We start from the raw sequence: 115343 nt of genomic DNA on the forward strand, positions 1-115343 counted from the left end.
GGATTCTAATGGATTAAGACTAGAATCGGAAATTTCGTCCCCTAATTCAATTTGTAGGTTATCGGCTGTCCCAATATTCCAATGAAGACTCAAAAGTCCATACGCTCGGTCTTTACGTTCTGCGTTTGCGAGCGGCTGGTCAAGCAGGTGGAGCACCTCATCCCAATCGTCACGTTTTGCGCCTTTCTCAATTAATTCATCACGTTTGTCTTCTACCTTGCTCATAATTGTTTCCTTTCGTCTTAGAACGGAAAGAAACAAGCTCAAGGTTTGACAAAAAAGCACATCAAAACAACGGAGAATCAGAATAGTGAGCAAACGACTAATGTCAGTTCACTATTTGTTTCAGTCCGTCCGTTTGATGCGCATCATATTTGTATTTGGACTATTTTTTATTTACAAGTTACCTTGCATAATCTTATTCTACTAAAGATAAAAAGGCTTTCCCATTACTTATCAAGTCAATTGTTTAATATTTTTATTTATTTTTTGTTTCTTTCTTGGGAGGGTTTTCGTGGTACAATGAAAGTAACAAATATTTGACAAGGAGCTTTATTATGGCTAACGAAAATGTGCTACAGAACGAAGCTATAAAAGACTTTGACTTTGAGGCAATGGAGGATTTGATTTCTCAACAATTAGAAGATCAAATTGCTGATTTGGAAGTGATAAAGGAACAACGTGATAAAATCGGCACGCCAGAAAGTTTGGTGAATGCGGTTATTGATGCTGCTGTGGAAGGATTTAATAATAATATTGCACAACAGTTTGGCGAAGATTTCATTCGTGACAATGGTGGTTTGAACCTTGATTTAAGCAGGGATGCACACTTCCAAACCGTGGACAATTTTGCTGATGGAAAATTTGCAGAGCACAATCCACATGCTGGGGAATATCAGCAAAAGCATGAAGCCATGCAAAGCAACTTTGAAAAAGATGCTCAAGGGAATATCAGATATCATACAGACCGCTCTGGGAAAACTAAAGAAAATCTTGTTAAAGGGGCTCGTACACCCTATGATAAAAATAGACCAAGTGGGTCAAAAGAGCGTGGGACAGATATGGATCATACTTTGTCAGCAGGAGAGCTGATGAGGGATCCAGCTGCTAATTTGTATATGTCGGAAGATGCAAGAATTGCTTTTGCAAACAGTCCGCAAAACCTCAATGAAATAAACAGTGCTTGGAATCGATCTAAAGGGGATTTGTCAATGGAAGATTGGCTGAACCATCCCAATGCTAACGGGCAAACACCAAAAGAGATTTGGGGAATTACTGATGATCAAGAAAAGGCACTAAGAAAGAAAGATAACGAAACTAGACAAGCCAAACAAAATGCGGAACAACCAGGAAAAGACGAGATAGAAGAACAGGGCAAAGCTTCCCGTCGTGATGAAGGCGTGAGGATACTAAAAGGTGCAGGAAAAGCAGTTCTGATGTCCTTGTTGGCAGGCTTTGTCAAGGAAGTTCTAAAAGAAATGATTATTTGGATCAAAGAAAAAGGGCGGAAACTGAATACTCTGATGGATCATTTCAAATCTGCTTTGTCAAACTTTATTAGAAACCTAAAAGAGAATCTTTTCCAATCTACGAGAACGGCTGTGACGACCGTTGTAACCGCAATCTTTGGGGAGGTCGTAACAGTTATTAATAAAGCTATTACCTTCCTCAAACAAAGCTGGAAAACCGTGAAAGATGTCATGACTTATATGAAAAGTCCTAATCACAAGCGAGAGTCCCCAGTTGAGATGATGTCAGGAATTTCAAAAATTGTAGTTACGGGGCTTGCGACAGTTGGTACCATCGCTTTGAGTGAAGTGGTTGGTAAAGGATTAGTTGCTGTTTTTCCGGCGTTAGCTGCTGGTGGGATTGCAGATATGATTGGGCTATTGATCAGTGGGATAATGATGGCGATTATTAGCACGCTTATCATGAGGCAGATCGATAAGTTCATTGATAATAAACTGAAAGAAGAGTCATCTAAAGCAATAATCGCTAAGCAAAATGAGATCTTAAATCTACAAAAACAACAGATTGCTGTTGTGACGCAAGTAGAGGAAATTCGAAAAAAACAAATTATAAACAATATTGATATCCGTCATAAAGAAGCTAATAGGATAACACAAGACGTATTGGACAAGATTTTTGCCCCAGTCCCCGAAAGTAAAGACAGCTTTGAAGCGTTACAAGCAGATTTAGAGTCATTGCTGTGAGTGAGAAAGGATTTATTATGAATAAAGTTGAAATGATTATTGCGGGTGCTGCACTTGCAGCAGTTTCAAGTTATATTGTTGTAAAAATCAGGAAGAATTCAAAGATAGAAAAGAAAATTGAGTCAGAAGTTGCTGAAGCGTCCAAGACTGAAGAGAATAAACAGGAAAAACTTCGTGAACAAGAAAATATCCTAAAACAAGTACAGGAACAAGCAAAATCATCAGATCAAACAAAAAGTGAAGAAATGCAATCTCGTCATCTTGAAGCTGATGAGCTGATGAAAACATCTTTGGATAAAATTTTTAATGGAGACGATTCGGTATCTGTTCAACCTGAAAATGAACAAAGTTTTGACGAGATGTCAGATGATTTAGCAGACTTATTGAAATAAGGGGATATTATGAATAATGATAAATTAAATAAGCTTAGAAATTATCTTATAGTAGAATATCCAAAAGATTCTTGGTTTAGGGCATCGGAGCTAAATTTAGCAGAGATAAATGCTTATTCCGGAACCCAAGGTTGGAGGGAAGTTGTTTACCTTATTGATGTTCTTGTGGGGGAAAATTTTTTGATTAAGGATTATCGGTTTGGAAAGTTTTTATATCAAATTAATCCTTCTAAGATAACAGAAAAAGAGAATAAAATTGTAGAGAAATCAAAGAATAATAACAAAACAGATGCGCCTGATATTAAGAAAAAGAAGAATGCAACTCAAGTTTTTCGAAATCAAAAATCTGCCAGTAATGAGATAGTCGCTCATGATTTTGAGAAAAAGAAACAGCAACTTCAGAAGTTTGCAAAAACTTTGCCAAAAACTTCAAGCTTGTCAAGTATTAGAGGCGGGAACCATTGGTATGGTGCATCTGTGAAAGCGACAGGTGACGATTTAAATAATCTTAGTGAAAGAATTGCTGATTCTTTGATTGAGCAAAATAAAAACATAGTTGGTATTAGAAAAGAATTTATTAGCATTTACGATACCTTTGAAGCGCTAGATAAAGATTATATTCAACGTATCTTGGTGAATCTTAAAGCAGCAGAAGAAGCGAATACAAAAGCAGTTAAAGGTCTTGAACAGAATAAAAAGCTCTTTAATTCTCAAAAAACAATTATTGAAGTTCTGAAAAAACACAAAGATGAACTTGATAAACTAAAACATCTCAAAGAAATTGATGAATTTTACAATGCTTATACTAATTTTGAAGCTTACCAAGAAAAAAATATTGAAGAACTTCGCGCTAGTCAAGAGAATATAGATGCAAAATTTTTAGCACATCAAAAAATATATAATCAATTTTCTGATAAACAAAGTGTGGAAGTAGCGCAGTTACAAAATAGTCAAAAAAATTTTTCTAATGAATTAGATGGCTTATCTGATACAATCAGAAATTTTGATGAATCCATGTCAAAAGAGATGAGTGCTCAAAAAACGCGAATTGATGAAGTTTTTTCGCGAGTGGCTCAAGACTTAAAAGATATTCAGAGTGAAACAGAATCTAAAGTTGAAACGCTCAGCTCTGATATTAATAAGATAGTTCTAAATCAGAAAAAAGGTTTTGATGACAAATTGGAGAACCTAGATGATACAGTTAAAAAACTGGAAGAATCCAACTTAGAAATGATAGACGAGCTGAAAAGCACAAGAGATGAAACTTTTGCAAAAATTGCTAAAAAGATTGAAGAAAATCAAAATGAAAGTCTAGCTCAAGTCAAAAGTACCCACTCAGAAATGGAAGAACAATTGAATGATCAGAAAAAAGGTTTTGATGACAAATTGGAGAACCTAGATGATACAGTTAAAAAACTGGAAGAATCCAACTTAGAAAAGATAGATGAGCTGAAAAATACAAGTGATGAAGCTTTTGCAAAAATTGCTAAAAAGATTGAAGGAAATCAAAATGAAAGTCTAGCTCAAGTCAAAAGTATCCACTCAGAAATGGAAAATCAATTGAATGAAACGAAGAAATATTTCCAAAAACAACTGAAAACAACAAGAGTTCTCGCAATAATCTCATTTATTGCATTTATCGTTTTACTCATATTAATACTTAGTGGGGTGATTTAATGATTTCAGAGAGCTACAAAATTAAGCTAGAAAAGGAAGCAAAAAAACTCGACAGTATCTATGGTACGGGAAATGAGTTTGAAAAGCTTGTAGCAGAAATTACCACAGAGATAGTGGAAGAAGCGAGTCTTTTATTTCTCAAAAAAATAGGTGAAGAACAAAAGAAAATAAATTCTCCAAAAACTGAAAAACTTCCAAATGAAGCGAGAGAACTTTTATTTATCTTTTTAGGGTCAAGACAAATTGAGAACATGATTGATGTTTTAAAGGAAGAAGCGAATTTTCCTTTGCCGGAACTCTTACATAATTTAGATGCCTTAGTTGGTTTGGAAAACGTTAAACATCAAGTGACGGATTTAATTTCATACAATCAAATTCAACAATTACGAACAAAAAAAGGTTTAGCAAAATCCAATAGAACCTTGCACATGGCATTTCTAGGAAATCCGGGTACTGGTAAAACTACAGTGGCTCGAATCGTTGGGCATATGTATAAAGCAATTGGTTTATTGAGTAAGGGACATTTCATAGAAGCGAGTCGTACGGACTTGATTGCAGAGTATCAGGGACAGACAGCAATCAAAGTTAAGCGACTTATCAATCGTGCAAAAGGTGGAGTTTTGTTTATAGACGAAGCTTATAGTATCACAGAAAATAATCATGCAGACAGCTATGGTAAAGAAAGCTTGACAGAACTTACGAAAGCACTTGAGGATTATAGAGATGACTTGGTCGTGATTGTGGCAGGCTATACAGATCTCATGGAGCAATTTTTTGAGTCAAATCCTGGCTTGAAATCAAGGTTTAATAGCTTTGTTTTTTTTGAAGATTATTCAATTGATGAATTAGTGGAGATTTTTAAGAATATTTGTGAGGAAAGTGATTATTCTGTTGATGAAGCGATAATTGAAAAAGTTAGACTGTGGCTTCAAAACAAGCTAGATGCAAAAAATGGAAACTTTGCTAACGGTCGAGTGGTGCGTAATTTGTTTGATGATATTACGATGAACCAAGCTAAAAGACTTGTACGAGACGCTCATGAAGAATTAGATAAGAATTTATTGGAAAAATTATTGCCAGAGGATGTACCAGAGTTAAAGGGATAATCTAGAACAAAAGGGTTCTGTTGCAAAGTTTTAAATAAAGAATAAAATCCCTTACGGTATCTATAATTTAAGCTGGGATACCCAATAATACCTTGATTTCAGTACAGACCGAAAACCCGAAGAGAGTGCCTTCTTTTCAGGTGGACTAATGTCAAATATTTAGACACAAAGATAAAAAAAAATGGAAAGGTTATAATAAACTAGACACAAAGTTAAGAGAAATCGTGGAAAGGTTTATTATGGCAAGAAGAAAATTCGATAAACAATTTAAAAATTCTGCAGTAAAACTCATTCTTGAAGAGGGTTACTCTGTTAAAGAAGTCAGCCAAGAGCTTGAGGTTCATGCCAATAGTCTTTATCGCTGGGTTCAAGAAGTTGAAGAATATGGAGAAAGTGCTTTTCCAGGCAATGGGACAGCCCTGGCTGATGCCCAACATAAGATTAAATTGTTAGAGAAAGAAAATCGTTATCTTCAGGAGGAACTTGAACTTCTAAAAAAGTTCCGGGTCTTCTTGAAGCGAAGCAAGTAAAACGTTTTGAATTTCTCTTGAAACATCATGGGAAGATAAAAATTAAGCATGCAGTAAAAGTTCTTAAGGTTTCTCGCTCAGGTTTCTATGAATACATGCATCGTCGTCCTTCAAAACAACAAGTGGAGAGAGAAATTCTCTCAGAGAAGATAAAAGCTGTCTTTCATGAGCATAAGGGACGCTATGGTGCGGTTAGAATTACCAAGGTACTTCATAATACTGGTATTATGACCAACACGAAACGTGTTGGGAAACTGATGCACTTGATGGGACTTTATGCCAAGGGAAGCCGTTATAAATATAAACATTACAACAGAAAAGGAGCTTCGCTTTCAAGACCCAATTTAATTAATCAGATCTTTAAAGCAACAGCTCCTAATAAAGTATGGCTGGGAGACATGACCTATATCCCTACCAAAGAAGGCACCTTATACTTAGCCGTGAATATCGACGTTTTTTCACGTAAGATTGTAGGCTGGTCAATGTCTTCACGGATGCAAGATAAACTGGTGAGGGATTGCTTATTACAAGCTTGTGGGAAAGAACATCCTCAGCCTGGCTTGATTGTCCATACTGATCAAGGGAGTCAATATACAAGCTCTCGTTATCAATCTACTCTTCGTCAAGTCGGTGCTCAATCTAGCATGAGTCGTAAAGGAAATCCCTATGACAATGCAATGATGGAGTCTTTTTATAAGACGCTAAAGAGGGAGCTTATTAATGATGCTCATTTTGAGACAAGAGCTGAGGCTACTCAAGAAATATTTAAATACATTGAGACCTATTACAATACAAAAAGGATGCATTCAGGTCTTGATTACAAGTCTCCAAAAGACTTTGAAAAATATAATTCTTAAATTCTCTTAACTCCGTGTCTAGTTTTTCGTTGACTTTCCAAAAAACGGAAATGGCTGTTTTTCTTTTTTATCTCGTGTCCATAAAATGGTCATTTTCTGGACACTCTTCTTTTGTTATAAAAACTCTCAAAATCATTTACATTTATTGTTCATTAACCCGTAATTTATTCTATGTTCATTTATATATATATTTTTAAGTTATGATACAATAAATTAGAACAAAGGAGAATAAAATGAATATCGGATATGCACGAGTTTCAACTGGACTTCAAAATTTGGATTTACAAAAAGATAGTCTTAAAAAATATGATTGTGAGAAAATATTTACTGACCATATGTCAGGAAGTAAAAAAGAGCGACCTGGTTTAAAATCTGCCATCGAATTTTCTCGTTCTGGAGATACAATTGTTGTTTGGCGGTTAGATCGATTAGGAAGAAATATGGAGGACTTAATTAGCATAGTTAATTCACTTAATGATAAAGGAGTAAGCTTCCATAGCTTGCAAGAAAATATCACAATGGATAAATCAAGTTCGACTGGACAATTGATGTTTCATTTGTTTGCGGCTTTTGCGGAATTTGAGCGAAATCTTATTTTGGAGCGTTCTGCCGCTGGTAGAGAAGCTGCACGTGCAAGAGGACGACTTGGAGGAAGACCTGAGAAATTTTCGGAGCAAGACGTAAAGCTTCTTAAAACCTTGGTAGAAAGTGGTACGCCGATTAAGTCGATTGCGGATTCTTGGGGAGTGTCAAGAACAACGATTTATAGATATATTAATAAGTTTTAGAATAAACTAAAAAATCAGGTCACAACTATTAAGTTGTGACCTGATTTGCTCTGTTAATTATGGTTCTATGATATTTGGTGTTTAAGTATAAGAATAGTGTTGATGAATTTTATCTATCAACACCAAATATCATAGGCCCCAAAATTGTCCGAACAGCGTCGGATTAATTTTACAATCTACCTAAAAATAAAACATTCACATTACATAGTCCCTAATAAAAAAATAACCGATGAATCGACAAATGACGATAACGGTTATTTTTTAACAAACTTTTTATTTTAGTATTCGCCCCAATATTTAGACATTGTTTGTTTACCAACGCCAGGGTTGAAACTATTAGTTGGATCATTTTTCTTATAGTGCTTGATTAAGGCCGGTGCTGCCAAATATAGATGCCCAACATTGTGTTCGGCTGGATAAACAGCGTGACGCTCATCCAAAATTTTAAGCATTTCTTTTTTAAGTTCATGCGCATCGACGCCAGGTTTTAGAATATAATCCTGGTGCATAACGTGATCAAGTAAGTGACCATAATAAATTTTGTGTTCTATTTTGTCTTCAATCTCTTTAGGCAAATGCTCGAACCACTTATAATCATTACTTGCCAACGCGATATCTAGTGGCAAAATGTCAATACTATCCTGTTTTAATTCTTGATATCGAATCGCAACCCCAGCTGTTACATAGCGGTGAGTTTCCGCTTTACTGGTCTCATTGGCATCGGCTTCAAAGTAGTCGCCACTGGCTTTGTCAAAATAAGATTTGAGATACTCTCGCGCTTCTTCAATACCATTACCAGCCATTTTCAATTGTAGGTAATGGTCGTACTTTTCGTAATAATCATCTAACCGCTTTGGCATTTGATTAGGAAATAAATTACTTAATGTTTGAAGCAAACGATCTGGGAAATAAGGTTTGAAAAACGGAATGTGCTTCAAAAAGCGTTCGCCCCATGCTTTTAGCGCAAACATTTGGGGCAAATGACCCGTACCAATTTTTTCAATCACAATTAGTGAGTCTTTACCATATTTCTTGGCCAATTTATAAGCATTTTTATGCATATATTCACCAGAAACAGGCAATTCTTTGAATGTCGTCATAATATGGCGACGAATATCTTCCAACTCATCGGGATTATTCGTTCCAATGTAAAACATTTGTGTTTTTTTATCCATTGGGAATGTATCTAAGCGGACAGCCAATGCCGCAACGTGACCGGACGATCCAGATACTTCATACAATTCTTTAGGATTTGCATTGTATCGAATAGGCTTATCAGATTCAACGTCACGCACAACCTGTTCATGATGGAACATTGAACCATGATGTTCAGTAGCTGGTACTTGATTCAAATCAAAATTGCGGTTCTGCAAATTAGTAATAATCTCTTCGGGCGTTTTGCCCAAATCAATGCCTAAATGGTTAACTAAGTGCATTTCGTCATGTTCATCAATCCAAACATACAATGATAGCTCTGTATAAGCTGGACCTCTTCTGATCAAAGCACCACCAGAATTGTTGTTAATCCCACCAATGACCGATGCACCCAAATTAGATGAGCCAATGACTGAATGTGGTTCACGTTTAAGTGGTCGCAATTCATTTTCTAAGTGAAACAGTGTCGTACCGGGGAATGCTAGTACTTGTTCCCCATTATTGATTAACTGTAAATCTTTAATTTTCATGCCGTTCACAACAACTGCAGAACGGTCATAACCTGGGGCTGGTACGGATCCCTCAGTCAAACTAGTGTTGGCTGCTTGCATAATAATGATAATATTGTTATCATGCAAAACATTAAGCACACGCCACATTGCCATTAAAGTGGTTGGAAATACGACTGCAACTGCATCGCCCTTACCTGAGCGGTACCCTTTCCTAAAACGTAAAGATTTTGCTTTGTTAGTAATAACATTTTTTTTACCAACAACATTGACTAGTTCTTCGACTAAGTCCATATTAACTTCTCCCCTCTATAACGTTTGTAAAAAACGTTTTAATCATTACGCTTTCAATGATACGCTTTTTTTGGTTCTGTTGCAAAGTTTTAAATAAAGAATAAAATCCCTTACGGTATCTATGATTTAAGCTGGGATTCCCAATAATACCTTGATTTCAGTACAGACCGAAAACCCGAAGAGAGTGCCTTCTTTTCGGGTTTTCTTATATAATCCTCGGATGGCTTCCATGCCTTTAATCGTGGTAGAGGCAGTGCGTAAACTTCGATAGAATTTATTGCGTCTCTTTACTGGACGATGGTCTTGTTCAATCAAATTATTCAGGTATTTAATGGTACGATGTTCTGTCCCTTGATAAAAGCCGTATTCTTTTAGTTTCTTAAAGGCACTTGTAATAGAGGGGGCTTTATCTGTGACTACAACCTTCGGTTCATCAAACTGCTTCACTAACCGCTTAAGAAAAGCATAGGCTGCTTGTGTGTCCCGTTTTTTACGTAACCAAATATCCAAGGTTAAACCATCTGCATCGATGGCTCGATACAAATAATGCCATTTTCCTTTAATTTTGATGTACGTTTCATCCATTTTCCATGAATAAAAGGATTTTTTATTTTTCTTTTTCCAAATTTGATAGAGTAGTTTGCCATATTCTTGCACCCAACGATAAATCGTCGTATGAGAAACATTAATGCCACGATCATATAAGATTTCTTGAACTTCACGATAGCTAAGGTTATAACGAAGATAGTAGCCCACGGCTACAATAATCACATCCTGCTGAAATTGCTTTCCTTTAAAATGATTCATCGTCATTCCTCCTGCTATCTTTTTCTATTATTCTACCTTATTTGATAGTAGATTTAAAACTCTGCAACAGAACCGTTGAGTTGAGGTTAGCCTATTTTTAGTCATTTCCTATATTTGACAAAAAAATGGACTTTTGATAAAATTTTGAGTGATAAGTAGGAGGATAATATGCAAAGTTATGATGTTATTGTAATTGGATTTGGCAAGGCAGGTAAAACGCTTGCTGGAAAGATGGCAAAGCAAGGGAAAACTGTTGCCTTAATAGAACAAGACCAAAGTATGTATGGGGGGACTTGTATTAATATAGGATGTATTCCAACCAAAACATTAATTAATGCAAGTGAAAACAACCTCTCTTTCTCTGAGGCCATGGCTTTAAAAGAAACAGTTGTTTCCAAATTAAATCAAAAAAATACAAAGGTTTTACAAGGTTCTGGAGTGGACTTAATCAATGCTAACGCCCATTTTATTTCTGATAAAGTAGTTCAAGTACGTAGTGGAAATGAAACAAGTGAGCTTACTGCTGAAACAATCATCATTAATACTGGCGCTGTTTCGAATCAGTTCCCAATACCTGGATTAGCTGACTCTAAGCATGTCTATGATAGTACTGGTATTCAAAAACTTGACAATTTACCAGAACGATTAGGGATTATCGGTGGTGGCAATATCGGCTTAGAATTTGCTAATCTTTATGCAAAGCTTGGAAGTAAAGTAACGGTTTTTGAAACTGCTCCAATGATTCTTGGACGTTCTGAAGAAAGCATTGCTAAAATGGCAAAATCTTATATGGAGGAAGATGGAATCAGCTTCCAATTGAATGCAAAAGTGGAAAACATTAGTAATAAAGGTGATGAAGTAGTTGTTCATTCTAAAGGTGAAGCATTCACATTCGATACCGTTATGTATGCAATGGGGAGAAAGCCTGCAACTGAAGGTCTAGGTTTAGAAAATACAGCTATACAGCTAACCGATAAGGGTGCCATTCAAGTCAATGACGTATTAGAAACAAGTGTTGAAAACGTATACGCAGTCGGGGATGTTAATGGCGGATTACAATTTACTTATACTTCTTTAGATGATTCTCGAATTGTCTACGGACAAATAACTGGAGAATCAGATTATAAATTATCCGACCGACATAATGTTCCAAATTCGATCTTTATTAATCCACCTCTATCTCAAGTTGGAATGACTGAGAAAGAAGCCAAAGAAAAAGGTATTGCCTATAAGGCTAATGAGCTTCTCGTGGCCAACATGCCAAGAGGACATGTTAATAACGATTTAAGAGGGATTTATAAAGTTCTTGTTAGTACCGAAGATAATCGTATTTTAGGTGCAAGTCTTTTTGCAAAAGAGTCTCATGAAGTGATTAATTTGATTAAGATGGCGATGGATAATCAGATTCCATATTCTTACTTAAAAAATCAAGTGTATACACATCCTACAATGTCTGAAAACTTAAACGATGTCTTTAACTTCTAAATATTTTTGATAATGTAGAACATATAGAAAAAGAGGGTCTCATATTTATGAGACCCTCCTTAATTAGTATGGATGCTTCGTATAAAATGAATTTGTAATTGGGTGTAAACTTTATCTCAGTTTTTAACAGTAATAGTTCCACAGGCTTTAAACGTAAATGTTGTAATGAGGTAAGTAATACTAATGGATAAAAGACAAGTAATGAAAATAGCCAATAACTGGATAAAGAAATGATTGAAATAAAATAAAACAACCCCTAAACTTCCTAAAAAACCGCCAATACCATTAATCCCAAATGATGTTACAACATCATCAATTGGGATTATGTCAGATACCCATTGAGACAAAACAAAAGTACAAATTGATGCGATAAAAGTGAGTACTGCCACTTGTATTGATGTGAGATATCCTATACCAGCTGTACTCGTAACCAATCCTACTATAACGCCATTTAGAAGTCTTTCGGTTCTATCACTATTCGGAACAAATTGAGCCCCTAATACCCAAGATAATCCACCACTAATAATAGCTAAAAATGTGTTAAGAAAAATATATGCGGATTGTTGATTCCAACGTCCAACAGGTCCCATATTGAAACCAAAGCATCCAAAAGTAATAAATATCATACCAATTAACAACATAATCTTGTTTGACTCATCGTGATTATAGTCGCTTTCGCCAAGGACCTGTGCTAATGGACTAATGTCAAATATTTAGACACAAAATGAGCTATATTTTTGGAAAGTCAACGAAAAACTAGACACGGAGTTAAGAGAATTTAAGAATTATATTTTTCAAAGTCTTTTGGAGACTTGTAATCAAGACCTGAATGCATCCTTTTTGTATTGTAATAGGTCTCAATGTATTTAAATATTTCTTGAGTAGCCTCAGCTCTTGTCTCAAAATGAGCATCATTAATAAGCTCCCTCTTTAGCGTCTTATAAAAAGACTCCATCATTGCATTGTCATAGGGATTTCCTTTACGACTCATGCTAGATTGAGCACCGACTTGACGAAGAGTAGATTGATAACGAGAGCTTGTATATTGACTCCCTTGATCAGTATGGACAATCAAGCCAGGCTGAGGATGTTCTTTCCCACAAGCTTGTAATAAGCAATCCCTCACCAGTTTATCTTGCATCCGTGAAGACATTGACCAGCCTACAATCTTACGTGAAAAAACGTCGATATTCACGGCTAAGTATAAGGTGCCTTCTTTGGTAGGGATATAGGTCATGTCTCCCAGCCATACTTTATTAGGAGCTGTTGCTTTAAAGATCTGATTAATTAAATTGGGTCTTGAAAGCGAAGCTCCTTTTCTGTTGTAATGTTTATATTTATAACGGCTTCCCTTGGCATAAAGTCCCATCAAGTGCATCAGTTTCCCAACACGTTTCGTGTTGGTCATAATACCAGTATTATGAAGTACCTTGGTAATTCTAACCGCACCATAGCGTCCCTTATGCTCATGAAAGACAGCTTTTATCTTCTCTGAGAGAATTTCTCTCTCCACTTGTTGTTTTGAAGGACGACGATGCATGTATTCATAGAAACCTGAGCGAGAAACCTTAAGAACTTTTACTGCATGCTTAATTTTTATCTTCCCATGATGTTTCAAGAGAAATTCAAAACGTTTTACTTGCTTCGCTTCAAGAAGACCCGGAACTTTTTTAGAAGTTCAAGTTCCTCCTGAAGATAACGATTTTCTTTCTCTAACAATTTAATCTTATGTTGGGCATCAGCTAGGGCTGTCCCATTGCCTGGAAAAGCACTTTCTCCATATTCTTCAACTTCTTGAACCCAGCGATAAAGACTATTGGCATGAACCTCAAGCTCTTGGCTGACTTCTTTAACAGAGTAACCCTCTTCAAGAATGAGTTTTACTGCAGAATTTTTAAATTGTTTATCGAATTTTCTTCTTGCCATAATAAACCTTTCCACGATTTCTCTTAACTTTGTGTCTAGTTTATTATAACCTTTCCATTTCTTAAAATAATTTTCTTCTTTCTGATTTGGAGTTAAACCATTGTTGGCGGAATGAGGATTATAATTGTTATAAAATTGTTCGATGTATTCAAAGCAAGAGAGTTGAACTTCTTGAATGGAGTGATAAGTTCTGCGATTAATTTCTCGTTGTTTAAGATACTTGAAAAAGACCTCAGTGACGGCATTATCATAAGGATATCCAGGCTTGGAGTAAGAAGCAAGCAATTGATGCTCATCTAATAACTTTCTAAAGGAAGCTGATTTAAATTGGCTTCCTCGATCCGAATGAAAAATAATTGGTTCCTTAGGTTTCCTCTTATTTATAGCTATTACTAAGGTGTCACAGGCGAGTTTGGCATCAATCCTATCACTTACTTTCCACGCAATACATTTCCTTGAGTAGAGGTCAAGAATAGCACAGAGATAAACATGTCGCTTAGGTCCTATAGAGATATAAGTGAAATCTGTTGTCCAAACTTGATTTGGGGAGTTCGGGTTAAATTCTTGTTTAAGCAGATTATCAGAAGAAAATACAGGAGATTTATTTGATTTAAAACGAGGTTTGATGGTTGACATTTTAGGGAGTGTCATAGACTTGAGAAGTCTTAAGATACGGCCTTCAGAAATATTAACGCCATAATCACGCAGAAGAATGATTTTAACAGCTCTCGTTCCAATTCTTTTCTTGGCTTTCATATAAATCTCAAGGAGTAATTTTCTCAAGCGTTGATTTTCTACTTTACGCTTCGAAGGCCTCTTGTTTATGAAGTTATAGTAGGTGGAACGATTGACATGTAAAACACGACAGAGCATAACTGTCGTGTGTTCAAATCGGAGTCTATAGATGGCTTTCAATCTTACTTGGAGTTTTGCATGAATATGGCACTCGCTTTTTTTAAGATCAGATTTTCTTACTCTAGTTGGGCATTCCTTTTTTGTAATTCTTGAATCTGTTTAGCAGTCAACACCGTATTATCTTCAAGATGCACTTGAGAGTACTGCTTAATCCATTTTGCAAGTGCAGAGGAAGATACCCCATAATCTTTACAGAGTTCAGTTTGTGTTTTACCAGTTTGATAGAGATTAACGAGCGATTGTTTGAAATCCTCGTCGTAACGTTTAAAACCTGACATAAAAGTCCTTTCATTTTTGTGTCTTAATAGACAGATTATAACACACAATTTTCTGTCCACTTTTATAGTATAGCTCCAAAAGGAAATACACTTGAGCTAGAAAATCGGGATGATATTTCTTTGGTATGATTCATTTTTTAATGAATAAATTCATACCATAGGTTGTTATCCTAGTTAAAAAGATATAACCAATAACTATATCAAATCATTATAAATATATAATTTACTCTTATAGTATTTTTTTGTAAACTATTTAAAAATTTATATGAGGTGATGTCTATGGTTAAGAAGTATTTTGAACATGTTGGTTCCTTTTTACGTCCTGAGGAATTAAAGGTAGCGAGACAACAATTTGATAATGGTGATATTTCCAAAGAATTATTAAAAGAAGTTGAAGATAAAGCTATTATAGAGTTGGTGAATAAACAGGTTGCGGCAGGTCTTGATAAAATCACTGATGGTGAGTTTCGTCGATCTTACTGGCATTTAGATAATTTTTGGGGATTCGATGGTATATCACATGAGCATTTTGGTCTTGGTTACCTATTTCACGATGAAGAAACTCGAGATGATACCGCTGTTTTGCGTGGGAAATTAGGGTTTACAAAAGAAAAGCATCCTTTTATCTCTCATTTTGAGTTTTATAAGAAAATAGCCGATGATAAAGGAGTTGAAGCCAAAATTACCATTCCAGCTCCAGCACAATTTTTGGCGGAATTGGAACGAGGTAAGAATGCTAATTCTATCGGTGATTTTTATCAAGATAGAGGCTCATTTTTAACGGATATAGCGAGAGTGTACAGGGAAGAAATTTTAGCACTTTACGAAGCTGGTGCTAGAACAATTCAACTGGATGATTGTACATGGGGCATGTTAATTGATGAAGATTACTGGCAAACAAGACAAAGAGAAGGATTGAGTAAGCAAGATGTTATTGAAGATTACCTTTTTGTTAATAATAATGCCATCAAAGATCTACCAAACGATTTGACGATTAATACACATGTATGTAGAGGAAATTACCATTCCACTTATGCTTCTAAAGGGGCATATGATGATGTTGCGGAAGCCTTCTTTGCTCGAGAAAATGCAGAGACTTATTTCTTGGAATTTGATGATGACCGTTCTGGAGGTTTTGAACCATTAAGCCATTTACCAAAGGAAAAAGTTGCAGTTTTAGGACTTATTACTTCAAAAAATGGAAAATTGGAGGATAAAGAAGCTATTATCAAACGAATCCAAGAAGCTAAAAAGTATCTGCCGCTAGAAAACTTATGGTTATCAACGCAATGTGGATTCGCATCAACTGAAGAAGGTAATATCCTAACTGAGGATGATCAATGGAAGAAACTAGCTTTAGTTAAAGAAATTATTGATGACGTTTGGAAAGAAGATTAAGTTAACTTGAATAGAAATTTTAAAACACCTGTGCTCAAGCATAGGTGTTTTAAAATGGTTAGCATTACGCTTTCATATTTACTGCTAGAGTATCTAAAAGTAGCCTCATAATAATATAAAGTGGCAGTCTTGAATGGACCTCGAAATCAGGGAAATAGGTTAATTCTGTCTTAAACCCATATAATTGATAATCCGTTAGTTTACCGAGATTTCCAGCTTGATTGGAACTAATTAAAACATTGGGTATCAGTCGTGCTTGACAGTTGCTAGCAGCATTTTGTAAAGAATGCGTTTCACCATTCAGTGAAATAAAAATGACACAAGTTCTTGTATCTAAACGTTTACTAATGGTACGAATGATATTGGGATCGGTGTAGAGTTCAGTATAGATGCCTAATAGCAATAATTTAGTTTGCATTTCTGTTCCCAATAATTCTGAAAAACCACGTGCAAAAATGATGACTTTTTCAGTTTCTAATAAGAGATCCACCACTTCATTGAGAGTTTTTAAATCGAGCATATTCAATGTTCGAGTGACTTCCTGGTAACTCTTTAAAATTGAAATCTTAGTTTCGTCATTCAATAGAGGTTCTGCTAGTATATTTAATTCATCCTGAGCATTATTCTCCATACTATGTTTAAAATCTACAAAGCCACGATACCCCTTTTTTTGAAGCGTTCTGGTAATAGTAGCGGTAGAGACACTGATAATCTCTCCGACTTCGGATATATTTAGGGTTATAATTTCTTGAAAATGCTCATTTAAATAGTTCCAAGTGTAGGCCTCAGTTTGTGTTAGCTGTTTTTTTGATGTCGTCATATATTCTCCAAAGTCAGTGTAAAGCATTTCAATATTCCTTGAATATCAGAAAACCCTTACAAGTTATTTGTGTTATTTTAATGATAATAAAAAAATAAAAGAGTGGTGATCTTATGTCAGTCTATACTTGCACAATGAATTTAGCGATAGATATGTTCATTCAGACAGAAGATATGGAGGATAAAAAAGTTAATCGAACCATTTATGATGAGTTACAAGCAAATGGTAAAGGGGTTAACGTTTCAATCATTTTAAAAAAACTCGGTATTGATAGCACACCTTTAGGATTTAAAGCTGGTTTTACAGGTAATTTTATCGAAGATGAGTTAAAAAAACAAGCTATTTTGTCAAATTTTGTCAAAGTAGATGGAACGACTAGGATAAATGTATTCACTCAGGTCATGTCAAAAAATCAGGAATTCAAATTGGTTAACCAGGGTCCAATTATATTAGAGGAATCCCAAGGAGAGCTATTAAAGCAATTTGAAGCCTTAAATCAAGATGACTTCTTGATTGTATCAGGAAGCTTGCCAAGAGGTGTCTCCTCAGAAATCTTTTTAAAGATTGGCCAAATTTGTCAAAAAAGAGGGATAAATCTCATTTATGATATCAGTGATTCAAAACTCATTGAATGTTTAGCCATTAAACCATATTTAATTAAGCCAAATGATGAAGAAATATCTGAATGGTTTCAACTAGAAAATCCTTCATTAAATGATTTAGTCGAAAAAGGAAAATTACTTCAAGAAAAAGGAGCGAAAAATGTTCTCATTTCATTGGGGGAAGAAGGATGTTTATTAATAAGTGACTCTGTCTATTTTGCTAATGCACCAAGTGGAACAGTTGTGAATACAGCTTGTGCGGGAGATACACTTTTGGGAACATTTCTTGCCAATAAATTGAAAGGACACTCTGAAATGGAATGCCTTGCTCAAGCAGTAGCAGCAGGCTCATCAACCGCCTTTCAACCAGGATTGACAGATTTTACTGATGTTGAATTATTAAGAAAACAAATTAAAATTAAGGAGATTACAGATGGCTTATAAAATTATTGCAGCAACTGGCTGTCCAACAGGAATTGCTCATACGTACATGGCTTAAGAGGCCCTAGAACAGGCTGCCAAAGATAATAATGTCTCTATAAAAGTTGAGACGCATGGACAAATAGGTGTGGAAAATCAACTGACACAAGAAGAAATTGCAAATGCAGATGCCGTTATTATAGCAGCAGATAAGGATGTTCAAGCAGAACGCTTTGCTGGTAAAAGAGTTATCAATGTATCAGTAGGAGAAGGTATCAAAAATGCTGATAAACTAGTGAAAGATGCTTTAGATGGCAAAGGTTTTATTCAAAAAGGCGATGTTACAGAAGACGTTGTTGACGAAAAGCAAGAACATCGTGAACATTTTGGTCGTCAAATTTATAAACATTTAATGAATGGCGTTTCTCACATGTTGCCATTTGTAGTAGCTGGTGGTGTGCTAGTTGCTGTATCTTTCTTGTTTGGTATTTTTTTCTTTTGATCCTGAAAGTGACCAATATAACTGGTTTGCTGCTATGCTGAAAAATGATATCGGTGGTGTTGCAATGGGAATGATGACACCTGTTTTGGCGGCTTTTATTGCTGAATCCATTGCTAAACGACCAGGTTTTGTTGCCGGTCTAGTAGCTGGTTTCATGGCAGCGAATGGAGGCTCCGGTTTCTTAGGAGGTATTTTAGGCGGTTTTGCAGCGGGTTATATCGTTCTTGGTTTAATTAAACTTCTTAAGGGTCTCCCTAAATCATTAGACGGTTTGAAAGCAATCTTTTTATATCCTGTTATAAGCGTTTTTCTAACAGGATGTTTTATGGCACTGATAAATGCACCAATGGCTTGGGTTAATGAATCCATGATGTCATGGTTAGCCGGTTTTGAAAATGCTAATCCTCTTCTTCTTGGAATTATTATTGGTTGCATGAGTGCTTTTGATATGGGTGGACCTATCAATAAGGCTGCCTACGTAACAGGTACTGTTCTTCTTGGTCAAGGCAACACAACATTTATGGCAGGTGTATCAGCTGCTTGTATCGTACCACCATTGACAACATTCTTTGCAACTTTGTTCTTCCGTAAATATTACAGCGAAGAAGATAAAAACGCTGGACTTGCTAACTTGATTCTTGGGTCAACGCATATCACCGAAGGTGCTATTCCATTTGCTGCTAAAGATCCATTACGTAATCTCCCTATCTTAATGATTGGCTCTTCAATTGGTGCTGTATTGACATACCTTTGGAAAGTTCAAGTCCCTGCACCACATGGTGGCTTCTTGGTATTGCCTGTTGTGACACATGCAGCTCTTTGGGTTTTGGCAATCTTTATTGGAGCGGTTATATCTGGTCTACTTATGGGGTTTGTACAAAAGATAAAAAGCGATAAAGAGGTTTAAAAATGATTGATAAAAATTTAATTTGTGTAGATGTAGACATGCCACTAAAAAAAGATGTGTTTGCTTATCTTGCTGGTCTTGTTGTTGAAAATGGTTATGCAGATGATACTGATCAAGTTTATAAAAGTTTGTTATCTCGTGAAGAAGAAGGAACAACAGGCATGATGGATGGATTTGCAATTCCACATGCTAAAAGTCAAGCGGTCATAAAACCAGGTATTGCTGTTTTAAAACTAAAAAATGGAGTTGAGTGGGAGTCTATGGACGGTAAACTCATTGATTCTGTCATAGCCTTATTTATTCCAGAGACAGAAGTTGGTTCAACTCACCCGACTTATCTCTCGAAAATTGCTAGAATTCTTATGAAAAATGATTTTAAATATGACTTTCAAAAAGCCCATGAGATCGATGAGATTGAGATAGTCTTTAATAAATTCTTGGAAGTTTAGACATATTAAATCCCCCTGTATGACAGAGGGATTTAGTTTTACTATTTTGACTTATAAATGAAAAACACCTCTTAAAATAACTTAAGAAGTGCCTAGTTTATACTTTGAAATTTGTTATTACTTATCCGCAATAACGATTTTAGAGAATTTCTCGTATTTTTCTATAATATCTGTTGTCACATTTTTATCTGTCACAATTAAATCCATTCGTTCGAGCTGGTAGAAGTTGTAGAAGTCATAACTTTCAAACTTGGTACTATCAACTAGAAGGATTTTCTCAACAGCATTATTCAAGGCGACCCTTTGAACTTCTCCTTCGAGATCACTGTATGTAGCAATAGAATTATTATAAACAGCATTTGCACTGACAAAAGCTTTTGAAAATGTTAGTGATTCTAGGTTATTAATAGCAATAGACCCAACAAAAGCACCAGTAATTTCACGACACTCACCACCAATTAAAATCAAGTCAATAGTAGTGCTCGGATGTAAAATCAGAAAAACAGGAAGGCTATTTGTAATAACTCTTATATTCCTATTTTTCAATTCGACAGCTAGATGCTCTAAAGTTGTTCCTGGTCCAATAAAGACAGTTTCACCATCTTTAATAATGTCGTTAGCTCTTTGTGCGATTTGTTTTTTTTCGTTAGTTTGTAAAACTTTTTTTTCGATGTGTGTTTTCTCGTGACCTTCCTCTTTGGTAGAAGTGCTATCTAAAAATTGAGCACCTCCATGGGTTCTAATAAGTAATCCTTCATCTGCTAATGTATCAAGATCTCTTCTAGCAGTCATGTCAGACACGTTCATTTCATCGATAATATCTTTTACTTTAATAAAACCGTCAACTTTTAAGATATCGAGAATTTTTTCATGACGTTCTTTCTTTTTCATTCTTACCTCCTATCAGTTTCTTATGATATAATTATTAAAGGTATCATAACATAATAAAAACAGAAAAGGCAAACAAAACAAACAAAAAACATTGAAAAAAGCAAATACAAATAAAACTTAAAATGTTTTATATGAAACACTTACTATAAATAAGAAAGATAGAGTTAGTAGTGTTTTTTGATAATTCATAGCTTTAAATGTGAATTCCGATATGTGAATAAACACACAAAATATCAATTCTGAACCATGAAAACAAACAAAATCAACATCGATTGTTTATTTTTTAAAAACTAAACAGAAAAGTGTTGACTTTTGTGTTGGATAGGTGTATTATAAGGTCATAGAAATAATGTAAGCGTTATTTCAAAAGATTTTGCAAATCGTTAATTAACTATCTACGTAGGTTTTCCACATTTACTTATTCTAAATCATAGGAGAAATAAAATGGCAATTATTATCGGTGCTGACAAAGCAGGTACAGAACTTAAAGAAGTTATCAAAGATTACCTTAAAGAAGGTAAATACGAAGTCGTTGATGTCAGTGAAAATGAAGTTCGTGACTTTGTTGATACAACTCTCGCTGTTGCAAAAGAAGTTAATGCATCCGAAGATAACTTGGGTATTGTAATTGATGCATATGGTGTTGGTTCTTTCATGGTGGCTACTAAAATTAAAGGAATGGTGGCAGCTGAAGTATCAGATGAGCGTTCAGCATACATGACAAGAGGACATAACAATTCTCGAATCATCACTCTTGGTTCTGAAATTAGTGCTCCAGGAATTGCAAAGAACATTGTCAAAGGCTTTGTTGAAGGTGAATATGATGGTGGGCGGCATCAAGTTCGTGTCGACATGCTTAATAAAATGTGCTAATTGATTGAAATAGGTTAAAACAAGGAGAACAAAAATGAAAATTGCTGTAGGTTGTGACCATATTGTTACTTATGAAAAAATCGCTGTTGTTGATTATTTGAAATCACAAGGTCATGAAATCATTGATTGCGGTACATACGATAATGTCCGCACACACTATCCAATCTTTGGTAAAAAAGTTGGTGAAGCAGTAGCAAGTGGTGAAGCAGAATTAGGTGTTGTTATCTGTGGTACTGGTGTTGGTATTACGAATTCTGTAAACAAAGTTCCTGGTATTCGTTCAGCACTCGTTAGAGATATGACATCTGCTATCTACTCAAAAGAAGAACTTAACGCAAACGTTATTGGTTTTGGTGGAAAAATCATTGGTGGTTTGTTGATGAATGATATTATCGATGCTTTCTTAGCGGCTGAATACAAACCAACTGAAGAAAATAAAAAATTGATTGAAAAAATTGATAGCTTGCAACATGCTAGCCAAGATCAAAATAACCCACACTTCTTTGATGAATTCCTAGAAAAATGGGACCGTGGTGAATATCACGACTAATATTTGAAAAAATTACTATAGGGATATATAGAGAAAAAGGAGCTATTGTGATTTTAACAGTTACTTTAAATCCAGCTATTGACGTCTCCTACCCTTTGAATGAACTAAAATTCGATACTGTCAATCGAGTTGTAGACGTTACAAAGACACCCGGTGGTAAAGGCTTGAATGTTTCCCGAGTTCTTAATGAATTCGGTGAAACAGTCAAAGCTACTGGTTGTATTGGTGGAGAAAGCGGGGATTTTATCATTAAACATCTTCCTGATTCGATTTTAAGTCGCTTCTATAAAATTTCAGGTGATACCAGAACATGTATAGCCATATTACACGAAGGTAATCAAACTGAGATTTTAGAAAAAGGACCGCTGTTAAGTGTAGATGAAATTGATGGCTTTACTAATCATTTCAAATATTTACTGAATGATGTTGACGTAGTGACAATGTCAGGCAGTCTTCCTGCTGGTATGCCAGATGATTACTATCAGAAGTTAATCGGTATTGCCAATCTTAATGGTAAGAAGACTGTTCTAGATTGTTCTGGAAATGCTTTAGAAGCAGTACTAAAAGGTGATAGTAAACCAACAGTTATCAAGCCTAATCTTGAAGAACTTTCTCAACTTCTTGGAAAAGAAATAACAAAAGATTTTGATGCCTTAAAAGAAGTCTTACAGGATAAGTTATTTGATGGAATTGAATGGATAATCGTTTCTCTTGGTGCTGATGGCGTATTTGCAAAGCACAAGGATACATTTTATAAAGTTGATATTCCTAAAATCCAAATTGTAAGCGCTGTAGGTTCAGGGGATTCTACGGTAGCAGGCATCGCTTCAGGTTTAGCGAATGATGAAGATGATCGAGCTTTATTAACAAAAGCAAATGTCTTAGGTATGTTAAATGCGCAGGAAAAAACAACTGGGCATGTTAACTTAGAAAATTACGATAAGTTATATCAATCTATTAAAGTCAAAGAGGTATAAAAAATGACAATTACTTTAACTGAAAACAAACGCAAAAGCATGGAAAAACTAAGTGTAGATGGTGTTATTTCTGCCTTAGCTTTTGACCAACGTGGAGCTCTCAAACGTATGATGGCTCAACATCAAACTGAAGAGCCAACAGTAGAACAAATCGAAGAACTTAAAAGTTTAGTTTCTGAAGAGCTTACACCATTTGCGTCATCAATTCTACTTGATCCTGAATATGGCTTGCCAGCAAGTCGTGTACGTTCAGAAGAAGCAGGCTTGTTGTTGGCATATGAGAAAACAGGATACGATGCAACAACAACTAGTCGCTTACCTGATTGCTTAGATGTTTGGTCTGCAAAACGTATTAAAGAGGCTGGAGCAGAAGCGGTTAAGTTTCTTCTATATTATGATGTTGATGGAGATAAAGACGTCAATGAGCAGAAAAAAGCTTACATTGAACGTATTGGTTCTGAATGCCGAGCAGAAGATATTCCATTCTACCTAGAAATTCTAACTTATGATGAGAAAATCTCTGACAATGCTAGCCCTGAGTTTGCAAAAGTTAAAGCTCATAAAATTAATGAAGCAATGAAAGTCTTCTCAGAAGAACGCTTTGGTGTTGACGTCTTGAAAGTCGAAGTTCCAGTTAATATGAAATTTGTAGAAGGCTTTGCAGATGGTGAGGTTCTCTTTACAAAAGAAGAAGCAGCTCAAGCCTTCCGTGACCAAGAAGCTTCTACTGATTTACCATACATTTATTTGAGTGCTGGTGTTTCTGCTAAATTGTTCCAAGATACTTTGGAATTTGCAGCAGAATCAGGTGCTAAATTCAACGGTGTCTTGTGTGGACGTGCTACTTGGGCAGGTTCTGTAAAAGTCTATATCGAAGAAGGTCCAGAAGCAGCTCGTGAGTGGTTGCGTACAGAAGGTTTCAAAAATATTGACGAGTTAAACAAAGTACTAGATAAAACTGCAAGTCCTTGGACTGAAAAAATTTAACATTATTTTCGGAGGAAACTAAAATGAATAGAGAAGAAATTACTCTTTTAGGTTTTGAAATCGTAGCATATGCTGGAGATGCCCGTTCAAAATTCTTAGAAGCGCTTAAAGCAGCACAAGATGGGGATTATGCCAAAGCAGAAGAATTGATTGCTGCAGGTAGCGAATGCTTAAACGATGCCCACAATGCTCAAACAAGTCTTCTACAAAAAGAAGCTGCGGGAGAAGATTTGGCATATAGTGTTACTCTTATACATGGTCAAGATCATTTAATGACTACCATTTTATTACAAGATTTAATGAAACACATGATTGAACTTTATAAGAGAGGAGCAAAATAATGAATGGATTAATTGCTCAGATTGAGAAAGGGAAACCTTTCTTCGAGAAAATATCTCGTAACATCTATCTTCGTGCTATTCGTGATGGTTTCATCGCTGGAATGCCAGTCATCTTGTTTTCAAGTATCTTTATCTTGATTGCTTATGTTCCAAATGCATGGGGTTTCCACTGGAGCAAAGACATTGAGAATCTCTTGATGACGCCATACAATTACTCAATGGGTATTTTAGGCTTGTTTGTGACTGGTACAACTGCGAAAGCATTAACCGATTCAATGAACCGTTCATTGCCTAGCACTAACCAGATTAACTTTATTTCAACCATGCTCGCTGCTATTGTAGGATTTCTACTTATGGCAGCTAATCCAGCAAAAGACGGTGGTTTCTTAACTGGATTTATGGGAACGAAAGGTTTGTTAACAGCCTTCATTGCAGCCTTTATCACCGTAAATGTCTATAAAGTCTGTGTGAAAAACAATGTTACAATCCGCATGCCTGAAGAGGTACCACCAAATATCTCTCAAGTATTTAAGGATTTGATTCCATTTACGTTATCAGTTGTACTACTTTATATCATTGAATTGATTGTTCATGCTACATTAGGCGTTAATGTTGCGGAGTCAATTGGTAAACTTCTTGCACCATTGTTCCAATCAGCAGATGGTTATGTTGGAATTACCATTATCTTCGGTGCATTTGCTTTCTTCTGGTTTGTTGGTATCCATGGACCTTCTATTGTTGAACCAGCCATTGCAGCGATTACTTACGCAAATGCTGAAACCAACCTTCAATTACTTCAAGCTGGTGAACATGCGGACAAGATCTTGACTTCAGGGACTCAAATGTTCATCGTTACCATGGGTGGTACAGGTGCAACACTTGTCGTTCCATTCATGTTCATGTGGTTAACAAAATCAAAACGTAACAAAGCAATTGGACGTGCATCAGTTGTTCCAACATTCTTCGGTGTTAACGAACCTATCTTGTTCGGTGCTCCACTTGTTTTGAACCCAATCTTCTTTATCCCATTTATCTTAGCACCAATTGTCAATGTATGGATTTTCAAATTCTTCATTGACACGCTTGGAATGAACAGTTTCACTGCAAACTTGCCTTGGACAACACCAGCTCCATTGGGTCTTATCCTTGGTACAAACTTCCAAGTACTAGCATTCATTTTGGCAGCTTTGTTAATTGTCGTTGATGTGATCATCTACTACCCATTCTTGAAAGTATATGATGAACAAATTCTTGCTGAAGAAGCAGCAGGTACGAATTCATCAGATGCGCTCAATAAAAAAGTAGCAGCAAACTTTGATACTAAAAAAGCTGATGCTATTCTGGAAAAATCAGCAGCTAAAGAAACTAAAGAAATCACTGATCAAACTAATGTTCTCGTTCTTTGTGCCGGTGGTGGTACAAGTGGTTTATTAGCAAATGCTTTGAATAAAGCAGCTAAAGAATATGGTGCACCTGTCACTGCAGCAGCAGGAAGTTATGGTGCTCACCGTGAGATTTTACCACAATATCAACTTGTTATCCTTGCACCTCAAGTAGCTTCTAACTATGAAGATATGAAAGTGGAAACTGATAAACTTGATATTAAATTAGCTAAAACAGAAGGGGCTCAATACATCAAATTGACTCGCGATGGTCAAGGTGCATTAGACTTCGTTAAAGAACAAATGGAAAAATAATATTTCGCTAGGGAAGGTTGGGGGAACTCAATCTTCCTTTATAGTGAAATGAAAATTTAGAAGAGGTATATCATGACTAAAACATTACCTAAAGATTTTATTTTTGGTGGTGCTACAGCTGCTTATCAAGCTGAAGGTGCTACCCACACAGATGGCAAAGGGCCAGTAGCTTGGGATAAATACTTAGAAGACAACTATTGGTACACTGCTGAACCAGCAAGTGACTTTTACAATCGTTATCCAGTCGATTTGAAACTTAGTGAAGAATTTGGTGTCAACGGCATCCGTATTTCTATTGCCTGGTCTCGTATTTTTCCAACAGGAAAAGGAGAAGTCAACCCTAAAGGAGTAGAATACTACCACAATCTCTTTGAAGAGTGTCATAAGCGTCATGTTGAGCCTTTTGTTACACTTCACCATTTTGATACACCAGAAGCTCTCCACTCGGATGGTGATTTCCTCAATCGTGAGAACATTGAACATTTTGTAAATTATGCAGAATTCTGTTTTAAAGAATTCTCAGAAGTTAACTATTGGACAACATTTAACGAAATTGGGCCTATTGGAGATGGCCAATACTTGGTTGGTAAATTCCCTCCAGGTATTCAATACGATCTTGCTAAAGTTTTCCAATCACACCATAACATGATGGTCTCTCATGCTCGTGCAGTAAAACTCTTTAAAGACGGCGGTTATTCAGGCGAAATTGGTGTTGTCCATGCTCTTCCAACTAAGTATCCATTTGACGCTAACAATCCTGACGATGTTAGAGCAGCTGAACTTGAAGATATTATCCATAATAAATTTATTCTTGATGCAACTTATCTTGGTAAGTATTCAGATAAAACAATGGAAGGTGTTAACCATATCCTTGAGGTGAATGGTGGTGAACTTGATCTTCGTGAAGAAGATTTTGTAGCACTGGATGCCGCAAAAGATTTAAATGATTTCCTTGGTATTAACTACTATATGAGTGATTGGATGCAAGCTTTTGATGGTGAGACTGAAATCATTCACAATGGTAAGGGTGAAAAAGGCAGCTCTAAATATCAAATTAAAGGTGTTGGACGTCGTGAAGCTCCAGTAGATGTGCCTAAAACTGACTGGGACTGGATTATTTTCCCTCAAGGTCTTTATGACCAAATCATGCGTGTCAAAGCAGATTATCCAAACTATAAGAAGATTTATATAACAGAGAATGGTCTTGGCTATAAAGATGAGTTTGTAGATAATACAGTCTATGATGATGGTCGTATCGATTATGTGAAAAAACACCTAGAAGTTATTTCTGATGCGATTGCAGATAGTGCAAATGTTAAAGGATACTTTATGTGGTCATTAATGGATGTCTTCTCATGGTCAAATGGCTATGAAAAACGCTACGGTCTCTTCTATGTCGACTTTGAAACTCAAGAACGTTATCCTAAGAAGAGTGCCTACTGGTATAAAAAAGTGGCAGAAACTCAAGTGATTGAATGATTTTGTAGATACTTCTTTAATACATTTTTACACAAAATAAGAGTGTTGGTGAGCGCACTAACGCTCTTGTTTTGTTTATAGGGAGAATAAAATGGTAATTGAATTAACAAATAAAGATTTAACAGTACAGTTTAAAGAATTTGGCGGTGCACTTTCTTCTATTAAAGATAGTGAAGGGATAGAATATTTATGGCAAGGAGATCCAGAATATTGGAGCGGTCAAGCACCTGTTCTCTTTCCAATTTGTGGTAGTTTAAGAAATGATATTGGCTTTTTCAAAAATGAAGACGGATCTTTTCATAAAGGACAGATTCCTCGTCATGGTTTAGTCCGAAAAGAAGTCTTTACTTTTGAACAAATCTCAGAAAATAGTTTTTCATTTACAATTACGCCGAATCAAAGCACGGTAGCCAATTATCCTTATGATTTTGAATTAAAAATTGTCTACACTTTGAATGGCAAAACAATTCGAACAGAGTATCAAGTAACAAATCATGAAGTTGTTAAAAAAATGCCATTCTTTATTGGTGGTCATCCTGGGTTTAATTGCCCAATAGTTAATGATGATCAGTATGAAGATTATTATTTAGAATTTGAAAAAGAGGAGACGTGTTCAATTCCTAAAGCTTTTCCTGAAACAGGCTTGTTAGATGTGCAGAACCGTACTGCTTTCCTAAATCAACAAAAAACTATTGATTTAGATTATTCACTTTTTGCTTATGACGCTCTAACTTTAGATGATATTCAGTCAAGAAGCGTCTCACTTCGTTCAAAAAAACACGATAAAGGATTGACATTAGATTTCTCTGATTTTCCGAATTTAATTCTTTGGTCAACAATAAATAAAAGTCCGTTTATTGCCTTAGAACCTTGGAGCGGCCTCTCTACATCTTTGGAGGAAAACGACACGGTGGAGGATAAGCGATTAATAAGTTTTGTTAATCCTGGTGAAACAGTAGTCAAATCATTTGATATTACAATACTATAGAAGCTAATAAAGAAGAGTTTTTAATTCAAAAGGCAGAAATGTCTTTTGAATTATTTTATAGAGAGGGTGTATGATTCATGTTAATGTCCGTATTATGTTTGGATAATAGTCTAATGAAAAATAAATTTAGTCACGTTTGTAAATTCACAACGAAGAAGATCTATTGAGTGTTATTTTTTTATTTTAAAAAATCTGAAAATTTATGTTAATTCATATTTTCGCAACAATATACTAATCAATTTTTCATTTGAATTACTAGAAAATAGTTATGATTTGAATTTAAAAGTCTACAAATTAAGTACCGCTGTCCAAATAGGACAATTTTAAAGAATACGTCTAAAAATATCCTATACTTTTTTATAGGAGAAAGCTAGATGTACCAACGTATAAGAGATTTGAGAGAGGATAATGACCTAACTCAAAAAGAAGTTGCTAGCATTCTTTCCTTTACTCATTCTGCTTATGCGAAAATAGAAAGGGGGGAAAGAATACTGTCTGCGGAAGTCTTAATAAAAATTTCAAATCTTTATGATGTTAATGTTGATTATCTATTAGGTCTTACGGATTTGCCTTATAGGTATCCATCAAAAAAATAGTCTCTCCTTGATTTGTTCATTGACAATTGAATAAACCGAGGTGGGACTTTCTTATTTGTCGAGCATTTTAGTCTGATACGCTGTGACAGGAGCGATAACTATTAGCTATAAAATAGAATGGTCCTCTATCTGCCATGACTACAAATAAGGATAATGATACTTCTGACCGTTCAGGCTGCCAGCGAAAAAGGACAGCGGGTGAAATGCCCATGAGTGATTTAACCAGTCATACCCACGGAGGAAATAATTTTTTTGACAGGAGTGGAGGTATGAAAACAGTAACATATAAAAACTTAATGAATATTGGTTTTCCGGAACAAACGGCAAGAAATATTATTAGAGAAGCAAAAAGAATAGCAGTAAAAAAGTTTGAAGAAGCTCGCAAAGTTGACCATAATGCGGTACAATTGAGTAAATCGCCCTTTGACAATAGAAGACTTGGTATTGCTCCTAAAGATATAGTAGAAGAGTTAATCGGAATTTCACTCTCTGAAGAAAGTTTAGAAAGTGAGAATTAAAGATGGCTACGAAAAATCAGAAAAAGTACAAAGGTGTTTATTGTGATAAGAATGGCAAGATATTTTATCAGGCTGATCTTGGTATTGATCCAGTAACAGGTAAACGAGTTCAAAAGAAAGCTAGAAAGAATCAGTATGGTAAACCATTTAGTACAATGAAAGAAGCGTATGATGAACTAGTCCGAATTAGATATGAGTTTAATAATAATCTTCGTATTGAAAATTACAATATAACATTTGAAAGTTACATGAATAGCATTTATCTAAGAGCCTATAAGCAAAAGGTTCAGGCTGTAACTTATAAAACTGCATTGCCACATCACAAGTTATTTATTCAGTATTTTGGCTCCAAACTTTTAAAAGGCATAACAGTTAGAGATTGTGAGTCTTTTAGATTGCACATCATTGAACATTATTCTAAAAATTATGCAAAGAATTTATGGTCACGATTTAAGGCTTGTATGGGATATGCTGAGAGATTAGGATATATTTCATCAATGCCATGCAAGGCATTAGATAACCCTAGAGGCAAGCACCCTGATACTCCATTTTGGACTTATGTTGAGTTTCAGAACTTTATTAAATCATTTGATTTACAAGATTACGAAGAGTTACAGAGATTTACAACTATTTGGTTATATTATATGACAGGTGTTCGTGTGAGTGAAGGTTTATCATTATGGTGGGAAGACGTAGATTTTGAACACAAATTCCTGAAAGTACATACAACCTTGGAAAAGGATGAAAATGGGAAGTGGTATCGTAAAGACCAAACCAAAACATCAGCAGGAGAACGTCTCATTGAATTAGATGATGTGACACTATCAGTATTGGAAAATTGGCGAAAAAATCAAGTTGCCAATCAAGATACAGATTTCATTATTTCACGTTTTGGTGAACCGTTTTGTAAATCAACAATCTGTCGAATTATCAAGAGAAAAGCTCAAGAAGTTGGAGTACCGGTGATAACAGGAAAAGGTTTGAGACACAGTCATGCTTCTTATCTCATAAATGTTTTACAAAAAGATATTTTATATGTAGCAAGACGAATGGGACATGCTGATAAATCTACAACCTTGAATACATATAGTCACTGGTTTAATGCATTAGATAAAACAGTGTCTGAAGAAATTACTCAAAATGTAATTAGTGCAGGACTAGATTCAATTTTATGCCAAAATTCCTGCCAAAGGCAGAGTTAGGGCTAAAAAGCCTATTGTATCGTCCATAGAGTAACGTATATTATTGTTACACTTAAATAATAGTGTGACTATGCAAATAGCCTAACAAATAAAAAACCACTGGGAGGGCACTGCACCCCAATAGTGGGACACAAGAAAAACACTCTTATTGGAAAGGTTATAATAAACTAGACACAAAGTTAAGAGAAATCGTGGAAAGGTTTATTATGGCAAGAAGAAAATTCGATAAACAATTTAAAAATTCTGCAGTAAAACTCATTCTTGAAGAGGGTTACTCTGTTAAAGAAGTCAGCCAAGAGCTTGAGGTTCATGCCAATAGTCTTTATCGCTGGGTTCAAGAAGTTGAAGAATATGGAGAAAGTGCTTTTCCAGGCAATGGGACAGCCCTAGCTGATGCCCAACATAAGATTAAATTGTTAGAGAAAGAAAATCGTTATCTTCAGGAGGAACTTGAACTTCTAAAAAAGTTCCGGGTCTTCTTGAAGCGAAGCAAGTAAAACGTTTTGAATTTCTCTTGAAACATCATGGGAAGATAAAAATTAAGCATGCAGTAAAAGTTCTTAAGGTTTCTCGCTCAGGTTTCTATGAATACATGCATCGTCGTCCTTCAAAACAACAAGTGGAGAGAGAAATTCTCTCAGAGAAGATAAAAGCTGTCTTTCATGAGCATAAGGGACGCTATGGTGCGGTTAGAATTACCAAGGTACTTCATAATACTGGTATTATGACCAACACGAAACGTGTTGGGAAACTGATGCACTTGATGGGACTTTATGCCAAGGGAAGCCGTTATAAATATAAACATTACAACAGAAAAGGAGCTTCGCTTTCAAGACCCAATTTAATTAATCAGATCTTTAAAGCAACAGCTCCTAATAAAGTATGGCTGGGAGACATGACCTATATCCCTACCAAAGAAGGCACCTTATACTTAGCCGTGAATATCGACGTTTTTTCACGTAAGATTGTAGGCTGGTCAATGTCTTCACGGATGCAAGATAAACTGGTGAGGGATTGCTTATTACAAGCTTGTGGGAAAGAACATCCTCAGCCTGGCTTGATTGTCCATACTGATCAAGGGAGTCAATATACAAGCTCTCGTTATCAATCTACTCTTCGTCAAGTCGGTGCTCAATCTAGCATGAGTCGTAAAGGAAATCCCTATGACAATGCAATGATGGAGTCTTTTTATAAGACGCTAAAGAGGGAGCTTATTAATGATGCTCATTTTGAGACAAGAGCTGAGGCTACTCAAGAAATATTTAAATACATTGAGACCTATTACAATACAAAAAGGATGCATTCAGGTCTTGATTACAAGTCTCCAAAAGACTTTGAAAAATATAATTCTTAAATTCTCTTAACTCCGTGTCTAGTTTTTCGTTGACTTTCCATATGATACCAATTTTCTGAATTGAACAGGAGATTGGTTTTTTAAATGACGTTGAATTCTAGTTTCATTATAAAATGTTATGTAATTTTTAACAATATTTGTTATACTAACTTTGTTGTGTTTTCTCCTATCTTGGAGATAAAAGGTTTCAGTCTTTAAAGCGGAGTGAAACCATTCAATACCGGCGTTATCTGCAGGTGTCCCTTTTCGAGACATTGAAAAGGCAACACTTTTCTGAACAATTTTTATAAAGTGCTTTTTAAGCGATAATTCGTTTGGTCATGGGAGTTTGGTAGTTAAGACTACCATGAATGCGATGATAGTTCCACCAGTGGACATAATCTTTCGTTTTGAGGGCTAATTCTTCTAGTGATTGAAAGGTTTCTTGGTTGATAAACTCCAGTTTGAAGGAACGATAGGTACTCTCAGCGACGGCATTGTCATAGGGACAACCAGCCTGACTGAGAGAACGGGTGATTCCAAAAGCTTCAAGCATCTCATCAATCAGCTGATTGTCAAACTCCTTGCCACGATCAGAATGGAACAACTTGACCTTGGTTAGTGCATAAGGGATGCTTTGAATGGCTTGTTTAACGAGCTCCGCAGTCTTGTGCCAGCCAACGGACAATCCTATGATTTCACGATTAAAGAGGTCAATGATGAGACAAACGTAAGCCCAGCGCCTATCCACACGGACGTAAGTCAAGTCGGTCACCAGGGCTTCCAGTGGTCTTTCTTGGTCGAATTGCCTGTCTAGGCGGTTTGGAATAGGAGCTTCGTTCTTCCCTCTAGAATGCGGTTTGAAGGCTGCTTTCTGATAAACGGATACCAAGTGGAGTCTCTCCATGATGCGACGAATCCGACGGCGAGAGAGTATGATGCCGTCCTTTTCTAAGCATTTCTTGATTTTTCTAGCCCCATATCTGGACTTGCTCTCAAAGAAAATATAGGTAATTTTATCCTCGAGATCAGCCTCTGACACAGGATCTACAACTTGGTAGTAGTAACTTGAGCGCGGGATGTTCAGCCAACGACACATAGCTGAAATGCTGTATTTATCCTTGTTTGCAGTGATTACTTGTCTTTTCGTGCCATAATCACTGCCGCTTGCTTTAGGATGTCTAATTGCATTTCGAGTTCTTTATTGCGTTTTCTGAGTTGAATCAGTTCCCGTTGTTCATCTGTCATATTATCAACAGACTTGAAGGAACCCGTTAGTTTGTCTTGTCTGACCCACTTATCGAAGGTTGAGGGCGTTAACTCATATTCTTTGATAAGCTCACTTCGTTTCATTCCAGCATTGTGCAAGTCAACGATTTGTTGCTTAAAATCATCGGTGAAGTGGCGACGTATTTTTCTAGACATATCTGTTCTCCTGTTTTCTTTAGTGTAGAACACTTTATAAATTCTGTCTAGTTTAGTGTAACCGATTCACATTGAGCGGGTAATGCCTTTTTCAATACAAGCGAGATAGTAAGCATGTGATGTATAGACAGATCCTTGATCACTGTGTAATAGGACTCCTGATTCTAAATCAAGTTGATTAAGGGTATCAAGTACAAGATCATTGTCCTGTGTATCTGAAATAGTATAGGCCACAATTTCACGATTATAAAGGTCCATAATAGATGACAAGTATAAGGTAGTTTTTCCAAAGTTGAGATAAGTAATATCTGTAACTAGTTTTTGTAATGGTCTGGTTGCCTTAAAGTCACGGTCTAGCTTATTGTCTGTGACGTAGTATGGCCTACCTAATTTAGGGGACTTCTTTATTCTAGTGCGACATAGCCACCCTCTGCTCTTCATGATACGATAGACTTTCTTTACATTGGCATTAATCCCAAACTCTTTCTTTAGAAGACTTGTAATGGTTCTATAACCATATATAAACTTATATTTTAAGCAGAGCTCTTCAACTTTTTCGATAAGACTATCATGAATAGGAGGCTTGATATTAGATTTCCACCGATAATAGGTTGAGCGTGAGACCTTAAAACAGTCCAGAATAAAACCTAATGGATACTGATATCTGTAGTAATCAACAAGCTTGATGAGTGTTACTTTATCGATTTTCTCATCAAGCTTTGATACTTTTTTAAAAGTTCAACTTGTAGTTTTAATTGCTCAACTTCTGATAACTGTTCCATTCCTTGACCGTAAGTATATTGCTTACCTACAGGTTGATGAAAACGATACGTTTCTCCTTTTTGATACCAGCGCCACCATGTATATATCTGGCTTTTATTTTTAATACCAAGTCTATCCATAATAACTTTTTCGGGCTTACCTGATTTCTTCATTTCAATACAGGCTAATTTGGTTTCTAACGAGTAAGCTTTTTTGACCATAATAAAACACTCCTGATTCTATTTTACTAGAATTCTACAGGAGTGTTTTTCTTGTGTCTCATTTATTGGGTGCAGTGCCGAGACTCAGTGGTTTTTTCTATTAAATTATACTCAAGATAGCTAAATCTTGTTTATCCATTATCGTGGTTGTATAATTAAGAAAACGAAGATGAAGGTTTGAATATGGCTTTTAATTGGATAAATGGCTTTAATTCTATTGTTATCATATTGTTGATGATTCCCAATATACATTATGCTAAGAATTATCAAATGAGTAATAAACTAACCAAAGTTCCACCTAAGTGGATTACGATTTTGGAACAAATTGGCAGATATGGTTGTATGATATTGATGGTTTTACCAATTTTTGTATGGGAGTTTAGATTATATGACAGGGGTACTATTATACTTTATGTAACTTATGAATTATGCTTATTGCTCGTCTATTATTACTTTTGGTCATCATATCTGAAACAAAAGCAACTTAAGAGTGCAATTACTCTAGCTATTATTCCAACTTTAATCTTTCTCTTATCTGGGATGGTCCTTGGTCATACCTTATTAATTATTGCTGCATCGATTTCTGGATTTGCCCATATACTTATTACTTTGAATACTCATTTAAATGATTAATGAACATCTCGCTGATTATATCTTCAGTGAGAGTTTTTTATTTTGAAAAGTGGGATCTAACTCCAAAGTTTATCATAATTTATTAATTATGGTAAAATACAATAAGGTTTAGATAATTAACAAGACTAATTATATAGGGAATATAGATGATAATAAAAAAACATTTGCTATCAATCGTTGTACCATGTTATAACGAGGAAGATACAATAAAACTTTTTTTAGCTGAAGCACATCGAGTTGAATTACAATTAGGAAATCAACTTGATTTTGAATACATTTTTATCAATGATGGCTCCAAGGATAACACGCTTAATGTTTTAAAAGAAATAAGCAACTACAATTCAAATGTTCATTATTTATCATTTTCACGTAATTTTGGTAAAGAAAGTGCCATGTTGGCAGGGTTAGAGCATGCTCGTGGTGATTTTATCACTGTTATGGACGCAGACTTACAAGACCCTCCTGAATTATTAATTGCAATGTATGACAAAATTCAAGAAGGGTATGATGTTGTAGGCACTCGTCGCAAAAATCGTGAGGGTGAGCCACCAATAAGAACATTTTTTTCTAAACTATTTTATAAGGTTATTAATATCATTTCGGATACAAAGATTGTCGACGGGGCAAGAGATTACCGTTTAATGACGAAACAGGTGGTCGACAGTATTCTAGAAATGGGAGAGGTTAACCGTTTTTCAAAAGGTATTTTTGCTTGGGTCGGCTATGACACCTATCATATTCCATATGAAAATAGAGAGCGGGTTGCTGGAGAATCATCCTGGAATTTTTGGCAGTTAGTTCGTTACTCATTAGAAGGCTATATTAATTTTTCAGAGGCTTTACTTAGTATTGCGACATACAGTGGTATACTTTCATTTATAGCTTCAATCTTTGGAATTCTATTTGTCGTTATCCGTAAGTTAACAGTCGGTGGTAGTGTAAATGGATGGGCTAGTATGATTGTGGTGATTTTATTTATTGGTGGCCTACAATTACTTTGTTTGGGGATATTGGGCAAATACGTTGCGAAAATATTTTTGGAAACCAAGAAGCGACCAGTCTATATTGTAAAAGAGACTGATTTATATACGGATCTATAATATGTAAAGGAAAAAATACATACTAAATTACAAAAATTACTTCATAATGAAGTTATCTCCTACCTAATTTTTGGTATTCTGACTACGATCGTTTATATCATTAGCCGTCTTATTATTTTTCATTTTTAACAGGATGCGACTGTTTCGGCTGGTTTGGTTAATATTATTGCTTTAATCTTTGCTTTTGTGACAAATGATACAATTGATACAATTGTTTTTAAGCAGGTTAGTAGAGGGTGGGCTCCACGTTTTGTTAAATTTATGCTTGCTAGATTAGTTACACTTGTATTGGATGTTCTTTTAGCCTTTATCTTTGTTGATCCATTTCTACATATCATTGGTCAATTTGTAAATGATAGTCCCAAACTAATTAATTCAATTGAAACATTAGTTGGTCAGGTACTGATTATTGTTTTGAACTATATTCTCAGTCAATTATTTGTTTTTCGAGATAGAAAATAAATTAAAAAACACACTGCTGTTTAGTAGTGTGTTTTTTATTACAATTCAGGCTCTATTTTTACCGTTTAGGATAGATGGGATGAGTTCTCAAAATTTCTGATAAAATCATTTCTAAGAAATTATTTGTCAGGAGTTTTTTTGTATGCAAATAGTGATGATATTTTTAATCAAGGAATCTTATGGTAAAACTAGGTCATCCTATAATTTTGCCTTGCTTTCTTGTTTGCAGTATATTTTTTCTATTTTGGTGATGGTGGTTCATAGTGGTCGTTTGTTTGAGAGCGATAGCCTGCATTTCATTTTTAAAAGCTTTTTGGTCGGATGGCAGTCCCCTATTTTCTTGTTTGCACCGCTTTTTTTCTAAGGGAAAAGGAACGAAGTGGTGGGTCTTGTCAACTCTATTTTAAGGGGCTAATAAAGAAATATGTTGGGTGGTCTTTGCTTTATTTGCCTTTAGCATTTCTATTCTTTGAGCACTTGAACTTATCTTACTGGTTTATGTTGCCCGCTTTGCTTGTTGGTTTTCTTTATCTCGGTTTTTCTCATACCCTCTGGTATATTCCTGCATTATTTTTGGGCTGGCATTTTTTACACTTACTATGTCGGCGACTCGGTCAAGGAAAAACTTTAGTAACTATCATCGCTTTATATGTTTTGGGCACTTATGAGACCTATTCCGCCTTATTTACGGGTCAGCTTATTGAGACATATATGGCCAAGTATTTTGCCATTTTTCAAACGACTAGAAATAGCCTCTTTTTTGTACCCATTTTCCTATTTTTGGGAATCTTGCTCTATGACAGATTTGACCACAAATCTTTCTCGAAAGCCACGATATTAAAGACTGTAATATTCTTGTCGCTCTTAGGTCTAGAGTTCCTCTTTATCTTCTATCATCAGGGACGGGACAAAAACTTCTTTCTAAGTGCACCAGTCTTTATTTCCTTTTTATTCAATCTCAGCATTCGTTCTCGCTTTTGGAAAAATCGTGACCTGTCATATCTAAAAGTGCTGAGTAGCTATTATTTTTTCATCCACCCCATGTACATCCAACTGACGAGCTATATGATGAGTAAAAGTGACTATAGCATTTATGATCAGGGAAAATTCATTTTCCTAGTCACCCTGATACTGACGCATTTGTCTTCAATTGTATTGATCAAGCTAGTCAATCGGCATAAAAAATACTCCACTAGATGCTAGTGGAGTAAAAGTATTATATGTCACACATTTTTTTGACTTTGTCATCTTTGATAGTAATACCTTCTTTTTCAAGACGTTCAATGGTATCAGCAAACAGAGGTAAATACTCTTTATGGGCAATGAAAAGTTCATCCATAGCTTGTTTGGCACGAGCTCCTGAGGGAATTAGTGGATTGATCGTGATAGCTTGTAATGCTGTTCCATAGTCTCCAGTAACAGCCGCTTCAATGGTTAATAGTTCCATAGCTTTCATGACTTGTAACCAACCACGTTCGGCAGTTGGCAGAGGACCGAAAGCAACTGCACGAGCTCCTTGAGCACCAAGATAAGCAGTAACTTCAACAGCACAATCAGCTGGTAGATCAGGTACTGCACCATTATTTTGTGTAGAGACAACAATTTCAGTGTTTTTATTAGCATAAATAGAAGCAATTGTTTCACATGCTGCATCAGAGTAGTGAGCACCGCCACGTTCTTCTAATTCTTTGGGTTTGTAGTTGAGTTCTGGGTTACGATATAATTCAAAAAGACTTTCTTCAAGGGCACGGACTTGCTCAGCACGGGTACCGTTTTCTTTAAATTCTTCGATGCCGTGTGCCAACATTTCATCAAAACGATAATAGTAGTTATGATAGCCACAAGGTATCATTTTCATTTGTTGTAATTGTTCTTTAAAGAATGGTATATCGAAAATGTTTTTTGGCAAACCATTACTTTCTTCATAAAGCATATCAATGATTTGCATGGTTACATCGTTACCGTTATTATCTGCGACACGGTGCCAGTGGAAGTGGTTGACCCCTGCAAATTTATGAATCAGGTCTTCTTCGCTCAAGCCTAACATTTGTGATTCACCCATTTTAGCCATTACGGGAACATTACAAAGTCCAACAACTTTATCCCAATTCCCATAGCGGAGAACTGCTTCAGTAACCATTCCGGCTGGATTGGCAAAGTTGATTAACCAGGCGTTTGGACAGAGACGTTTCATATCTTCAACAATTTCCAAAACAATTGGAATAGTTCGGAAAGCTTTAAAAATCCCACCATGGCCATTGGTTTCTTGTCCTAGCATGCCGTATGAAAAGGGAATGCGTTCGTCTTTTATTCGAGCATTTAACTGTCCAACACGGAATTGTGTGGTTACAAAATCAGCATCTTTGAGGGCTTCTTCACGATTGAGAGTTAAGTATACTTTAACATCGTAAGGACTTGCATCCCACATCCGTTGTGCCATAGCACCAACAATTTCTTGTTTTTCTTTGCCTTCTTCTACATCAACTAACCAGATTTCACTGATTGGCAGTTGGTCGTATCGTTTGATAAAACCTTCCATTAATTCAGGGGTATAAGAGCTTCCGCCACCAATAGTTGCTATTTTAACCATTTGTTTTTTCCTTCTTTCTTAATCTTTAATTTGAGTATACGATTTTGAAAATTTTAAACAAGAGATATAGAATCATTTAAAAACTTGTTTACAAATTTTTTCGTTTTTTAGGTGATTTTTGAAAATATTTTTGCTAAAGTTAAGATAAAGTTTCCACAGGGAGGACATTATGCTCATCAAAGAAGAATTGGAATCTTATACTTTTTCGCAGGCAGAAGCTGTTGCCGTCAGATATATTATCGATCATGTAGAACAACTAGAAAAAATTAGCATACAAGCCTTGGCTAAAGAAACCTTTACGCAACCTTCAACAATAGTCAGAATAGCCAAAAAGCTCGGTTTCAAGGGCTGGGTTGATTTTAAACATGCTTACCTTGAGGAACATCGCTATCTGACTAGTCAGTTCACGAAAGTGGATTCTAACATTCCTTTTAAGGCTAAGGATAATGTGATGACACTTGCTGCAAAGATTGCTTCGCTGGAAAAGTCAACTATTGATGATCTCATATCTTTACTTCATCACGATGATTTGTCCCAAGCAAAGCAAATACTTAATACAAATAAAACCATATATCTTTTTGGTCAAAATGCTAATATTTTACTGGCCCAAGATTTTGCCCTAAAAATGCGTAGACTAGGTAAATTAATTCATATAGTTACAACTGCAGGTGAGGAGAAGTATGAAGCTTATAATATTCCGCAAGATTCGGTGGCAATCTTAATTTCTACATCAGGTGAAACGCCAATGATTCTTGAAATTAATGAAATACTGGCTAAGCGAAAGATTAAACGGATTGGGATAACTAGTATAGGAAATAATACTTTATCTCAGTCAGTTGATCTTTTTCTTCCCATCACAACACGCGAAAAACTCTTTTCTAAAATCGGAAATTTCACGACAAATATTTCAATCCATGTCTTGCTTGATATTCTTTATGGACTTGCTTTTTCAAGTGCTTATGATGAAAATTTGAATCATTTAAAGACATCTGGACAATTAATTGATCGAAGATTTTCTGCTACAGAGTTGATGGAGGAAGAAAAAGAGGACTAAGCATTGTAATTAGTGGGTGAAATTTTTTATTTTACAATATACCCATAAGGGTATATAATTAATCCTATAATATTATAGGAGAATTTTATGGCTAAAAAAATTGTTATTATTGGAGGAGTAGCTGGTGGAGCGACTGCGGCAACTCGACTTCGTCGTCTTAACGAGGAAGATCAGATTATACTAATTGAGAAGGGTGAATACATTTCATTTGCCAATTGTGGTTTACCATATCATATAGGTGGAACCATAGAGGACAGAGAAAATCTAATTTTACAAACAGTTGATGGAATGAGCAGTCAATATGGTATTGATATTCGCAACTTTTCGGAGGTTCTTTCAATTGATACGAATGCTAAGACCGTTTCAATTTTTAATCATATAACACATGAAGAATACGACGAAACCTATGATGATTTAATAATCTCTACAGGAGCAAAAGCAATTAAGCCATCTATTCCTGGTTTAGAAGATGCAAAAAATGTCTTTACACTGAGAAATATTCCTGATATGGACTTAATAAAAGCCTATATTGCTGATAATGATGTTAAGAGTGCAACAGTTATTGGTGGTGGTTTTATTGGCTTGGAAATGATGGAAAATCTTGTTGAACTAGGACTTTCTGTCAATCTAGTCGAAATGGCACCACAAGTCATGCCTAATATTGACTTTGAGATGGCACAGCAATTGCATGCGCAAATTAATATGCATGGCATAAATTTAATTTTAAACGACGGATTAAATAAAATTGTAGATCATGGAAACCTCTTACTTTTAAATAGTGGTAAAACACTGCCTACAGATTTGACAATCTTATCTATCGGCGTGGTCCCAGAAAATACTTTAGCTAAAGCAGCTGGCTTGGAACTTGGTGTTAAAGGTGCCATAAAAGTTACACCTCAAATGCAGACATCAGCTGAACATGTTTATGCCATTGGTGATGTTATTGAAGTGACAGATACTGTTTCTGGTCTAGAGACTAATATTCCTTTAGCATGGCCAGCTAATCGTCAAGGACGATTGGTTGCAGATGTTATCAATGGAATAAACGCCCAATATCCAGGCACACAAGGAACCTCTGTGGCTAAAATATTTGAACTAACAGCAGCGTCAACTGGGAACAGTGAACGACAACTGATAAATTCTGACATTGCTCATGAAGTGATTCATATTCATCCAAACTCACATGCGGGGTATTACCCAGGAGCTTCACCAATTGCCATGAAGTTACTTTTTGGCCAAGATGGAAGAGTCTTGGGCGCGCAAGCGGTTGGGACAGAAGGCGTTGAAAAACGAATTGATGTTATTGCGACTGCTATGAAGTTTGGTGCAAAAGCCAACCAATTGGCAGAAATCGAGCTGGCTTATGCCCCACCATACTCTTCAGCCAAAGATCCCGTCAATATGTTGGGTTATGTAGCAGATAATATGATGGCCGGCAAGGTGTCAACATTCCAATGGTCAGAAATCAAAGCTTTAAAAGAAGCAGGAGCCTTTTTCTTAGATGTACGTGAAGATTTTGAATTAGCTACTGGCTTAATTGAAGGCAGTCTTCAAATTCCTTTGAATCAGCTACGTCATCGTCTTGCGGGATTACCTAAGGATCAAATGATTTATGTCTACTGTCAAGTTGGACAACGTGGGTATAATGCAGTAAGAATCTTAGCTGCCGCTGGCTTCCAAGTCAAGAACCTAGATGGAGGATATAAGACCTACAAGAATTCAAACTACCAGTTAAAAGAAATCGTATTAAGTCCTGAAGCCATGGAAGAAGCTTTTGTTGTACCAAAGACTAAATCAGAAGATGAGATGATTCATTTAGATGCATGTGGTTTGCAATGTCCTGGTCCGATCTTGAAAGTTAAGAAAACCATGGATAGTATGCAAGATGGTCAACAATTACGTGTTGTAGCTAGTGATTTTGGCTTCTCTGCTGATATTGAGAATTGGGCTAACAATACTGGTAACAAAGTTATAAATAATAAGATAGAAAACAATAATGTAGTTGCTACTTTGCAAAAGGGAAGTGGTCAAGTAGCACCAAATGAAGTCTTGCTCCAAAAAGAAGGAGTTTTGCAAGAAACTAAAAACGGGGCAACAATGGTTGTCTTTAGTGGTGACTTTGATAAAGCAATTGCTTCAATGATTATTGCTTCAGGAGCTGCTTCTTTCGGCAAGTCTGTTACTATTTTCTTCACCTTTTGGGGTTTATCAATTCTTAAAAAGAACAACATCCAGAAAAAAGGAATGGCAAAATTATTTGACATGATGTTGCCGTCAAGTGCTGATAAATTACCTCTCTCTAAAATGAATATGGGTGGCGCTGGTCAAAAAATGATTAAGACCATCATGAAAGATAAAAATGTTGATGCCTTACCAGATATGATTCAACAAGCACATGAACTTGGTGTCAAATTTGTGGCTTGTACCATGTCAATGGATTTGATGGGAATTGAAAAAGAGGAATTATTTGATTTTGTTGAATATGGTGGGGTCGCAACTTTTATTGGTGACTCTGAAAATGCTAATATGCAACTTTTTATTTAATAGAAATAATAATTATTAGTCTTCCTAAAATACATCAAAAAGCTTTTGTAATGAACAAAGGCTTTTTTTATCTATGGAAAACACATTATGTTACAGAAATGTTACAAATATTACTAAATTATGTTGACATTGTTTCTTTTATTTCATATAATGACCTTGTAAGATAAAAAGAAAGTAGGTCAAAACCATGAAAAATCCATTTTTAAATCAAGTTAGTCGTTTTTCAATCAGAAAATATAGTTATGGGGTAGCTTCGGTTATGATTGGAGCAAGTATCATGTTGACTAATCCAGTTTTTGCGGATCAAATCAATACCAGTCAGTCTACAACCGAAGGTTTGATTCAAACAACAAACCAAGAAAAAGAAATTGCTGAAAATACAGCAATTACTAATACAGCAATTACTAATACAGTAAGTACAACTAGCAATAATAGTCAGATTCAAGTAGACCAATTAGAAACTAAAGCTCAAGAGAATATTAATGAACAAGTATCTGATTCAATTATTAATGTAAATTCGACTGATGTTAAACCGCCGCAATCAGTAGAACTAATTCAACCAACACAAGTAACAAATCCTCAAACTATTGTAGCAGATGTTCCAACACAAAAATCGGTTACAAGTGGTGAAATTATTACTAACCAAGGAATTTATATTTACCCTGAAAATATGGCTGTCAGAAATGAAGCCAAACTTGTTGCACCAATTGTATTTTATGGGCAAAAAGGTGAAAAAATTAATTATCACCAATTGATTAATGCTGATAATACGCAATGGTTAGTTTATAAATCATTTAGTGGTATCCTTCGTTATGTTGCATTACCAAATAAGAATGTGACACCAAAACCAGATGCTACCAAACCTGCAGACGCTAAAGATAAGAAAATTGAAAACGAAAATATAGACAAAACAAATACCCTACCTGCAAGTGGGACCTATACGTTCACTAATGAAGTTGCAGTCAAAAACCAACCTAAGTTATCAGCAACTACCGAATTTGTTTTTTCAGCAGGCGAAAGTGTAAGCTATGATAAAGTTTTAGTAGCAGATAACATAAATTGGCTTTCTTATCTTTCTTTCAGTGGAACAAGACGTTATGTTCAGTTAGATAAAGTTGATGTTACAACTACACCTGATAAGAAACCAGAGCCTACAAAACCAACTCCAGAAGTGACTAAAGTTACCCTACCTGCAAGTGGGACATATACATTCACAAAAGAAGTTGTAGTCAAAAATCAACCAAAACTTGCTGCTCCAATAGAATTTGAATTTAAGCAAGGCGAAACTATTAATTATGATAAAGTTTTAGTATCAGATAACACGAGTTGGCTTTCTTATCTATCTTATAGTGGAACAAGACGTTACATTCAACTAGATCAAGTAGTAGTCGCGCCAACTCCTGATAAACCAACAAAGCCTAGTCCTAAACCAACTGATACGAATATTTATCCTAAAGGTAGATTAGAATATCATCTCCAAAATAATGGTGATTTCACTATCAAAGTTTCGGAAGTTAATAATAATCTAGCCATAAAGGAAGTGAAAATACCAGTTTGGTCTGAAGAAAAAGGACAAGATGATTTAGTTTGGTATACAGCTAAAAAACAAAATGATGGCACTTACTCATTGACTGTGAAATTGAGTAACCATAAAAATATGACAGGTCTTTACCATGTTGACTTGTATTATAAAACTGATGCTGGTAACCTTCTTTCAGTTTTAAAAACAAAGTTAGAAGTGCCAAAAAATGTGGTTGTGACACCTTCAACACCTGCCAAACCAACTAAACCAGATCTACCAGTAGCAAATACTTCTGGAACAATTGTATTGACAAAAGATTTAGAAGTTAGAAGTCAGCCAAGTTTGTCTTCAAAACCAGTTGCTTCTTACAAAGTAGGAATGTCTGTAAATTATGATCGCACATTAGAAGCAGAAGGATACCGTTGGATTAGTTATGTTTCATTCTCAGGAGTTAGACGTTATTTAGCCATTTCAAAACTATAAAAGAAAAAAGCTTCTGAGATTTCAGAAGCTTTTATTAATATTTGATTATTGGACTAGCATTTGTTGTAACAGTTGATTAGCACTTGTTGATGGGAGAATGCGAATTCGATTCAAAGAAAGAAGCCCGTCTGAGGCGCTAGCTAATCCCTCGTTAGTTGTGACTCCTAATTTGTAATTCAGAGACTTGGCAATTTTCAGAGTGGAATCACTATATCTTCCAGAAGGATAGGCAACTGCTATTGTTTCTTGATTAAGGTTTGTGTCTAAATAGGTTTTTGAATCTTTTAGCTCGGCCGTTTGTGATTCTGAACTTTCTTGTGATAAATCAGGGTGATTAATGGTATGATTTTGGAAGGACATGCCATTCTTTTTCATTTCTGTCATTTGCTCCAAGCTTAAATTGCTTACGCGTTTCTCATCAGTATAGCTAGTAATCACGTTATTAGTCGCTTTGACTTTATACTTTTTCATAATCGGATAAGCGATTTGGTAGAAGTCAATCATGCTATCATCAAATGTCAGCCAGACCACTTTATTAGCTGGCTTCTCATTTTTGTCCAATACTCGATAGGCTTCTTCTGGTGTCAAAAAATAATAACCATCGTCTGCCATCGCTTTAACTTGTTCCTCGAACACTTTAGGATCAACAATTAAATTTGCATTAGGCGCCTCTGAAGGGTCCATGGTATGAATAGCGTGGTACATCAAGATAGGTAATTTTATCGGAGATGATTCTTTTTTCCACTCAACCTTTTCCTTATTTGATAGTTTGTTTCTTTTAATCTGTTGACTTGTTTTAATCTTATCAACCGGCTTAGCAGTAGTTTTTTGAAGATAAACAAAACTTGCAATAGCAAAAGCAAATAAGGTAATAATTGAGATAAAGATAATTATTAAGCCAATGTTTTTCTTTCTCTTTGTACGTCTAGTCATAAATGCTCCAATGATTGTTTTTATTATTATATCATTTTTTTAGTTTTAACTCATCCAATTTAAAGTAATTTAATGATTTTTTGATTATGAGATTACTATAAAAAAATAGTATTTTTTGGTATAATATGAGGAATGTAGTAGAGTTTATTCGCAGATTGATAGTTTAGGAGAAGAAAATGTCAGTAAAACTAGCGTTATTAGGATTCGGAACTGTGGCTAGTGGACTCCCTTTTTTATTGAAGGAGAATGGCCATAAAATTAATGAAGCTGCTGGATCAGAAATAAGCATTGTAAAGATATTAGTGAGAAATGAGGCTGAAAAACAGCGCTTAGAAGATAGGGGATATAACTATCAATTTGTCACCTCCATCGAAGAGATACTTAATGATAAAGATATAGATATTGTAATTGAGTTAATGGGTCGAATTGAACCCGCAAAGACATATATCATGGATTCTTTACGAGCTGGAAAACATGTGGTAACAGCAAATAAAGACTTGATTGCCCTTCATGGGAAAGAAATTCGTTTATTAGCTGAGGAATTAAAATTAGCATTTTATTATGAGGCAGCAGTGGCTGGTGGTATACCAATTTTAAGAAGCTTAGCTAATTCCTATACATCTGATAAAATTACGCGTGTTATGGGTGTATTAAATGGAACTTCCAACTTTATGATGACCAAAATGGTTGAAGAAGGGTGGTCTTATGAACAAGCGTTGGAGACAGCTCAGAAACTTGGTTATGCTGAAAGTGATCCAACCAATGATGTTGAAGGAATTGATGCAGCCTACAAAGTTGCTATTTTAAGTCAGTTTGCTTTTGGTATGACCCTTGACTTTAGTGATGTTAAGCATCAAGGTATCTCTAGTATTACACCTGAGGATGTTGCTTTTGCTCAAAAGTTAGGATATGTCATAAAATTAGTTGGAACTGTAGAGGAAACAATATCAGGCGTCTCAGCCAGTGTAACTCCAACTTTTATACCTAAAGATCATCCCCTTGCCAGTGTCAATGGTGTTATGAATGCTGTCTTTGTAGAGTCTATCGGCATCGGTCAATCAATGTTTTATGGACCTGGAGCTGGACAAAAACCAACTGCAACATCTGTTATGGCAGATATTATTCGGATTGCCCGTCGCTTAAAAGAAAACACAATTGGTAAAGCCTTTAATGAGTTTAAAGTGGAAACAAAACTAACAGATAAAAATGATAATATTAGTCATTATTATTTTGCAATTGAAACACCTGATAAAAAAGGTCAACTGTTGCGTTTAGCTACCATTTTTAATAACCAAAATATATCCTTACAAGAAGTACTCCAAGACAAAGCTAAAAACAGTAGAGCAAGAGTGGTTATTATTACACATGAAATGAGTGAGAAGCAATTAGATACTTTAATAGACGAGTTAAGAAAAGAGAATGACTTCCAGTTGCTAAATTGCTTCAAAGTTTTAGGAGAATAGTATGATTATAAAAGTTCCAGCTACTTCCGCAAACATTGGACCAGGTTTTGATTCTATTGGACTAGCAGTTTCAAAATATTTAGAGATTGAAGTTCTTGAAGAACAAAATGAATGGTATGTTGAACATGAACTGGGAGATGTACCTCATAATCAGGATAATTTATTACTACAAACTGCCCTGCGTTTAGCACCGGATATTCAGCCTCATCATTTAAAAATGACTTCAGATATTCCCTTAGCCAGAGGTTTAGGCTCTTCGTCATCTGTAATTGTGGCAGGAATTGAATTAGCTAACCAATTAGCCAATTTGGAATTGTCAGATAATCGAAAGCTGACAATAGCAAATCAGATTGAAGGACATCCAGATAATGTAGCGCCAGCCATTTTTGGCCAGTTAGTAATTGCCTCACAATTAGATACTGGTTTGGATTATATTCTGGCCCCCTTTCCTGATTCAGCATTAGTCGCTTTCATTCCGGACTATGAATTGAAAACATCAGATTCTAGACAAGTTCTTCCGCAACACTTGTCTTATAAGCAAGCAGTTAAAGCTTCCTCTGTCGCTAATTTAGCAATCTCTGCATTACTAACTGGTGATTTAGTCAAGGCTGGTCGTGCTATTGAAAATGATATGTTTCATGAAGTCTACCGTCAAAAGTTAGTCAAAGAATTTCAAGAAATCAAACAAGTTGCTAAAAGCTTAGATGCATATGCCACATATCTTTCTGGTGCTGGGCCAACTGTAATGATTATTTGTCCCAAAGAAACTGAGGCTAATATCGTTACTGATCTACAAAAATTAGAATTAGATGGTCAGGTAATCTCCTTAACTGTTGATCAAAATGGCTTACAAGTTATTAAGTAAACTTCAGATTAAAATAAAGTAATATAATAGGGAAAAAGTTGTTGCCAACGCTTTTCCTTTTTTTATTTCGTGCTATACTATAGATATTGTGACAAAGAGGAAGAATATGGATTATAATGACGTTCTAAATTGGATTCATGGTCAATTAACTTTTGGAATTAAGCCAGGAATTGATCGAATGAAATGGGTACTTGAAAAATTAGATAACCCAGAAAAAAATATATTTGGCATACATGTTGTAGGAACAAATGGAAAGGGCTCGACAGTTAATAATTTACAGCATATATTAACAAAATCAGGTTATCATGTTGGAACTTTCACCTCCCCGTATATCATTGACTTTAAGGAACGTATTTCCTTAGATGGGAAAATGATATCAGAAGAAGATTTACTTGCCTGTGCGAAGCAAATTAAACCATTAACAGATCGAATTAATCAGGAGACAGATTTCGGACAAGTCACTGAATTTGAACTGATAACGCTAATTATGTTTCTCTATTTTGGTCGAATTCATCTTGTTGATATAGCAATCATCGAAGCAGGGCTGGGTGGAACCTATGATTCAACCAATGTATTTGATGCCTTTGCTGTGATATGTCCTTCGATCGGTTTGGATCATATCAATATTTTAGGAGACACCTACGGGGAGATTGCTGCGCATAAAGCAGGCGTAATCAAAGGTGGAGAACGAGTTATTTTTGCCATTGCTAATCAAGAAGCACGACAAGTCTTTTTAAATCAGATTGCTAATAATCATGCGACTGCATACGAGTATGGCCATCAATTTAATTTAAGCCCCATGGCTGACGCTTTAGAGTTTGAATCACAGCTTGGCAAGATTCCTCAGTTAGAATTGGCCATGCCTGGCCAGCACCAAATCTCAAATGCTGCTCTTTGCATAATGGCAGCGCAGCTATTGCAAGAAAAAATGCCAAGAATTACAGATGAAACCATCCGGCAAGGGCTGAAAGAGGCTTTTTGGTTGGGAAGGACAGAACTTTTAGCTGATAATTTGATGATAGATGGTGCCCATAATCTTGAAAGTGTTCTAGCTTTGGTCGATGTTTTGAAGGAAAAATATAGCGACAAAAAGATTCACCTCCTATTTGGGGCTATTGATACCAAACCAATTGATAAAATGTTAGCTATTTTGAATCAGGTTGGTGACTTGACGGTGACGACTTTTCATTACCCTAATGCTTATCCACTTGAAAAGTACCCAGATAACTATCAGAAGGTTTCTGATTTTAAAGAATGGTTAGAGAAAATTGATTTGAGGAGTAAAGAGGATTTTTACCTTATTACTGGTTCACTTTACTTTATCTCAGAAGTTAGACGTTATTGGAAATTAAAAAATTAAAGGATTTTAAGCACGATGAATATAGAAAAAGCAGAACAAGCCATTTATGATTTATTAGAAGCTATTGGAGAAAACCCCAATCGTGAAGGACTTTTAGATACACCTAAACGGGTAGCCAAGATGTATCAGGAAATGTTTTCCGAATTACAGGCTGACCCAAAAGATCAATTCACAGCCGTTTTTACAGAGAATCATGAAGATGCTGTAATTGTTAAAGATATCTATTTCCACTCCATGTGTGAGCACCATTTAGTCCCTTTTTATGGCAAAGCTCACATTGCTTATTTGCCAAGTGATGGTCGTGTGACTGGTTTAAGTAAATTGGCCAGAGCCGTAGAAGTAGCTAGTAAACGTCCACAGCTACAAGAAAGACTAACAGCGCAAGTAGCTGATGCGTTGGAGGAAGCCTTACATCCAAAAGGTGTCTTTGTTATGTTAGAAGCAGAACATATGTGCATGACCATGCGTGGTATTAGAAAACCTGGAAGTAAAACAATTACCACCACGGCGCGAGGTATTTATCAAACTGATCGTGAAGAAAGAAAAGAAATTTTAAGCTTAATTAATGAGAAGTAGGTAATAGGATGAAAATTGGAAAACATATCATTGAGAGTAACGCTACCATTATGGGGATATTAAATGTAACTCCAGATTCGTTTTCAGATGGTGGCTCTTATACAAATATTGAAAAAGCTTTGGCACAAACAAAACAAATGATTGCTGATGGTGCGACAATTATTGATATTGGCGGAGAGTCTACTCGTCCAGGTTACAAATTTATATCAGCTTCTGAAGAAATTGAACGAGTTGTTCCAGTAATTAAAGCCATTAAAGAAAACTTTGATGTTTTGGTTAGTATCGATACTTATAAAACAGAAACCGCACGTGCTGCCTTAGAGGCCGGTGCTAATATCCTAAATGATGTATGGGCTGGTCTCTATGATGGTAAGATGATTGACTTAGCTGTCGAGTACCAAGTGCCAATAATTTTAATGCATAATCAAGAAGATGAAGTCTATAATGATGTGACCAAAGATGTTTGCCAGTTTTTAGCTGAACGGGCCAACTTAGCCCTTGAAAAAGGGCTAGCAAAAGAGAACATTTGGATTGATCCTGGTTTTGGTTTTGCAAAAAATGTTCAACAAAATATGGAATTGCTAAAAGGTTTGGATGATGTTTGCCATCTTGGTTTCCCTGTATTATTTGGTATTTCACGAAAACGTGTTGTTGATTACCTTATGGGAGGCAATACGAGAGCAATAGAACGTGATGAAACTACAGCTGCATTATCGGGTTATGCCATTAGTAAAGGCTGTCAAATTGTTCGTGTCCATAATGTGGCTGCTAATAAAGAAATTGTTGACGTTTTTAGTCAGCTTATGTGAGGAAAAAATGGATAAAATATATTTAAATGATTGCCGTTTTTATGCTTATCACGGCGCAATGAAGGAAGAACAAGTACTGGGACAAATTTTTGTTGTTGATCTTTGCATGTCAGTTGATTTAAAAAAGGCCGGACAAACTGATAATGTGGAAGATACGGTTCATTATGGCTATGTCTATGAATCAGTAAAAGCAGAAGTTGAAGGGACTAAGCATGCATTGATTGAACATTTAGGACAAGCTATTTGTGATAAACTATTTAATGAATTTTCCAAAATAAATGCTATAACAATCAAAATAAGCAAAGAAAATCCACCAATTGCTGGGCATTATACTTCAGTATCAGTTGAGTTGGAGCGTAGTCGATGAACAATATCTATCTTAGTTTAGGTAGTAATCAAGGTGATAGCAAAGCGACCTTGAATGAGGCTATTAGACTAATTGACCAAATCACCAGGAGTCATGTCAAAGCTGTTTCCTCTTTTTATCAAACCCCTGCTTGGGGCAAAGAGGATCAAAATGATTTTCTAAATTGTGTAGCCTTAGTAGAGTCGGAGCTAAGTGCTCAATCTTTTTTACAGAAAACACAGGCTATTGAAATTGACTTGGGGCGAGTAAGGCATGAAATATGGGGTCCTCGAACAATTGATATTGATATTCTTTTGTTTAATCAGGATAAGATTGCTACAAAAAACTTAACCGTTCCTCATCCTTACATGACTGAACGGGCATTTGTGCTGGTACCTCTTTTAGAGCTTGAGCCAATTTTAAGACTTGATAACCAGTCACCACTCTTGCAAGAGAGTCTTGATCTGTTAGATAGCTCAGCAATTCTTAAAATATAAGACTAGCAGTTCTAATTTTTAAGAAATATCGTTTTTTTTACTGAAATTTGATATAATAAAATCGGCACTTTGCCGATTTTTTTATGAAAAAAATTGTTACTATGAAAGAAGATATATCATGATTAATGAACTTGAAGGAATTGATATCCGACTTGATGAACCCTTAAAAAATTATACCTATACTAAAGTGGGAGGACCAGCAGATTATCTTGCTTTTCCACGAAATCGTTATGAATTAACCCGCATTGTCAAATATGCTAATCACAAAAATATCCCATGGATGGTTCTTGGGAATGCTAGTAATTTGATTGTTCGTGAAGGTGGTATTAGAGGTTTTGTCATTATGTTTAATAAACTTAATACTGTTACCTTAGATGGCTATACTATTGAAGCTGAGGCTGGTGCAAATCTGATTGAAACTACAAAAATTGCTAGACGTCACAGTTTGACTGGTTTTGAATTTGCTTGTGGGATTCCAGGTAGCGTAGGTGGAGCAATCTTTATGAATGCTGGTGCTTACGGTGGAGAAATTGCTCATATTTTTCAATCTGCTAAAGTATTGACTAAAGATGGTGAAATTAAAACATTGACCGCGCGTGATATGGCCTTTGGCTATCGTCATTCAGCCATTCAAGAAAGTGGCGATATTGTTATCTCCGCTAAATTTGCTTTAAATCCTGGTAATTATGATCAAATTGCTCAAGAAATGGATCGCCTAAATTATTTAAGACAGTTGAAACAACCGCTTGAATACCCATCTTGTGGTTCGGTCTTCAAACGTCCTATTGGTTATTTTGCAGGTCAATTGATAATGGACGCCAATCTTAAAGGTCATCGAATTGGTGGTGTGGAAGTTTCTGATAAACATGCTGGTTTCATGATAAATGTTGATAATGGCACAGCTGAAGACTATGAAGCATTAATAGCTCATGTTATTAAGACAGTCAAGGACAATTCCGGCGTTACGCTTGAGCGGGAAGTTCGCATTATCGGCGAAGAAAAATAAAACAAGAAAGAGTAAAATTGAGGTTATATGACAATTGACTAAGCCAATTATCTTATTTAACAATGTCTCAAAGGTTTTTGATGACAATAACACTAAAGTATTGAATAATATTAATTTCGAACTTGAAGAGGGCAAGTTTTATACACTTCTAGGTGCTTCAGGTTCTGGTAAATCAACTATATTAAATATTATTGCTGGACTTTTAGACGCTACCAGTGGTGATGTCTATCTTGATGGTCAACGTATTAATGACTTACCTATTAGTAAACGTGATATCCATACTGTTTTCCAAAACTACGCACTATTCCCTCATATGAATGTTTTTGATAATGTAGCTTTTGCTTTAAAACTGAAAAATGTTCCTAAAAAAGAAATTGAAGAGCGTGTTACAGAGACCTTAAAAATGGTTCAATTAGAAGGTTATGAAAATCGTCCGATTCAAAAACTATCAGGTGGACAAAAACAACGTGTTGCAATTGCCCGAGCCATCATTAACCAACCTCGTGTTGTCCTTTTAGATGAACCATTATCTGCGCTTGATTTGAAATTGAGAACAGAAATGCAGTATGAATTAAGAGAATTGCAACAAAGACTTGGTATTACTTTTGTTTTTGTTACGCACGATCAAGAAGAAGCTCTAGCAATGAGTGACTGGATTTTTGTCATGAACAATGGCGAAATTGTTCAGTCTGGAACACCTGTTGATATTTATGATGAACCGATTAATCATTTTGTTGCTAATTTTATTGGGGAATCAAATATCTTGAACGGGACAATGATTGAGGACTATTTAGTTTCCTTTAATGGTAAAACTTTTGAATCCGTCGATGGTGGGATGCGTCCTAACGAACCCGTTGAAATTGTTATTCGTCCTGAAGACTTACAAATTACCCTTCCAGAAGAAGGAAAATTACAAGTTAAAGTTGACACTCAGTTATTCCGTGGTGTTCATTATGAAATCATTGCCTATGATGAATTAGGTAATGAGTGGATGATTCATTCTACCCGCAAAGCCATTGAAGGTGAAATTATCGGTCTAGACTTCACTCCAGAAGATATCCATGTCATGAGGCTCAATGAAACAGAAGAAGAATTTGACGCCCGTATTGATGAATATGTTGAGGTAGATGAACAAGAAGATGGGTTAATCAATGCGATTGAGGGGGAAAGACATGATGAAAACCTCTAAGCTCTATTCAATTCCATATTTCTTATGGATAGTGCTTTTTGTGCTTGCCCCTGTTGCTCTTCTTATCTATAAATCTTTCTTTGATATTGAAGGTCATGTGACATTAGCCAATTATCAGACTTTCTTTTCATCTTGGACATACATTAGAATGAGCTTTAACTCAATTTTGTATGCGGGGATTATTACTTTAGTTACTTTATTAATTGCCTATCCAGCAGCCTATTGTTTAACCAAATTAAAGCATAAACAGTTGTGGCTAATGTTGATTATCTTGCCAACATGGGTCAATTTACTGTTAAAGGCTTACGCTTTTATGGGGATTTTTGGGCAACAAGGGTCATTAAATGACTTTCTTACCTTTATTGGTATTGGCCCACAACAAATTTTATTTACTGATTTTTCATTTATTTTTGTTGCCTCATACATTGAGATCCCTTTTATGATCCTGCCAATCTTCAATGCCCTTGATGATATTGATGATAATGTGATTAACGCCAGTCGAGATTTAGGTGCTAGTGAAGTCCAAACTTTTTCTAAAGTTACTTTCCCTCTATCAATGAGTGGTGTCAGAGCAGGAGTCCAGTCTGTTTTTATTCCTAGTCTAAGTCTCTTCATGTTGACTCGCCTAATTGGTGGTAACCGTGTTATTACTTTAGGGACAGCCATTGAGCAACATTTCTTAACAACTCAAAACTGGGGTATGGGTTCAACTATTGGGGTTATCTTAATTCTGACCATGTTGGCCATCATGTACCTAACAAAGGAGAGAAGTAAATGAAAAAAATCGCACCATTTTATTTAGCATTCACTTTTGCCCTCTTGTATGTCCCAATCTTTTATTTAATTGGTTATTCATTTAATAAGGGTGGTGACATGAACGGCTTTAAAGGCTTTACTTTAGAGCATTACCAAACATTGTTTGCCGATAGTCGATTGATGTCGATCCTACTTCAAACCTTTGTTTTGGCCTTTACAAGTGCCCTTTTAGCTACAATTATTGGAACATTTGGTGCTATTTATATCCATCATGCCCGCAAGAAATATCATAATGCACTCTTATCAACAAATAATGTCTTAATGGTTTCACCAGACGTTATGATTGGTGCCTCATTCTTAATTCTTTTTACCACACTCAAATTTCAATTGGGAAGTATGTCTGTCTTACTTAGTCACATTGCTTTTTCTATTCCAATTGTGGTCTTGATGGTCTTGCCAAGACTAAATGAGATGAATCAAGATATGATTAATGCTGCCTATGACCTGGGTGCCAACCAGTATCAAATGATGAAAGAAGTTATGCTGCCTTATTTAACACCTGGTATTATTGCTGGTTACTTTATGGCATTCACCTATTCGCTGGACGATTTTGCGGTGACCTTTTTCTTAACGGGGAACGGCTTTACAACCTTGTCTGTCGAAATCTATTCAAGGGCACGTCAGGGCATCTCCCTTGATATTAATGCTCTTTCAACAATTGTTTTCCTTTTCTCAATCCTATTGGTAATGGGATATTATTATATTTCCCAAGATAAGGAGGACAAGCATGCGTAAACTTTATTCATTTATTGGAGGCATCCTGGGTATTGTCCTCATCTTAATTTGCTTAAATGTCATTTTGCAAAAGCAATCAGGCACAGCCAAACAATCCGACAAACTAGTCATTTACAACTGGGGAGATTATATTGACCCAGCTTTGCTAAAAAAATTCACTAAGGAGACTGGCATTCAGGTTCAATATGAAACCTTTGATTCTAACGAAGCCATGTATACTAAAATAAAACAAGGTGGGACAACCTATGATATAGCAGTTCCTAGTGATTACATGATTGATAAGATGGTTAAAGAAGATTTACTGGTAAAACTAGATAAATCCAAATTAACAAGCATGAAAAATATTGGAAATGATTTCTTGGGGAAAAATTTTGATCCCCAAAATGATTATTCCATTCCTTATTTCTGGGGGACTGTTGGGATTGTTTATAATGATCAAATCATAAAAAATCCACCTAAACATTGGATTGATTTATGGCGTCCAGAATATAAAAACCAAATCATGTTGGTTGATGGAGCTCGTGAAACAATGGGCTTTGGTCTCAATACTTTTGGCTATAGTTTAAATGAGAAAAATCTGTCTAAACTAACACAAGTTGAAAATCGTCTTCAAAAATTAACGCCTAATATCAAAGCAATTGTTGCTGACGAGATGAAGGGCTATATGATTCAAGGTGATGCGGGTATTGGGGTTACCTTCTCTGGTGAGGCTAGTGAAATGCTTTATAGCAATGAACATTTGCATTATGTTGTTCCTTCAGAAGGCTCAAATCTCTGGTTTGATAATTTGGTCTTACCAAAAACAATGAAGCATAAAAAAGAAGCCTATGCCTTTTTAAACTTTATTAATCAGCCGAAAAATGCAGCACAAAATGCTGAATATATTGGCTATGCGACACCAATTGATAAAGCAAAAGCCATGCTTCCAAAAGAAATCAAAAATGATACAGCATTTTATCCAACCCAAAAAACAATCAAAAAGTTGGAAGTCTACGACAACTTAGGTGATAATTGGCTTGGCATCTATAACGACTTATACCTCCAATTTAAGATGTATCGGAAATAATTAAAAACCTCACCATAATGTTGGTGAGGTTTTTAAAATAAAATTCTTAATATACAAATACTTTTCTTATGTGGTTAGGGACAGCAGCAAATTTTAAAAAATTCCATGCCTAATATTTTAGCATAGATCTAAAATATTCCCTGAATTCGAAAAGTATTTTTAGTCAACAATAAAAATATAGTATCATTGAGATTATTCAATTATATTCTTTGAAAAATTTTATATGGACGACCAACCTTTGTATAAATTTGTTTAGCCTCAATTATTTCATTTTCTTCCATGAAAGCAACATATTTTCGAACAGAAACATGTGATAGATTAGTTGCATCAGTAAGTTCTTGTATTGTGAATTCTCTATTTAGTGTTGAAATAGTTGACAGTACTAAGTTATAAGTACTTTCTGATAAACCTTTTTCTAAAAAAATGTTATCTTGCTTTTGTTTATTATTTTGACCATTCTTAAGTTTATCTATTTGATTCTGGTTAATGATATGTTGATTAAGTTGTTTTTTTCTGTCTAAAAAACTTGTAATGCTTGATTCAAACCTTTCGAAGGTAAAAGGTTTAATGAGATAATCTACTATCCCGAAATGAAAACCCGACTTTACAATCTTTCCATCATTAACAGCTGAGATGATGATAACCTCACAATTGTGATGTTTAAGCCTTAAATTTTCTAGAAATTGTATGCCATTTCCTTCTTTAATATGGATATCAAGCAGGATAAGGTTAATATTATAATGATCTAATTTATTTAAGGCATCACTTATTGAGTCACTTGATAATATTATTTGAAATTTATTGACTTTTTCTAAATAATTTCTATGAATAAAGTCTACCATTGGGTCATCTTCAATAATTAGTACATTCATATTATCCTCTTCTATAGGGGGTGGTCATCGAAAACGTTAGTTCATCTTGATCTATTTGTTTAGAGTAGATTGAATTTGTATCACTAAGTAAGTGTCTAAAGAATTGATTATTTAATATTTCAAGAATAGTATCATTAGTAATAGATTTATCTAAAAGTTGGTAAGTAGAAATGAGATAACCATTATTGTAGTCAATAGTTAATAATACTTTCTCGGGATTCAAAGCACTGATTATATGAGTGTGGATAAATTGATAAAGCATAAGTGCCTTATTTATCTGATTGTTGGATAAGGCATTTGGTATTTCACTTATTGCTTCAATAACAAAATCTGTATTTAATTCTTTGTATTTCCCTTGTTCTCCAATAAAGAAACTAGCTAGTAATGGTTCTTTGACTAAAACAGATAAAGTGTTAACAATGCCGTCTTCAGATTCTAAAATGCTATTTAAATATATTTTCAACTGGTCATAATATTGAATATCCACTAAACCATAGATAACATGTAATTGATTCATAAAGGTATGTGTTTGAGCTTGTAGTGCAGATGCATAAGTAGTAGTATACATCAGCTGATCCAATGTATAAATAGCTTCAGAAGCTTCGCGAATAAATATTAAATAACCCCGTAATTCGTGATTTACTTGAATTTGTGATACTTTCAATAACAAGTCTGTATCATTGACATGTAATAACTGTTCATGTGTAATATCGTACTTGATATTTGTAAATTCTGGGAAAATTTCTTCAATTCTTTTTCGGCTTACATTTTTTATATCATAATCTTTTATTAATTCTTTTCCTGATTGATTGGTTAATTGAATCATCCTGTTTTTATTTATCACAAGAACAGCATCCTCAATTTGGTCAAGCATAGCATTTCTTTCTTCAAGTAACTGGTATATCTCACTTGGCTCAAGGTTATGTAATTGTTTTTTTAACTTAATTGAAGTAGCACTTGCTACAGCTAAACTTATCAATATACAAAATATTAATGCAGTAGTGTAATTCTTTTTGGATTGAAAAACAACTTGATTTAACGTTGTCAGTTTTATACCCACGGCCAGTGCACCGATTTGTTTTTTGCCATTATATACAGGGATAAGATACCTTAAAGATTTTCCCAGACTACCTCTAGCTGTCGAAATGACTTCCTTTCCTTTCAAAACTTGATTTTCATCTCCACCTTGGAATGGTTTTCCTATTTTTTCCAGATTTGGGTGTGTTAATCGGATGCCATTCATATTCATAGCTACGACATAGTCTAATTTATATGTTTTAGAAATATCGACTGTAAATTGATTAATATCTTCATTAGGAACATTATCAGTCAATACCTGTTTGATGCCTTTATTTTTTGCTAACATTTTGCCTGTTGCAGTTAACAGATGAGTTTCCTGATGTTTAATCGATTGATACGTTTCGCCAATCATAATACTATAAAAAATTACTGTGGTCATAGCAATTATGGATATAAATATTAATGAAATACTTGCCCATAATGATAGTTTTGGTCTCATGAAACCTCCTATTTATAAAGTATATCATATAAATTTGAGTGATATTTGCTTAAATTAGTTAAATAAATTGAAAAAATTTAAGTATTTAAACTAATTAAAAAATCTATAATAATCTGTGATTGTCATTTATACTGAATTTATCAAATAAGGAGGTTGTAATATGGCAACGGCAACTACTAAGATAAGTACTTCTCGAACTGAAGAAGTCAAGAAGCGTTCTTTACATCAAATAAGGATTGGGTCGGTCCCCTTCCCTGTCTATTTAGTATTAGCTACATTAATAGTAACTACTGGATATTTACAACAGTTACCTGTTAATATGTTAGGTGGATTTGCTGTAATTTTAACTATGGGTTGGTTATTGGGAACAATTGGAGGCAATATTCCTGGTCTGAAAAATTTTGGAGGTCCTGCAATTCTTTCGTTATTAGTTCCTTCAATTTTGGTATTTTTTAATCTCCTAAATCCAAATGTCTTAGAAGCAACAAATATACTGATGAAAGAAGCTAACTTTCTTTACTTCTATATAGCTTGCCTAGTATGTGGAAGTATTTTAGGAATGAATCGAAAAATTCTTATTCAAGGATTATTTAAAATGATTATTCCAATGCTGGTGGGCATGGTTTGTGCCATGGCTGTTGGAACTTTAGTAGGTGTCATTTTGGGATTAGAATGGCAAAAAACACTATTTTATATTGTAACACCTGTTTTAGCAGGTGGAATAGGTGAAGGCATTTTGCCTCTGTCTCTTGGTTATAGTTCAATAACGGGCGTAGGAAGTGAGCAATTAGTAGCACAATTAATTCCAGCTACAATTATAGGTAATTTCTTTGCAATAATGTGTACTGCACTTCTAAATCGATTTGGAGAAAAATACCCTGAATACTCTGGACAAGGTCAATTAGTAAAAATTGGTAAAGGCGAAGACATGTCTGATGCATTAAAAGATAATTCAGGACAATTGGACGTCAAATTAATGGGGGCAGGTGTTCTTACAGCATGTTCACTTTTCATCGCAGGTGGTTTACTGCAACATTTAACAGGTTTCCCCGGCCCTGTACTGATGATTATTTTAGCTGCCCTGTTAAAATATTTAAATGTTATACCACAAGAAACACAAAATGGTGCCAAACAATTATATAAATTTATTTCCGGAAACTTCACATTCCCACTTATGGCCGGCCTAGGATTACTCTATATCCCTTTAAAAGACGTCGTCGCTACTTTAAGTTGGCAATATTTTGTAGTTGTAATCTCAGTAGTATTCACTGTAATTTCAGTTGGTTTCTTCATTTCAAGATTCTTGAATATGAATCCAGTTGAAGCAGGAATAATTTCGGCTTGTCAAAGTGGGATGGGTGGTACTGGAGATGTTGCTATTTTATCTACAGCAGATCGTATGAATTTGATGCCTTTTGCACAAGTAGCAACTCGTTTAGGTGGCGCAATTACAGTTATAACGATGACAGCAATTTTACGTATCATTTTCAAACAATAATTAGAAAGAGGATTCAATATGTCAAAAGATTTAGGTCAATTAGCTTTACTACAAGCAAAAGAGTTTGGTGGAAAATTAGAAGTTAAGTCAAAATTAGAAGTAAAAAATAAAGAGGACTTAAGTATAGCCTATACCCCAGGAGTTGCAACAGTGTCTTTGGAGATTGCTAAGGACTCAAAATTAGGTTATGAGTTGACAACGAAAAAAAATACCGTAGCTGTCATTAGTGATGGTACTGCAGTTTTAGGATTAGGTGACATTGGACCTATAGCAGCTATGCCTGTTATGGAAGGAAAAGCAGTATTATTCAAAGAATTTGCTGGCGTTGATGCTATTCCAATAGTACTTGATACTAAAGATACTGAAGAAATTATTTCAATTGTAAAAGCTATTTCTCCTACATTTGGCGGAATCAATTTAGAAGATATTAGTGCCCCTCGTTGTTTTGAGATTGAAAAACGTCTTATTGAAGAATGTGATATCCCTGTTTTTCATGATGATCAACACGGGACAGCTATTGTGGTATTAGCAGCAGTATTTAACAGTTTAAAACTTATAAATAAGTCAATACAAGACGTTAAAATTGTAGTCAATGGTGGAGGATCAGCTGGTCTATCTATAACTCGAAAACTATTAGCTGCTGGAGCAAAATCAATTTCTGTAGTAGATAAATTTGGAATTATCAATGAGAAAGAAGGAGAAAAATTAGCTCCACACCATCTTAAAATTTCTAAACTTACGAATAGAGAATTTGTATCTGGTACCTTAGAGAACGCACTTGAAAATGCAGACATTTTTATTGGTGTTTCGGCACCAGGTGTTTTAAAACATGAATGGATATCAAAAATGGCTCCTAAACCAGTTATCTTTGCTATGGCAAACCCTGTTCCCGAAATTTATCCTGACGAAGCAATTGATGCCGGAGCATACATTGTCGGTACTGGTAGAAGTGATTTTCCAAACCAAATAAACAACGTTTTAGCATTTCCAGGAATTTTCCGTGGCGCACTGGATGCTCGTGCAAAACAAATTACAATTGAAATGCAAATTGCAGCGGCAAAAGGTATTGCTAGCTTAGTACCGGAGAATGAATTATCGCCAACTAACATAATGCCAGGAGCATTCCAAAAAGGTGTTGCTGAGATTGTTGCAAAAAGTGTTAGAGATGCTGTCAAATAAGTATTTATAAAAGTGAATATATTGATTACTTGTTACTCCTAAATTTACAGACAAGTAGTCAATTTTTTTGTCCTAGAAACATCACCAAATCTTTGATACAATAGAAGGAGTTGTTAGAAAGTGAGGGAATAATGGAAAACCATAAAAATGAATATGCTTTAGTTGAAAATTCTATTATTTCATTTGTTTGGCGCGGTGCTTTAGTTGGCCTTGTGGCGGGGACGGTTGTCTCTTTGTTTCGTTTGGCAATTGAAAAACTGAGTCAATTAGTTGTTGGTAGTTATCAGGCTGCCCATCAGAATTTGCTTATTTTACTTGCCATTGCTGTTATCAGCTTTTTTATTTTACTTTTGGTAGGATATCTTATTCAAACTGATCCAGATATAAAGGGGTCTGGTATTCCACACGTTGAAGGTGAGTTGAAAGGTCTTTTGGCACCCAATTGGTGGAGTGTTCTCTGGAAAAAATTTATTGCAGGGGTTATCTCAATTTCTATGGGCTTTATGTTGGGTCGTGAAGGGCCTTCCATTCAATTGGGGGCAATGACAGCCAAAGGCCTCGCAGAGGGATTAAAGTCCACTCGTTTAGAGAAACGGATTATGATTGCAAGTGGAGCTGCCGCTGGCTTATCTGCAGCCTTTAATGCGCCAATCGCCGGTTTATTATTTGTTGTCGAAGAAATTTATCATCACTTTTCTCGTTTAATCTGGATTAGTGCCTTAGTAGCAAGTATTATTGCTAACTTTGTCTCTTTATATATTTTCGGGTTGAAACCAGTTCTTGCTATGCCTAAGGTGATGCCATTCCTTGCTTTGGATCATTATTGGATTTTGATTGTAATGGGGCTATTTCTAGGAGTAATGGGTTTTGCTTATGAAAAAATTATACTTAACCTATCGACTGGTTTTGACAAAGTCGGTAAGTGGCTTCACTTACCACAAGCCTTTTATGCCTTAATGGTATTACCTCTAATATTAGTTATTGGTTATTTATCTCCAAATCTCTTAGGTGGTGGGAATGGATTAATTATTTCCTTATCTATGTTAAAGGTTAATTTTATTTTAGTATTAGGATACTTTATTGTAAGGTTTATTGGTAGCATGTTATCTTATGGGAGTGGTTTACCAGGTGGTATTTTCCTACCAATATTGACCTTAGGTGCACTTGCCGGCTTACTCTTTGGCATTTGCTTTAGAGACTTAGGGCTAGTGTCTCAAGAAATGATGCCCTTGTTTATCGTTTTAGGGATGGCTGGATATTTTGGTGCCATTTCTAAAGCTCCCTTAACGGGGATGATTTTAGTAACGGAAATGGTTGGTGATTTAAAGCCTTTGATGTCAATAGCTGTAGTAACGTTTGTGGCTTATGCAATAATGGATTTACTAAAAGGGCAACCAATTTATGAGGCGATGCTTGAAAAACTACCAATCAGACATGTTAAGGATATTGTTGAACCAACATTGATTGAACTAACTGTCGGCCATAAATTAGCTGGTAAATATGTTCGGGATTTAGCCTTGCCAAAAAATACTCTTATTACAACTCAGGTTAATCATAATAAATCACAGGTTGTATCTGGCGATACCATCTTGTCAGCAGGTGCTACGATTTTCCTAGTGGTCAATGAACCTGATGTAGGAATGGTCAGACGATTACTAATGTCATAGCAGGGCTATTGTCATAAAAGAAAAGTTCTGATATGATTTATGACATGGGTATCAAGAAATTATAGATTGGAGATTCTATAAGTGATCATTGATAAAGTTTTTAATAATAATGTCGTACAAGTTCGCAATGACAAAGGCGAGGAAGAAATTATCATGGGGAGGGGTCTTGGTTTTCAAAAGAAGCCGGAGGACCTAGTAGATGATAGTTTAGTTGAAAAACGTTTTACATTACAAGATTCTAGTTTGATTAATGATTTAACAAGTGTTTATCAAAACTTGTCTTTAAAAGAAATTGAAACTGTTACAGCTATCATTGAACATGGTCAAGAAGTTCTTGATACTGTTTATGATATGGCACTGTATATTTCTTTGGCTGATCATTTGCATTATACGTTTGAACGCTTAGAAAATGGATTAATTAATAATAATCCGTTGAGCTGGGAAATTCGCAAATTTTTTCCAAAGAATTTCAAGTGGCGCGTGATGGTATTGCAATTGTTAAAGAAATGATGGATATTGATTTACCAGAAGATGAAGTAGCTTCCTTGGCTTTGCATTTTATTAATGCACAAAAAGATGTTGGTGCTATTGAAAGTGGTCAACAGATTGCTAAAATTGTGACTAATATTCTTGATATTGTCAGATTCCATTATGGGAAGATTTCTGAAGCAGATATGGTTTCTTACAACCGTTTTGTTACCCATATTCAGTATTTTGCGCAACGTGTCATCAATGGTTTGGTTCAAGGAGCAAATGACAGTTTCCTTTTTTGAGCAAGTGAAATTGAATTATCCACAAGCTTTTACTTGTACGGAGAAGATAAAATCCTTTGTTGAGACAAGCTATGATTTTCCGATGAGTAAGGATGAACAAGTCTATTTGACTATACATATTCAACGTTTAGAAACTTTAGCTGAAAATTAATTTTCAGCTTTTTAAATTAATTTTAAAAAAGCACTTGCAAATGAAAGCGCTTTTTGTTATTATATGAAATATAGTAAATGGATTGTTACTGGTAAGCAGGCAAAACCTAAATAGATACGAGATATGATGTACTAGCGCTAGCTAGGCATATATTTGGTATTTGTTTGGGTTTTTTCTATTGTCAAAATCCAAATCGATTAGACTAATGCAACTGATACCCATTATTGTCTTAGTCCAATGTATTTCAGAAAGGAGCCTCAAATGGCTAAAAAAGATTATACAGAGCTGGCTAAAGATATAGTAGCTCATGTTGGTGGTAAAGAAAATATTCTTGGTCTCAAACACTGTGTTACTCGTCTACGTTTTAATTTAAAAGATGAAAGTAAAGCAGACGATGACTACCTCAAACAACGGGATGGTGTTGTAACTGTTGTAAAAGCCGGAGGACAATATCAGGTTGTTATTGGGAATCACGTACCTGATGTCTATGAAGATGTTCAAAAAGTTGCTGGTATCCAAGGTAGTGGTAGCTTAGATATTGATGAAGGTGATATTGACAAAGGTAATTTATTTGACCGTTTTGTTGACTTGATTTCTGGAATTTTCCAACCTTTCTTAGGTCCATTGGCTGCGGCTGGTATCGTCAAAGGTGTCGTAGCAATCTTAGCAGCAACCTTACATTTGTCATCACAAACAAGTGCAATCTATGCAATTCTTGAAGCAGCTGGTGATGGATTCTTCCAGTTTCTACCAATCTTAATTGCTTTTACCTCGGCACGTAAATTTAGAATGAATGAGTTTACTGCGGCAGCGATTGCAACAGCGCTAGTCTACCCAACACTTCCAGGAACTGTAGCAGTTTTAGCAAAAGCTAAAGTGGCATCTGTTTTAGGAATTCCTTTCTTATTACCATCATCTGGTAGTTACCTATCAACAGTAATGCCTGTAATTTTAGCCATCTGGGTTGCTTCAATAATTGAAAAACAAATGAAGAAAATTACACCAGATGTGGTAAAAGTTTTCGTAATACCATTTGTTGTTATTTTAGTAACAGTTCCTCTTACTTTCTTATTAGTTGGGCCAATCGCAAACTTTGCATCAGATCTACTTTCTAACGGTTTTATTGGTTTAATGAACTTTAGTCCTGTTTTATATGGTTTCTTTCTTGGACTATTATGGCAAGTATTGGTTATGTTTGGATTACATTGGGCTATCGTTCCACTTGCAATTTTACAATTTACACAAAATCATTGGACTGATATCCTTTTAGGTGCAGCTCTTCCTAACTTTACACAAACTGGTGTTTTATTAGCAATTATGTTAAAAACAAAAGAGCAAAAAGTTAAATCAGTTGCTATGCCAGCCTTTATTTCTTCAATTTTTGGTGTTACAGAACCCGCTATTTATGGTATAATATTACCAATGAAAACACCATTCTATATTTCATGTATAGTTTCAGGTGTAATCGGTGCTATTCTATCTCTTTTCCATATTAAGATGTATGCCTTCGGCGCAATGGGAATTTTCCAATTTCCAGCATGGGTAAGCCCTACACAAGGATTAACACCAATGTGGATTGGTATTGGCTTAATGTTCTTAGCTATTTTTGCTTCTTTTGCAATTCAAATGTTGGTTCCAGTTCCTTACTTATACGGTGGACCAAAAGCTGACAATGCTGCACCTGTAACTACACCAGTTGAAGAAGTAGCACCATTAAAAGAAATTAATCAAGAAATTATTGCGAGCCCAATCAATGGTACAATCGTTCCATTAACTGAAGTACCAGATGAAGTATTTGCATCAGGAGCAATGGGTAAAGGTATTGCAATCAATCCTAAAGAAGGAGTTGTTTATGCTCCAACTAATGGTACTGTTACTTTAGTATTTGCTACAAAACATGCTATTGGTTTCCAAAGTGATAATGGTGCTGAGATTCTTATCCATGTAGGTATGGATACAGTTTCTCTAGATGGAAATGGTTTTACAACCTTTGTCCAACAAGGTGAAAAAGTGCAAGCTGGTCAAAAATTACTTGAATTTGATATTGAAGCAATTAAAGCAGCAGGACTGCCAACAATTACACCAATTATTATTACCAACACAGCAATCTATGACGACGTCTTGGTAAGCCAAGAAACAACTGTTAAAAAAGGAGATTACCTCTTAACAACAGTTAAATAATAAATAATGAAAATGCCTAATTATTATTAGGTATTTTCTAAAACAAATAAGAAAGCGATTACATAAAATGGAGGTAAAAAAATTTACCATTGGGATAGCATCAATTGCTTTGACTTTAATTTTAGTTGCCTGTCAAGATTCAACAAGTAAGAATGAACATGCGGAAACTTTTAAAGCAACTGTTAATAAAACTATTGTTAGTGGAAAAATTAAAGGGCATATGGATAAAAAGAATGATGTTATTGAATGGTTGGGCGTGCCATATGCTAAATCTCCAGTCGGTGAGTTGAGATGGAAAGCTCCTCAAAAAGCTGACAAATGGGAAAAGACAAAGGATGTGAGCAAGTATGGAGATACAGCTATTCAGTTTTCTAATGGAGAGGTTAAAGGTTCAGAGGATGCTCTGAATTTAGACGTAGTTAGACCTAATAATTCAAAAAAAGATTTGCCTGTCGTAGTTTATCTTCATGGGGGTAATAATCAATCTGGAACCAGCCAGGAAATTAAGGGAAATACAATTGTCAATGATATTGATGCTGTGTACGTTTCTGTTAATTATAGACTGGGAGCATTAGGATTCAATCCATTAGAAGCTTTAAAAACAGGTTCTAAAGAAGAAAATTCTGGTAACTATAGTTTATTGGATATTGCAGCTGCTCTTGATTGGGTAAAGGCTAATGCAGAAACATTCGGAGGAAATAAAGATAATATTACGTTAACTGGTTTTTCAGCAGGTGGACGAGATGTAATGGCAACTCTTATTTCACCGATTTTTAAAAATAAATACAATAAAGCTATTTCTTTTAGTGGAGGAATGACACTTGCTGACAATGATGTCAGTCAAGAAATATTTGCAAAAGCAATTGCTCCATTAGCCGTTGAGGATAAGAAAAAGGATACGGTTGAAGCTGCTCAAAAATGGCTTTTAAGCAAAGATAAAGCTGTAGGTGATTACCTTAATAGCATTAAAGCAGAACGATTAGCACCTTTAATGGGAAATGCTGGGATCCGTATGTCTGTCTTTCCTCATTTATATAAGGATGGCTATGTCATTCCAAAAGAAGGATTTGAGACTAGTAAATATAATGATGTACCTGTAATGTTAGTTACAGGAACCAGTGAGTTTTCAATGTTTGCTGCATTTGACAAAACGTTTATGGAAGATTATATGTCTGGTAATCTTTTTAAGGATCAAGAAAAATTAGCTGAGTTTAATTATAGTAAAACATATGGAAGTCAACTATATAGACTTTCAAATGGTGTTGATAGTGCTAAGCAAATGGCTAACAAGTATAAATCTCCAATCTATGTGACTGAAATTGCTTATGGAGATAATAAAGAGGTTACTCCAAAATTAAGTCAATCACTTGGTTCGTTCCATGGGATCTTTGAACCAATGTTACAAACACCATCTAATTATAAGGACTTTATCGGAGAATCCTTTGAAAATGATGGTGCCAAAGAAATGTCTAAACAATTCAAATTATATTTAAAAAGTTTTATTGAAAATGGAGATCCTAATCAAGCTAAATTACCAAAGTGGGATGATTTTACTAGTGATAATCAAGTATTATCAATTGATGCTGACAAGTCAAAATCAAAAATCAAAGCAACAAAAGATCAAGAAACCGCGGATGATATTTTGTTAAAAATGAAAAATGATAATACTTTAACACAAGAACAAAAAGAGGACTTAAATAAAAATGTCTTAAATGGTCGTTAGTTTAGTAATCCAATTGATAGTTTATATAATAAATAATCAAAAAAACAACTTCTACTTTTTGTAGAAGTTATTTTTTGATTTTTGGTGGATTTATCAGTGTGCGACTTTCTTTAGGTTTACTAAATTTTTTTCGGTATTGACTTGGGGTTAAAAGGTAATAACTTTTGAATTGGCGGTTAAAGTTTGAGAGATTATTAAAGCCCACTTCATTAGCTATTTCCAAGATTGAATTAGTCGAATTAACTAACAGTTCACAAGCTTTGCTTAATCTAACTTGAATGACGAACTCTGTACAGGATGTGCCAGTGTGTTGCTTAAATACAGTCATAAAGTGAGTCTTGCTATAACCAATAAAGTCCGCCAAAAAGTCGATTGTTAAATTCTGGTGATAATTGTTATTGATGTAGTCAATTAATTGACGAATTTTTTCATTTTTACGATAAGTATCATCAGTTGTTTTTCTAACAACATAGCGATGGAAGTATAGTAAATAGATAAATTCATGTAATTTAGACTTTAATAATATTTCAAAATGTCGACTCTCTACTTTAGCCAATTGAAAGATATCAAATAAAGTTTTCTTTATTTCTGTATAACCAGGCATGTTTGGCTTGATGCAATGGACAAACTTATAGACACTGTTCTGTAAAGGTTGTAAGTAGTGTAGGCTGACTTGATCAACATTTGATAGGCCAATCATATCTAAGTGAAATTGAAAAGTATCCATGATATGTTTTTCTTTATTAATTGGATGAATCGAATGCATGCCATTTGGGCGCACTAAAATAATATCCCCTTCTTGACTATTGAAGAAATCGTAATCAATATGGTATCGAGCAGTTCCTTCATAAATATATGAGACCTCTAGTTCAGGATGCCAATGAAAAAGAATATCCGGTCGACCATTTTTTACTTTAGTATGAAAATAGCGATAAGGTAATAAATGTTTTTTTTGTTCATAATATTGGTTAATTGGTAATTTGGATACTAACACAGTTTGGCCACTTCCTTGTATATTCGTATAATAATATTATAACAGTTTGTTTTTAAAATAATACAAAAAATTTATGTTTAGTCAATTTTTACTATAAAAAAACAACCAATGACAAAAATTAGCATACTGATAGCTGACTTGGACTATACCAATTTGAAAAAAATATGTGAAACTATAAAATATTTTAATAATAATATAAAAGAAATTTTTATAATTGTGAATAGTAAATAGGATAGTATCAGAAATTAAAATAATAGTGTTAGCTCTGTCGCCTGAACTTTCATATACTTAATTTATGTCATGAAAAGTTGGCTCCTTATGATGACATAAAATAAGACTTAAAATTATTTTTTATCTTACAGATAGTTTTTGGAAGATAATATAATAATTAAATCAAAATGCACTGGGCACTTAATCTCCGTCCTAGTGTTTTTTTTGTTAGAAAATAAATTATGGATGGCTTTGCTCATGGGATAGTATTAGTATTTCATAGGATATGCGTGGATATATTACCAATAAACAAGTATACTACAAGCATTACTAAGAAAGTAGGAATTTCTAATGACAACAACACAATTTCCAGAAAACTTTTTGTGGGGCGGAGCTATTGCCGCAAATCAAGCTGAAGGTGCTTATAAAGAAGGCGGACGTGGGTTAGTTCAAACTGACGTTACGACTGGTGGATCTTCAACCCAATCACGTTTGGCAACTTACATTGATAAAGATGGTAATCCAGGGGAATTGCCATCAATGGGTCATACAGCTAAATTGCCTGATGGTGCTAAATTTGCTGTTTTAGAAGATCATTACTATCCTAATCATGAAGCTGTTGATTTTTATCACCGTTATAAAGAAGATATCAAGCTTTTTGCTGAAATGGGCTACAGTATCTTTAGATTATCAATTGCCTGGTCACGTATTTTCCCAAATGGTAATGATAGTGAACCTAATCAAGATGGTTTAGATTTTTATCGTGGTGTTTTTGAAGAGTGTCGTAAATATAATATTGAGCCATTGGTTTCAATTTGGCATTTTGACACACCACTTGCCTTGGAAGAAGATTTTGGTGGTTGGACCAATCGTGCTTTAGTTGATTTTTATGCAAAGTATGCTGAAACTATCTTTAAGGAATACAATGGTCTCGTTAAATATTGGTTAACTTTCAACGAAATCAACAATACGGTTATGTTCCTTGACATGTTTGGCGATTCTGCTAAAGATGAAGAATATCAAGATGCTTATCAACATTTACATCATCAATTTGTTGCCTCTGCAAAAGCCGTGGAGATCGGGCATAAAATTAACCCAGATTATATGATTGGGAATATGATTTGTGGTATTACATTTTATCCAGCAACATGTGATCCTGCGGATATCTTAGCAACTGAACATAAATGGCAACAAAGTATTTACTACTGTGGCGACGTTCAAGCAAAAGGTAAATATGGCACATACACAAAACGTTTATGGCAAGAACATAATGTAGAAATCAAAATGGAAGAAGGCGATCTTGAATTACTTGAAAGAGGGAAAGTCGATTTCTACACTTTCTCATATTATATGTCTAACAACGTGACAACACATGAAGTAACAGATAAAGTGGAAGGTAACTTCTCTGCCGGTGTCCGTAATCCATATCTTGAATATTCTGATTGGGGATGGGCACAAGATCCAACGGGATTGCAGTATTACCTTGAAAAAATGTATGACCGTTATGATTTGCCAATGATGGTCGTTGAAAATGGACTTGGAGCCTTTGATACAGTAGAAGAAGACGGAAGCATCCATGATGATTACCGTATTGACTATCATAGATCTCACGTTAAAGCCATGTCAGATGCTATTGCAAACGGTGTTGATTTAATTGCTTATACAACTTGGGGCTGTATTGATATCGTCTCTGCCGGGACAGGTGAAATGCGTAAACGTTACGGATTCATTTATGTCGACAAAGATGACCAAGGTAAGGGGACATTTGACCGTACACCAAAGGATAGCTTCCACTGGTATAAAAAAGTTATTGCCTCAAATGGACAAGATTTAGGATAACGTTTACATTTAGAATTGCTGTGCTGACCATCTCTAATTTTGATATACTAGATATATCAAAGGGGGATATTATGCTTGAAACAGTTTCTAATGAACTATTAGCCTACCAAGAAGACCGCTTAGACAGCTACATAGAATTAAACAAGACTATGGCTCGCGCAGGTATTGTTTTTGTTGGTGATTCAATCATTGAATTTTTTCCATTAAAAAAATATTTAGGGCGAGATGTACCAATCATTAATAGAGGTATTGCAGGGACGGATAGTACTTGGTTACAAGAGCACTTACATGAGCAAGTCTTGGCACTAGAGCCTGAAAAGGTCTTTATCTTAATTGGGACTAATGACATTGGTCTTGGAAAATCAAATCCAGAAATTAAAGAAAATATTTTAGATATATTAACCGAAATCCACTCTGAAAATCCCTATATTAAGGTTTGTTTGATGTCAGTTTTACCTGTATCAGAAGATATAAAATATCAAAATACGGTTAAGGTGCGAACAAATCAGGTAATTGATTCCTTAAATGCTGATTTACAAACCATACCAGGGATTGAGTTTATTGATTTAGCTACTATTCTGAAAGCTGGTGGTAGTGGTTTAGCAGATGATTTTACCAAAGATGGTCTTCATTTAAATCTTTTAGGTTATCAAAAAATTTCACAAATCTTATTAGAATATGTATAATTGAAGCAAGAAAGGGAAAAGTATTTTTATGACAATCAAATTAATTGCCTCAGACATGGATGGTACTTTCTTGAATGATAAGGGTACCTATAATCGTCAAAAATTTGAAACAATTTTAAAGCAACTTGATGAACGTGATATTAAATTTGTCGTAGCTAGTGGTAATAATATGGATCGATTAAATTTGATTTTCAAGGGCTTAACAGATCGCTTGGATTTTGTTGCCGAAAATGGTGCACATGTTATTTTTAAGGGTGAAAATTTAAAACGTCATAAAATAAATGCTAAAGATGTGACTCTTTTTTTAGATTACTATAAAGACTTTCTTGACCGGTATGCTGTAATGGTATCTTCTAAAGATAAGTCTTATATGCAAAAGAATGCAAAATTACCAACAGCTATGGCAATTGACCCTGAAGAGTTTCATCAATTTTTCTTGAAAATTAAACAAGTTGATGATTTTTCAGAAATTGATAAACATCAAGTCTTAAAGATTACTATGATGTTACCTGAGGAAATTTGCGATGCAGTAATTGCAGATTTTAATGATAATTTTCCTGGTGACCTAACTGCTGTAACCAGTGGTTTTGGTGCGGTCGATGTGATTCAAACTGGCATTCATAAGGCGTGGGGTCTTCAATTATTAATGGATAAATATGATATTAGTAGTGATGAGATAATGGCCTTTGGAGACGGTGGTAATGACATTGAGATGTTGAAATTAGCTAAATATTCTTATGCAATGGAGAATGCTCCGCAATCTGTCAAAGATGCTGCCAAATTTATAGCCCCTCATCATCATGAAGAAGGAGTTTTGCAAATTCTTGAGACCTTTTTGGTGCAAGTGAGTGCAGAAGAGGATTCTGACTTTAATACATAAAGGAAAAACTGAGCTCTGCTCAGTTTTTTTATCTATCTAGAGGTAGGAGGATAGTATCATATATCCAGAGGATGTTATAGGAAATCAGTATTAATTCATGATAATATTATCATAATACTAAGGAGGATTTAGAAAATGGCTAGAGAATTTCCGAAAGATTTTTTATGGGGTGGTGCGACAGCTGCTAATCAAATTGAGGGTGCATGGAACGAAGGTGGACGTGGTCCGGCAACTTCAGATACTTCTAGAGCTGTTGATCCAAAAGATCGTAAATCAATGGGTAGTGAATTTTTAACACCAATGAATCGTGAAAAATTGGATTTTGCTTTAAATGATAAAGAAGGTTTGTACCCAAAACGTTGGGGTTCAGATTTTTACCATCATTATAAAGAAGATATTGCTTTAATGGCCGAAATGGGCTTTAAAACATACCGTATGTCAATTGCTTGGTCTCGTATTTTCCCAAAAGGTGATGAAACAGTACCAAATGAAGAAGGACTAGCTTTTTATGATGCAGTCTTTGATGAGTTAAACAAGAATGGGATTGAACCATTGGTTACTCTATCACATTATGAATTTCCAATTCACTTAGTTACAGAATATGGTGGGTGGAAAAACCGTAAAATTGTTGATTTCTTCGTTCATTATGCAGAAACTGTCTTTGATCGATATAAAGGTAAAGTAAAATACTGGTTGACTTTCAATGAAATTAATATTCTTGGAATGACTGGATACCTTTCAGGTGGTTTATTATTTGAAGATGGTAAACTTGATTTAGAAGAAATGTACCAAGCTGTTCACCATCAATTTATTGCATCAAGCTTAGCAACGAAACGAGCTCATGAGATTGACTCAAATAATAAAGTTGGAATGATGCTTGCACGTATGGAATCATATCCTGCAACTTGCCATCCAGATGATGTAATGGAAGCAATCAAAAAAGATCATGAAAATCTCTTTTTTGCAGATGTGCAAATTCGTGGCAAATATCCAACTTATATGACACGATTCTTCAAGGAAAACAATATTAACTTAATTATTGAAGAAGGCGATAAAGAAATTCTAGAAAAATATCCAGTTGAATTTATGAGTTTTTCTTACTATATGAGTTCAATCACTCGTAGTCCTAAAAACCAAACTGATGAACAAAAAACCGGTGGTAATTTGATTCTTGGAGAAGCAAACCCTTACTTGGAAGCATCTGATTGGGGCTGGCAAATTGATCCTGTTGGATTACGCGTAACCTTAAATAAACTTTATGACCGTTATCAAATTCCACTCTTCATTGTTGAAAATGGATTAGGTGCCATAGATAAGCTTGAAGAAGATGGAAGTGTACACGATTCATATCGGATTGATTACCTACAAAAACATATCGAACAAATGTATGAAGCCATTGAAGATGGTGTTGAACTAATGGGCTATACTATGTGGGGTTGTATCGATTTAATTTCTGCTTCAACTTCAGAAATGTCTAAGCGCTATGGTTTTGTCTATGTCGATGCTGACGACCAAGGAAATGGCTCATTTGATCGTTATAAGAAGGATTCATTCTATTGGTATAAAGATGTCATTGCTAACCAAGCAAGAAATATACTGTAAGTTAGTTGAAAAATTTGTTCTTTAAGAAGGAACAAGTTTTTTGAAGATATGAAGGGTAAAGTATTAAATGACAAAAAAGCTATATTTAATGAGGCATGGTCAAACATTGTTTAATGTCCAAGATAGAGTTCAAGGGGCATGTGACTCTCCTTTGACTGAATTAGGAATTCAACAAGCTTTGCAAGTCAAAGATTATTTTTTAAAGAATAATATCTCATTTGACGAAGTTTATTCTTCGACTCAAGAGAGGGCGACAGATACAGCAAGATTAGTATCTGAACAAACAGTGGTCCAATTAAAAGGGTTGAAGGAGTGGAACTTTGGTTCATTCGAAGCGCAACCAGAAATGCTTTTGCCAAAATCAAATCCGGATGCTGATTCCTTTGAAGACTTATTAGTTCCTTATGGTGGTGAATCAGCAGATACTGTTGGAAAACGCGTCAAAGAAACAATTATAGATACTTTAATCCAATCAACTGCAGAAAAAGTGCTTATGGTAACCCATGGTGGTGCTATGTGGGCACTTAGTTTAGAATTAATGATTCCATTCCCTCACCGTTATAGAATTGGGAATTGTGCCATTTGTGAATTCGAGTTTGAGAATAATGAGTTAAGATTTAAACGGATTATCCAATCAGATCAGGATTTTAAAATTTTCTATTTTGATAAAAAGGAGAATTAGATTGTTAAAACGATTTTATTTAATGCGTCATGGTCAAACTTTGTTTAATGTACAAGGTCGTATTCAGGGAGCATGTGATTCTCCCTTAACAGATTTAGGTGTCGAACAAGCTAAAAATGCCAAAGAACACTTTGAAGAACTTTGTCTTAGCTTTACACACGTTTATTCTTCACCACAAGAACGAGCTTGTGACACTGCCGAAATTGCTAGTGGTCGAACAGATTTAATCCGTTTAAAAGGGTTGAAAGAATGGAATTTTGGAACATTTGAAGGTCATCAAGAATACCTCAATCCGCATTTACATAAAGAAGACGGGTCTGGCTATCGAGATTATTTTGTAGCCTATGGGGGAGAATCAAATATTCAAGTCTATGAACGAATGGATAAAACAATACGTGAGGTTTTAGACCATTCTGATGAAGCAGACATTAACTTATTGGTCAGCCATGGTGCGTCGATTACACAATTTTATCGTCACAAAACAATCCAGCCACCAACTTTAGACAAACGCATGTCAAATTGTGCCATACTCGAGTTTACATATGATGGAAAAGACTTCCAAGTCCAATCAGTTTATAACCCATATGACCAGGAGTATGTCTACCAAAGAAATAATTAAAGAGAGAATTTAACATTTATGCAAGCATTTAATACATTAGCACCTGTTTTCTTCATGCTTACTCTCGGCTACTTAGCCAGACATAAGCAGTGGTTAACAGCAGATCAAAAGGCAGGAGCTAATGCCTTAATTTTCACCATCCTGTTTCCGATTCTGATTTTTCATCTCATCATGTCAGCGGAAATCAAAGCATCTACTTTTCCAATTGTACTCTACATATTTATTGCATTTCAATTGGCAATGGTCCTAGGAAAACTGCTCAAAGGATTTATTGGGGAGTCACATGCACACTTTGCACATTTTTTATTACCGACCGTTGAAGGCGGAAGTGTTGCCTTGCCTTTATATTTGTCCATCGTCGGCGTTTCCAGTAATACGGTTATATTTGACTTAGCTGGCGCAGCCACAGCATTCTTGGTTATACCAATCTTGGTATCCAAAGCAAGTGCATCGAATGCTTCGCTAAAAGAATTAGCAATCTCTACAATAACCCATCCGTTTTTAATTGCAATTGGTCTTGGCTTAGTAGCTAACGCTTTTCATCTTAATCAGTTAATTAGTCATGCTCCCTTTGGAGATGCTTACTTTGGCATAATTGAAAAAGCAACCTCTCCAATTGTTGGGACTATACTCTTTATTTTAGGATATGACTTACAATTTGACCCAGAGACTTTTAAGTCAATTGGGAAACTCTTATTGGTTCGAGTTGCTATCTATAGTTTAATTATTGCTGGATTCTTCTTACTATTTCCAGTACTAATGGAAAACAAGGAATTTAAGATTGCTGTTTTATTATATTTCATGTGTCCTACAGGATTTGCCATGCCAGCAATTATTATGCCAGCCTTTAAGTCTGTAAAAGATGAACTCTTTTCAGCAACCTTTATTTCGTTATCACTTATTGTCACACTAGTGGTTTATACTTTACTAGTTGTCTTTATGGCTTAGGCCAGTTTATTTTAAAAGGAGAGAATATGTCAAATCAAGCAAAATTTCCTAAAGATTTTCTTTGGGGAGGTGCAACAGCTGCCAATCAATGTGAAGGTGCTTACGATGTCGATGGACGTGGTTTAGCTAACGTTGACCTAGTTCCAATTGGTGAAGATCGTTTCCCAATTATTGCTGGTGAAAGAAAAATGTTTGACTTTGAAGATGGCTATTTTTACCCAGCAAAAGAATCAATTGATTTCTACCATCATTACAAAGAAGATATAGCTTTATTTGCTGAAATGGGCTTTAAAACGTACCGTATGTCAATTGGCTGGTCACGTATTTTTCCTAATGGTGATGAAACTGAACCAAATGAAAAAGGTTTAGAATTCTATGAAAATGTTTTTAAAGAGTGCCGTAAATATGGTATTGAACCGCTTGTAACAATCACTCACTTTGATTGTCCAATGCACTTAATTGAAGAATATGGTGGATGGCGTAACCGTAAGATGATTGATTTCTACGGAAACCTATGCCATGTTATTTTTAACCGTTATAAAGGTCTTGTTAAATACTGGTTGACTTTCAACGAAATTAATATGATTCTTCATGCACCATTTATGGGAGCAGGTATTTGTTTTGAAGAAGGCGAAAATAAGGAAGAAGTAAAATTTCAAGCTGCCCATAATGAATTGGTGGCGTCAGCCTTAGCAACTAAGATTGCTCATGAAGTAGATCCTGACAATAAGGTCGGATGTATGTTAGCTGCTGGGCAATATTACCCAAATACTTGTGATCCAAAAGATTACTGGGCTGGTATGAAAGAAGATCGTGAAAATTACTTCTTTATCGATGTTCAGGCGCGTGGTTATTATCCAAATTATGCTTTGAAGAAATTTGAACGTGATAATTTGAATATTGAGATGACTGAAGATGATTTAGCTTTGTTAAAAGAACATACAGTTGACTTCATTTCATTCTCTTATTATTCAAGTCGTGTTGCTTCAGGAGATCCAAAGGTAAATGAGGAAACACAAGGAAATATCTTTGCTTCAATTAAAAATCCTTACTTAGATTCTTCTGAATGGGGATGGCAGATTGACCCACTTGGACTTCGTATTACAATGAATGCCATTTGGGATCGTTATCAAAAACCACTGTTTGTAGTTGAAAATGGACTCGGTGCTATTGATACGCCTGATGAAAATGGTGATGTTGAAGATGACTACCGTATTGACTATCTTCGTCAACATATTCAAACCATGAATGATGCTATTAATATCGATGGCGTTGAGTTATGGGGCTATACAACTTGGGGTTGTATTGACTTAGTTTCAGCAGGTACAGGTGAAATGAAAAAACGTTATGGCTTTATTTATGTAGATCGTGACAATGACGGAAACGGAACTTTAAAGCGTACTAAGAAAAAATCATTTGATTGGTATAAAAAAGTTATTGCAAGTCAAGGTACTGATTTAGATTAACAAATTGTCCTTAGTCTTTTTATAATACTGGAAGTCGATTATTCGGCTTCTTTTTAATCCAATTGTCGAGTTAATATAGAGAAATAGTGTATAATGGTAGGAAAGGAGTAATGATGAAATTTGAAAAAAAACAGGTCTTAAATTTAGTCCTACTATTTGTAATCTGTTATGCTATAAAATCAAATTGGGAGATGGGCTCAAATGTAATAGAAACCATTTATCGAACTAGCTTACCTTTCCTGTATGGAGCAGCCTTAGCTTATGTCGTCAATATTGTGATGAGCACCTATGAAACTGGTTTAGGTAGACTGATAAAAGGAGAAAAATATGCTAGCTTAAAAAGGGCAATCTCAATGATTCTAGCTTACTTAACCTTCTTTACACTTTTAACTTGGATTATTTCTATTGTTATTCCAGATTTAATTGCTAGTTTATCATTGATGCTTCAATTTGACACAGAATCTATTAAAACAGTGGTTCATGACTTAAGTCACAATCAATTGATTGCAAAAGCCATTAAATATGCTGGAGGTGTTTCTGAAATAACAAAAACAATTTCAAACTACAGTCACCAATTACTACAACAATTATTATCAGTATTTACAAATATCTTAACTTCAGTAACAATGATTGCATCAGCAGTTATTAGTTTATTTGTCAGTTTTGTATTTTCACTTTATGTTTTGGCCAATAAAGAACAATTATGCCGTCAAGGTAATTTACTAGTGGATACATACACTGGTATTTATGCACAACGGATTCATTATTTTGTTGGCTTACTTCACAGTCGCTTTCATGGTTTCTTTGTTGGACAAAGTATTGAAGCAATAATTTTAGGCAGTTTAACTGCACTTGGTATGTTTATCTTGCAAATTCCTTTTGCGGCAACAATTGGTGTCTTAGTTGCTTTTACAGCATTAATTCCGGTTGTAGGTGCTTATATTGGGTTAGTTATTGGATTTATATTAATTATGACGCAATCTATGACTCAAGCTATTATTTTTGTTGTTTTCTTAGTCGTATTACAACAATTTGAAGGTAATCTGATTTATCCACGTGTAGTTGGTGGCTCTATCAAACTTCCAGGGATGTGGGTGTTGTTAGCAATTACAATTGGCGCATCATTAAAAGGAATTATTGGGATGGTTGTAGCTGTTCCTTTAGCAGCAACCTTCTATCAGATGATTCGGGACAATGTTGAAAAAAAACAAGCTATTAAAAAAAAACAGGTTTCTTAAGGAAATCTGTTTTTTTTTCGAATAATTTGATAGAAGGAGAAAATATATGTATAACATTAAAATTGAACAAGAATCACTAATGCCAAGAGAAAGACTTGTCAGCCTAGGGGCTGAAATGCTAAGTAATCAGGAATTATTAGCTATTCTATTGCGAACTGGGAATAAAGAAAAACCAGTAATGGAATTATCTGCCCATATCCTTTCTGGATTAGATAAACTATCTGACTTTAAAAAGTTATCTTTGCAAGAATTACAACAGTTGGCAGGAATTGGAAAGGTCAAATCAATTGAGATAAAAGCGATGATCGAATTAGCTAATCGGATTCAAGCAAGTGAAGAAAAGATTGAAGGACAACTTTTGTCATCCCATCAAGTTGCTCAACGGATGATTAAACTGCTTGGAGAGAAAAAACAAGAGCACTTAATGACTATTTATTTAGATACCCAAAATCGGATAATTGAGGAAAAAACCATCTTTATTGGGAGTGTGAAACGCTCAATAGCAGAACCTCGAGAAATCTTACATTATGCCTGTAAAAATATGGCAACTAGTTTAATTGTTGTCCATAATCATCCTTCTGGATTAACGAACCCAAGTGAAAATGATTTTCATTTCACTGAAAAAATAAAACAATCATGCGACCAAATTGGAATAACCTGTTTGGATCACATCATCGTTGGAAAGAAAACATATTATAGTTTCAGAGAAAATACACAAATTTTTTAATAAGTATTAATAAAATAACTAAATAACTGAACATCAGTATCTGATTTTTGTTGAAGTAGCTCAGGATGCCATTGAACACCAATGAAATTAAGTTTTGGATTGCTTGAAATAACAGCCTCTACAGTATTATGTCTCGGGTCTGACAGCAATGATCTCCAGACCTCTACCAAGTTCTTTAATACTTTGGTGATGAAATGAATTAATCAAAGCTATTTCACTATAAATATCCTGTAAAAAAGAGTGCTTTTTAGTTACCATTTCGTGGTATTGAGAATAGGATGGTCCATTTTGCCAATGATTTAGTATATTTTGATTAAGTGTGCCACCAAGGATAACATTCATTAATTGCATGCCACGACAGATTCCAAAAATTGGTTTACCTTGCTTCAAAGCTTCTTTGATTAAGGCAATTTCATAGATATCTCTTTCATAGAAGAAATCATCATTGAAGGCATTTTTTTCTTCTTTGTAAAAAGAAGGATCTACATTTTGACCACCTATTAAGATAATTTTGTCTATAGGGGAGACATTGTGTTGAGCAAATTCCTCATCACCAATAGGGAGAAGTAGTGGAATGGCGTCTGATTTAATTACTGCATCAAAAAAACCTGCATAGGCATAGGTCCAAGGCAGGTCATCTAAAGCAGTATTTAGTCGTTGATTGGCAGAAATGCCAATAATTGGCTTAGTCTTGCTTACTCCTATAATGTATCGTTTTGATTCATAAAGTAAAGTAAAGTTTGTAATTCACTAGTTAGGTCCACATACTGTACAATAATTCCTTTAGGAACAATTAAGTGAACTGGAGAGAAGCAAAGAATACCTCTTATTCCTGAAGCAATAAGTTGGTCCGCAACCTCTTGTGCATGATCACTTTGAACAGTTAGGATTGCAGTTTCAATCTCTGTGTTTTTAAGCTGCTCTTTAATTGATGAAATACCATAAATAGGAATACCATCTGAAGTTGATGTTCCAACAATTGGATTATCATCAGTATCAAAGCCCATGGCAATTTGCATTTTATTGCGATCATGGAAACGGTAGTGTAGTAAAGCCCGACCGATATTACCTACCCCTACAATGATGACATTTGTCGTTGAGTGGTCATTAAGTAGGTCGGCGAAGAAGTTCATTAATTTTGTAACATCATAGCCAAATCCACGACGGCCTAATTCACCAAAATATGAGAAATCACGACGAACAGTTGCTGAGTCGATACCCATAGCATCTGCAATTTGTTTTGAACTCGCCTTTTCAACTTGATCAGCATGAAATCTTTTAAATATTCGGTAGTAGAGGGATAAGCGTTTTGCAGTCGCTTTTGGAATAGATTTGTCGATAACCACGGTAGTAGCTCCTTTAATATAATAGACTGATATAATTCTGTTACTATTGTAACAAATACTTTGTGAAAATTACAACGTTAAAATTTGAAATACAGTAAAAATTAAAAAATTTTATAAAATATGTATAAAAAAACCAATTTTGACATGTTAAATCAAAATTGGTGAAACTATTATTTTTCATTTCGTTTAAGCAGATAAAAATAAAGGTCTCCATAAGTTCCCTGATAATCTAATTCTTGTCCGTCTACAGTTACAGAAATAACTGGATGGTAATCAGGGGTTGAAATATCACAAGAGACTTGAGCCCGTTCAAATTCCTTAAAATCTGAAAATAAAACTGTTTTTTCTTGTTTACTTTCATTAAAAAAACTGACTTTAATCATTAATTTCTCCTTATAGAATCTTAATTTTCTTGTTTGATAAAAATATCTCGTTCTACCAAACTATCCATTAAAAAGTAAAATTTATCTTGAATAATTTTGTTATCTTCTGACTTAAAGATGTTGACCAAACGAAGAGCAGATTTGTCTGTGATAGTTAATTTAAAAGAGCTTAAATCTTTATTGATTGTGATTTTTAAAGGAAAACCTTCACCGGAATTTGGAACTTCCTCTAACAGTCGAGTTAATTCATAGTGGCCAATTTTAGTTTCACTAAAAGTTGTATCACGCAATGTATATTTCTTTACTTTTGGACTGATGATATAAGTATATTTGCAATCCTTTAAGGCAATTTCTTTTTCAAAAGCCATTCTATTCTCCTATTATTTTTTTTATTTCATCTACTAGAAAATCAACTTCCTCAATGGTGTTTTGGTCTGAAAAACTGATCCTAAGTGATTCAATTAGTTGATGAGCATCTTTCCCATAATAACTTTCCAAAACGTGACTTGGTTCCACCGTTCCTGCAGTACAAGCAGAGCCAGTTGAGACTGCTACTCCTGACAGATCTAGGCGGGTTAATAGCATGGCATTAACTTGTCCGGGAAAGCCCAGATTAATGACATGTGGTAAGGATTTGTTGCCCTTATTAAGATAAAAAGCAGTGCCCTGCAATTGTTCCAAAAGATGTTCCTTAAGTTGCTCAACATGCTGATAATTTTCAGACATCATTTGATAAGCATCAGTAAGAGCTTTTGTCATTCCAACGATTCCAATTAAATTTTCAGTACTTGAGCGTCTCTTTTCTTCCTGATCACCGCCATGTAGAAGTGGATCAAAAAGAACATCATCTTGATAAAGGAAACCAACTCCTTTTGGTCCATGGAATTTATGGGCAGAAGCCGACATCATATTAATTCCAAGATTTTTTGGGAATAGTCGCACTTTTCCCATGGTTTGAACAGCATCAACATGAAAAACGGCTTGGTGATCTTTGAGGATGTCACCAACTTCAGCAATTGGGAGAAGATCACCAGTTTCATTATTAGCTGACATCATGCTAACTAAAATAGTGTCTGGACGCAGAGCTTTTTGAAATTCATCTAGTGAGATAGTCCCATCTTTTGCTTCTAGGTACGTAATCTCAAAGCCAAAACGCTTTTCAAGATAGTCCATGGTATGAAGTACAGAATGATGTTCAATGGCAGTAGTGATAATATGCTTACCTTTATCTTGGTGAGCTAATGCATAGCCTTTAATCGCCGTGTTATTACTTTCAGTACCACCTGAGGTATAAATTAATTGACGACTTGGAACATCGAGTAAATTGGCAATCTCTTGACGACATTCCCTTAAAGTCTTATTGGCCAGTCTGCCAAAAGAGTGAATGCTAGATGGGTTACCAAAATTAGAAGCCATGACCGAAGTCATGGCAGCAATTACTGAATTACTTAGTGCAGTTGTCGCTGCATTGTCAAAATAGATTAGTTTATTTTTCATTTTATTTTTTATTTAGTTGAGTCAAAAGCAAATAGTGGGCTTAGTGGTTTTTTTTCATGAATTCTAATGATAGCATCTGCAATTAATTGACTTGAAGAAATGTACTTAACATTATTTGGGATACGATTTTTTGTTTTAACAGAATCAGTTACAAGGATTTCTTTAATTGGTGCAGCCTCTAAAACATCAGCAGCTCCGCCAGCAAAAAGTCCATGACTTGAAACAGCATATATTTCTGTTGCTCCACCACGTTCTAAAATTTTTGCAGCTTCCGCAAAAGTTTTACCTGTGTTTAAAATATCATCAATCAAAATGGCCTTTTTGCCTTCAACATCACCAATGATAAATCCTTGTTCACGTTCAGAATCGTCTTGTGCATAGTCAATAATAGCAATTGGGGAATCTAGATATTCAGCTAATGAGCGAGCTCGCTTAATACCTGAATTTTTTGGACTAACAACAACAACATCGTTACCTGATAAACCTTGTTTACAATATTCTTTGGCAAATAGTGGAATTGTAAATAAGTTATCTACAGGAATATCGAAGAACCCTTGAACTTGAACTGCGTGTAAGTCAAGCGTTAAAACACGATCAATTCCAGCTTTTGTTAACATATTAGCAACAAGTTTTGCTGTAATTGGTTCACGTGAACTTGCAATACGGTCTTGTCGAGAATAGCCAAAATATGGTAATACAACATTGACAGTATTAGCAGAGGCACGTTTACATGCATCAATCATAATTAAAAGTTCCCAAAGGTTATCATTAACTGGGAAACTTGTTGATTGGATAATATAAATATCATCTCCTCGTACAGTTTCTTCAATGTTAATCATAATTTCACCATCAGAAAATTGACGTGATGAAAGTTTTCCTAAAGGAATACCAGCCGCTTCAGCAATCTTTTCCGCAATTGGAAGATTTGAAGTTAGTGAAAATAATTTGATTTGCTTATCAGCATATCGTTCAGTCATTAGAGATTGTGCTCCTTATGTTATGAGGAATAGTAGTCAAATTTTTGATTCTATTCTAGATTAATTTCAACACTTTAATTCTATCAAAAAATGAGAAAAAAATCAGTCTTTTAGCTATTAATTTTCGTCTTTTAGAGTTTTGCTAAATCGTGCAACTTTACTTTTGGCAAATTTAAAAGAAATCTGATTATCATTTAAGTACTGATTAAAGTCTTGTTTACCTTTTTCAGCTTGGTCAACTTCAAGCTCTAACTCATAATCCTTAATGTTAGCATATTGGTTGTAATCTAGAGCCATTTTACCAATTGATGTGTCTGTTTCACGACGGACTGTTGTAAGGTGACCAAAACAAGCTAATTGGTCTTGCTCAATATCTAGAGCATCGATTATTTCTTTAATTGGTGAAACTGTTAAGGAAAAATCCTTAATTAAAAATTTAGCTTGTTTATTAGATAAACTTACATTATATTCACGGTTGCCAACTTCTTCAGGGACTTTAAGGGTCATTTCAGCCTTATCAGCTAGAGTTCGAATCCTCAAGGACATTTTATGTTTCTTTAAATCAAAATTAGGGGTATCAATATAGTAATTAGTTTGTGTCACAGGCTGAATGTGCGACATTTTTGCTAACAAACGATTATATTCATCCTTTGTTAACAGTGTTTTATATTCAATTTCTAGGTTAGTCATGCAAATTCCCTTTGCTTTCGTTTTATGCTATAATTAATTGTTATTTCAATTTTATATTAAAGAAGAAATTTTGACAAGAAAGGAGTGGCAACGTGCCTCTAGATTGGGAAGAATTTTTGGATCCATACATCCAAACGGTTGGAGAACTAAAGATAAAATTACGTGGTATTCGTAAGCAGTTTCGTAAACAAAATCGCTATTCACCAATAGAATTTGTAACAGGTCGTGTCAAATCTGTTGAAAGTATTAAAGAAAAAATGCAATTACGAGGCGTTCTCGAAGAGAACATTGCTCAAGATATTCAAGATATAGCTGGTCTCCGAATTATGGTTCAATTTGTTGATGATATTGATGAGGTATTGAATCTTTTACGCCATAGAAAAGATATGTCAATCGTTTATGAACGGGATTATATTCGTAACATGAAATCCTCTGGATACCGTTCGTACCATGTGGTGGTCGAATATCCAGTTGATACAATTGATGGCCAAAAGAAGGTTTTAGCTGAGATTCAAATTAGAACACTTGCAATGAACTTTTGGGCAACAATTGAACATTCATTGAATTACAAATATCGAGGTGAATTTCCAGAAGAAATTAAAAAAAGACTTTCGACAACTGCAAAAATAGCTTTAGAGCTTGATGAAGAGATGCGTAAAATTCGCGAAGATATCAGAGAAGCTCAGCTATTATTTGATCCAGTTACGCGTAATTATAGTGATGGTGTAGGAAACAGTGATGACTCAGATGAATTATACAGATAAAGCTACTCGTGTAGCAATCATAGCTAATGGAAAATACCAAAGTAAGCGTGTCGCTTCAAAGCTTTTTTCTGTTTTTAAAGATGATCCAGATTTCTACCTCTCAAAAAAGAATCCGGATATCGTTATTTCAATTGGTGGAGATGGGATGCTCCTTTCTGCCTTTCATATGTATGAAAAAGAACTTGATAAGGTACGGTTTGTAGGTGTCCATACCGGTCACCTTGGGTTCTATACAGACTATCGTGATTTCGAAGTTGATAAATTAATTGAGAACTTACGTAAGGACAAGGGTGAAAAAGTCTCTTATCCAATTCTTAAAGTAAAAATTTCACTGGAAGACGGACGTGTGATAACTGCGCGTGCTTTGAATGAAGCAACCATTAAAAGAATCGAAAAAACAATGGTAGTAGATGTAATTATTAATAATGTTCGATTCGAAGCTTTCCGTGGAGATGGTTTATCGGTTTCAACTCCAACAGGGAGTACAGCCTATAATAAGTCCTTAGGCGGTGCAATTCTTCATCCAACAATTGAAGCTTTACAATTAACAGAAATTTCCAGTTTGAATAATTTAGTTTTTCGGACTGTAGGTTCATCTTTGATTATTCCCAAGAAAGATAAAATCGAATTAGTTCCGCAAAGAACTGGTATCTATACTGTTTCAATTGATAATAAAACCTATAATTTAAAGAACGTTACAAAAGTTGAATATTTCATTGATGAAAAGAAAATTAACTTTGTTGCGACTTCTAGTCATACAAGTTTTTGGGAAAGGGTTAAAGATGCCTTCATCGGTGAAATTGAGTCATGAGATTTGATTATACAGCCGACCGCCGGACGAAAGTAAAGACACTTTTGAAGGGGCATGACGTTTCCAAGGGTCTACTAGCTAAAGTTAAATATCGTGGTGGTAAGATTCTCGTAAATGAGCAAGAACAAAATGCCACCTATTTATTAGATATTAATGACATTGTAACTATCCACATTCCAGATGAATTGCCTTTTGAAAAGTTAGAAGCTGTGTCACATCCTTTGGATATTGTATACGAAGATGAACATTTTTTGGTGATTAATAAACCTTTTGGATTTGCCAGTATTCCAAGTGCTATTCATTCAAATACTATTGCAAATTTTATTAAGGCTTACTATATTGAAAAAGATTATCCCAACAAACAAGTCCATATTGTTACTCGATTGGACAGGGATACAAGTGGATTGATGCTCTTTGCAAAACATGGCTATGCGCATGCTAGATTAGATAAGCAGTTGCAGGCTCGGTCTATTGATAAACATTATTATGCATTGGTCTCAGGGCCAGGACAATTACCAGATAGCGGTGAGATTATTGCACCAATTGGTCGTTCAAAAGATAGCATCATTACTAGAGCAGTTGATCCAATGGGCAAGTATGCTAAAACAACATACCAAGTTGTTGGACGCTTTGCGGAAAATGTCCATTTAGTTGACATCAAACTACATACAGGAAGAACTCACCAAATCAGAGTTCATTTTTCTCATATTGGTTTTCCACTCCTTGGTGATGACCTTTATGGAGGCCGGATAGACCTTGGTATTACAAGGCAAGCCTTGCATTGTCACTCATTAAATTTTTATGATCCTTTTACTGAAAAAGAAAGTAAACATGCAATTGATTTGACAGATGACTTTGAGAACGTTATCATAGATTTACAGAAAAAATAAAAAGAGGTATAGAAAAAATGAATATTAGAAGTTTATTCGGTGGATTACGCGAAAAAGTTGTTGGTAAAAACATGAAAATCGTATTTCCTGAAGGAAATGACGAACGTGTTGTCCGTGCAGCGGCGCGTTTAAAATTTGAAGGTCTTGTAGAACCAATCATCCTCGGTAAAACTGATGAAATACATTCAATTCTTACTCAACTTGGATTCAAAGATCAAGAATATATCATTATGGATCCAGAATCTTATCCTGAATTTGAACAAATGAAAGCTGAATTTGTTGAAATTCGTAAAGGTAAAGCAACTTTAGAAGATGCTGACAAAATGTTAAGAGACGTTAACTATTTTGGTGTTATGTTAGTTAAAATGGGTCTTGCTGATGGTATGGTTTCAGGAGCTGCTCACTCAACTGCTGACACTGTTCGTCCAGCTCTTCAAATCATTAAAACAAAACCAGGTATTTCACGTACATCAGGTGTATTCTTAATGAACCGTGAAAACACAAACGAACGTTATATCTTTGCTGACTGTGCTATCAATATTGATCCAAATGCACAAGAATTATCTGAAATTGCTGTTAACACTGCTGAAACAGCTAAAATTTTTGATATTGAACCTAAAATTGCTATGTTAAGCTTCTCAACTAAAGGTTCAGGTAAAGCACCTCAAGTTGATAAAGTAGCAGAAGCAACCAAAATTGCTAAAGAATTAGCGCCACAATTATCTTTAGATGGTGAATTACAATTCGACGCTGCCTTTGTTCCAGAAACTGCAGCAATCAAAGCCCCAGATTCAGATGTTGCTGGTAAAGCTAACACATTTATCTTCCCAGACTTACAATCAGGAAACATTGGTTACAAGATTGCACAACGTTTAGGTATGTTTGATGCCATTGGACCAATCTTACAAGGTTTAAATAAACCTGTAAATGATTTATCACGTGGATCTAGTGCTGAAGATATCTACAAATTAGGTATTATTACTGCTGCACAAGCTTTAGAAAACAAATAATAGATAGAGTGGACTTGATTTCCTTGTGAGGTCAATCCGCTTTTCTTTTAAATTAGGAGAAAGATATGTCTAATAAAGTTGCCTTAGTTACAGGAGCTTCAGCCGGTTTTGGAAAAGCAATTGTTACAAAATTAATAGAAGATGGCTATCGCATTATCGTCGCTGCCCGTCGCTTGGAAAAATTAACTGAACTACAAACCATTTTTGGTCAGGATAAAGTATATCCTGTTCAAATGGATATTACAAAAACAGAAATGATTGACCAAGTCTTAAAATCACTTCCAGAAGAGTGGTCTCAAATTGACTTATTAATCAACAATGCTGGCTTAGCCATTGGACTTGATAAAGCATATGAAGCTAATTTTGAAGATTGGATGACGATGATAAATACCAACATCATCGGGTTGACCTATTTAACACGACAAATTTTACCTCAAATGGTTGACAGAAATAGTGGGATGATCATTAATTTGGGATCAACTGCTGGAACTATCCCTTATCCTGGTGGCAATATTTATGGTGCGACTAAGGCTTTTGTTAAACAATTTTCACTAAACCTTAGAGCTGATTTAGCTGGTACAAAAATTAGAGTGACTAATATTGAACCAGGTTTGTGTGAAGGAACTGAATTTTCATCAGTTCGTTTCAATAGTGATGAAAACCGCGTTGATGCTGTTTATCAAGGTGCTAATGCCATTCAACCGATTGATATTGCTAATACAGTCAGTTGGATTGTAAGTCAACCAGAGCATGTCAATATCAATCGCATCGAAATCATGCCAGTAAGTCAATCTTATGGACCACAACCTGTTCATAGAGATTAAAAATTAATAAAAGATACTTTTCATTAGTCCTGATATTTGATAAAATAGATAGAGCTTTGACAGACAGAAAATATAATTTTAATTGCAACAATTAAATGGGTGCTTAGATATATTCAAGTACCCTTTTGTCTGGCTCTAATAACTTTTAAACATCAATCTTCAATGAGGTAATTATGAATACAAAACAATGGCATGTGATGCCAGCAATTATTTCCACGGCTATTTTAAGTTTCTGTGGTGTCTTAATTGAAACATCAATGAATGTCACTTTCCCAGAATTAATGTCACTATTTTCAGTTGGACCCGCTGCGATTCAGTGGCTAACCACAGCTAATTTGCTAGCAGTAGCATGTATTGTACCCTTATCAGCTTATTTAATTAGGAACTACTCTGAACGCTATATTTTTATTTTAGCTAATAGTCTATTTTTAATTGGTATGGCTATCGACAGTATTGCCCCTACTTTATCAATTTTACTGATTGGTCGAATTCTTCAAGGAATGGGGACTGGGATTGCCTTACCATTGCTCTTTCATATCATCATGAGTCGGGTTGAATTTGAAAAAAGAGGGTTAGTGATGGGAGTGGCGACCATGACTACCTCATTAGCTCCAGCAATTGGACCAAGTTATGGGGGAATTATCCTGGCTTACATGGGATGGCAAATGATTTTCGTAACACTTTTTCCACTAATCCTTTTATCTACATTCTTTGGTCTCAAATCAATTCCCAATCGTGATGTTCTGATAATTGAAAAAGTCAATTGGTTGGCATTTGGTGTACTAGGGATTGCCTTATCAACTTTATTGATATCTATTGAAAAACTTTCAGTGATCCTATTTATAGTCAGCATGCTGTCATTTGTTTTGTTTTATTTCTTCAACAAGAAAAAAATGTTATTGAATTTGCAAGTCTTTAAGAACACAACCTACTTAATTCTATTACTGGGTGTATTGACCTATCAAATGATTCCTCTAGCTCTATCATTCATCTTGCCTAATCATTTGCAGCTTGTCCTCAACCTAAGTTCAGTACAAGCTGGACTCTTTATGTTCCCTGGTGCTATCTTAGCAGCAATCCTCTACCCACTATCAGGACATATCTTAGATCGGCTGGGTGCCTTTAAGCCACTTGTTTTGGGATTATCCCTTGCTATTATTGGACTCGCTTTTATGACGATTGCCTTGATGGGCAAATCAGCCCTCTTCTTGTTAGTTTCAGATATCCTAGTTAAAGCGGGGATGGGTGTTGGTGCAAGTAACATGATAACATCTGCACTTACGAAACTGGAAAAGAACCTAGAAGCTGATGGTAACAGCGTTTTAAACACTTTACAACAATTTGCAGGAGCCTTTGCGACAGCCGTTGCCTCTCAGTTTTTTGCTATTGGACAAGCCAGTGGTCAAGTAAATGGCGAAAGCCTTGGAGCCCGTAATGGAGTCTACTTTATTTTAGTCTTTGTCGTCATTACCTTTATTAACATCCTTATCTTAAAAAATCGAAAAGCTATTTCATAACAAAAAGCCTTAATCTTTGATTAAGGCTTTTCTAATTGCAGAGCAATTTAAAAATCATCAGAAATGGAAGGACCAGAAGTCACATCAGACCATCCCACAATAGCTTGCGCTGTTTCTTCCAAGTAATCAGCCAAGATAGGTTTTATATCCTGAACATAATCCAAACTTCCAAGGTAGGTGCCCTGCTCATCTTTTAAGGCATAATAGGATTGATAATAGATGTGATCAGCCGATGCTGAAGGTAATAAAAAGTGTTTCTGGTCAATTCCATTTGGTTTGACCAACTGTTTTTGAATCCAAGATTCAATTTTTAGATTGTCATCTTCGAAAAAGCTACCATTAAATTGATGGTTATGCCTAATAATTGTTCCTGTTTGGTCAGCTAATCTGACTTGAAAAGGATGAGCATTGATCATTTGATTTGCAATCGTAAAATAAAAATTTGTTAGTTTAACATTTAGTGCTGAAAATTGTTTCATCTCAACTAAATTTTCTTTATAGACCAAATGAGAATTGCTTAGCTCAGCTGTACTGAATATCAATTGTGGAAGCAGTAGCCTATCATCATTTTTAGGTAGAAATACTGCTTGGAAGTCTCTGCTTTTTTCCATAGAAAAAGTAGAAGATATGGTAAGATGGAATAAATGAGAAAAATGTTCTTCAAGAGTTTTGTATAGTGATTCGAGCTCTGCATCTTGATTTGGATTCAGTGCTAATACATTGTAAGGATTCATCATACTACAATGATAGCGACTTTTTTCTGAAATAGCAATTCTACTGTTCTTTTTTTAAGCGGAGGAGATGACCATAGGATAGTATTATAAATTCACACTAAAAGCCTAGAATCAAATCTTTATAGCATAGTATAATGTAGTTAAGAAAAATATGAGGTGAAATATGTCAAATAAAATTATCTTTTTAGATGTTGATGGAACTTTAGTAGATTATCATAACCAGATCCCGGAATCTGCAGTTAAAGCTATTCAAGCAGCGCGTGCAAATGGTCATATTGTTTTTGTGTGTACAGGTCGGAGCCGTGCAGAAATGCAAAATGAGATTTGGGATATGGGCATCGACGGCATGATTGGTGGCAATGGTTCATATGTTGAATACCATGAACAAGTTATTATGCACCAATTAATCTCTAAAAAAGAAGCTAAACATATCGTTGATTGGTTACATGAACGTGGTTTAGAATTTTATTTGGAATCAAACAACGGGCTATTTGCCAGTGAGAACTTTAAAGAAGCTGCCCGTCCGGTATTGCGTACCTATGTTATGCGTAAAGGTAAGACCGAAGAGGAAGTTCAAGGAATGGAAGCAGAAGATGCCTTGCATGGTCTCGTTTATGGTGGTGAACTCTATCGTGATGATTTAAATAAAGTATCATTTATCCTAAATTCTTATCAAGATCATTTGGATTCAAAAGAAGAATTTCCTGAGCTTGTAGCAAACACCTGGGGTGGACGTGGTGAAACAGCTCTTTTTGGTGACCTAGGTGTTAAGGATATTAACAAAGCTCACGCTATTGATGTTATTTTAAAACATTTACAAAAAGATAAAAAAGACACTATTGCTTTTGGTGATGCAAAAATTGATATTCCAATGCTTGAGTTTTGTGAAATTGGTGTATCAATGGGTAATGGTGGCCCAGAAATATTAGCTATGGCAGACATGATTACAGATGATGTAGAAGAAGATGGTCTCTATAATGCTTTTGAAAAATTAGAACTTCTATAATGAGAGTCGGTGAAAACACCGACTTTTTTTATTTGATAAACTTTCTAAAATTGGTAAATATCATCTATCAACTTCTAAGGATGAAATAGTCAAAATAATTGACTTATTTTTAATGAAACTATAGACTAAAGGTAAAATATTGGAGGTTCATATGAAAGCTATTCAAGTTTCAAAAGCTGGTGGACCAGAGGTGTTGAAACTAGTTCAAATACCAAAACCATCTGTTAAAGAAGGCTGGTCACTGATAAAAATTCTTGGATTTGGGATAAATCGCTCTGAAATTTTTACCAGACAAGGTTTTTCACCTAATGTCACTTTCCCCAGAGTATTAGGGATTGAATGTGTTGGAATTATGGAAGAAGCAAGTTCTAATAGTTCATTAGAAAAAGGACAATTAATTCTTTCCATTATGGGCGAAATGGGGAGGGCTTATGATGGTTCCTATGCTGAATATGTCTTAATCCCCGATCAACATATTTATCCAATTACTAGTCAACTTCCTTTAGATCAATTGGTTAGTTTACCTGAATCCTTTTATACAGCCTTTGGTGCGATGAAACAGTTGAAAATTTCAGCTGGTGATACCGTATTAGTCAGAGCAGGAGCATCTGCTCTTGGGATAGCTTTTTTAAATTTAGTCAAAGCCAAATATCCCAAAATAAAAGTCATCGCTAGTGTCAGATCTATAACCAAAGAAAAACAACTATTAGAACTAGGCTATGACCAAATCATTTTTGATCAAGATGGTAAACTACAAACAGATTTATTATTTACAAAAGTTCTAGAATTAGTTGGGCCAAAAACAATAAATAATAGTATTAGTCACATGTCTAAGGGAGGTATCATTTGTTCTTGTGGGCAACTGGGTTATCAGTGGTATCTAGAGGAATTCGATCCAATAGTGGCTTTATCTAATAATATCTATTTAACAACTTTCTACTCTGGAAATGTCTCACAATTACAAATTCAAGAATTATTAGATTATGTCGATGATAATAAGGTAACCATTCCAAAACCGAAAGTTTTCAAATTAGAGGAAGTTGCGGATGCACATATCTTTATTGAAGGAGACAAAGGATTTGGAAAAGCAGTAGTTTTAGTGTAGGAGATAAATTATGGAATTAACAAAAATGTCCAGGGAATTAGTTAAATCTTTTGATAGTTATAAGAGTATTTACGAATTGTATGCTAGACAACATGGTTTGCAAGGTAAAAGTTTACAAATCTTATTATGGATTTATAATAATCCCAAAGGTGTAACTCAAAAATATTTGAGTAATAGGACTTTGTCAACTAAGCAAGTCATAAATGCAACAATCAAAACTTGGCTTCAAAAAGGTTATGTTACGATGCAGGAATATGAAGATGATCGACGACAAAAAGTCATCATGCTAACTGCAAAGGGGAATGTTTTTGCTCAAAAAATCATTATTCCTATGGAAAAAATTGAACTAGTAGCAATTGCCTCCTTAGCTGTTGAAGAAAGGGAACAGTTTGTTAAACTACTGAAAAAATATACAACTTATTTAGTTAAAGAAATGGAGAATTTATGATTCGATTTAATAAAGTATCAAAAGTATTTGGTGACACAGCAGTTCTACATGAGCAAAGCTTTCAAGTCAATGATCGAGAATTTTATGTTTTAGTCGGATCATCTGGTTCTGGTAAAACAACTTTGTTGAAAATGATTAATTGTTTAATTGAGCCGAGTTCGGGGGAAATTCTCCTTAATAAAAAACCACAGAAAGATTATGATTTAAGGGAAATGCGTTTGTCGATGGGCTATGTATTGCAACAGATTGCCCTCTTTCCAAATCTGACAGTGGCTGAAAATATTGCCCTTGTGCCGGAAATGAAGAAGTGGACAGAAGCAGAAATTTCAACTAAAACAAAAGAATTCTTATCTAAGGTTGGCCTTAATCCAGAAGAATACATGGATCGTTATCCAAAAGATCTGTCAGGTGGTGAACAACAACGGGTTGGTATAGTGCGTGCTATCATTTCTTATCCTAGAATTCTGTTAATGGATGAACCGTTTTCTGCTTTAGATCCTATCTCCAAAAAACAATTACAAGATTTAATGTTAGATTTACATCGTGAGTTTGATATGACGATTGTTTTTGTTACGCATGATATTAAGGAGGCTATCAAATTAGGTGATCGCGTTGCTATTTTAGATAAAGGACAAATTATCCAAGTGGATACACCAGAAGCAATCATTGCTAATCCAGCTAATGATTTTGTAGCCAGTCTTTTCGGAGGTGATGAGAATGACTAATTTATTAATGACCTTCCAAGACAGATTTGGTGAATGGACCAAAGCCTTACTCGAACATTTACAAATTTCACTAGTAGCACTTTTGATTGCTATTATAATTGGTATCCCATTAGCAAGTTTGCTCAGTAAAAGTAAACGATGGTCAGATATAGTTTTACAAATTACAGGTATCTTCCAGACTATTCCCTCATTAGCATTACTTGGTTTGTTTATTCCACTGATGGGGATTGGTACAGTGCCGGCAGTAACAGCTTTAGTTATTTATGCCATTTTCCCAATTGTCCAAAATACGATTACTGGTTTAAATGGGATTGAACCAAGTCTGGTAGAAGCAGGGACAGCCTTCGGGATGACCAAATGGGAGAGACTGAAAAAATTTGAAATTCCAATAGCTATGCCAGTTATCATGTCTGGTGTCCGTACATCTGCTGTTATGATTATTGGGACAGCTACCTTAGCTGCTTTAATTGGTGCAGGTGGACTCGGATCCTTTATCCTTTTGGGGATTGACCGAAATAATCCGAACCTGATTTTAATTGGTGCTATTTCTTCAGCAATCTTAGCTATCTTATTTAATACCATTTTGCAATATCTTGAAAAAGCTTCACTCAAGAAAATTATCTATGCTTTTACCGTTATTGTTCTTGGTTTATTCTCATCATATTTACCAAGCATTGTTAATTCTATTGGTAAGAAATCCGATACCATTACAATTGCTGGTAAATTAGGCGCCGAGCCAGAGATTCTCATCAATATCTATAAAGAAATGATTGAAGATCAATCTGACTTAAACGTTGAGTTAAAACCTAATTTTGGTAAAACAACTTTCCTATATCAAGCTGTTAAGTCTGGTGACATTGATATCTATCCTGAATTCACTGGTACCATTACATCAAGTCTGCTCAATAAAAAGCCTGCTTTATCTAACAATCCTAAAACAGTTTATTATGATGCAAAAGATGGAATTGCTAAACAAGATCAACTGGCTTTCTTGAAACCATTCCGATACCAAAATACTTATGCGGTAGCTATTCCGCAAAAGCTAGCACAAGAAAAGAAAATTAAGACAATTTCTGATCTGAAAAAATATCAATCTGAATTAAAAGCTGGTTTTACTTTGGAATTTAAGGACCGTCCTGATGGGAACAAGGGGTTGCAAGATGTGTATGGGTTGAATTTACAAGTGTCAACAATGGAGCCAGCTTTGCGTTATCAAGCCATCGAGTCGGGCAAGATTCAAGTTACGGATGCCTACTCGACAGATGCTGAATTGACTAAGTATAAATTGCAAGTTCTTGAAGATGATAAACATCTCTTTCCTCCATACCAAGGGGCTCCTTTGATGAAAGGAGAACTAGTTAAGAAGCACCCCGAAATTAAGGAAATCCTCAATAAGTTATCAGGTAAAATTACTGAGGAAGAAATGCAAAAAATGAATTACCAGGTTTCTGTTCAAGGAAAAGATGCTAGTAAAGTAGCACATGATTACCTTGTTAAAGAAAAATTGATTAAGTAAAATAAAAAAGAGCTAGATAGCTCTTTTTTTATTACCATAGGATAATATTATGAAAGCCTTGTATATCATTAGATTTAATCTTGAAAGCAAGATATAATATCAGTAATCACATAAAAGGAGACGACCACATGTTTCATAAAACTTTAAAACCATTTCCAGAGGACTTTTTCTGGGGTGCCTCTACATCAGCTTATCAAGTTGAAGGAGCAGCCTTAGAACATGGTAAAGGCCCTTCATGTCAAGATGTCAAAGAAATTCCAGAAGGAACGTCAGACTTATCTGTTTCAGTCGATCATTACCATCATTTTAAAGAAGACATCGCCCTTATGGCAGAAATGGGCTTCAAATCTTATCGTTTTTCTATTTCTTGGTCTCGCCTACTTCCTGAAGGAACCGGTCGTGTTAACCAAGAAGGTGTCGAATTTTATAATCAATTAATTGATGAATGTCTTAAATATGACATTCAACCAATTGTAACAATGTTCCACTTTGATATGCCTGCAGCTCTTGATAATCGTGGCTCATGGGGAAATCCTGATTCCGTTGAATGGTTCTTAGAGTTTGCTAAATTAATGTTTGAAAGCTTTGGCGATCGTGTTAAATATTGGCTAACAATCAATGAACAAAACGTCCTTACTTTAGCTGGTCCAGTTATTGGTACTTTGTTCTTACCAGAAGGTACAACAAATATCAAACGTGAAATCTACCAACAAAACCACTACCAATTAGTAGCACAAGCTAAAGCAATGGTAATGTGTCATGATATGTTGCCCGATGCAAAAATTGGTCCTGCTCCAAACATCTCACTAATCTATGCTAACACTAATAAACCAGAAGATGTGATTGCATCACAAAATGCCAATGCTATCCGTAACTGGCTCTATTTGGACATGGCTGTGCATGGACGTTATAACAATTTGGTTTGGGCATATCTTGAACACCATGATGCACAACCAACATTTAGAGACGGTGATGCAGAAGCTCTGAAAAATGCTAAACCTGACTTCATTGCTTTCAACTACTACAATTCATCGACAGTTGAATATTGTGCAGAAGACTTCGCATTGGGAGAAGAAGAGTCTGACCAACAAAAAATGTTGACTGAACCTGGTTACTACCGTGCATTATCTAATCCTAACTTGCCTAAAACTGAGTTCGGATGGGAAATTGACCCTATTGGTTTCCGTGCAACTCTTCGTACGATTTATGACCGATACCAATTACCACTCTTAGTAACCGAAAATGGCTTGGGTGCATACGATACCCTTACAGAAGATGGGAAAATCCATGATCCATATCGTATCGAGTATTTACGTGCCCATATTGCGCAAATTCAAGAAGCGATTTCTGATGGTGTTGAAATGCTTGGATACAACCCATGGTCAGCTATAGATTTAATTTCAACTCACGAAGGTATTAAAAAACGTTATGGCTTCATTTATGTTGACCGTGATGAGTTTGATTTGAAAACGCAAAAACGTTATAGAAAAGATTCATTCTATTGGTATAAAAAAGTAATTGCATCAAACGGACAGGATTTGAGCGATTAACCAGTATTGTTTGTTATTTTGGTCTAGTTCAATTGAGCCAGATTTTTTATAATTTCCGAACGTTAATATAAATTTTTTAAAATAATTTGACAAAAAAATAACGTAAGTTTAAACTACTATGAGGAAGGGTAAGTTTTTTACCTAGCGATGCCTCTTTAACAAGAGGTCATAGGATGGTCATTTTAAAGAGAAAAGTAGTCCTAGATTGCTTTCAAAAGGAGAAACCTTATGTTTAATGACATGCCTGTATTTGATTATGAAGATATCCAATTGATACCTAACAAATGTATCATCAACAGTCGCTCAGAAGCAGATACAAGTGTTAAACTTGGTAAGTACACATTTAAATTGCCAGTAATTCCTGCAAATATGCAGACAATTATGGACGAATCTATCGCAGAACAATTTGCAAAAAATGGTTATTTTTATATTATGCATCGTTTTGACGAAGCAAGTAGAAAACCTTTTATTAAACGCATGCATGAGCAAGATTTAATTGCTTCAATCTCTGTAGGTGTTAAAACTTATGAGTATGATTTTGTAACATCCCTTAAAGATGATGCCCCAGAATTCATTACGATTGATATTGCCCATGGTCATGCTAACAGTGTTATTGATATGATAAAACACATCAAAAAAGAATTACCAGAAACTTTTGTTATTGCTGGAAATGTCGGAACTCCTGAAGCAGTTCGTGAATTAGAAAATGCTGGTGCTGATGCTACTAAAGTTGGTATTGGCCCAGGTAAAGTATGTATCACAAAAGTTAAAACAGGTTTTGGAACTGGTGGATGGCAATTAGCTGCTCTTCGTTGGTGTGCTAAAGCTGCTCGAAAACCAATTATTGCTGACGGCGGAATCCGCACACACGGTGACATTGCTAAATCAATTCGTTTTGGTGCAACAATGGTCATGATTGGTTCATTATTTGCTGGACATGTTGAAAGTCCTGGTAAAACAGTTGAAATTGATGGGGAATCATTTAAAGAATATTATGGTTCAGCGTCAGAATACCAAAAAGGTGAACATAAAAACGTTGAAGGTAAGAAAATTCTCTTACCAACAAAAGGTCATTTAGCAGATACTTTGATTGAAATGCGTCAGGACTTGCAGTCTTCAATCTCATATGCTGGTGGTACTGATTTGGATGGACTTCGTCGTGTTGACTATGTTATCGTTAAAAATTCTATCTGGAATGGTGATCAGATATAATTGCTATTGCAAAGTAGACTATTCTAGTGTAGACTATATTGTATTACATTTATAACTAATAAAATATATTACTTATTTATACTGTGAATTGGCGCAGTGTTTCTACAAGACACCGTAATGTCTAACAATAAGTGAGCTTAAAAAGCTTGCTTGGTTTCTAACCTTGCAAAGCAAAGGGTTTTTCCCTTTTGCTTTGCGGCGAGCTTTTTTTGCTTTTTTAAGAAAGGATTTTTATGAAACTACTTGAAGACCGTATGATTAAAGACGGTAACATCCTAGGCGAAAACATTTTAAAAGTTGATAGCTTTTTGACTCACCAAGTTGATTACAAATTGATGAAAGAAATTGGGAATGTTTTCGCAAAAGCCTATGCTGATGCAGGAATTACTAAGGTCGTTACAATTGAAGCATCTGGTATTGCTCCAGCTGTTTATGTTGCTGAAGCTTTAGATGTTCCAATGATCTTTGCTAAAAAGCATAAAAACATTACTATGACTGAAGGTATTTTAACAGCAGAAGTTTATTCATTTACTAAACAAGTCACTAGTACGGTTTCAATTGCAGGGCGTTTCTTAAATAGCAATGACAAAGTCTTGATTATCGATGATTTTTTGGCCAATGGCCAAGCTGCCAAAGGTCTGATTGAAATTATTAGCCAAGCCGGTGCATCGATTGCAGGCGTTGGTATTGTGATTGAAAAATCATTCCAAGATGGACGTCAAGTCATTGAAAACCAAGGTGTTAGGGTTACCTCGTTGGCACGTATCAAAAACTTTGACAATGGTAAATTAAACTTTATGGAGGCAGACGCATAATGTCAAGTACAGAGCAACACTCACACTCACAATCAGCCGTTTTAGGCTTGCAGCATCTTTTATCCATGTATGCTGGTTCAATTTTAGTTCCCATCATGATTGCAGGAGCCCTAGGTTATTCTGCAAAAGAATTAACTTACTTAATTTCAACTGACATTTTTATGTGTGGGGTTGCGACATTTTTGCAATTGCAACTAAATAAGCAGTTCGGTGTCGGCTTACCAGTCGTTTTAGGCTGTGCCTTCCAATCAGTTGCACCTTTATCTATTATTGGTGCACACCAAGGTTCAGGAGCTATGTTTGGTGCCTTAATTGCTTCAGGTATCTTTGTTATCTTAATTGCAGGCATCTTTTCAAAAGTTGCACGGTTCTTCCCTCCAATTGTAACGGGTTCAGTTATTACAACAATTGGCTTGTCTTTAATTCCAGTGGCAATGGGTAATATGGGTAACAATACTCCTAAACCAACAGGACAAAGTATTATTTTAGCTTTCGCCACAATCTTCATTATTCTTGCTATTCAAAAATTTGCGACTGGCTTTATTAAATCAATTGCCATTTTAATTGGTTTGATCTCAGGAACAATTATTGCTGCTTCCATGGGTCTCGTTGATACTTCAGCAGTGGCTAGTGCGCCATGGCTTCATATTCCAACACCATTTTACTTTGGAGCGCCTAAATTTGAAATCACATCAATTGTCATGATGTGTATCATTGCTATTGTCTCAATGGTTGAATCAACAGGTGTGTACCTTGCTTTATCTGACATTACTGGTGATACACTTGATAGCACACGTTTACGTAATGGATACCGTGCCGAAGGTATGGCTGTCTTACTTGGCGGACTTTTCAACACCTTCCCTTACACTGGTTTCTCACAAAATGTTGGACTTGTCCGTCTATCAGGCATAAAAACTCGCCGACCAATATACTACACAGCAATCTTCTTGATTGTCATTGGTCTTTTGCCAAAATTTGGTGCCCTTGCTCAAATGATTCCAAGCCCAGTACTTGGTGGCGCAATGTTAGTTCTATTTGGAATGGTTGCACTTCAAGGAATGCAAATGTTAAACCGTGTCGATTTTGCGGGCAATGAACATAATTTCATTATCGCAGCGGTATCGATCTCAGCAGGTGTCGGATTCAATGGGACTAACTTATTTGTAAGTTTACCATCAACAGCTAACATGTTCCTTACAAACGGAATTGTCATTGCAACAGTAACAGCCGTAGTTTTAAATCTTGTCTTTAACAAAAATCACAAATAAACCAAAAAGCTCAGTTCATAACTGAGCTTTTTTCTTTAATATAAGTAGTGGAAATTACTTTTAAGACCGTCGGTTTTGGCCAAGGTTCCATGAGTAGTAACAATTATACCTTCAACACCAGATAAGCCATTGATGATATGAAATGCTTGCATTGGATTTAGGCCAAAAAGACGTGTCGTCCAGATTTCACAATCCAAGGACTTTTCCGCAATAATAGTTAGGCTTGCCATATCAGTTTCAATGGGATAACCAGTTTCACGGTCAAATATATGATGATAATCTTTGTCGTTGACTGTTAAGTGACGTTCGTAAACACCTGATGTCACAACTGATTGATTCTCAATTTTGACTATGCCTAGATTAACACCTCGTTTTTTACCAGGATTTTGAATACCAATATAGAAACGACCATCGGGTCTGTTTTTATTTTTACCATGAACTAAGACATTTCCACCTAGATTTAATAAGGCAGAATAAATGCCATCCTCAATTAGAAAATTCATAATTTTATCAGCTATATAACCCTTGGCTAAAGCTCCTAAGTCAATTTTCATTCCTTCTTTAGTAAGAAAAACAGACTTAGTTTTAGGAAATAGCTGGATATTATTTGGATTAGTAAGTGCTAGGACCTCTTGGATATTATCATCTTCAGGTAAATTAGCATCGGAAAAACCAATTCGCCATGTTTGCACTAGTGGACCGATGGCAATATTGAGATTATTAGAATCGCCAAAACTGTTTTCTTTTCCAATTTCAATTAGTTCATAGAGATCGGGATGGACAGAAACAGGTTCTTTACCGGCCGCATGATTAATTGCCATTAACTCCGAATCGTCATCATTGGCACTAAAACGATTTTTGTAGGTCTCTAATAATTGACAGACAGTGACCATTTGTTGGTCAGCGTTTTGAGAATTAATTTCTATATCAATGATGGTTCCCATCATACGTAATTTTTCTTTGGCAATCATTTGATATCCTTTCTAGTTTAAGTGGCCAGAATATATAAAAGGGGCATAGAAGCCCCCAAAAATTTTAGTTTTTTAATTTCATCTCACCAGCTGGGAAGTAAGTTCCTTCTGGCATATCATTAATCATAATATGAATATTTTCTTTTGGTGCTTTCGCAATACGAGAAACAACATCAGTGACTTCACGAGCTAATTGAATCTTTTGTTCTTGTGTACGACCTTCAAATAAATCAATAGTTACAAATGGCATTATTGTCTCCTTCTTTCTTTCTATATTTTACCATTTTCATATCCTATTGCCTAGTGATTTCAGCTTTTTATAGCTAAAAATGAAAAACAATGTAAACGTTTTTAAATAATCATTTAAGGTCAAAGGCAATCGCCAAAAGACGACTTTTGTGATAAAATAGTTTAGATAAATAAAGAAGGTAGGATCCTAAGTTTGGCTCAATTATACTACAAGTATGGGACAATGAATTCTGGCAAGACGATTGAGATTTTAAAAGTAGCACACAATTATGAGGAGCAGGGCAAACCTGTTGTTATCATGACCAGTTCTTTAGATACAAGAGATGGTTTTGGCATAGTTTCCAGTAGGATTGGTATGAAGCGCCAAGCAATTCCCATCAATGATCAAATGGATATCTATGCATATGTTGATGGTTTAGTTCAAAAACCATATTGTGTCTTGATTGATGAGTGCCAATTTTTGTCCAAAGGAAATGTTTATGATTTAGCCCGTGTGGTAGATGATTTAGGTGTTCCAGTTATGGCTTTTGGTCTTAAAAATGATTTCCAAAATGAGCTTTTTGAAGGATCGAAATATCTACTTCTTTTAGCTGATAAGATTGAGGAAATTAAGACAATTTGTCAATATTGTAGTAAAAAGGCTATAATGCAACTTCGGATGAAAGATGGTGTTCCAGTCTATGCTGGGGAGCAAATTCAAATCGGTGGAAATGAAACTTATATACCGGTTTGTCGTAAACATTATTTCCAACCACCAATGTTAAGAGAAGATTAATAAAGAAAAGTAGAGGAGACACCCAAAAGTATGAACATATATGATCAGTTACAGGCTGTCGAAGATCGTTATGAAGAGTTAGGAGAATTGTTAAGTGACCCAGATGTGGTTTCTGACACCAAACGCTTCATGGAATTATCAAAAGAAGAAGCAGGCACACGTGAAACAGTCGACGTCTATCGTAAGTATAAAGATGTTATTCAGGCAATCGCTGACGCTGAAGAAATGATTAAAGATTCAGGTGGTGATTCTGACATCGAAGAGATGGCAAGAGAAGAACTAAAAGAATCAAAAGCGGCTAAAGAAACTTATGAAGAACAATTAAAAATTCTTTTACTTCCAAAAGACCCTAATGATGATAAAAATATCATCCTTGAAATTCGTGGTGCAGCTGGTGGTGATGAAGCTGCACTATTTGCTGGGGATTTGTTAACCATGTACCAGAAGTTTGCGGAAAGTCAAAACTGGCGTTTTGAAGTAATGGAAGCAACTTACAATGGTGTTGGTGGGATTAAAGAAGTAGTTGCAATGGTTTCTGGCCAATCAGTTTACTCAAAATTGAAATATGAATCAGGCGCTCACCGTGTTCAACGTGTCCCTGTTACAGAGAGTCAAGGCCGTGTTCATACTTCAACTGCAACAGTTTTAATCATGCCAGAAGTTGAAGAAGTGGATTACCAAATTGATCCCAAAGATTTGCGCGTAGATATTTACCATGCCTCAGGTGCCGGTGGACAGAACGTCAATAAAGTAGCAACTGCCGTTCGGATGGTCCATATTCCAACTAATATCAAAGTTGAAATGCAAGAAGAAAGAACCCAACAAAAGAATCGAGATAAAGCGATCAAGATTATTCGCGCTCGTGTTGCTGACCACTTCGCGCAAATTGCCCAAGATGAGCAAGATGCTGAACGTAAATCAACAATTGGTACTGGTGACCGTTCAGAACGTATCCGTACTTATAATTTCCCACAAAATCGTGTTACAGATCACCGGATTGGTTTAACTCTCCAAAAATTAGACACCATTTTATCTGGGAAAATGGATGAGATTGTTGATGCCTTAGTCCTTTATGATCAAACCCAAAAATTAGAAGATCTCAATAAATAATGAATTACGCACAAACCATAAGTCAACTCCAAAGTCAATTGGAAGCTGTCGGGGAAGATCCTGAAAATTTAATTTATGTCTTTAAAGAATTAAAAAAATGGTCAACTTTAGATTATTTACTTCATCAAAACAAAGAAGTTTCGACTGGGGATTTAGAACTCTTTCAGTCAATCATGACTCAATTAAAAACTCACCGTTCCCCTCAGTATATCACTGGCAATGCCTATTTCCGAGATTTGATTCTGTCAGTTGATGAACGGGTGCTCATCCCTAGGCCGGAAACGGAGGAACTGGTTTCGCTCATTCTTGAGGAGCACTCGGACCAGTCTCTTCGCGTTCTTGATATCGGAACAGGCAGCGGAGCAATTGCCCTAGGCTTAAAAAAAGAGAGACCAAACTGGCAGATTGATGCTGCTGATATTTCATTAGATGCCTTAAGCTTGGCGCAGGAGAATGGACGAGCACTGGATTTAGAAATCAATTGGTTGCATTCTGATCTGTTTAGTAATATTTTAGATAAGTACGATATTATTGTATCTAACCCACCTTATATTGCTTTTGAGGATAAGGATGAAGTTGGTTTAAATGTCTGGCATTCGGAGCCACATTTAGCTTTGTTTGCTGATGATAATGGTTTGGCAATTTATAGAGCTATTTTGGAGCAGGCTAGTCATTATTTGACAGAAGATGGTGCAATTTATTTTGAAATTGGCTATAAACAAGGTCAAGATTTGAAAGAATTAGCAGAGGCGAATTTTCCACAATGCAGGGTTAGACTATTACAAGATTATTTTGGAAAAGATAGGATGGTAGTAATCAATCATGAAGGAACTGATAGAACAAATTAAAAACGGTCAAGCAGTCGTTTTACCAACTGAAACTGTCTATGGTATTTTTGCCAAAGCAATGGATGAAAATGCAGTTGATAATGTATATCAGCTGAAACAAAGGCCAAGAGATAAAGCAATGAACTTAAATATTGCTTCCTATCAAGATATTCTTGATTATTCTCAGGGTCAGCCAGCATACTTAGAAAAGCTAGTCAATGCCTTCTTGCCTGGTCCCTTGACTATTATTCTCAAGGCTAATCAGAAGGTTCCTGCATGGATTAATTCGGGTAAAACTACTGTTGGTTTTAGAATGCCAAATCATCCTGTTACTTGTCAGATTATCAAAGAAACGGGTCCACTTATTGGACCCTCAGCAAACATTTCGGGCGATGACAGTGGCAAAACTTTTAAAGCAATTATGAAGGCATTTAATTATCAAGTAGATGGTTATTCTGACGATGCTGCTTTAACAGGGCAGGATTCGACTATAATTGACGTCTCTGGATTAAAAGCTAAGATTTTACGCCAAGGTTCAATTACTAAAGAAGAATTGTTAGATGTAGTTCCTGAATTAGAATTTTGAGGTGATTGATGATCAGACAACTTAGTGTTAAAGATGTACCACAGTTACAAGTAATCAATGAAAAGTCATTGGGATATGCCATTACTTTAGAGGAGTGTCAAAAACATTTAGAGGCTGTCTTAAAGAATGATGACCATATCCTAATAGGTTACACTGATGAGATGACTGATTTAGTAATTGGTTATTGTCATATGCAACTTTACCAGACTACCTATGCACCTACGGTTTATAATATTCTAGGACTTGCTGTCTTACCAGACTATCAAAGACGAGGTATTGGGGGCCAATTAATGAGAGCAATTGAAGAAATTGCTAAAAAGAACAATATTAACTATATTCGATTAAACTCAGGAAATAGCCGCAAAGAAGCACATGCTTTTTATCAGCATCTGGGTTATAAATCAGATAAAATACAAAAACGCTTTTTGAAAGAATTGAGGTAAGGAAATGATTTTTGATAAAGATAACTACCAAGAATTTGATAAAGAACTTTGGGATGCTATTCATGCCGAAGAAGATAGACAAGAACACAACATTGAGTTAATTGCCTCAGAAAACGTTGTTTCAAAAGCAGTCATGAAAGCTCAAGGCTCAGTCTTGACTAACAAATACGCTGAAGGGTATCCAGGCAACCGTTATTATGGTGGTACTGAAAATGTTGACGTAGTTGAAAATTTAGCTATTGAACGTGCTAAAGAATTATTTGGTGTAAAATTTGCTAATGTCCAAGCTCACTCAGGAAGTCAAGCAAATGCTGCCGCTTATACAGCTTTAATTGAAGTAGGTGATACTGTCCTAGGCATGGATTTAGCCGCCGGTGGTCATTTAACTCATGGTTCACCAGTTAACTTCTCAGGTAAAACTTATAACTTTGTTGGCTATAATGTCGACAAAGAAACTGAAATGCTTGATTATGAAGCCATTTTACAACAAGCTAAAGATGTTAATCCTAAATTAATTGTTGCTGGTGCTTCAGCTTATTCACGCACAATTGACTTTGCTAAATTTCGTCAAATTGCCGACCAAGTTGGTGCTTATTTAATGGTTGATATGGCTCATATTGCAGGATTAGTTGCCGCAGGCCTTCACCCAAGTCCCGTACCATATGCAGATATTACAACATCCACAACGCATAAAACGCTCAGAGGTCCCCGTGGTGGACTAATTCTTACCAACGATGAAGTGATTGCTAAAAGAATTAACTCTGCAGTCTTCCCTGGTATGCAAGGTGGTCCACTTGAGCATGTCATTGCTGCCAAAGCAGTATCATTCAAAGAAGCTCTTGATCCTGCATTTAAGGACTATGCCCAAGCTATCATTGATAACACAGCAGCAATGGCATCAGTTTTCGAAGCTGATGACCGTTTCCGTGTGATTTCTGGTGGAACTGATAACCATGTCTTCTTAGTAGATGTGACAAAGGTTATTGCTAATGGTAAATTAGCACAAAATCTTCTTGATGAAGTAAACATCACTCTTAATAAGAATTCAATTCCTTATGAAACTTTGTCACCATTCAAGACATCTGGAATTCGGATTGGTTGCGCTGCTATTACCAGTCGTGGTATGGATGTCAAAGCCTGTCAAGAAATTGCCCAATTAATCATCACTGCCCTTGTTAATCACGATAAGCCAGAAGTTTTAGAACAAGTTCGTCAAGATGTTCGTGCACTTACGGATGCCTTCCCATTGTATGAAAACCTATAATCATGTTAGATATATATATTAAAAAAATTACTATTCATCAATTCTCGCCAAATGATACGGAACTTTTTCTGTCAGAGGGTTTAGTTAATATCACACCAAGAATTGATGAGTATTTTCGTAAAAAGTTAGCTAAAGTTTTTTCAGATGATGCAAAGCGTGGTCAGTTTGAAAATGATAATATTTTTAGAGAGCTAATTACAGATGATTTTATCGATTCCAGTCAAAAAGTTGCTAAGCTTTGGAAAGAAGAGTTTGTGATTTCAGAAGACCAGAAAACAAATGATCTGGTCTTTCTTCAATTTGACAAAGAAGGTCAACCTTATTTTGCATTTTTAAGAATTGCATTGAAGGAAAGCTTTGCCCATATGGCTGAAAGCCAAGAGAATCCTTTTAGTATTACGCAAAACAACTTACCTTCTGCAGCTCAAGCACCAGATGAAGCTTTAGTCATCAATGTACAATCCAATACCTATTACTTGATTGAAAAAAGGGTTAAACATAATGGATCCTTTGAGAATTATTTCTCAGAAAATTTGTTAAAAGTTAAACCTGAACAATCTGTTAAAAAATCAATCAAGACTCTAGAACAGACTGCGCAAAAGATTGCTGAAAACTTTAATCAGGATGATTTTGCCTTTCAATCAAAAGTCAAATCAGCCATTTATAAAAATTTAGAAGAAGAAGCAGAGTTATCACCTGAGAAATTGGCTGATCAACTCTTTGATAATAATTTGACTGCAAGGTTAACCTTTGTTGACCAAATTAAGGAGAGTATTCCAGAACCGATTCAGGTGAGTGATATTGATTCTTCCAGACAAATAAAGAAATTTGAAAGTCAAAAACTGTCACTTTCAAATGGAATTGAACTGATTGTACCAAATACAGTTTATCAAGATGCAGATTCTGTTGAATTCATTATGAATGATGATGGAACTTATTCAATCTTGATTAAAAATATAGAGGATATCAAGAATAAATAAATGTTGAAATTTTTCAAACGTGTTATTATTCTAGTCGTTTTCATTTTTTGTGTCTTTCAAGCATATATTACCTATAAGAATGTTCATAATGTGCTACAGTATAAAGATATGGTTGAGAAAACCTTGGCTGAGAATAATACAAATACCAATGTCAACCTTGTTCTCGCCATGATTTACACCGAGACAAAGGGTGGCGAAGTAGATGTCATGCAATCTAGTGAAAGTAGCAGTGGAAGGACAAATTCTATCACTGATAGTAAATCTAGTATTAACCATGGCATTAAACTCTTATCACATAATCTAGAATTAGCCGAGCAAGCCCAAGTCGATTCATGGACTGCTGTGCAAGCCTATAATTTTGGGACTGCTTATATTCATTATGTTGCCAATCATGGTGGTAAAAATACCATTCCTTTGGCCAAAACATATTCTAAAACAGTTGTAGCTCCAAGTTTAGGTAACACAAGTGGTGAAACTTATTTTTATTATCATCCCTTAGCATTAATTTCAGGTGGTCAATTATATAAAAATGGTGGGAATATCTATTATTCTCAAGAAGTCCATTTTAATTTGTATCTCATAGAATTCATGTCTTTATTTTAAAAAATGGCAGAGCGGAAATGACAAATCTAAATTGATTTGTCATTTTTTTTATAAATTTTTGATAATTGATTTTCGGAACAAAATAAATATTTCTAATTCAAAATGTTAGGATATTCACAAAATTTAACCGATATTTTTGTGTAAGAATTCACTTATTTCCGAATAATGCCTTGTAAAAGGGATTTTGTGATGGTCTATAACTTGTGAAACGGTGAGCATATGTTTTTGTATGCGCTTTTTTCTATGCTATAATTTAGCCCTAAACTAAAAATTGTGAAAAGAGGAACAATATATATGGCAAAAATTATCGTTGTTGGAACCAACCATGCAGGAACAGCTTCCATTAAAACAATGTTAACAAATTACGGAAAAGAAAATGAAATTGTCACTTTTGACCAAAATTCTAATATTTCTTTCCTTGGTTGTGGGATGGCATTATGGATTGGTGAACAGATTGATGGACCAGAAGGACTCTTTTATTCTGACAAGGAAGAATTGGAATCAATGGGTGCAAAAGTTTACATGGAATCACCAGTGTTAAACATTGATTTTGATCAAAAAGTGGTTACAGCCTTAGTAGATGGTCAAGAGCATCAGGAATCATATGATAAATTGATTTTAGCTACAGGATCACAACCAATTATTCCACCAATCGAAGGAGTAGAATTAGTCAAAGATTCACTTGAGTTCAAGGCTACTTTAGAAAACTTACAATTTGTTAAACTCTTCCAAAACTCTGCTGAAGTGATTGAGAAACTGGCTAAACCAGGACTTGATAAAATTGCTGTTGTTGGAGCTGGTTACATTGGTGTTGAACTAGCTGAGGCATTTCAACGCAAAGGTAAAGAAGTTGTTCTAGTTGACATCGCTGAAACATGTATGGGTGGTTATTACGATCGCGAGTTCACAGACCTCATGAGTAAGAACCTAGAGGACCATGGCATTCAACTTGCCTTTGGCCACACCTTGAAGGCTGTGGAAGGCAATGGCAAAGTAGAACGCATTGTCACAGATAAAGCAAGCTTTGATGTCGACATGGTCATTATGGCTGTTGGTTTTAAACCAAATACAGCACTTGGTCAAGGTAAATTAGCAACCTTACCAAATGGGGCTTGGATTGTCGATAAAAAACAAGAAACAAGTATGAAAGACGTATTTGCCATTGGCGATTGTGCAACTATCTATGACAACGCCCGTCAAGATGTTAACTACATCGCCCTAGCATCAAATGCAGTCCGGACAGGTATTGTTGCTGCTCATAATGCTTGTGGACATGAATTAGAGGGCGCAGGCGTACAAGGCTCAAATGGTATTTCGATTTATGGGTTGAACATGGTTTCAACTGGATTGACACTAGCCAAAGCTAAAGATGCAGGGTATAATGCATTAGAGACTGGTTTTAATGATTTACAGAAGCCAGAATTTATCAAACATGGTAACCACGAAGTGGCTATTAAAATTGTCTACGACAAAGATAGTCGTGTCGTATTAGGTTGTCAAATGGTTTCAAAAGAGGATATCTCTATGGGGATTCACATGTTCTCATTAGCCATCCAAGAAAAAGTTACAATTGAAAAATTAGCCTTAATGGATATCTTCTTCCTACCACACTTTAATAAACCATACAACTACATTACAATGGCGGCATTATCTGCTAAGTAATAGCCCTAGAAATGAGGAACAGATGAGGCAATTAGTCTTAAATATCGCCATTAGCTTAGATGGTTATATTGCAAGAGAGGATGGGTCTTATGATTGGATTGAAGGGCATGGGACAGAACAATTTGATACCCCCTTGCAATTTGATAACTCAGGCTTTTTTGCCTCATGTGACACGATTATAATGGGACGCAAAGCCTATGATGACTGCCCACTGGAAATGATTGACTATCATGAAATGAAACAATTTTATGTGGCAACTCATCAGCAAAGACTTTCGGACAGACCAAATCTTCACTTTACCTCATTTATTTTAGAAAATGTTAAAAGCCTGAAAGCAGAAGAAGGCGGACCAATTTGGTTATTTGGAGGCGCTGATTTGGTCCAATTGATGATCGATCATGATATGATAGACCAGTACATTATTGGCATCATCCCAACAATCCTCGGAAAAGGCCGACCTTTATTCAAAGGTAATGACCAAGAACACAAATTAAAACTGATAGAATCCACTGTCACTGATGGCATCGCCATGCTAAGGTATAACAGGAGATAAAAAAAGAACGACAATTTTAATTGTCGTTCTTTTCTAATTAGTTCTTAGCTGCTGAAGCGAATTCTTCTTTTTGGAAAGCTTCGTCTATAATGGCTTTTAGTTGTTTTGCAGAAGCCTGCATTTTTTGTAATTCAGCATCATTCAATGGAATGTTTACTGGACGAACAATACCGTATGCACCAATGATAGCAGGTTGACCGATATAACAATCAGTTACACCTTCATATTGACCTTCTTGGAAGACAGAAAGTGGAAGTACAGCATTTTCATCATCAAGGATAGCTTTGGTAATACGAGCTAAGGCAACTGCGATTCCGTAGAATGTTGCACCTTTTTTGTTGATGATTGAATAAGCAGCATCACGAACTGAAATAAAGAGATCTAAAAGACCTGCTTCGTCGATGTCGCGGTTATCTTGTAACCATTGTTCTAATTTAACACCGGCAACGTTAGCGTGTGACCAAACAGCAAATTCTGAGTCACCGTGTTCACCCATGATATAAGCATGGACAGAACGAGCGTCGACACCGATTTTATCTGAAAGAGCTTGACGAAAACGAGCTGAGTCAAGTGAAGTACCTGATCCGATAACACGTTCTTTAGGGAATCCTGAGAATTTCCAAGTAGAATAAGTTAGGACGTCAACTGGGTTAGCAGCAACTAAGAAGATACCAGAGAAACCTGAGTCAACGATTGCTGTTACGACCTCTTTATTGATACGTAAGTTTTTTTCAACCAAGTCAAGACGAGTTTCACCTGGTTTTTGTGGAGCACCAGCAGTAAGTACTACTAAGTCAGCATCATGACAGTCTGAGTAGTCAGCTGCATAGATTTTTTTGGGTGATGTGAATGCAAGAGCGTGGCTTAAATCTTCTGCATCACCTTGAGTTTTTTCTTTGAAAATATCAATAATTCCAAGTTCTTGAGCGATATTTTGTGTTACTAATGCAAATGCATATGAAGAACCAACGGCACCATCACCGACCAAGATAACTTTTTTATGTTGTTTAGTTAAAGTCATTTCTAAACATCTCCTTAATTTTTTTAGAGGGAAGCCCCATACAACTTAATTTTAGCATTTTGAAAATTGTTTGTCACTTAAATCACGAAAAAAGTGAAAATTATTTTCTGAAAGGGGTTCCAATTCGTAAAAATATTGATTTTGTGCTATAATTAAATAGAGTTTGGACTAGAAAAGGAGCATTCCTTAGATGCAAGATAGAAATTTAATTGACGTAAATCTGACAAAGGAAATGAAAACATCTTTCATTGACTATGCCATGAGTGTAATCGTGGCCAGAGCTTTGCCGGATGTGCGTGATGGGTTGAAACCAGTTCATCGTCGTATTTTATACGGAATGAATGAACTAGGTGTAACACCGGATAAGCCCCATAAGAAATCGGCCCGTATCACCGGGGATGTAATGGGTAAATACCATCCACATGGCGATTCATCAATTTATGAAGCTATGGTCAGAATGGCCCAATGGTGGTCATACCGCCATATGCTTGTTGATGGACACGGAAATTTCGGTTCTATGGATGGTGACGGTGCCGCTGCGCAACGTTATACTGAAGCAAGAATGAGCAAAATTGCCCTTGAAATGCTTCGTGATATTAATAAAAACACAGTAGACTTTCAAGAAAACTATGATGGTAGTGAACGTGAACCATTAGTTTTACCTGCTCGATTCCCTAACTTATTAGTTAATGGGGCAACTGGTATTGCTGTTGGGATGGCGACAAATATTCCTCCTCATAATTTGGGTGAGTCAATCGATGCCGTTAAATTAGTCATGGAAAATCCTGAAGTTACAACTCGTGACTTAATGGAAGTTATCCCTGGACCTGACTTCCCAACAGGAGCCATGGTAATGGGTCGTTCTGGTATCCATAGAGCATATGATACTGGACGTGGTTCAATTGTCCTACGCTCTCGGACTGAAATTGAAACAACTAAAAATGGCCGTGAACGTATTGTGGTTACTGAATTCCCTTATGGGGTTAATAAAACAAAAGTTCATGAGCACATTGTTCGTCTAGCTCAAGATAAACGTATCGAAGGGATTACAGCAGTCCGTGATGAATCTAACCGTGAGGGTGTCCGCTTCGTCATCGAAGTAAGGCGTGATGCGTCAGCTAATGTAATTTTAAATAACCTGTTTAAACTAACTAGTTTACAAACTAACTTTAGTTTCAACATGCTTGCGATTGAAAATGGCGTTCCTAAGATTTTATCACTTCGTCAGATTATCGACAATTACATTCTTCACCAAAAAGAAGTTATTACACGTCGAACTCAGTTTGATAAGGATAAGGCAGAAGCGCGAGCTCATATTTTAGAAGGTTTACTAATTGCCCTCGATCACTTGGATGAAGTCATTGCAATCATCCGTAAGAGTCAGACTGATGTGATTGCGCAAGCTGAGTTGATGCAACGTTTCGAACTTTCCGAGCGACAAAGTCAAGCGATACTAGACATGCGTCTGCGTCGTCTGACTGGTTTGGAACGTGATAAGATTCAATCTGAATACGATGCGCTGATTGCTTTAATTGCTGATTTGGCGGATATATTGTCCAAGCCAGAGCGAGTGCAAACCATTATAATCGAAGAGATGGATGAAGTTAAACGTAAGTATGCCGATGCTCGTCGTACGGAATTAATGGTTGGGGAAGTTCTCTCTTTAGAAGATGAAGATCTGATTGAAGAAGAAGACGTACTAATCACCTTGTCAAACATGGGCTACATCAAACGTCTCGCGCAAGATGAATTTAGAGCGCAAAAACGTGGTGGACGTGGTGTACAAGGTACCGGTGTAAATGATGACGACTTTGTACATGAATTAGTTTCGACAAGTACCCATGATACCCTGCTCTTCTTTACCAACAAGGGACGTGTTTATAGATTAAAAGCCTATGAAATTCCTGAGTATGGTCGGACAGCAAAAGGCTTACCAATTGTCAATCTATTGAAGCTTGATGACGGTGAAACAATTCAAACCATTATCAATGCACGAAAAGTTGAAGTTGCCGACAAGTATTTCTTCTTCACCACAAAAGGTGGGGTTGTAAAACGTACTAGTGCTTCAGAATTTAATAATATCCGTCAAAATGGTTTAAGAGCCTTGAACTTGAAAGAAGACGACGAGTTAATCAATGTCTTATTAACTGATGGAACTGAAGATATCATTATTGGTACCCGTTCAGGTTACTCCGTTCGTTTCAATGAATCATCAATCCGTAACATGGGTCGTTCAGCTACCGGTGTCCGTGGTGTTAAATTACGGGACGAAGATATGGTTGTTGGAGCTTCTCGAATCACTGATGATCAAGAAGTATTAATCATTACTGAAAATGGTTATGGGAAACGTACTGCGGCCTCTGAGTACCCAACAAAGGGTCGTGGTGGTAAAGGTATCAAAACTGCTAATATTACAGTTAAAAATGGCCCACTCGCAGGTTTAACAACTGTTTCTGGTGACGAGGATATGATGATTATCACGAATAAAGGAGTTATCATTCGTACATCAATCTCAAATGTTTCTCAAACAGGTCGAGCTACCCTCGGTGTTAGAGTGATGAGATTAGACCAAAATTCTAAAATTGTAACCTTTGCCTTAGTTGAACCGGAACCTGAAGTTGAAGAAGAATTAATTGAAACAACAGAAACTAATGAAACAACTCCAACAAGTGCTGAAATGGAAAGTCAAGCACCTAGTGAGGAATAAGCATGGCAAGAAAAAAGAAATCAAATATTGGGGATAGAATCCGCATTGTCCTAGCTATCACTTTATTAATAGTAGGACTTGGGCTTTTGTTCAATAAAACTATTCGTAATACGATGATTGCTTGGAATTCT

At 35.4% G+C, this 115343-nt stretch carries 106 protein-coding genes, 6 pseudogenes and 1 riboswitch (2 of these 113 only partly in view); of the genes and pseudogenes, 84 read left to right on the top strand and 28 right to left on the bottom strand.

The window, feature by feature from the left end:
• Positions 1–225: the 5' portion of a hypothetical protein gene (locus MKY69_RS04645; RefSeq protein ID WP_340791075.1), read on the bottom strand. Its footprint begins 207 nt before the window's first position; the window shows 225 of its 432 coding nt (coding positions 1–225); its start codon is at positions 223–225; its stop codon lies off the left edge, out of view.
• Positions 226–557: 332 nt separating this feature from the next.
• Between MKY69_RS04645 and MKY69_RS04650 the strand changes: the two genes are divergently transcribed.
• The 6 genes from MKY69_RS04650 (at position 558) to MKY69_RS04680 (ending at position 7563) form a co-directional block, all read left to right on the top strand.
• On the top strand, positions 558–2213 hold the full coding sequence (locus tag MKY69_RS04650; protein ID WP_340791076.1) for a hypothetical protein: 1656 nt from the start codon (positions 558–560) through the stop codon (positions 2211–2213).
• A gap of 17 nt (positions 2214–2230) precedes the next feature.
• Positions 2231–2605, top strand: a complete 375-nt coding sequence (locus MKY69_RS04655) for a hypothetical protein (RefSeq protein ID WP_340791077.1) — start codon at positions 2231–2233, stop codon at positions 2603–2605.
• A gap of 9 nt (positions 2606–2614) precedes the next feature.
• Complete coding sequence (locus MKY69_RS04660; protein ID WP_340791078.1) at positions 2615–4282, top strand: hypothetical protein; 1668 nt, start codon at positions 2615–2617, stop codon at positions 4280–4282.
• Positions 4282–5388 (top strand): AAA family ATPase, encoded by a 1107-nt coding sequence (locus tag MKY69_RS04665; RefSeq protein ID WP_340791079.1) that lies wholly within the window; start codon positions 4282–4284, stop codon positions 5386–5388. Before MKY69_RS04660 ends, MKY69_RS04665 begins: the two co-directional genes overlap by 1 nt.
• Positions 5389–5627: 239 nt before the next feature.
• A protein-coding gene (locus tag MKY69_RS04675; protein ID WP_096368445.1) for an IS3 family transposase occupies positions 5628–6775 on the top strand; the annotation gives its coding sequence in 2 pieces (ribosomal slippage) (positions 5628–5880 and positions 5880–6775; 1149 coding nt in all).
• Positions 6776–7008: 233 nt separating this feature from the next.
• Positions 7009–7563: a recombinase family protein gene (locus MKY69_RS04680; RefSeq protein ID WP_011915215.1), complete on the top strand. Its 555-nt coding sequence runs from the start codon at positions 7009–7011 to the stop codon at positions 7561–7563.
• 278 nt (positions 7564–7841) lie between these two features.
• On the opposite strand, the gene dld is transcribed toward MKY69_RS04680, so the two are convergent.
• Both dld and MKY69_RS04690 read right to left on the bottom strand, forming a co-directional pair.
• Positions 7842–9521: a D-lactate dehydrogenase gene (dld, locus tag MKY69_RS04685; protein WP_002384805.1), complete on the bottom strand. Its 1680-nt coding sequence runs from the start codon at positions 9519–9521 to the stop codon at positions 7842–7844.
• Between the two features lie 126 nt (positions 9522–9647).
• Entirely contained in the window at positions 9648–10328 is a 681-nt protein-coding gene (locus MKY69_RS04690) for an IS6-like element IS1216 family transposase (protein ID WP_001015311.1), read from the bottom strand.
• 168 nt (positions 10329–10496) lie between these two features.
• Here MKY69_RS04690 and MKY69_RS04695 point away from each other — a divergent pair, with 168 nt between their 5' ends.
• On the top strand, positions 10497–11813 hold the full coding sequence (locus tag MKY69_RS04695) for an FAD-containing oxidoreductase (protein ID WP_100083951.1): 1317 nt from the start codon (positions 10497–10499) through the stop codon (positions 11811–11813).
• A 116-nt stretch (positions 11814–11929) separates the two neighbouring features.
• On the opposite strand, the gene MKY69_RS04700 is transcribed toward MKY69_RS04695, so the two are convergent.
• From MKY69_RS04700 to MKY69_RS04710, 3 genes and pseudogenes are all read right to left on the bottom strand, one after another.
• On the bottom strand, positions 11930–12526 hold the full coding sequence (locus MKY69_RS04700; protein WP_308292706.1) for a hypothetical protein: 597 nt from the start codon (positions 12524–12526) through the stop codon (positions 11930–11932).
• Positions 12527–12591: 65 nt separating this feature from the next.
• Positions 12592–13739 (bottom strand): IS3 family transposase gene (locus MKY69_RS04705; protein ID WP_096368445.1). Its coding sequence is split into 2 segments (ribosomal slippage): positions 12592–13487 and positions 13487–13739, totalling 1149 coding nucleotides; the frame shifts between segments, so codons are not numbered across the junction.
• A 45-nt stretch (positions 13740–13784) separates the two neighbouring features.
• Positions 13785–14932 (bottom strand): annotated as a pseudogene (locus tag MKY69_RS04710) (IS3 family transposase); the annotation flags it as partial.
• Positions 14933–15211: 279 nt separating this feature from the next.
• Here MKY69_RS04710 and MKY69_RS04715 point away from each other — a divergent pair.
• The gene (locus tag MKY69_RS04715; protein ID WP_003106731.1) at positions 15212–16330 is read left to right on the top strand and encodes a 5-methyltetrahydropteroyltriglutamate--homocysteine S-methyltransferase; all 1119 of its coding nucleotides are present in this window, start codon (positions 15212–15214) and stop codon (positions 16328–16330) included.
• 64 nt (positions 16331–16394) lie between these two features.
• Here the strand turns inward: MKY69_RS04715 and MKY69_RS04720 are convergent, their stop codons facing one another.
• Positions 16395–17150 (bottom strand): MurR/RpiR family transcriptional regulator, encoded by a 756-nt coding sequence (locus tag MKY69_RS04720; protein WP_003106733.1) that lies wholly within the window; start codon positions 17148–17150, stop codon positions 16395–16397.
• Positions 17151–17263: 113 nt separating this feature from the next.
• Between MKY69_RS04720 and pfkB the strand changes: the two genes are divergently transcribed.
• From pfkB to MKY69_RS04735, 3 genes and pseudogenes are all read left to right on the top strand, one after another.
• Entirely contained in the window at positions 17264–18196 is a 933-nt protein-coding gene (gene pfkB / locus MKY69_RS04725) for a 1-phosphofructokinase (RefSeq protein WP_003106735.1), read from the top strand.
• Positions 18186–19581, top strand: a pseudogene (locus MKY69_RS04730) (PTS fructose transporter subunit IIC). The gene pfkB and the pseudogene MKY69_RS04730 overlap by 11 nt, the downstream one beginning before the upstream one ends.
• 2 nt (positions 19582–19583) lie before the next feature.
• Entirely contained in the window at positions 19584–20030 is a 447-nt protein-coding gene (locus MKY69_RS04735) for a fructose PTS transporter subunit IIA (protein ID WP_340791080.1), read from the top strand.
• Positions 20031–20147: 117 nt separating this feature from the next.
• On the opposite strand, the gene MKY69_RS04740 is transcribed toward MKY69_RS04735, so the two are convergent.
• Positions 20148–20921 (bottom strand): DeoR/GlpR family DNA-binding transcription regulator, encoded by a 774-nt coding sequence (locus MKY69_RS04740; RefSeq protein WP_003106738.1) that lies wholly within the window; start codon positions 20919–20921, stop codon positions 20148–20150.
• A gap of 444 nt (positions 20922–21365) precedes the next feature.
• Between MKY69_RS04740 and lacA the strand changes: the two genes are divergently transcribed.
• From lacA to MKY69_RS04800, 12 genes are all read left to right on the top strand, one after another.
• Positions 21366–21794 (top strand): galactose-6-phosphate isomerase subunit LacA, encoded by a 429-nt coding sequence (gene lacA / locus MKY69_RS04745; protein WP_003104037.1) that lies wholly within the window; start codon positions 21366–21368, stop codon positions 21792–21794.
• A gap of 34 nt (positions 21795–21828) precedes the next feature.
• Positions 21829–22344: a galactose-6-phosphate isomerase subunit LacB gene (gene lacB, locus MKY69_RS04750; RefSeq protein ID WP_340791081.1), complete on the top strand. Its 516-nt coding sequence runs from the start codon at positions 21829–21831 to the stop codon at positions 22342–22344.
• Positions 22345–22391: 47 nt separating this feature from the next.
• Positions 22392–23321, top strand: a complete 930-nt coding sequence (locus MKY69_RS04755; RefSeq protein ID WP_100083675.1) for a tagatose-6-phosphate kinase — start codon at positions 22392–22394, stop codon at positions 23319–23321.
• A gap of 3 nt (positions 23322–23324) precedes the next feature.
• The gene (gene lacD, locus MKY69_RS04760) at positions 23325–24308 is read left to right on the top strand and encodes a tagatose-bisphosphate aldolase (RefSeq protein ID WP_003106054.1); all 984 of its coding nucleotides are present in this window, start codon (positions 23325–23327) and stop codon (positions 24306–24308) included.
• Positions 24309–24331: 23 nt separating this feature from the next.
• A complete protein-coding gene (locus tag MKY69_RS04765) occupies positions 24332–24649 on the top strand; it encodes a PTS lactose/cellobiose transporter subunit IIA (RefSeq protein WP_340791082.1) in 318 nt (105 codons plus the stop codon).
• Positions 24649–26346 (top strand): lactose-specific PTS transporter subunit EIIC, encoded by a 1698-nt coding sequence (locus MKY69_RS04770; RefSeq protein WP_040087410.1) that lies wholly within the window; start codon positions 24649–24651, stop codon positions 26344–26346. Before MKY69_RS04765 ends, MKY69_RS04770 begins: the two co-directional genes overlap by 1 nt.
• A gap of 72 nt (positions 26347–26418) precedes the next feature.
• A complete protein-coding gene (gene lacG / locus MKY69_RS04775; protein WP_003106745.1) occupies positions 26419–27825 on the top strand; it encodes a 6-phospho-beta-galactosidase in 1407 nt (468 codons plus the stop codon).
• A gap of 91 nt (positions 27826–27916) precedes the next feature.
• Positions 27917–28813, top strand: a complete 897-nt coding sequence (locus tag MKY69_RS04780; RefSeq protein ID WP_003105691.1) for an aldose 1-epimerase family protein — start codon at positions 27917–27919, stop codon at positions 28811–28813.
• A gap of 374 nt (positions 28814–29187) precedes the next feature.
• Positions 29188–29409, top strand: a complete 222-nt coding sequence (locus MKY69_RS04785; RefSeq protein WP_037621107.1) for a helix-turn-helix domain-containing protein — start codon at positions 29188–29190, stop codon at positions 29407–29409.
• A 269-nt stretch (positions 29410–29678) separates the two neighbouring features.
• Positions 29679–29927 carry a DUF3173 family protein gene (locus tag MKY69_RS04790; protein ID WP_003106749.1) on the top strand — a complete coding sequence of 83 codons (249 nt, stop codon included), beginning with the start codon at positions 29679–29681 and terminating at the stop codon, positions 29925–29927.
• A gap of 2 nt (positions 29928–29929) precedes the next feature.
• On the top strand, positions 29930–31129 hold the full coding sequence (locus MKY69_RS04795) for a tyrosine-type recombinase/integrase (RefSeq protein ID WP_003105757.1): 1200 nt from the start codon (positions 29930–29932) through the stop codon (positions 31127–31129).
• Between the two features lie 206 nt (positions 31130–31335).
• Positions 31336–32483 (top strand): IS3 family transposase gene (locus MKY69_RS04800; protein WP_096368445.1). Its coding sequence is split into 2 segments (ribosomal slippage): positions 31336–31588 and positions 31588–32483, totalling 1149 coding nucleotides; the frame shifts between segments, so codons are not numbered across the junction.
• 18 nt (positions 32484–32501) lie between these two features.
• On the opposite strand, the pseudogene MKY69_RS04805 reads toward MKY69_RS04800, so the two are convergent.
• From MKY69_RS04805 to MKY69_RS04820, 4 genes and pseudogenes are all read right to left on the bottom strand, one after another.
• Positions 32502–32759, bottom strand: a pseudogene (locus MKY69_RS04805) (IS3 family transposase); the annotation flags it as partial.
• A 22-nt stretch (positions 32760–32781) separates the two neighbouring features.
• Positions 32782–33887, bottom strand: a protein-coding gene (locus MKY69_RS04810) for an IS3 family transposase (protein WP_100083757.1) whose coding sequence is annotated in 2 segments (ribosomal slippage) — positions 32782–33611 and positions 33611–33887 — 1107 coding nt in all. Because the reading frame shifts where the segments join, the coding sequence is not laid out codon by codon here.
• A gap of 66 nt (positions 33888–33953) precedes the next feature.
• Positions 33954–34592: an IS3 family transposase gene (locus MKY69_RS04815; RefSeq protein ID WP_340791896.1), complete on the bottom strand. Its 639-nt coding sequence runs from the start codon at positions 34590–34592 to the stop codon at positions 33954–33956.
• Positions 34580–34870: an IS3 family transposase gene (locus tag MKY69_RS04820; RefSeq protein WP_003106754.1), complete on the bottom strand. Its 291-nt coding sequence runs from the start codon at positions 34868–34870 to the stop codon at positions 34580–34582. The genes MKY69_RS04815 and MKY69_RS04820 overlap by 13 nt, the downstream gene beginning before the upstream one ends.
• Before the next feature lie 270 nt (positions 34871–35140).
• Between MKY69_RS04820 and MKY69_RS04825 the strand changes: the two genes are divergently transcribed.
• From MKY69_RS04825 to MKY69_RS04835, 3 genes and pseudogenes are all read left to right on the top strand, one after another.
• Positions 35141–35503: a hypothetical protein gene (locus MKY69_RS04825; protein WP_231082310.1), complete on the top strand. Its 363-nt coding sequence runs from the start codon at positions 35141–35143 to the stop codon at positions 35501–35503.
• Positions 35504–35649: 146 nt separating this feature from the next.
• On the top strand, positions 35650–36603 hold the full coding sequence (locus MKY69_RS04830) for a glycosyltransferase family 2 protein (RefSeq protein ID WP_062806664.1): 954 nt from the start codon (positions 35650–35652) through the stop codon (positions 36601–36603).
• Positions 36604–36618: 15 nt separating this feature from the next.
• A pseudogene (locus MKY69_RS04835) lies at positions 36619–37065 on the top strand (GtrA family protein).
• A gap of 1216 nt (positions 37066–38281) precedes the next feature.
• Here MKY69_RS04835 and MKY69_RS04845 read toward each other — a convergent pair.
• Positions 38282–39655 carry a 6-phospho-beta-glucosidase gene (locus MKY69_RS04845; RefSeq protein ID WP_340791083.1) on the bottom strand — a complete coding sequence of 458 codons (1374 nt, stop codon included), beginning with the start codon at positions 39653–39655 and terminating at the stop codon, positions 38282–38284.
• Between the two features lie 169 nt (positions 39656–39824).
• Here MKY69_RS04845 and MKY69_RS04850 point away from each other — a divergent pair, with 169 nt between their 5' ends.
• From MKY69_RS04850 to MKY69_RS04860, 3 genes are all read left to right on the top strand, one after another.
• Positions 39825–40709: a MurR/RpiR family transcriptional regulator gene (locus MKY69_RS04850; RefSeq protein WP_003106763.1), complete on the top strand. Its 885-nt coding sequence runs from the start codon at positions 39825–39827 to the stop codon at positions 40707–40709.
• A gap of 87 nt (positions 40710–40796) precedes the next feature.
• Complete coding sequence (locus MKY69_RS04855; protein ID WP_311982344.1) at positions 40797–43253, top strand: FAD-dependent oxidoreductase; 2457 nt, start codon at positions 40797–40799, stop codon at positions 43251–43253.
• A gap of 187 nt (positions 43254–43440) precedes the next feature.
• Positions 43441–45258, top strand: a complete 1818-nt coding sequence (locus MKY69_RS04860) for an SH3 domain-containing protein (RefSeq protein ID WP_100083689.1) — start codon at positions 43441–43443, stop codon at positions 45256–45258.
• 45 nt (positions 45259–45303) lie between these two features.
• Here the strand turns inward: MKY69_RS04860 and MKY69_RS04865 are convergent, their stop codons facing one another.
• Entirely contained in the window at positions 45304–46191 is an 888-nt protein-coding gene (locus tag MKY69_RS04865; protein WP_340791085.1) for a polysaccharide deacetylase family protein, read from the bottom strand.
• Between the two features lie 176 nt (positions 46192–46367).
• Here MKY69_RS04865 and MKY69_RS04870 point away from each other — a divergent pair, with 176 nt between their 5' ends.
• From MKY69_RS04870 to MKY69_RS04925, 12 genes are all read left to right on the top strand, one after another.
• Complete coding sequence (locus tag MKY69_RS04870) at positions 46368–47654, top strand: homoserine dehydrogenase (RefSeq protein WP_003104521.1); 1287 nt, start codon at positions 46368–46370, stop codon at positions 47652–47654.
• 1 nt (position 47655) lies between these two features.
• Positions 47656–48519: a homoserine kinase gene (gene thrB / locus MKY69_RS04875; RefSeq protein WP_003104292.1), complete on the top strand. Its 864-nt coding sequence runs from the start codon at positions 47656–47658 to the stop codon at positions 48517–48519.
• Positions 48520–48625: 106 nt separating this feature from the next.
• On the top strand, positions 48626–49879 hold the full coding sequence (locus tag MKY69_RS04880; protein WP_013793867.1) for a bifunctional folylpolyglutamate synthase/dihydrofolate synthase: 1254 nt from the start codon (positions 48626–48628) through the stop codon (positions 49877–49879).
• Between the two features lie 15 nt (positions 49880–49894).
• Positions 49895–50455, top strand: a complete 561-nt coding sequence (folE, locus tag MKY69_RS04885; protein WP_003106769.1) for a GTP cyclohydrolase I FolE — start codon at positions 49895–49897, stop codon at positions 50453–50455.
• An 8-nt stretch (positions 50456–50463) separates the two neighbouring features.
• The gene (gene folP, locus MKY69_RS04890; protein ID WP_003106771.1) at positions 50464–51264 is read left to right on the top strand and encodes a dihydropteroate synthase; all 801 of its coding nucleotides are present in this window, start codon (positions 50464–50466) and stop codon (positions 51262–51264) included.
• Positions 51265–51271: 7 nt separating this feature from the next.
• Positions 51272–51631: a dihydroneopterin aldolase gene (folB, locus tag MKY69_RS04895; protein WP_003104931.1), complete on the top strand. Its 360-nt coding sequence runs from the start codon at positions 51272–51274 to the stop codon at positions 51629–51631.
• Positions 51628–52107, top strand: coding sequence for a 2-amino-4-hydroxy-6-hydroxymethyldihydropteridine diphosphokinase (gene folK, locus MKY69_RS04900; RefSeq protein WP_003102830.1), 480 nt, complete (start codon positions 51628–51630; stop codon positions 52105–52107). The genes folB and folK overlap by 4 nt, the downstream gene beginning before the upstream one ends.
• 118 nt (positions 52108–52225) lie before the next feature.
• Positions 52226–53113, top strand: a complete 888-nt coding sequence (murB, locus tag MKY69_RS04905; RefSeq protein ID WP_013793869.1) for a UDP-N-acetylmuramate dehydrogenase — start codon at positions 52226–52228, stop codon at positions 53111–53113.
• A 34-nt stretch (positions 53114–53147) separates the two neighbouring features.
• A complete protein-coding gene (locus MKY69_RS04910) occupies positions 53148–54302 on the top strand; it encodes an ABC transporter ATP-binding protein (RefSeq protein WP_003105568.1) in 1155 nt (384 codons plus the stop codon).
• The gene (locus MKY69_RS04915; protein ID WP_037620186.1) at positions 54286–55080 is read left to right on the top strand and encodes an ABC transporter permease; all 795 of its coding nucleotides are present in this window, start codon (positions 54286–54288) and stop codon (positions 55078–55080) included. The genes MKY69_RS04910 and MKY69_RS04915 overlap by 17 nt, the downstream gene beginning before the upstream one ends.
• Positions 55077–55853, top strand: a complete 777-nt coding sequence (locus MKY69_RS04920; protein ID WP_003104060.1) for an ABC transporter permease — start codon at positions 55077–55079, stop codon at positions 55851–55853. Before MKY69_RS04915 ends, MKY69_RS04920 begins: the two co-directional genes overlap by 4 nt.
• Positions 55846–56919: an ABC transporter substrate-binding protein gene (locus MKY69_RS04925; protein WP_096633512.1), complete on the top strand. Its 1074-nt coding sequence runs from the start codon at positions 55846–55848 to the stop codon at positions 56917–56919. The genes MKY69_RS04920 and MKY69_RS04925 overlap by 8 nt, the downstream gene beginning before the upstream one ends.
• Positions 56920–57119: 200 nt before the next feature.
• Here MKY69_RS04925 and MKY69_RS04930 read toward each other — a convergent pair whose 3' ends face one another.
• On the bottom strand, positions 57120–57791 hold the full coding sequence (locus MKY69_RS04930) for a response regulator (protein WP_311981682.1): 672 nt from the start codon (positions 57789–57791) through the stop codon (positions 57120–57122).
• 1 nt (position 57792) lies between these two features.
• On the bottom strand, positions 57793–59310 hold the full coding sequence (locus MKY69_RS04935; protein ID WP_340791086.1) for a sensor histidine kinase: 1518 nt from the start codon (positions 59308–59310) through the stop codon (positions 57793–57795).
• Positions 59311–59470: 160 nt separating this feature from the next.
• Between MKY69_RS04935 and MKY69_RS04940 the strand changes: the two genes are divergently transcribed.
• The 6 genes and pseudogenes from MKY69_RS04940 to MKY69_RS04965 all read left to right on the top strand — a co-directional run bounded on the left by MKY69_RS04940 (position 59471) and on the right by MKY69_RS04965 (position 68482).
• Entirely contained in the window at positions 59471–60808 is a 1338-nt protein-coding gene (locus MKY69_RS04940; RefSeq protein ID WP_003103604.1) for a 2-hydroxycarboxylate transporter family protein, read from the top strand.
• An 18-nt stretch (positions 60809–60826) separates the two neighbouring features.
• Complete coding sequence (locus MKY69_RS04945; RefSeq protein WP_340791088.1) at positions 60827–61987, top strand: NAD(P)-dependent malic enzyme; 1161 nt, start codon at positions 60827–60829, stop codon at positions 61985–61987.
• A gap of 131 nt (positions 61988–62118) precedes the next feature.
• Positions 62119–63654, top strand: a complete 1536-nt coding sequence (locus tag MKY69_RS04950; protein ID WP_071519453.1) for a ClC family H(+)/Cl(-) exchange transporter — start codon at positions 62119–62121, stop codon at positions 63652–63654.
• An 81-nt stretch (positions 63655–63735) separates the two neighbouring features.
• Positions 63736–64578 (top strand): annotated as a pseudogene (licT, locus tag MKY69_RS04955) (BglG family transcription antiterminator LicT).
• 261 nt (positions 64579–64839) lie between these two features.
• On the top strand, positions 64840–66759 hold the full coding sequence (locus MKY69_RS04960) for a beta-glucoside-specific PTS transporter subunit IIABC (RefSeq protein ID WP_340791091.1): 1920 nt from the start codon (positions 64840–64842) through the stop codon (positions 66757–66759).
• Positions 66760–66826: 67 nt separating this feature from the next.
• Positions 66827–68482 (top strand): carboxylesterase family protein, encoded by a 1656-nt coding sequence (locus MKY69_RS04965; protein WP_340791092.1) that lies wholly within the window; start codon positions 66827–66829, stop codon positions 68480–68482.
• A gap of 67 nt (positions 68483–68549) precedes the next feature.
• Here MKY69_RS04965 and MKY69_RS04970 read toward each other — a convergent pair whose 3' ends face one another.
• Complete coding sequence (locus tag MKY69_RS04970; RefSeq protein ID WP_003106784.1) at positions 68550–69476, bottom strand: AraC family transcriptional regulator; 927 nt, start codon at positions 69474–69476, stop codon at positions 68550–68552.
• A gap of 561 nt (positions 69477–70037) precedes the next feature.
• Here MKY69_RS04970 and MKY69_RS04975 point away from each other — a divergent pair.
• The 10 genes from MKY69_RS04975 to radC all read left to right on the top strand — a co-directional run bounded on the left by MKY69_RS04975 (position 70038) and on the right by radC (position 80373).
• The gene (locus MKY69_RS04975; protein ID WP_003105623.1) at positions 70038–71525 is read left to right on the top strand and encodes a family 1 glycosylhydrolase; all 1488 of its coding nucleotides are present in this window, start codon (positions 70038–70040) and stop codon (positions 71523–71525) included.
• Between the two features lie 71 nt (positions 71526–71596).
• The gene (locus MKY69_RS04980) at positions 71597–72211 is read left to right on the top strand and encodes an SGNH/GDSL hydrolase family protein (protein WP_003104376.1); all 615 of its coding nucleotides are present in this window, start codon (positions 71597–71599) and stop codon (positions 72209–72211) included.
• A gap of 28 nt (positions 72212–72239) precedes the next feature.
• Complete coding sequence (locus MKY69_RS04985) at positions 72240–73091, top strand: Cof-type HAD-IIB family hydrolase (protein WP_003104375.1); 852 nt, start codon at positions 72240–72242, stop codon at positions 73089–73091.
• 135 nt (positions 73092–73226) lie between these two features.
• Positions 73227–74693, top strand: coding sequence for a glycoside hydrolase family 1 protein (locus MKY69_RS04990; RefSeq protein ID WP_003106786.1), 1467 nt, complete (start codon positions 73227–73229; stop codon positions 74691–74693).
• Between the two features lie 67 nt (positions 74694–74760).
• Positions 74761–75375 carry a histidine phosphatase family protein gene (locus MKY69_RS04995; RefSeq protein ID WP_062806651.1) on the top strand — a complete coding sequence of 205 codons (615 nt, stop codon included), beginning with the start codon at positions 74761–74763 and terminating at the stop codon, positions 75373–75375.
• A gap of 1 nt (position 75376) precedes the next feature.
• Positions 75377–75994, top strand: a complete 618-nt coding sequence (locus tag MKY69_RS05000) for a histidine phosphatase family protein (protein WP_062806650.1) — start codon at positions 75377–75379, stop codon at positions 75992–75994.
• Positions 75995–76012: 18 nt separating this feature from the next.
• Positions 76013–76942 (top strand): AEC family transporter, encoded by a 930-nt coding sequence (locus tag MKY69_RS05005; RefSeq protein WP_003106787.1) that lies wholly within the window; start codon positions 76013–76015, stop codon positions 76940–76942.
• 26 nt (positions 76943–76968) lie between these two features.
• On the top strand, positions 76969–78408 hold the full coding sequence (locus MKY69_RS05010) for a 6-phospho-beta-glucosidase (RefSeq protein WP_003106788.1): 1440 nt from the start codon (positions 76969–76971) through the stop codon (positions 78406–78408).
• A gap of 113 nt (positions 78409–78521) precedes the next feature.
• Positions 78522–79646, top strand: coding sequence for an AI-2E family transporter (locus MKY69_RS05015; RefSeq protein WP_340791898.1), 1125 nt, complete (start codon positions 78522–78524; stop codon positions 79644–79646).
• A 46-nt stretch (positions 79647–79692) separates the two neighbouring features.
• Entirely contained in the window at positions 79693–80373 is a 681-nt protein-coding gene (radC, locus tag MKY69_RS05020) for a RadC family protein (RefSeq protein WP_003106790.1), read from the top strand.
• Here the strand turns inward: radC and MKY69_RS05025 are convergent.
• The 7 genes and pseudogenes from MKY69_RS05025 to MKY69_RS05055 form a co-directional block, all read right to left on the bottom strand.
• A pseudogene (locus MKY69_RS05025) lies at positions 80370–81078 on the bottom strand (gamma-glutamyl-gamma-aminobutyrate hydrolase family protein). The gene radC and the pseudogene MKY69_RS05025 sit on opposite strands and share 4 nt — an antisense overlap.
• Positions 81075–81719: a redox-sensing transcriptional repressor Rex gene (locus MKY69_RS05030; RefSeq protein WP_340791095.1), complete on the bottom strand. Its 645-nt coding sequence runs from the start codon at positions 81717–81719 to the stop codon at positions 81075–81077. Before MKY69_RS05030 ends, MKY69_RS05025 begins: the two are co-directional and overlap by 4 nt.
• A gap of 170 nt (positions 81720–81889) precedes the next feature.
• Complete coding sequence (locus MKY69_RS05035) at positions 81890–82102, bottom strand: DUF4649 family protein (protein WP_003106797.1); 213 nt, start codon at positions 82100–82102, stop codon at positions 81890–81892.
• A gap of 20 nt (positions 82103–82122) precedes the next feature.
• Entirely contained in the window at positions 82123–82470 is a 348-nt protein-coding gene (locus MKY69_RS05040) for a DUF1831 domain-containing protein (protein ID WP_003103804.1), read from the bottom strand.
• Between the two features lies 1 nt (position 82471).
• Positions 82472–83599, bottom strand: coding sequence for a cysteine desulfurase family protein (locus MKY69_RS05045; protein WP_311981350.1), 1128 nt, complete (start codon positions 83597–83599; stop codon positions 82472–82474).
• A gap of 8 nt (positions 83600–83607) precedes the next feature.
• Positions 83608–84576 (bottom strand): ribose-phosphate diphosphokinase, encoded by a 969-nt coding sequence (locus tag MKY69_RS05050; RefSeq protein ID WP_003106799.1) that lies wholly within the window; start codon positions 84574–84576, stop codon positions 83608–83610.
• Positions 84577–84693: 117 nt separating this feature from the next.
• Positions 84694–85266 carry a CYTH domain-containing protein gene (locus tag MKY69_RS05055; RefSeq protein ID WP_003106800.1) on the bottom strand — a complete coding sequence of 191 codons (573 nt, stop codon included), beginning with the start codon at positions 85264–85266 and terminating at the stop codon, positions 84694–84696.
• A 92-nt stretch (positions 85267–85358) separates the two neighbouring features.
• Here MKY69_RS05055 and MKY69_RS05060 point away from each other — a divergent pair, with 92 nt between their 5' ends.
• The 6 genes from MKY69_RS05060 (at position 85359) to MKY69_RS05085 (ending at position 91082) form a co-directional block, all read left to right on the top strand.
• Positions 85359–86030, top strand: a complete 672-nt coding sequence (locus MKY69_RS05060) for a GTP pyrophosphokinase (protein ID WP_340791096.1) — start codon at positions 85359–85361, stop codon at positions 86028–86030.
• A complete protein-coding gene (locus tag MKY69_RS05065) occupies positions 86005–86841 on the top strand; it encodes an NAD kinase (RefSeq protein WP_003102823.1) in 837 nt (278 codons plus the stop codon). The genes MKY69_RS05060 and MKY69_RS05065 overlap by 26 nt, the downstream gene beginning before the upstream one ends.
• Positions 86838–87731: an RluA family pseudouridine synthase gene (locus MKY69_RS05070; RefSeq protein ID WP_003105449.1), complete on the top strand. Its 894-nt coding sequence runs from the start codon at positions 86838–86840 to the stop codon at positions 87729–87731. Before MKY69_RS05065 ends, MKY69_RS05070 begins: the two co-directional genes overlap by 4 nt.
• 17 nt (positions 87732–87748) lie before the next feature.
• On the top strand, positions 87749–88741 hold the full coding sequence (gene pta / locus MKY69_RS05075; protein WP_003106802.1) for a phosphate acetyltransferase: 993 nt from the start codon (positions 87749–87751) through the stop codon (positions 88739–88741).
• A gap of 65 nt (positions 88742–88806) precedes the next feature.
• Positions 88807–89565 carry an SDR family NAD(P)-dependent oxidoreductase gene (locus MKY69_RS05080; protein WP_340791097.1) on the top strand — a complete coding sequence of 253 codons (759 nt, stop codon included), beginning with the start codon at positions 88807–88809 and terminating at the stop codon, positions 89563–89565.
• A gap of 173 nt (positions 89566–89738) precedes the next feature.
• Entirely contained in the window at positions 89739–91082 is a 1344-nt protein-coding gene (locus MKY69_RS05085) for an MFS transporter (RefSeq protein ID WP_003108022.1), read from the top strand.
• 47 nt (positions 91083–91129) lie between these two features.
• Here the strand turns inward: MKY69_RS05085 and MKY69_RS05090 are convergent, their stop codons facing one another.
• Positions 91130–91819, bottom strand: coding sequence for a hypothetical protein (locus MKY69_RS05090; protein ID WP_003102584.1), 690 nt, complete (start codon positions 91817–91819; stop codon positions 91130–91132).
• A 160-nt stretch (positions 91820–91979) separates the two neighbouring features.
• On the opposite strand from MKY69_RS05090, the gene MKY69_RS05095 reads away from it, so the two are divergent.
• From MKY69_RS05095 to MKY69_RS05135, 9 genes are all read left to right on the top strand, one after another.
• Positions 91980–92822, top strand: a complete 843-nt coding sequence (locus MKY69_RS05095) for a Cof-type HAD-IIB family hydrolase (protein WP_003106808.1) — start codon at positions 91980–91982, stop codon at positions 92820–92822.
• A gap of 151 nt (positions 92823–92973) precedes the next feature.
• Positions 92974–93927: a zinc-binding dehydrogenase gene (locus MKY69_RS05100; protein ID WP_003108018.1), complete on the top strand. Its 954-nt coding sequence runs from the start codon at positions 92974–92976 to the stop codon at positions 93925–93927.
• Positions 93928–93937: 10 nt separating this feature from the next.
• Positions 93938–94375: a MarR family winged helix-turn-helix transcriptional regulator gene (locus MKY69_RS05105; RefSeq protein ID WP_013793897.1), complete on the top strand. Its 438-nt coding sequence runs from the start codon at positions 93938–93940 to the stop codon at positions 94373–94375.
• Positions 94372–95100, top strand: coding sequence for an ABC transporter ATP-binding protein (locus MKY69_RS05110; protein WP_100083664.1), 729 nt, complete (start codon positions 94372–94374; stop codon positions 95098–95100). Before MKY69_RS05105 ends, MKY69_RS05110 begins: the two co-directional genes overlap by 4 nt.
• Positions 95093–96616 (top strand): ABC transporter permease/substrate-binding protein, encoded by a 1524-nt coding sequence (locus MKY69_RS05115; protein WP_340791098.1) that lies wholly within the window; start codon positions 95093–95095, stop codon positions 96614–96616. Before MKY69_RS05110 ends, MKY69_RS05115 begins: the two co-directional genes overlap by 8 nt.
• Before the next feature lie 128 nt (positions 96617–96744).
• Positions 96745–98166: a glycoside hydrolase family 1 protein gene (locus tag MKY69_RS05120; RefSeq protein WP_340791099.1), complete on the top strand. Its 1422-nt coding sequence runs from the start codon at positions 96745–96747 to the stop codon at positions 98164–98166.
• A gap of 228 nt (positions 98167–98394) precedes the next feature.
• Entirely contained in the window at positions 98395–99378 is a 984-nt protein-coding gene (gene guaC / locus MKY69_RS05125) for a GMP reductase (RefSeq protein WP_003103987.1), read from the top strand.
• A 52-nt stretch (positions 99379–99430) separates the two neighbouring features.
• A riboswitch (purine riboswitch) is annotated at positions 99431–99526 on the top strand.
• Positions 99527–99611: 85 nt separating this feature from the next.
• Entirely contained in the window at positions 99612–100193 is a 582-nt protein-coding gene (locus MKY69_RS05130; protein ID WP_003103086.1) for a xanthine phosphoribosyltransferase, read from the top strand.
• Positions 100193–101461 carry a nucleobase:cation symporter-2 family protein gene (locus MKY69_RS05135; RefSeq protein WP_003106816.1) on the top strand — a complete coding sequence of 423 codons (1269 nt, stop codon included), beginning with the start codon at positions 100193–100195 and terminating at the stop codon, positions 101459–101461. Before MKY69_RS05130 ends, MKY69_RS05135 begins: the two co-directional genes overlap by 1 nt.
• A 35-nt stretch (positions 101462–101496) precedes the next feature.
• Here the strand turns inward: MKY69_RS05135 and MKY69_RS05140 are convergent, their stop codons facing one another.
• Positions 101497–102432, bottom strand: coding sequence for an FAD:protein FMN transferase (locus MKY69_RS05140; protein ID WP_003106817.1), 936 nt, complete (start codon positions 102430–102432; stop codon positions 101497–101499).
• A gap of 64 nt (positions 102433–102496) precedes the next feature.
• On the bottom strand, positions 102497–102682 hold the full coding sequence (locus MKY69_RS05145; RefSeq protein ID WP_003106818.1) for a 4-oxalocrotonate tautomerase: 186 nt from the start codon (positions 102680–102682) through the stop codon (positions 102497–102499).
• Positions 102683–102874: 192 nt separating this feature from the next.
• Between MKY69_RS05145 and MKY69_RS05150 the strand changes: the two genes are divergently transcribed.
• From MKY69_RS05150 to MKY69_RS05195, 10 genes are all read left to right on the top strand, one after another.
• Positions 102875–103456 (top strand): thymidine kinase, encoded by a 582-nt coding sequence (locus tag MKY69_RS05150; RefSeq protein WP_003108011.1) that lies wholly within the window; start codon positions 102875–102877, stop codon positions 103454–103456.
• 30 nt (positions 103457–103486) lie between these two features.
• Positions 103487–104566 (top strand): peptide chain release factor 1, encoded by a 1080-nt coding sequence (gene prfA, locus MKY69_RS05155; protein ID WP_003104152.1) that lies wholly within the window; start codon positions 103487–103489, stop codon positions 104564–104566.
• Positions 104566–105414, top strand: coding sequence for a peptide chain release factor N(5)-glutamine methyltransferase (prmC, locus tag MKY69_RS05160; protein ID WP_003105423.1), 849 nt, complete (start codon positions 104566–104568; stop codon positions 105412–105414). The genes prfA and prmC overlap by 1 nt, the downstream gene beginning before the upstream one ends.
• Positions 105389–105979 (top strand): L-threonylcarbamoyladenylate synthase, encoded by a 591-nt coding sequence (locus tag MKY69_RS05165; protein ID WP_003103626.1) that lies wholly within the window; start codon positions 105389–105391, stop codon positions 105977–105979. Before prmC ends, MKY69_RS05165 begins: the two co-directional genes overlap by 26 nt.
• An 8-nt stretch (positions 105980–105987) precedes the next feature.
• The gene (locus MKY69_RS05170; protein WP_340791100.1) at positions 105988–106422 is read left to right on the top strand and encodes a GNAT family N-acetyltransferase; all 435 of its coding nucleotides are present in this window, start codon (positions 105988–105990) and stop codon (positions 106420–106422) included.
• Between the two features lie 4 nt (positions 106423–106426).
• Positions 106427–107686 (top strand): serine hydroxymethyltransferase, encoded by a 1260-nt coding sequence (gene glyA / locus MKY69_RS05175; RefSeq protein WP_003108006.1) that lies wholly within the window; start codon positions 106427–106429, stop codon positions 107684–107686.
• A gap of 2 nt (positions 107687–107688) precedes the next feature.
• Positions 107689–108666 (top strand): nucleoid-associated protein, encoded by a 978-nt coding sequence (locus MKY69_RS05180; protein ID WP_003106824.1) that lies wholly within the window; start codon positions 107689–107691, stop codon positions 108664–108666.
• Positions 108667–109269 carry a lysozyme family protein gene (locus tag MKY69_RS05185; RefSeq protein WP_003108003.1) on the top strand — a complete coding sequence of 201 codons (603 nt, stop codon included), beginning with the start codon at positions 108667–108669 and terminating at the stop codon, positions 109267–109269.
• 294 nt (positions 109270–109563) lie between these two features.
• Entirely contained in the window at positions 109564–110931 is a 1368-nt protein-coding gene (gene nox / locus MKY69_RS05190) for a H2O-forming NADH oxidase (protein WP_003105841.1), read from the top strand.
• A 22-nt stretch (positions 110932–110953) separates the two neighbouring features.
• Positions 110954–111484, top strand: a complete 531-nt coding sequence (locus tag MKY69_RS05195; protein ID WP_340791102.1) for a dihydrofolate reductase family protein — start codon at positions 110954–110956, stop codon at positions 111482–111484.
• A 37-nt stretch (positions 111485–111521) separates the two neighbouring features.
• Here the strand turns inward: MKY69_RS05195 and MKY69_RS05200 are convergent, their stop codons facing one another.
• The gene (locus tag MKY69_RS05200; RefSeq protein WP_003104251.1) at positions 111522–112505 is read right to left on the bottom strand and encodes an L-lactate dehydrogenase; all 984 of its coding nucleotides are present in this window, start codon (positions 112503–112505) and stop codon (positions 111522–111524) included.
• A gap of 190 nt (positions 112506–112695) precedes the next feature.
• On the opposite strand from MKY69_RS05200, the gene gyrA reads away from it, so the two are divergent.
• Both gyrA and MKY69_RS05210 read left to right on the top strand, forming a co-directional pair.
• Positions 112696–115212: a DNA gyrase subunit A gene (gene gyrA, locus MKY69_RS05205; protein ID WP_340791103.1), complete on the top strand. Its 2517-nt coding sequence runs from the start codon at positions 112696–112698 to the stop codon at positions 115210–115212.
• A 2-nt stretch (positions 115213–115214) separates the two neighbouring features.
• Positions 115215–115343, top strand: the 5' end (the start) of a protein-coding gene (locus tag MKY69_RS05210; RefSeq protein WP_340791104.1) for a class A sortase. Its footprint extends 615 nt past the window's final position; the window shows 129 of its 744 coding nt (coding positions 1–129); it begins with the start codon at positions 115215–115217; its stop codon lies beyond the right edge, outside the window.

Source organism: Streptococcus sp. FSL R7-0212, assembly GCF_038007985.1.
GTDB classification, from domain to species: Bacteria; Bacillota; Bacilli; order Lactobacillales; family Streptococcaceae; genus Streptococcus; species Streptococcus parauberis.

Bases quoted from the DNA above. Each gene is read 5' to 3' on its own strand.
- MKY69_RS04650 (WP_340791076.1), top strand. From the start codon at position 558: ATGGCTAACGAAAATGTGCTACAGAACGAAGCTATAAAAGACTTTGAC.
- MKY69_RS04655 (WP_340791077.1), top strand. From the start codon at position 2,231: ATGAATAAAGTTGAAATGATTATTGCGGGTGCTGCACTTGCAGCAGTT.
- MKY69_RS04660 (WP_340791078.1), top strand. From the start codon at position 2,615: ATGAATAATGATAAATTAAATAAGCTTAGAAATTATCTTATAGTAGAA.
- MKY69_RS04665 (WP_340791079.1), top strand. From the start codon at position 4,282: ATGATTTCAGAGAGCTACAAAATTAAGCTAGAAAAGGAAGCAAAAAAA.
- MKY69_RS04680 (WP_011915215.1), top strand. From the start codon at position 7,009: ATGAATATCGGATATGCACGAGTTTCAACTGGACTTCAAAATTTGGAT.
- dld (WP_002384805.1), bottom strand. From the start codon at position 9,521: ATGGACTTAGTCGAAGAACTAGTCAATGTTGTTGGTAAAAAAAATGTT.
- MKY69_RS04690 (WP_001015311.1), bottom strand. From the start codon at position 10,328: ATGAATCATTTTAAAGGAAAGCAATTTCAGCAGGATGTGATTATTGTA.
- MKY69_RS04695 (WP_100083951.1), top strand. From the start codon at position 10,497: ATGCAAAGTTATGATGTTATTGTAATTGGATTTGGCAAGGCAGGTAAA.
- MKY69_RS04715 (WP_003106731.1), top strand. From the start codon at position 15,212: ATGGTTAAGAAGTATTTTGAACATGTTGGTTCCTTTTTACGTCCTGAG.
- MKY69_RS04720 (WP_003106733.1), bottom strand. From the start codon at position 17,150: ATGACGACATCAAAAAAACAGCTAACACAAACTGAGGCCTACACTTGG.
- pfkB (WP_003106735.1), top strand. From the start codon at position 17,264: ATGTCAGTCTATACTTGCACAATGAATTTAGCGATAGATATGTTCATT.
- MKY69_RS04735 (WP_340791080.1), top strand. From the start codon at position 19,584: ATGATTGATAAAAATTTAATTTGTGTAGATGTAGACATGCCACTAAAA.
- MKY69_RS04740 (WP_003106738.1), bottom strand. From the start codon at position 20,921: ATGAAAAAGAAAGAACGTCATGAAAAAATTCTCGATATCTTAAAAGTT.
- lacA (WP_003104037.1), top strand. From the start codon at position 21,366: ATGGCAATTATTATCGGTGCTGACAAAGCAGGTACAGAACTTAAAGAA.
- lacB (WP_340791081.1), top strand. From the start codon at position 21,829: ATGAAAATTGCTGTAGGTTGTGACCATATTGTTACTTATGAAAAAATC.
- lacD (WP_003106054.1), top strand. From the start codon at position 23,325: ATGACAATTACTTTAACTGAAAACAAACGCAAAAGCATGGAAAAACTA.
- MKY69_RS04765 (WP_340791082.1), top strand. From the start codon at position 24,332: ATGAATAGAGAAGAAATTACTCTTTTAGGTTTTGAAATCGTAGCATAT.
- MKY69_RS04770 (WP_040087410.1), top strand. From the start codon at position 24,649: ATGAATGGATTAATTGCTCAGATTGAGAAAGGGAAACCTTTCTTCGAG.
- lacG (WP_003106745.1), top strand. From the start codon at position 26,419: ATGACTAAAACATTACCTAAAGATTTTATTTTTGGTGGTGCTACAGCT.
- MKY69_RS04780 (WP_003105691.1), top strand. From the start codon at position 27,917: ATGGTAATTGAATTAACAAATAAAGATTTAACAGTACAGTTTAAAGAA.
- MKY69_RS04785 (WP_037621107.1), top strand. From the start codon at position 29,188: ATGTACCAACGTATAAGAGATTTGAGAGAGGATAATGACCTAACTCAA.
- MKY69_RS04790 (WP_003106749.1), top strand. From the start codon at position 29,679: ATGAAAACAGTAACATATAAAAACTTAATGAATATTGGTTTTCCGGAA.
- MKY69_RS04795 (WP_003105757.1), top strand. From the start codon at position 29,930: ATGGCTACGAAAAATCAGAAAAAGTACAAAGGTGTTTATTGTGATAAG.
- MKY69_RS04820 (WP_003106754.1), bottom strand. From the start codon at position 34,870: ATGGTCAAAAAAGCTTACTCGTTAGAAACCAAATTAGCCTGTATTGAA.
- MKY69_RS04825 (WP_231082310.1), top strand. From the start codon at position 35,141: ATGAGTAATAAACTAACCAAAGTTCCACCTAAGTGGATTACGATTTTG.
- MKY69_RS04830 (WP_062806664.1), top strand. From the start codon at position 35,650: ATGATAATAAAAAAACATTTGCTATCAATCGTTGTACCATGTTATAAC.
- MKY69_RS04845 (WP_340791083.1), bottom strand. From the start codon at position 39,655: ATGGTTAAAATAGCAACTATTGGTGGCGGAAGCTCTTATACCCCTGAA.
- MKY69_RS04850 (WP_003106763.1), top strand. From the start codon at position 39,825: ATGCTCATCAAAGAAGAATTGGAATCTTATACTTTTTCGCAGGCAGAA.
- MKY69_RS04855 (WP_311982344.1), top strand. From the start codon at position 40,797: ATGGCTAAAAAAATTGTTATTATTGGAGGAGTAGCTGGTGGAGCGACT.
- MKY69_RS04860 (WP_100083689.1), top strand. From the start codon at position 43,441: ATGAAAAATCCATTTTTAAATCAAGTTAGTCGTTTTTCAATCAGAAAA.
- MKY69_RS04865 (WP_340791085.1), bottom strand. From the start codon at position 46,191: ATGACTAGACGTACAAAGAGAAAGAAAAACATTGGCTTAATAATTATC.
- MKY69_RS04870 (WP_003104521.1), top strand. From the start codon at position 46,368: ATGTCAGTAAAACTAGCGTTATTAGGATTCGGAACTGTGGCTAGTGGA.
- thrB (WP_003104292.1), top strand. From the start codon at position 47,656: ATGATTATAAAAGTTCCAGCTACTTCCGCAAACATTGGACCAGGTTTT.
- MKY69_RS04880 (WP_013793867.1), top strand. From the start codon at position 48,626: ATGGATTATAATGACGTTCTAAATTGGATTCATGGTCAATTAACTTTT.
- folE (WP_003106769.1), top strand. From the start codon at position 49,895: ATGAATATAGAAAAAGCAGAACAAGCCATTTATGATTTATTAGAAGCT.
- folP (WP_003106771.1), top strand. From the start codon at position 50,464: ATGAAAATTGGAAAACATATCATTGAGAGTAACGCTACCATTATGGGG.
- folB (WP_003104931.1), top strand. From the start codon at position 51,272: ATGGATAAAATATATTTAAATGATTGCCGTTTTTATGCTTATCACGGC.
- folK (WP_003102830.1), top strand. From the start codon at position 51,628: ATGAACAATATCTATCTTAGTTTAGGTAGTAATCAAGGTGATAGCAAA.
- murB (WP_013793869.1), top strand. From the start codon at position 52,226: ATGATTAATGAACTTGAAGGAATTGATATCCGACTTGATGAACCCTTA.
- MKY69_RS04915 (WP_037620186.1), top strand. From the start codon at position 54,286: ATGATGAAAACCTCTAAGCTCTATTCAATTCCATATTTCTTATGGATA.
- MKY69_RS04920 (WP_003104060.1), top strand. From the start codon at position 55,077: ATGAAAAAAATCGCACCATTTTATTTAGCATTCACTTTTGCCCTCTTG.
- MKY69_RS04925 (WP_096633512.1), top strand. From the start codon at position 55,846: ATGCGTAAACTTTATTCATTTATTGGAGGCATCCTGGGTATTGTCCTC.
- MKY69_RS04930 (WP_311981682.1), bottom strand. From the start codon at position 57,791: ATGAATGTACTAATTATTGAAGATGACCCAATGGTAGACTTTATTCAT.
- MKY69_RS04935 (WP_340791086.1), bottom strand. From the start codon at position 59,310: ATGAGACCAAAACTATCATTATGGGCAAGTATTTCATTAATATTTATA.
- MKY69_RS04940 (WP_003103604.1), top strand. From the start codon at position 59,471: ATGGCAACGGCAACTACTAAGATAAGTACTTCTCGAACTGAAGAAGTC.
- MKY69_RS04945 (WP_340791088.1), top strand. From the start codon at position 60,827: ATGTCAAAAGATTTAGGTCAATTAGCTTTACTACAAGCAAAAGAGTTT.
- MKY69_RS04950 (WP_071519453.1), top strand. From the start codon at position 62,119: ATGGAAAACCATAAAAATGAATATGCTTTAGTTGAAAATTCTATTATT.
- MKY69_RS04960 (WP_340791091.1), top strand. From the start codon at position 64,840: ATGGCTAAAAAAGATTATACAGAGCTGGCTAAAGATATAGTAGCTCAT.
- MKY69_RS04965 (WP_340791092.1), top strand. From the start codon at position 66,827: ATGGAGGTAAAAAAATTTACCATTGGGATAGCATCAATTGCTTTGACT.
- MKY69_RS04975 (WP_003105623.1), top strand. From the start codon at position 70,038: ATGACAACAACACAATTTCCAGAAAACTTTTTGTGGGGCGGAGCTATT.
- MKY69_RS04980 (WP_003104376.1), top strand. From the start codon at position 71,597: ATGCTTGAAACAGTTTCTAATGAACTATTAGCCTACCAAGAAGACCGC.
- MKY69_RS04985 (WP_003104375.1), top strand. From the start codon at position 72,240: ATGACAATCAAATTAATTGCCTCAGACATGGATGGTACTTTCTTGAAT.
- MKY69_RS04990 (WP_003106786.1), top strand. From the start codon at position 73,227: ATGGCTAGAGAATTTCCGAAAGATTTTTTATGGGGTGGTGCGACAGCT.
- MKY69_RS04995 (WP_062806651.1), top strand. From the start codon at position 74,761: ATGACAAAAAAGCTATATTTAATGAGGCATGGTCAAACATTGTTTAAT.
- MKY69_RS05005 (WP_003106787.1), top strand. From the start codon at position 76,013: ATGCAAGCATTTAATACATTAGCACCTGTTTTCTTCATGCTTACTCTC.
- MKY69_RS05010 (WP_003106788.1), top strand. From the start codon at position 76,969: ATGTCAAATCAAGCAAAATTTCCTAAAGATTTTCTTTGGGGAGGTGCA.
- MKY69_RS05015 (WP_340791898.1), top strand. From the start codon at position 78,522: ATGAAATTTGAAAAAAAACAGGTCTTAAATTTAGTCCTACTATTTGTA.
- radC (WP_003106790.1), top strand. From the start codon at position 79,693: ATGTATAACATTAAAATTGAACAAGAATCACTAATGCCAAGAGAAAGA.
- MKY69_RS05035 (WP_003106797.1), bottom strand. From the start codon at position 82,102: ATGATTAAAGTCAGTTTTTTTAATGAAAGTAAACAAGAAAAAACAGTT.
- MKY69_RS05040 (WP_003103804.1), bottom strand. From the start codon at position 82,470: ATGGCTTTTGAAAAAGAAATTGCCTTAAAGGATTGCAAATATACTTAT.
- MKY69_RS05045 (WP_311981350.1), bottom strand. From the start codon at position 83,599: ATGAAAAATAAACTAATCTATTTTGACAATGCAGCGACAACTGCACTA.
- MKY69_RS05050 (WP_003106799.1), bottom strand. From the start codon at position 84,576: ATGACTGAACGATATGCTGATAAGCAAATCAAATTATTTTCACTAACT.
- MKY69_RS05055 (WP_003106800.1), bottom strand. From the start codon at position 85,266: ATGACTAACCTAGAAATTGAATATAAAACACTGTTAACAAAGGATGAA.
- MKY69_RS05065 (WP_003102823.1), top strand. From the start codon at position 86,005: ATGACTCAGATGAATTATACAGATAAAGCTACTCGTGTAGCAATCATA.
- MKY69_RS05070 (WP_003105449.1), top strand. From the start codon at position 86,838: ATGAGATTTGATTATACAGCCGACCGCCGGACGAAAGTAAAGACACTT.
- pta (WP_003106802.1), top strand. From the start codon at position 87,749: ATGAATATTAGAAGTTTATTCGGTGGATTACGCGAAAAAGTTGTTGGT.
- MKY69_RS05080 (WP_340791097.1), top strand. From the start codon at position 88,807: ATGTCTAATAAAGTTGCCTTAGTTACAGGAGCTTCAGCCGGTTTTGGA.
- MKY69_RS05085 (WP_003108022.1), top strand. From the start codon at position 89,739: ATGAATACAAAACAATGGCATGTGATGCCAGCAATTATTTCCACGGCT.
- MKY69_RS05090 (WP_003102584.1), bottom strand. From the start codon at position 91,819: ATGATGAATCCTTACAATGTATTAGCACTGAATCCAAATCAAGATGCA.
- MKY69_RS05095 (WP_003106808.1), top strand. From the start codon at position 91,980: ATGTCAAATAAAATTATCTTTTTAGATGTTGATGGAACTTTAGTAGAT.
- MKY69_RS05100 (WP_003108018.1), top strand. From the start codon at position 92,974: ATGAAAGCTATTCAAGTTTCAAAAGCTGGTGGACCAGAGGTGTTGAAA.
- MKY69_RS05105 (WP_013793897.1), top strand. From the start codon at position 93,938: ATGGAATTAACAAAAATGTCCAGGGAATTAGTTAAATCTTTTGATAGT.
- MKY69_RS05110 (WP_100083664.1), top strand. From the start codon at position 94,372: ATGATTCGATTTAATAAAGTATCAAAAGTATTTGGTGACACAGCAGTT.
- MKY69_RS05115 (WP_340791098.1), top strand. From the start codon at position 95,093: ATGACTAATTTATTAATGACCTTCCAAGACAGATTTGGTGAATGGACC.
- MKY69_RS05120 (WP_340791099.1), top strand. From the start codon at position 96,745: ATGTTTCATAAAACTTTAAAACCATTTCCAGAGGACTTTTTCTGGGGT.
- guaC (WP_003103987.1), top strand. From the start codon at position 98,395: ATGTTTAATGACATGCCTGTATTTGATTATGAAGATATCCAATTGATA.
- MKY69_RS05130 (WP_003103086.1), top strand. From the start codon at position 99,612: ATGAAACTACTTGAAGACCGTATGATTAAAGACGGTAACATCCTAGGC.
- MKY69_RS05135 (WP_003106816.1), top strand. From the start codon at position 100,193: ATGTCAAGTACAGAGCAACACTCACACTCACAATCAGCCGTTTTAGGC.
- MKY69_RS05140 (WP_003106817.1), bottom strand. From the start codon at position 102,432: ATGATTGCCAAAGAAAAATTACGTATGATGGGAACCATCATTGATATA.
- MKY69_RS05145 (WP_003106818.1), bottom strand. From the start codon at position 102,682: ATGCCATTTGTAACTATTGATTTATTTGAAGGTCGTACACAAGAACAA.
- prfA (WP_003104152.1), top strand. From the start codon at position 103,487: ATGAACATATATGATCAGTTACAGGCTGTCGAAGATCGTTATGAAGAG.
- prmC (WP_003105423.1), top strand. From the start codon at position 104,566: ATGAATTACGCACAAACCATAAGTCAACTCCAAAGTCAATTGGAAGCT.
- MKY69_RS05165 (WP_003103626.1), top strand. From the start codon at position 105,389: ATGAAGGAACTGATAGAACAAATTAAAAACGGTCAAGCAGTCGTTTTA.
- MKY69_RS05170 (WP_340791100.1), top strand. From the start codon at position 105,988: ATGATCAGACAACTTAGTGTTAAAGATGTACCACAGTTACAAGTAATC.
- glyA (WP_003108006.1), top strand. From the start codon at position 106,427: ATGATTTTTGATAAAGATAACTACCAAGAATTTGATAAAGAACTTTGG.
- MKY69_RS05180 (WP_003106824.1), top strand. From the start codon at position 107,689: ATGTTAGATATATATATTAAAAAAATTACTATTCATCAATTCTCGCCA.
- MKY69_RS05185 (WP_003108003.1), top strand. From the start codon at position 108,667: ATGTTGAAATTTTTCAAACGTGTTATTATTCTAGTCGTTTTCATTTTT.
- nox (WP_003105841.1), top strand. From the start codon at position 109,564: ATGGCAAAAATTATCGTTGTTGGAACCAACCATGCAGGAACAGCTTCC.
- MKY69_RS05195 (WP_340791102.1), top strand. From the start codon at position 110,954: ATGAGGCAATTAGTCTTAAATATCGCCATTAGCTTAGATGGTTATATT.
- MKY69_RS05200 (WP_003104251.1), bottom strand. From the start codon at position 112,505: ATGACTTTAACTAAACAACATAAAAAAGTTATCTTGGTCGGTGATGGT.
- gyrA (WP_340791103.1), top strand. From the start codon at position 112,696: ATGCAAGATAGAAATTTAATTGACGTAAATCTGACAAAGGAAATGAAA.